The 115,343-nt window shown below is 73.6% G+C and carries 101 protein-coding genes and 1 riboswitch (2 of these 102 only partly in view); of the genes, 86 read left to right on the top strand and 15 right to left on the bottom strand.

From position 1 onward, the window contains the following. Window positions 1–3,530, top strand: the 3' portion of a protein-coding gene (gene dnaE / locus ACSDG8_RS06005) for a DNA polymerase III subunit alpha (protein ID WP_210894831.1). 4 nt of this gene lie to the left of the window's left edge; only the last 3,530 of its 3,534 coding nucleotides appear in the window; its start codon lies off the left edge, out of view; its stop codon occupies window positions 3,528–3,530. Between the two features lie 30 nt (window positions 3,531–3,560). On the opposite strand, the gene ACSDG8_RS06000 is transcribed toward dnaE, so the two are convergent. Next, window positions 3,561–4,511 carry a golvesin C-terminal-like domain-containing protein gene (locus ACSDG8_RS06000; RefSeq protein WP_439428034.1) on the bottom strand — a complete coding sequence of 317 codons (951 nt, stop codon included), beginning with the start codon at window positions 4,509–4,511 and terminating at the stop codon, window positions 3,561–3,563. Window positions 4,512–5,315: 804 nt separating this feature from the next. On the opposite strand from ACSDG8_RS06000, the gene ACSDG8_RS05995 reads away from it, so the two are divergent. Continuing rightward, entirely contained in the window at window positions 5,316–6,188 is an 873-nt protein-coding gene (locus tag ACSDG8_RS05995; RefSeq protein WP_210894829.1) for a hypothetical protein, read from the top strand. A gap of 362 nt (window positions 6,189–6,550) precedes the next feature. Beyond that, window positions 6,551–7,594, top strand: a complete 1,044-nt coding sequence (locus tag ACSDG8_RS05990) for an aminotransferase class V-fold PLP-dependent enzyme (protein ID WP_210943135.1) — start codon at window positions 6,551–6,553, stop codon at window positions 7,592–7,594. A 4-nt stretch (window positions 7,595–7,598) separates the two neighbouring features. On the opposite strand, the gene ACSDG8_RS05985 is transcribed toward ACSDG8_RS05990, so the two are convergent. Further along, window positions 7,599–8,771: an acyl-CoA dehydrogenase family protein gene (locus ACSDG8_RS05985; RefSeq protein WP_030502547.1), complete on the bottom strand. Its 1,173-nt coding sequence runs from the start codon at window positions 8,769–8,771 to the stop codon at window positions 7,599–7,601. A gap of 87 nt (window positions 8,772–8,858) precedes the next feature. On the opposite strand from ACSDG8_RS05985, the gene ACSDG8_RS05980 reads away from it, so the two are divergent. The 6 genes from ACSDG8_RS05980 to ACSDG8_RS05955 all read left to right on the top strand — a co-directional run bounded on the left by ACSDG8_RS05980 (window position 8,859) and on the right by ACSDG8_RS05955 (window position 15,118). Then, complete coding sequence (locus tag ACSDG8_RS05980; protein ID WP_210897717.1) at window positions 8,859–9,512, top strand: TetR/AcrR family transcriptional regulator; 654 nt, start codon at window positions 8,859–8,861, stop codon at window positions 9,510–9,512. 46 nt (window positions 9,513–9,558) lie between these two features. Then, window positions 9,559–11,001: an aldehyde dehydrogenase family protein gene (locus ACSDG8_RS05975; RefSeq protein WP_210897715.1), complete on the top strand. Its 1,443-nt coding sequence runs from the start codon at window positions 9,559–9,561 to the stop codon at window positions 10,999–11,001. Beyond that, window positions 10,998–12,074 (top strand): alcohol dehydrogenase catalytic domain-containing protein, encoded by a 1,077-nt coding sequence (locus ACSDG8_RS05970; protein ID WP_307856267.1) that lies wholly within the window; start codon window positions 10,998–11,000, stop codon window positions 12,072–12,074. Before ACSDG8_RS05975 ends, ACSDG8_RS05970 begins: the two co-directional genes overlap by 4 nt. Window positions 12,075–12,163: 89 nt before the next feature. Continuing rightward, window positions 12,164–12,799 (top strand): transcriptional regulator, encoded by a 636-nt coding sequence (locus ACSDG8_RS05965; RefSeq protein WP_247679248.1) that lies wholly within the window; start codon window positions 12,164–12,166, stop codon window positions 12,797–12,799. A gap of 133 nt (window positions 12,800–12,932) precedes the next feature. After that, window positions 12,933–14,501, top strand: coding sequence for an MFS transporter (locus ACSDG8_RS05960; protein ID WP_210943136.1), 1,569 nt, complete (start codon window positions 12,933–12,935; stop codon window positions 14,499–14,501). A gap of 11 nt (window positions 14,502–14,512) precedes the next feature. Continuing rightward, on the top strand, window positions 14,513–15,118 hold the full coding sequence (locus tag ACSDG8_RS05955; RefSeq protein ID WP_210943137.1) for a TetR/AcrR family transcriptional regulator: 606 nt from the start codon (window positions 14,513–14,515) through the stop codon (window positions 15,116–15,118). A 24-nt stretch (window positions 15,119–15,142) separates the two neighbouring features. On the opposite strand, the gene ACSDG8_RS05950 is transcribed toward ACSDG8_RS05955, so the two are convergent. Together ACSDG8_RS05950 and ACSDG8_RS05945 are read right to left on the bottom strand one after the other, a co-directional pair. Next, the gene (locus ACSDG8_RS05950; RefSeq protein ID WP_210897709.1) at window positions 15,143–17,062 is read right to left on the bottom strand and encodes a helix-turn-helix domain-containing protein; all 1,920 of its coding nucleotides are present in this window, start codon (window positions 17,060–17,062) and stop codon (window positions 15,143–15,145) included. A 14-nt stretch (window positions 17,063–17,076) separates the two neighbouring features. Further along, complete coding sequence (locus tag ACSDG8_RS05945) at window positions 17,077–17,859, bottom strand: 3-hydroxybutyrate dehydrogenase (protein WP_210897707.1); 783 nt, start codon at window positions 17,857–17,859, stop codon at window positions 17,077–17,079. 184 nt (window positions 17,860–18,043) lie between these two features. Between ACSDG8_RS05945 and ruvC the strand changes: the two genes are divergently transcribed. From ruvC to ACSDG8_RS05905, 8 genes are all read left to right on the top strand, one after another. Beyond that, a complete protein-coding gene (gene ruvC, locus ACSDG8_RS05940) occupies window positions 18,044–18,571 on the top strand; it encodes a crossover junction endodeoxyribonuclease RuvC (RefSeq protein ID WP_210897705.1) in 528 nt (175 codons plus the stop codon). Next, on the top strand, window positions 18,568–19,170 hold the full coding sequence (gene ruvA, locus ACSDG8_RS05935) for a Holliday junction branch migration protein RuvA (protein ID WP_210897703.1): 603 nt from the start codon (window positions 18,568–18,570) through the stop codon (window positions 19,168–19,170). The genes ruvC and ruvA overlap by 4 nt, the downstream gene beginning before the upstream one ends. A 31-nt stretch (window positions 19,171–19,201) precedes the next feature. Then, complete coding sequence (gene ruvB, locus ACSDG8_RS05930) at window positions 19,202–20,266, top strand: Holliday junction branch migration DNA helicase RuvB (protein ID WP_210897701.1); 1,065 nt, start codon at window positions 19,202–19,204, stop codon at window positions 20,264–20,266. Window positions 20,267–20,406: 140 nt separating this feature from the next. Then, window positions 20,407–20,751, top strand: a complete 345-nt coding sequence (yajC, locus tag ACSDG8_RS05925; RefSeq protein ID WP_073827651.1) for a preprotein translocase subunit YajC — start codon at window positions 20,407–20,409, stop codon at window positions 20,749–20,751. A 223-nt stretch (window positions 20,752–20,974) separates the two neighbouring features. Then, a complete protein-coding gene (secD, locus tag ACSDG8_RS05920) occupies window positions 20,975–22,876 on the top strand; it encodes a protein translocase subunit SecD (RefSeq protein WP_210897699.1) in 1,902 nt (633 codons plus the stop codon). Between the two features lies 1 nt (window position 22,877). Continuing rightward, window positions 22,878–24,065: a protein translocase subunit SecF gene (secF, locus tag ACSDG8_RS05915; RefSeq protein WP_210897697.1), complete on the top strand. Its 1,188-nt coding sequence runs from the start codon at window positions 22,878–22,880 to the stop codon at window positions 24,063–24,065. Window positions 24,066–24,164: 99 nt separating this feature from the next. Continuing rightward, window positions 24,165–24,731 carry an adenine phosphoribosyltransferase gene (locus ACSDG8_RS05910; RefSeq protein ID WP_210897695.1) on the top strand — a complete coding sequence of 189 codons (567 nt, stop codon included), beginning with the start codon at window positions 24,165–24,167 and terminating at the stop codon, window positions 24,729–24,731. A gap of 249 nt (window positions 24,732–24,980) precedes the next feature. Beyond that, window positions 24,981–27,428, top strand: coding sequence for a RelA/SpoT family protein (locus tag ACSDG8_RS05905; RefSeq protein ID WP_210897739.1), 2,448 nt, complete (start codon window positions 24,981–24,983; stop codon window positions 27,426–27,428). Between the two features lie 72 nt (window positions 27,429–27,500). Here the strand turns inward: ACSDG8_RS05905 and ACSDG8_RS05900 are convergent, their stop codons facing one another. Both ACSDG8_RS05900 and ACSDG8_RS05895 read right to left on the bottom strand, forming a co-directional pair. Continuing rightward, entirely contained in the window at window positions 27,501–28,343 is an 843-nt protein-coding gene (locus ACSDG8_RS05900) for a peptidylprolyl isomerase (RefSeq protein WP_184684570.1), read from the bottom strand. 92 nt (window positions 28,344–28,435) lie between these two features. Continuing rightward, window positions 28,436–29,305 (bottom strand): peptidylprolyl isomerase, encoded by an 870-nt coding sequence (locus ACSDG8_RS05895; RefSeq protein WP_210897693.1) that lies wholly within the window; start codon window positions 29,303–29,305, stop codon window positions 28,436–28,438. A 236-nt stretch (window positions 29,306–29,541) separates the two neighbouring features. Here ACSDG8_RS05895 and ACSDG8_RS05890 point away from each other — a divergent pair, with 236 nt between their 5' ends. From ACSDG8_RS05890 to ACSDG8_RS05880, 3 genes are read left to right on the top strand one after another with little or no spacing between them, the layout of a single operon-like run. Beyond that, window positions 29,542–30,261 (top strand): MBL fold metallo-hydrolase, encoded by a 720-nt coding sequence (locus ACSDG8_RS05890; RefSeq protein ID WP_439427729.1) that lies wholly within the window; start codon window positions 29,542–29,544, stop codon window positions 30,259–30,261. A 55-nt stretch (window positions 30,262–30,316) separates the two neighbouring features. Further along, entirely contained in the window at window positions 30,317–31,657 is a 1,341-nt protein-coding gene (gene hisS / locus ACSDG8_RS05885) for a histidine--tRNA ligase (protein ID WP_210897689.1), read from the top strand. A 51-nt stretch (window positions 31,658–31,708) separates the two neighbouring features. Beyond that, on the top strand, window positions 31,709–32,650 hold the full coding sequence (locus tag ACSDG8_RS05880; protein WP_210897687.1) for an acyl-ACP desaturase: 942 nt from the start codon (window positions 31,709–31,711) through the stop codon (window positions 32,648–32,650). 138 nt (window positions 32,651–32,788) lie between these two features. Here ACSDG8_RS05880 and ACSDG8_RS05875 read toward each other — a convergent pair whose 3' ends face one another. After that, on the bottom strand, window positions 32,789–33,289 hold the full coding sequence (locus tag ACSDG8_RS05875; RefSeq protein WP_210943139.1) for a PaaI family thioesterase: 501 nt from the start codon (window positions 33,287–33,289) through the stop codon (window positions 32,789–32,791). 55 nt (window positions 33,290–33,344) lie between these two features. On the opposite strand from ACSDG8_RS05875, the gene ACSDG8_RS05870 reads away from it, so the two are divergent. Together ACSDG8_RS05870 and ACSDG8_RS05865 are read left to right on the top strand one after the other, a co-directional pair. Next, complete coding sequence (locus tag ACSDG8_RS05870; protein ID WP_210897669.1) at window positions 33,345–33,839, top strand: winged helix-turn-helix transcriptional regulator; 495 nt, start codon at window positions 33,345–33,347, stop codon at window positions 33,837–33,839. A 184-nt stretch (window positions 33,840–34,023) separates the two neighbouring features. Next, the gene (locus tag ACSDG8_RS05865) at window positions 34,024–35,073 is read left to right on the top strand and encodes a S1 family peptidase (protein ID WP_210897667.1); all 1,050 of its coding nucleotides are present in this window, start codon (window positions 34,024–34,026) and stop codon (window positions 35,071–35,073) included. A 58-nt stretch (window positions 35,074–35,131) separates the two neighbouring features. Here ACSDG8_RS05865 and ACSDG8_RS05860 read toward each other — a convergent pair whose 3' ends face one another. Continuing rightward, window positions 35,132–35,830, bottom strand: a complete 699-nt coding sequence (locus ACSDG8_RS05860) for a DUF998 domain-containing protein (protein WP_307856268.1) — start codon at window positions 35,828–35,830, stop codon at window positions 35,132–35,134. A 149-nt stretch (window positions 35,831–35,979) separates the two neighbouring features. Here ACSDG8_RS05860 and aspS point away from each other — a divergent pair, with 149 nt between their 5' ends. The 4 genes from aspS to ACSDG8_RS05840 all read left to right on the top strand — a co-directional run bounded on the left by aspS (window position 35,980) and on the right by ACSDG8_RS05840 (window position 40,739). Then, entirely contained in the window at window positions 35,980–37,785 is a 1,806-nt protein-coding gene (gene aspS, locus ACSDG8_RS05855) for an aspartate--tRNA ligase (RefSeq protein ID WP_210943163.1), read from the top strand. A gap of 62 nt (window positions 37,786–37,847) precedes the next feature. After that, window positions 37,848–38,657: an SDR family oxidoreductase gene (locus ACSDG8_RS05850; protein WP_210897663.1), complete on the top strand. Its 810-nt coding sequence runs from the start codon at window positions 37,848–37,850 to the stop codon at window positions 38,655–38,657. 61 nt (window positions 38,658–38,718) lie between these two features. Then, a complete protein-coding gene (locus ACSDG8_RS05845) occupies window positions 38,719–39,333 on the top strand; it encodes a winged helix-turn-helix domain-containing protein (RefSeq protein ID WP_210897661.1) in 615 nt (204 codons plus the stop codon). Beyond that, window positions 39,330–40,739 carry an MFS transporter gene (locus tag ACSDG8_RS05840; RefSeq protein ID WP_210897659.1) on the top strand — a complete coding sequence of 470 codons (1,410 nt, stop codon included), beginning with the start codon at window positions 39,330–39,332 and terminating at the stop codon, window positions 40,737–40,739. Before ACSDG8_RS05845 ends, ACSDG8_RS05840 begins: the two co-directional genes overlap by 4 nt. Window positions 40,740–41,164: 425 nt before the next feature. Here the strand turns inward: ACSDG8_RS05840 and ACSDG8_RS05835 are convergent, their stop codons facing one another. After that, window positions 41,165–41,905, bottom strand: coding sequence for a GNAT family N-acetyltransferase (locus ACSDG8_RS05835; protein ID WP_210897657.1), 741 nt, complete (start codon window positions 41,903–41,905; stop codon window positions 41,165–41,167). Between the two features lie 142 nt (window positions 41,906–42,047). Here ACSDG8_RS05835 and ACSDG8_RS05830 point away from each other — a divergent pair, with 142 nt between their 5' ends. From ACSDG8_RS05830 to ACSDG8_RS05780, 11 genes are all read left to right on the top strand, one after another. Beyond that, entirely contained in the window at window positions 42,048–42,260 is a 213-nt protein-coding gene (locus ACSDG8_RS05830; RefSeq protein WP_013285485.1) for a hypothetical protein, read from the top strand. A gap of 74 nt (window positions 42,261–42,334) precedes the next feature. Beyond that, entirely contained in the window at window positions 42,335–43,822 is a 1,488-nt protein-coding gene (locus ACSDG8_RS05825) for a replication-associated recombination protein A (RefSeq protein WP_210897655.1), read from the top strand. A 2,861-nt stretch (window positions 43,823–46,683) separates the two neighbouring features. Next, a complete protein-coding gene (locus ACSDG8_RS05820) occupies window positions 46,684–47,301 on the top strand; it encodes a hypothetical protein (protein ID WP_210897735.1) in 618 nt (205 codons plus the stop codon). A gap of 146 nt (window positions 47,302–47,447) precedes the next feature. Beyond that, entirely contained in the window at window positions 47,448–47,909 is a 462-nt protein-coding gene (locus ACSDG8_RS05815) for a DUF948 domain-containing protein (RefSeq protein WP_104115776.1), read from the top strand. A 31-nt stretch (window positions 47,910–47,940) separates the two neighbouring features. Next, the gene (locus ACSDG8_RS05810; protein ID WP_030502513.1) at window positions 47,941–48,246 is read left to right on the top strand and encodes a hypothetical protein; all 306 of its coding nucleotides are present in this window, start codon (window positions 47,941–47,943) and stop codon (window positions 48,244–48,246) included. Next, window positions 48,243–50,924: an alanine--tRNA ligase gene (gene alaS, locus ACSDG8_RS05805; protein WP_210897653.1), complete on the top strand. Its 2,682-nt coding sequence runs from the start codon at window positions 48,243–48,245 to the stop codon at window positions 50,922–50,924. Before ACSDG8_RS05810 ends, alaS begins: the two co-directional genes overlap by 4 nt. Before the next feature lie 70 nt (window positions 50,925–50,994). Then, window positions 50,995–51,456, top strand: coding sequence for a Holliday junction resolvase RuvX (gene ruvX, locus ACSDG8_RS05800; protein ID WP_030502511.1), 462 nt, complete (start codon window positions 50,995–50,997; stop codon window positions 51,454–51,456). Next, entirely contained in the window at window positions 51,453–52,652 is a 1,200-nt protein-coding gene (gene mltG, locus ACSDG8_RS05795; RefSeq protein WP_210943140.1) for an endolytic transglycosylase MltG, read from the top strand. Before ruvX ends, mltG begins: the two co-directional genes overlap by 4 nt. Beyond that, window positions 52,652–53,464: a shikimate dehydrogenase gene (locus ACSDG8_RS05790; RefSeq protein WP_210897649.1), complete on the top strand. Its 813-nt coding sequence runs from the start codon at window positions 52,652–52,654 to the stop codon at window positions 53,462–53,464. The genes mltG and ACSDG8_RS05790 overlap by 1 nt, the downstream gene beginning before the upstream one ends. Before the next feature lie 156 nt (window positions 53,465–53,620). After that, a complete protein-coding gene (gene aroC, locus ACSDG8_RS05785; protein ID WP_210897647.1) occupies window positions 53,621–54,799 on the top strand; it encodes a chorismate synthase in 1,179 nt (392 codons plus the stop codon). After that, window positions 54,796–55,305, top strand: a complete 510-nt coding sequence (locus tag ACSDG8_RS05780) for a shikimate kinase (protein WP_210897645.1) — start codon at window positions 54,796–54,798, stop codon at window positions 55,303–55,305. Before aroC ends, ACSDG8_RS05780 begins: the two co-directional genes overlap by 4 nt. Before the next feature lie 155 nt (window positions 55,306–55,460). On the opposite strand, the gene ACSDG8_RS05775 is transcribed toward ACSDG8_RS05780, so the two are convergent. Continuing rightward, window positions 55,461–56,261 carry a cytochrome c oxidase assembly protein gene (locus tag ACSDG8_RS05775; protein WP_210897642.1) on the bottom strand — a complete coding sequence of 267 codons (801 nt, stop codon included), beginning with the start codon at window positions 56,259–56,261 and terminating at the stop codon, window positions 55,461–55,463. Beyond that, a complete protein-coding gene (locus ACSDG8_RS05770) occupies window positions 56,258–56,800 on the bottom strand; it encodes a DUF2243 domain-containing protein (RefSeq protein WP_210943141.1) in 543 nt (180 codons plus the stop codon). Before ACSDG8_RS05770 ends, ACSDG8_RS05775 begins: the two co-directional genes overlap by 4 nt. 92 nt (window positions 56,801–56,892) lie before the next feature. Between ACSDG8_RS05770 and aroB the strand changes: the two genes are divergently transcribed. From aroB to nusB, 4 genes are all read left to right on the top strand, one after another. Next, window positions 56,893–57,969, top strand: coding sequence for a 3-dehydroquinate synthase (aroB, locus tag ACSDG8_RS05765; RefSeq protein ID WP_210943142.1), 1,077 nt, complete (start codon window positions 56,893–56,895; stop codon window positions 57,967–57,969). Continuing rightward, entirely contained in the window at window positions 57,966–58,406 is a 441-nt protein-coding gene (gene aroQ, locus ACSDG8_RS05760) for a type II 3-dehydroquinate dehydratase (RefSeq protein WP_030502505.1), read from the top strand. Before aroB ends, aroQ begins: the two co-directional genes overlap by 4 nt. 90 nt (window positions 58,407–58,496) lie before the next feature. After that, on the top strand, window positions 58,497–59,054 hold the full coding sequence (gene efp / locus ACSDG8_RS05755; protein ID WP_073827682.1) for an elongation factor P: 558 nt from the start codon (window positions 58,497–58,499) through the stop codon (window positions 59,052–59,054). 23 nt (window positions 59,055–59,077) lie between these two features. Beyond that, a complete protein-coding gene (gene nusB, locus ACSDG8_RS05750; RefSeq protein ID WP_210897634.1) occupies window positions 59,078–59,488 on the top strand; it encodes a transcription antitermination factor NusB in 411 nt (136 codons plus the stop codon). 70 nt (window positions 59,489–59,558) lie between these two features. Here nusB and bldD read toward each other — a convergent pair whose 3' ends face one another. After that, window positions 59,559–60,047, bottom strand: coding sequence for a transcriptional regulator BldD (bldD, locus tag ACSDG8_RS05745; RefSeq protein ID WP_013285505.1), 489 nt, complete (start codon window positions 60,045–60,047; stop codon window positions 59,559–59,561). Between the two features lie 286 nt (window positions 60,048–60,333). Between bldD and pyrR the strand changes: the two genes are divergently transcribed. The 20 genes from pyrR (at window position 60,334) to ACSDG8_RS05645 (ending at window position 84,702) form a co-directional block, all read left to right on the top strand. Further along, window positions 60,334–60,918 carry a bifunctional pyr operon transcriptional regulator/uracil phosphoribosyltransferase PyrR gene (gene pyrR, locus ACSDG8_RS05740; RefSeq protein ID WP_210897632.1) on the top strand — a complete coding sequence of 195 codons (585 nt, stop codon included), beginning with the start codon at window positions 60,334–60,336 and terminating at the stop codon, window positions 60,916–60,918. After that, on the top strand, window positions 60,915–61,841 hold the full coding sequence (locus ACSDG8_RS05735; RefSeq protein ID WP_210897630.1) for an aspartate carbamoyltransferase catalytic subunit: 927 nt from the start codon (window positions 60,915–60,917) through the stop codon (window positions 61,839–61,841). The genes pyrR and ACSDG8_RS05735 overlap by 4 nt, the downstream gene beginning before the upstream one ends. Further along, a complete protein-coding gene (locus tag ACSDG8_RS05730) occupies window positions 61,838–63,115 on the top strand; it encodes a dihydroorotase (protein ID WP_210897628.1) in 1,278 nt (425 codons plus the stop codon). Before ACSDG8_RS05735 ends, ACSDG8_RS05730 begins: the two co-directional genes overlap by 4 nt. Window positions 63,116–63,170: 55 nt before the next feature. Continuing rightward, window positions 63,171–64,313 (top strand): glutamine-hydrolyzing carbamoyl-phosphate synthase small subunit, encoded by a 1,143-nt coding sequence (carA, locus tag ACSDG8_RS05725; protein WP_210897626.1) that lies wholly within the window; start codon window positions 63,171–63,173, stop codon window positions 64,311–64,313. Then, complete coding sequence (carB, locus tag ACSDG8_RS05720) at window positions 64,306–67,653, top strand: carbamoyl-phosphate synthase large subunit (RefSeq protein WP_210897624.1); 3,348 nt, start codon at window positions 64,306–64,308, stop codon at window positions 67,651–67,653. The genes carA and carB overlap by 8 nt, the downstream gene beginning before the upstream one ends. 94 nt (window positions 67,654–67,747) lie before the next feature. Then, the gene (locus ACSDG8_RS05715) at window positions 67,748–68,758 is read left to right on the top strand and encodes a quinone-dependent dihydroorotate dehydrogenase (protein ID WP_210897622.1); all 1,011 of its coding nucleotides are present in this window, start codon (window positions 67,748–67,750) and stop codon (window positions 68,756–68,758) included. 137 nt (window positions 68,759–68,895) lie between these two features. Beyond that, on the top strand, window positions 68,896–70,167 hold the full coding sequence (locus ACSDG8_RS05710) for an adenosylmethionine--8-amino-7-oxononanoate transaminase (RefSeq protein ID WP_210897620.1): 1,272 nt from the start codon (window positions 68,896–68,898) through the stop codon (window positions 70,165–70,167). 87 nt (window positions 70,168–70,254) lie between these two features. Next, complete coding sequence (gene pyrF, locus ACSDG8_RS05705; protein ID WP_210897618.1) at window positions 70,255–71,094, top strand: orotidine-5'-phosphate decarboxylase; 840 nt, start codon at window positions 70,255–70,257, stop codon at window positions 71,092–71,094. Window positions 71,095–71,269: 175 nt separating this feature from the next. Then, a complete protein-coding gene (mihF, locus tag ACSDG8_RS05700) occupies window positions 71,270–71,587 on the top strand; it encodes an integration host factor, actinobacterial type (protein ID WP_013285515.1) in 318 nt (105 codons plus the stop codon). Between the two features lie 25 nt (window positions 71,588–71,612). Then, window positions 71,613–72,164, top strand: a complete 552-nt coding sequence (locus tag ACSDG8_RS05695; protein ID WP_210897616.1) for a guanylate kinase — start codon at window positions 71,613–71,615, stop codon at window positions 72,162–72,164. A gap of 3 nt (window positions 72,165–72,167) precedes the next feature. After that, window positions 72,168–72,434 (top strand): DNA-directed RNA polymerase subunit omega, encoded by a 267-nt coding sequence (rpoZ, locus tag ACSDG8_RS05690; protein WP_013285517.1) that lies wholly within the window; start codon window positions 72,168–72,170, stop codon window positions 72,432–72,434. A 14-nt stretch (window positions 72,435–72,448) separates the two neighbouring features. Then, entirely contained in the window at window positions 72,449–73,657 is a 1,209-nt protein-coding gene (gene coaBC / locus ACSDG8_RS05685) for a bifunctional phosphopantothenoylcysteine decarboxylase/phosphopantothenate--cysteine ligase CoaBC (protein ID WP_210897614.1), read from the top strand. Window positions 73,658–73,754: 97 nt separating this feature from the next. Continuing rightward, window positions 73,755–74,945, top strand: coding sequence for a methionine adenosyltransferase (gene metK / locus ACSDG8_RS05680; RefSeq protein ID WP_307871201.1), 1,191 nt, complete (start codon window positions 73,755–73,757; stop codon window positions 74,943–74,945). Between the two features lie 59 nt (window positions 74,946–75,004). Continuing rightward, the gene (locus ACSDG8_RS05675) at window positions 75,005–77,032 is read left to right on the top strand and encodes a primosomal protein N' (RefSeq protein ID WP_210897612.1); all 2,028 of its coding nucleotides are present in this window, start codon (window positions 75,005–75,007) and stop codon (window positions 77,030–77,032) included. Between the two features lie 229 nt (window positions 77,033–77,261). Next, window positions 77,262–78,242, top strand: coding sequence for an AAA family ATPase (locus tag ACSDG8_RS05670; protein WP_210897610.1), 981 nt, complete (start codon window positions 77,262–77,264; stop codon window positions 78,240–78,242). Window positions 78,243–78,336: 94 nt separating this feature from the next. Further along, window positions 78,337–79,599, top strand: coding sequence for a cytochrome P450 (locus tag ACSDG8_RS05665; RefSeq protein ID WP_210897608.1), 1,263 nt, complete (start codon window positions 78,337–78,339; stop codon window positions 79,597–79,599). Between the two features lie 42 nt (window positions 79,600–79,641). Further along, window positions 79,642–80,202, top strand: a complete 561-nt coding sequence (gene def, locus ACSDG8_RS05660) for a peptide deformylase (protein WP_030271057.1) — start codon at window positions 79,642–79,644, stop codon at window positions 80,200–80,202. Between the two features lie 5 nt (window positions 80,203–80,207). Beyond that, window positions 80,208–81,134 (top strand): methionyl-tRNA formyltransferase, encoded by a 927-nt coding sequence (gene fmt / locus ACSDG8_RS05655; RefSeq protein ID WP_210943143.1) that lies wholly within the window; start codon window positions 80,208–80,210, stop codon window positions 81,132–81,134. Next, window positions 81,131–82,720: an RsmB/NOP family class I SAM-dependent RNA methyltransferase gene (locus ACSDG8_RS05650; protein WP_210897605.1), complete on the top strand. Its 1,590-nt coding sequence runs from the start codon at window positions 81,131–81,133 to the stop codon at window positions 82,718–82,720. The genes fmt and ACSDG8_RS05650 overlap by 4 nt, the downstream gene beginning before the upstream one ends. Window positions 82,721–82,953: 233 nt before the next feature. Continuing rightward, the gene (locus ACSDG8_RS05645; protein WP_210897603.1) at window positions 82,954–84,702 is read left to right on the top strand and encodes a M28 family metallopeptidase; all 1,749 of its coding nucleotides are present in this window, start codon (window positions 82,954–82,956) and stop codon (window positions 84,700–84,702) included. A gap of 43 nt (window positions 84,703–84,745) precedes the next feature. On the opposite strand, the gene ACSDG8_RS05640 is transcribed toward ACSDG8_RS05645, so the two are convergent. Both ACSDG8_RS05640 and ACSDG8_RS05635 read right to left on the bottom strand, forming a co-directional pair. Next, window positions 84,746–85,636, bottom strand: coding sequence for a septum formation family protein (locus tag ACSDG8_RS05640; protein WP_210897601.1), 891 nt, complete (start codon window positions 85,634–85,636; stop codon window positions 84,746–84,748). A 69-nt stretch (window positions 85,637–85,705) separates the two neighbouring features. Then, window positions 85,706–86,593: a septum formation family protein gene (locus ACSDG8_RS05635; RefSeq protein WP_210897599.1), complete on the bottom strand. Its 888-nt coding sequence runs from the start codon at window positions 86,591–86,593 to the stop codon at window positions 85,706–85,708. A gap of 261 nt (window positions 86,594–86,854) precedes the next feature. Between ACSDG8_RS05635 and rpe the strand changes: the two genes are divergently transcribed. From rpe to pheT, 17 genes are all read left to right on the top strand, one after another. Continuing rightward, window positions 86,855–87,535 carry a ribulose-phosphate 3-epimerase gene (gene rpe, locus ACSDG8_RS05630; protein ID WP_043324939.1) on the top strand — a complete coding sequence of 227 codons (681 nt, stop codon included), beginning with the start codon at window positions 86,855–86,857 and terminating at the stop codon, window positions 87,533–87,535. A 1-nt stretch (window position 87,536) separates the two neighbouring features. Continuing rightward, window positions 87,537–88,493 carry a GGDEF domain-containing response regulator gene (locus ACSDG8_RS05625; RefSeq protein WP_439427728.1) on the top strand — a complete coding sequence of 319 codons (957 nt, stop codon included), beginning with the start codon at window positions 87,537–87,539 and terminating at the stop codon, window positions 88,491–88,493. Between the two features lie 73 nt (window positions 88,494–88,566). Further along, window positions 88,567–88,739, top strand: a riboswitch (FMN riboswitch). A gap of 167 nt (window positions 88,740–88,906) precedes the next feature. Further along, window positions 88,907–89,968, top strand: coding sequence for a bifunctional diaminohydroxyphosphoribosylaminopyrimidine deaminase/5-amino-6-(5-phosphoribosylamino)uracil reductase RibD (gene ribD, locus ACSDG8_RS05620; protein WP_439427727.1), 1,062 nt, complete (start codon window positions 88,907–88,909; stop codon window positions 89,966–89,968). A gap of 1 nt (window position 89,969) precedes the next feature. Beyond that, window positions 89,970–90,581: a riboflavin synthase gene (locus ACSDG8_RS05615; RefSeq protein WP_073827704.1), complete on the top strand. Its 612-nt coding sequence runs from the start codon at window positions 89,970–89,972 to the stop codon at window positions 90,579–90,581. Continuing rightward, the gene (gene pnuC / locus ACSDG8_RS05610) at window positions 90,581–91,276 is read left to right on the top strand and encodes a nicotinamide riboside transporter PnuC (protein WP_210943164.1); all 696 of its coding nucleotides are present in this window, start codon (window positions 90,581–90,583) and stop codon (window positions 91,274–91,276) included. The genes ACSDG8_RS05615 and pnuC overlap by 1 nt, the downstream gene beginning before the upstream one ends. After that, a complete protein-coding gene (locus tag ACSDG8_RS05605; RefSeq protein ID WP_073827706.1) occupies window positions 91,273–92,538 on the top strand; it encodes a bifunctional 3,4-dihydroxy-2-butanone-4-phosphate synthase/GTP cyclohydrolase II in 1,266 nt (421 codons plus the stop codon). The genes pnuC and ACSDG8_RS05605 overlap by 4 nt, the downstream gene beginning before the upstream one ends. A 4-nt stretch (window positions 92,539–92,542) precedes the next feature. After that, window positions 92,543–93,040 carry a 6,7-dimethyl-8-ribityllumazine synthase gene (ribH, locus tag ACSDG8_RS05600; protein WP_091424378.1) on the top strand — a complete coding sequence of 166 codons (498 nt, stop codon included), beginning with the start codon at window positions 92,543–92,545 and terminating at the stop codon, window positions 93,038–93,040. A 44-nt stretch (window positions 93,041–93,084) separates the two neighbouring features. After that, a complete protein-coding gene (locus ACSDG8_RS05595) occupies window positions 93,085–93,348 on the top strand; it encodes a phosphoribosyl-ATP diphosphatase (RefSeq protein ID WP_120570490.1) in 264 nt (87 codons plus the stop codon). 43 nt (window positions 93,349–93,391) lie between these two features. Further along, entirely contained in the window at window positions 93,392–94,237 is an 846-nt protein-coding gene (gene hisG / locus ACSDG8_RS05590; protein WP_439427726.1) for an ATP phosphoribosyltransferase, read from the top strand. 47 nt (window positions 94,238–94,284) lie between these two features. Then, on the top strand, window positions 94,285–95,196 hold the full coding sequence (locus tag ACSDG8_RS05585; RefSeq protein ID WP_247688372.1) for a DMT family transporter: 912 nt from the start codon (window positions 94,285–94,287) through the stop codon (window positions 95,194–95,196). Further along, the gene (locus tag ACSDG8_RS05580) at window positions 95,193–95,666 is read left to right on the top strand and encodes a PH domain-containing protein (RefSeq protein ID WP_210943146.1); all 474 of its coding nucleotides are present in this window, start codon (window positions 95,193–95,195) and stop codon (window positions 95,664–95,666) included. Before ACSDG8_RS05585 ends, ACSDG8_RS05580 begins: the two co-directional genes overlap by 4 nt. 325 nt (window positions 95,667–95,991) lie before the next feature. Further along, a complete protein-coding gene (gene infC, locus ACSDG8_RS05575) occupies window positions 95,992–96,639 on the top strand; it encodes a translation initiation factor IF-3 (protein WP_073827710.1) in 648 nt (215 codons plus the stop codon). Window positions 96,640–96,658: 19 nt separating this feature from the next. After that, window positions 96,659–96,853 carry a 50S ribosomal protein L35 gene (rpmI, locus tag ACSDG8_RS05570; RefSeq protein ID WP_026267805.1) on the top strand — a complete coding sequence of 65 codons (195 nt, stop codon included), beginning with the start codon at window positions 96,659–96,661 and terminating at the stop codon, window positions 96,851–96,853. A 32-nt stretch (window positions 96,854–96,885) separates the two neighbouring features. Continuing rightward, the gene (gene rplT / locus ACSDG8_RS05565; protein WP_043324928.1) at window positions 96,886–97,278 is read left to right on the top strand and encodes a 50S ribosomal protein L20; all 393 of its coding nucleotides are present in this window, start codon (window positions 96,886–96,888) and stop codon (window positions 97,276–97,278) included. A gap of 32 nt (window positions 97,279–97,310) precedes the next feature. Further along, the gene (locus tag ACSDG8_RS05560; RefSeq protein WP_210943147.1) at window positions 97,311–98,195 is read left to right on the top strand and encodes a TrmH family RNA methyltransferase; all 885 of its coding nucleotides are present in this window, start codon (window positions 97,311–97,313) and stop codon (window positions 98,193–98,195) included. A gap of 167 nt (window positions 98,196–98,362) precedes the next feature. After that, a complete protein-coding gene (pheS, locus tag ACSDG8_RS05555; protein WP_210897586.1) occupies window positions 98,363–99,424 on the top strand; it encodes a phenylalanine--tRNA ligase subunit alpha in 1,062 nt (353 codons plus the stop codon). Window positions 99,425–99,450: 26 nt separating this feature from the next. Continuing rightward, window positions 99,451–101,997: a phenylalanine--tRNA ligase subunit beta gene (gene pheT / locus ACSDG8_RS05550; protein ID WP_210943148.1), complete on the top strand. Its 2,547-nt coding sequence runs from the start codon at window positions 99,451–99,453 to the stop codon at window positions 101,995–101,997. A gap of 62 nt (window positions 101,998–102,059) precedes the next feature. On the opposite strand, the gene ACSDG8_RS05545 is transcribed toward pheT, so the two are convergent. After that, window positions 102,060–102,977: a helix-turn-helix domain-containing protein gene (locus ACSDG8_RS05545; protein WP_210897729.1), complete on the bottom strand. Its 918-nt coding sequence runs from the start codon at window positions 102,975–102,977 to the stop codon at window positions 102,060–102,062. A gap of 399 nt (window positions 102,978–103,376) precedes the next feature. Between ACSDG8_RS05545 and ACSDG8_RS05540 the strand changes: the two genes are divergently transcribed. The 8 genes from ACSDG8_RS05540 to ACSDG8_RS05505 form a co-directional block, all read left to right on the top strand. After that, window positions 103,377–103,637, top strand: a complete 261-nt coding sequence (locus ACSDG8_RS05540; protein ID WP_073827715.1) for a hypothetical protein — start codon at window positions 103,377–103,379, stop codon at window positions 103,635–103,637. An 82-nt stretch (window positions 103,638–103,719) separates the two neighbouring features. Further along, entirely contained in the window at window positions 103,720–105,438 is a 1,719-nt protein-coding gene (locus ACSDG8_RS05535) for an AfsR/SARP family transcriptional regulator (protein WP_374223565.1), read from the top strand. Next, a complete protein-coding gene (locus ACSDG8_RS05530) occupies window positions 105,435–107,594 on the top strand; it encodes a TOMM precursor leader peptide-binding protein (protein ID WP_210897582.1) in 2,160 nt (719 codons plus the stop codon). The genes ACSDG8_RS05535 and ACSDG8_RS05530 overlap by 4 nt, the downstream gene beginning before the upstream one ends. Next, window positions 107,591–109,465: a TOMM precursor leader peptide-binding protein gene (locus ACSDG8_RS05525; protein WP_439427725.1), complete on the top strand. Its 1,875-nt coding sequence runs from the start codon at window positions 107,591–107,593 to the stop codon at window positions 109,463–109,465. Before ACSDG8_RS05530 ends, ACSDG8_RS05525 begins: the two co-directional genes overlap by 4 nt. 8 nt (window positions 109,466–109,473) lie before the next feature. Then, entirely contained in the window at window positions 109,474–111,066 is a 1,593-nt protein-coding gene (locus ACSDG8_RS05520) for a SagB family peptide dehydrogenase (protein WP_439427724.1), read from the top strand. Then, on the top strand, window positions 111,063–113,795 hold the full coding sequence (locus ACSDG8_RS05515; protein WP_210897577.1) for a lantibiotic dehydratase: 2,733 nt from the start codon (window positions 111,063–111,065) through the stop codon (window positions 113,793–113,795). The genes ACSDG8_RS05520 and ACSDG8_RS05515 overlap by 4 nt, the downstream gene beginning before the upstream one ends. Next, complete coding sequence (locus ACSDG8_RS05510) at window positions 113,792–114,844, top strand: lantibiotic dehydratase C-terminal domain-containing protein (protein WP_210897575.1); 1,053 nt, start codon at window positions 113,792–113,794, stop codon at window positions 114,842–114,844. Before ACSDG8_RS05515 ends, ACSDG8_RS05510 begins: the two co-directional genes overlap by 4 nt. Beyond that, window positions 114,841–115,343, top strand: the start of a protein-coding gene (locus tag ACSDG8_RS05505; RefSeq protein WP_210897572.1) for a peptidase M50. The gene runs 682 nt beyond the window's last position; only the first 503 of its 1,185 coding nucleotides appear in the window; the start codon lies at window positions 114,841–114,843; the stop codon falls past the right edge of the window. The genes ACSDG8_RS05510 and ACSDG8_RS05505 overlap by 4 nt, the downstream gene beginning before the upstream one ends.

The following is a 115,343-nucleotide window of genomic DNA, read 5'->3' as shown; positions in this document are numbered from 1 at the left end:
GCGATTCGTTCGCGCATCTGCACGTACACACCGAGTACTCGATGCTCGACGGGGCGGCCCGGCTCAAGGACCTCTTCGCCGAGGCGGCGCGGCTCGGCATGCCGGCGGTGGCGATCACCGACCACGGCAACATGCACGGCGCGAACGACTTCTACAAGCAGGCCATGGACGCCGGGGTCAAGCCCATCCTCGGCGTCGAGGCGTACGTCGCGCCGGAGTCGCGCTTCCACAAGGCCCGGGTCAAGTGGGGGCGCCCCGAGCAGAAGAGCGACGACGTCTCCGGTAACGGCGCGATCACCCACATGACCATGTGGGCGGCCAACCGCGACGGCCTGCACAACCTGTTCAAGCTCAACTCCCGCGCCTCCATGGAGGGCCACTACGTGAAGTGGCCCCGGATGGACATGGAGCTGATCGCCGAGCACGCCCAGGGCATCATGGCCACCACCGGCTGCCCGTCCGGCGCGGTGCAGACCCGGCTGCGGCTGGGCCAGTTCGACGAGGCGCTCAAGGTCGCCGCCGCGTACCAGGACATCTTCGGCAAGGACAACTACTTCCTGGAGATCATGGACCACGGCCTCGACATCGAGCGCCGGGTCCGCGACGGTCTCACCGAGATCGCCCGCAAGCTCGACATCCCGCCGGTGGTCACGAACGACTCGCACTACACCCACGAGGCGCAGGCCGAGGCGCACGACGTGCTGCTCTGCGTACAGACCGGCAGCAACGTGGCCGACCCCAACCGGTTCCGCTTCGAGGGCGGCGGCTACTTCGTCAAGTCCGCCGACCAGATGCGCGCCGTCGACTCCTCCGAGCTGTGGCAGCAGGGCTGCCGCAACACGCTGCTGGTGGCCGAGAAGGTCGACCCGGCCGGCATGTTCACGTTCCACAACCTGATGCCGCGGTTCCCGATCCCCGAGGGCGAGACCGAGGAGTCCTGGTTCCGCAAGGAGACGTTCGCCGGCCTGGCGCGCCGCTTCCCCAACGGCATCCCCGAGGGCCACGTCGTCCAGGCCGAGTACGAGCTGGGCGTCATCATCCAGATGGGCTTCCCGTCGTACTTCCTCGTCGTCGCCGACTTCATCCAGTGGGCCAAGAGCCAGGGCATCGCGGTCGGCCCCGGGCGTGGCTCGGCGGCCGGGTCGCTCGTGGCGTACGCGCTGGGCATCACCGACCTCGACCCGATCCCGCACGGCCTGATCTTCGAGCGGTTCCTGAACCCCGAGCGCGTCTCCATGCCGGATGTCGACATCGACTTCGACGAGCGCCGGCGCGGTGAGGTCATCAAGTACGTGACCGACAAGTGGGGCGAGGACAAGGTCGCGCAGATCGCCACGTTCGGCACGATCAAGGCGAAGGCCGCGATCAAGGACTCGGCCCGGGTGCTCGGCTTCCCGTACGCGGTCGGCGACCGGATCACCAAGGCCATGCCCCCGGCGGTGATGGGCAAGGACATCCCGCTGTCCGGCATCTTCGACCCGAAGCACCCGCGCTACGCCGAGGCCGGCGAGATCCGCGGCCTCTACGAGTCCGACCCGGACGTCAAGAAGGTCATCGAGACCGCCAAGGGCATCGAGGGCCTGATCCGGCAGACCGGCGTGCACGCCGCCGGCGTCATCATGTCCGCCGAGCCGATCATCGAGCACATCCCGCTCATGCGGCGCGACTCCGACGGCGTCATCATCACGCAGTTCGACTACCCGACCTGCGAGTCGCTCGGGCTGCTGAAGATGGACTTCCTCGGCCTGCGCAACCTGACGATCATCGACGACGCGGTGAAGAACATCCAGCTCAACCACGGCCGGGAGCTGGACCTGCTCGGCCTGCCGCTCGACGACAAGCAGGCGTACGAGCTGCTGGCCCGCGGCGACACGCTCGGCGTGTTCCAGCTCGACGGCGGGCCGATGCGCTCGCTGCTGCGGCTGATGAAGCCGGACAACTTCGAGGACATCTCCGCCGTCCTGGCGCTCTACCGGCCCGGCCCGATGGGCGTGGACTCGCACACCAACTACGCGCTGCGCAAGAACGGCCTCCAGGAGATCACCCCGATCCACCCGGAGCTGGAGGAGCCGCTGCGCGAGATCCTCGCGCCCACGTACGGCCTGATCGTCTACCAGGAGCAGGTGCAGCGCGCCGCGCAGATCCTCGCCGGCTACACGCTCGGCCAGGCCGACCTGCTGCGCCGGGCGATGGGCAAGAAGAAGAAGGAGATCCTCGACAAGGAGTTCATCCCGTTCCGGGACGGCTGCCGCGAGCGCGGCTACTCCGACCAGGCCATCCAGGCCGTGTGGGACGTGCTGGTGCCGTTCGCCGGCTACGCGTTCAACAAGGCCCACTCGGCCGCGTACGGCCTGGTCTCCTACTGGACCGCATACCTCAAGGCGCACTACCCGGCCGAGTACATGGCCGCCTTGCTCACCTCCGTCGGTGACGACAAGGACAAGATGGCCCTGTACCTGTCCGAGTGCCGCCGGATGCGCATCCAGGTGCTCCCGCCGGACGTGAACACCTCCGCCGGCCCGTTCACCCCGGTCGGCAAGGAGATCCGCTTCGGTCTCGGCGCGGTGCGCAACGTCGGCGCGAACGTGGTCGCCTCGATCATGCGGTGCCGCGAGGAGAAGGGCGAGTACACCGACTTCTACGACTTCCTGTCCAAGGTCGACGCCGTGGTCTGCAACAAGAAGACCATCGAATCGCTGATCAAGGCCGGGGCGTTCGACTCGCTCAAGCACCCCCGCAAGGGCCTGCTCGCCGTGCACGCCGACGCGATCGACGCGTACGCCGACGTCAAGCGCAAGGAGGCGGTCGGCCAGTACGACCTGTTCGGCGCCGGCTTCGGCGAGGCGGACACCGGTGGCAGCACCACCGTCATGCCGGTCATCGGCGAGGGGGAGTGGGACAAGCGCGACAAGCTCGCGTTCGAGCGCGAGATGCTCGGCCTGTACGTCTCCGACCACCCGCTCTTCGGTCTGGAACACGTGCTCGGCGCCGCCGCGGACACCACCATCGCCGCGCTGTCGGAGGAGGGCACAGTGCCCGACGGCGCGGTGGTCACGCTCGCCGGCATCCTCTCCGGCGTGCAGCGCCGGGTGACCAAGCAGGGCCGGGCCTGGGCGTCGGCCACGCTCGAAGACCTGGCCGGCGGCGTGGAGACGCTGTTCTTCCCGAACACGTACGAGGTGATCGGCCAGTACATCGCCGAGGACGCCATCGTGGTGGTCAAGGGCCGGGTGGACCGGCGCGACGACACCCCGCGCATCATGGCGATGGACATGTCCATGCCGGACGTCAGCAGCACCCCGGGGAGCAAGCCGATCACGCTCACCATCCCGGTGCACCGCTGCACGCCGCCGCTTGTGGAACGGCTCAAGGAGACGCTGGTGCTGCACCCCGGCGACACCGAGGTGCACGTCAAGCTGCTCAACGGCGGCAAGGTCACCACGCTGCGCCTCGGCCCGTTCCGGGTCGCGCCGACCACCGCGCTGATGGGTGACCTGAAAAGCGTGCTCGGCCCGGCCAACGTGAGCTGACCGGGCCGAGCGCCTGCGGGACGTACCGGGCTAGACGCGGGTGACGCGGATGGCGTCGGCGATCACGTACCCGGTGCTGCCGGTCCACCGGCTGACACCGACCTTGTTGGCGTCCCCGGCGGCCAGGGTGAACGTGCCCAGCGAGCGCCACGCGCCGCCGTTGGTCGTCTGGTTCACCGTGACCGTCTGATTGCCGCTGGTGGTCGCGACGATGTACGGCGTGGAGGTGTTGTAGCCCGAGACGGCCGGATACCAGACCTCCACCCGGTAGGTGGCTGTCGCCGGGATGTTCACCTTGTACCAGGCGGTGTCGCTGGCCGCGACGGGGTTGGCGTACCGGTAGTCGGCGCCGTAGCGCTGCGCCGAGTACGTCGAGGTGCCCCAGTTGGCGCTCGCGGTGAACCGGCCCGCGGTGGTGTTGTCCACGACCGTGGACCACGCCGTCGGCGGAGGCGTGGTGCCGCCGGTGACGAGCTGCATGTAGTAGGTCCAGTTCCAGTTCGGACCCGGGTCGGTGTGCGTGGCGCCCGGCACCTGGTTGTGCCCGATGATGTTGGTGCGGGTCTTCGGGATGCCGTACTTGTCGCACAGGAACCGGGTCAGCGCCGCCGACGACCGGTACATCGCGTCGGTGTACCAGGAGGCGTTGTCGACGTACCCCTCGTGCTCGATGCCGATCGACTGGGTGTTGTAGGTCCAGTTGCCGGCGTGCCAGGCGATGTCCTTGTCCCGCACCATCTGGGTCACCGCGCCGTCGGACGAGCGGAGCAGATAGTGCGCGCTGGCGCCGGCGGCGGCGTTCTGGAACCAGCTGATCGAGCCGGCGTAGCTGCCCTGCATGGTGTGGATGACGATGTAGTTGATCGGGTACGCCGACTCGCGGCTGGAGACCGTGTAGTTGGACGAGTTGGCCGGCACCCAGGCCGCCGGGCCGTAGTCGGTGCTCAGGGTGCCGAAGTCACCGGTGCCCAGCGGCGCCACGTCGGCGTACCGGCCCCGCTGCGGGGCGACCGGACGGCCGTCCACGCTGACGTCACCGGCGGCCGTGGTCGCGATGAAACCCCGGCTGAGCAGGTCGTACACGGAGTCGGCGTACAGCCGGGCGGTGGCCGCGTCCGTCGCGCCGCCGTAGCGGGCGATCGGGCCGTACCACTGGTTGACGTCGTCGCGCTGCGCCGCGGTGAGCCCGGCCTCGTCGGCGTAGGAGCGCAGCACCGCCGCCGCGCCGGCCACGTTCGCCGCGTCCCGGGTACGCAGCTCGGCGCGGTCCAGCCGGGTCCGGCGCGCGGCCTCGTCGAGGGTCCGCACCTTCGGGTTGCTGGTCAGGTGCATCACGCCGTATCCGCCGGACGCGCTGGGCGCGCCGCCGTGACCGTCCAGGCGGGTCTCGGCGTACCCGAGCGCGGCGAGCAGGTCGCGCGGCACGTCGGAGGTGGTGGCAGCCGCCTCGAAGGCGGCAGCGAGCGGCTGCGCGCCGTGCCGAGGCGCGGCCTGGGCCGGCTGGCCGGTCAGGCCGATCGTGAGGATCATGGCGCCGCCGAGCAGGGTGCTCACCCGACGCGAGGGTCTCCGAATTGTCACGTCACTCCTCGTCGACTACATGGGGCGACTGCTCCCGTCGCCGGTTCGCCGCACCTTATAGCGTGATGTTCATCGATGTCGATACCTTGCATCGTGAGCCTTCTTGATGAAGACTTCCTTCAGTGCTGCGTCCGGCAGCCGGGAGCTGACCCCCGTACCGTCGCGGTGTTGCCCGGCGCGCCACGGCCGGGCAGCATCGTGCGGATGCCGCCCACCGACCTGCTGCGTGTCCGTGACCTGGTGCCCGACTTCCTGGCCTGCGCCGAGCGGTCCAGCCCGCTGCGGACCTCCCGGTACCTGGCCGGGCATCCGGACGTGGCCCGGGCGCTGCGCCGCGACGGTGACTGGTCCGACGCCGCCGCCGTGGCCGCCGCCCTGGACGGACTCCGCGACCGCGCCGCCGACCTCGCGGCAACCGCCGAGACGGTACGCGCGTTGCTGCCCGGCGGCGTCGCGGCGGTGGCCGGCGCGCTGGGCTGGTCCGGCGACGGCGGGCCGGTCGAGTGCGTCGTGCTGGTCGGGCTGAACCAGGCGAACGGCTGGGCCGGCGAGCTGAACGGCAGGTACGCGCTCTTCCTCGCGGTGGAACAGCTCGGCCCGCCGGAGGACCTGGATCTGCTGGTGCGGCACGAGGCCGCGCACGTGGTGCACGACCGCGGCGCCGCGATCCGCGGCTGGCCCGAGCACGGGGTGGCGAACGCGCTGTTCACCGAAGGGCTTGCCACCCAGGTCACGGCGGAGCTGGACCCCGGCCGGCCGGACGAGGCGTACCTCTGGTTCGGCCGCCCCGGCCACCGGCAGTGGCTCGACGAGTGCCGCCGCCGGTGGCCGGAGATCCTGCGCCGGGTCCGCGCCGACCTCGACGCCACCGACGTCGAGCACCACGCCCCGTACTTCCTGATGCGCGACTCGCCGCTGGCCGGCGACCTGCCGAAGCGTTGCGGCTACCTGGTCGGCCTGACCGCCGTACGGCACCTGCGCCGCCACCACTCCCTGCGCGACCTGGCCACCTGGCCCCTGCCCCGGGTCCGGGCGGAGATGGCCGCAGCGCTGACCGACCTCCCCCCACCACCCTGACCCGCGAGCGCTCACACCGCGTCGATCATGAAGTTGGCGGTGACAAATCGGACCGCCGGCACCGCCAACTTCATGATCGACCGGGCGGGCGAGCCGGTGCGGCGGGCTCCGCCCCAGCCCGCCGCTTCGCCCGCGATCTTGCACGTTCCGCCCTGCGCCCCTGCCTCCGCCGCGCGATCTTGCAGTTTGGGCCCGGCGGATCGCGGGTTTGTCCCACTTTGCCGGGGCCGAAAGTGCAAGATCGCCGGGGCCGGGGCCGGGGCCGGGGCCGGGGCCGGGGCCGGGGTGGGGGTGGGGGCGGGGGCCACGGGGGTGGGATTGGTGGTGTCGGGGGTGGGGTGGGGGTGGTTAGCGTCGGGGGCATGGAGCTGGAGCAGGCGCGGAAGTTATGGCAGCCGGAACCGGGCTGGTTGAACACCGCCACCTACGGGCTGCCGCCCGAGCCGGTGTGGGACGCCGTGCAGCGGGTGCTGGCCGACTGGCGGGGCGGGCGGGTGTCGTTCGAGGTGTGGGACGAGTCGGTCGGGCGGTCCCGGGCCGCGTTCGCCCGGCTGGCCGGTGTGGACGTCGCGGACGTGAGCATCGGCTCCGCCGTGTCGCAGATGGTCGCGCCGATCGCGGCGAGCCTGCCGGCGGGGGCCACTGTGGTGGTGCCCGAGGTCGAGTTCACCTCGAACCTGTTCCCGTGGCTGGTGCAGCAGGAGCGCGGCGTGCGGGTACGCACCGTGCCGCTGGCCGGCCTGGTCGACGCGATCGACGCCGGCACCGACCTGGTGGCGTTCAGCGTGGTGCAGTCCGCCGACGGCACTGTCGCGCCGTACGACGAGATCGTCGCGGCGGCCCGCGCGCACGGCGCGTTCGTGGTGGTCGACGCCACGCAGGCGTGCGGGTGGCTGCCGTTCGCCGCGGACCGGGCCGACGCGGTGGTGGTGGGGGCGTACAAGTGGTTGATGGCGCCGCGCGGCGCGGCCTTCGCCTACCTGTCGCCGGAGCTGCGCGAGCGGATCCGCCCGGACGCGGCCGGGTGGTACGCCGGCAAGGACCCGCACGCCTCCTACTACGGGATGCCGCTGCGCCTGGCCGACGACGCCCGGCGCTTCGACATCTCCCCGTCCTGGCTGTGCTACGTCGGGGCTGCCCCGGCGCTGGAGCTGCTCGCCGACCTCGACCCGGAGGAGGTGCGCGCGTACGACGTGGGGCTGGCCAACCGGTTTCTGACCGGGCTGGGCCGCCCGCCCGGCGACAGCGCGATCGTCTCGGTCGACGTGCCGGACGCGCACGGGCGGCTGGCCCGCGCCGGGGTGCGCGCGGCGGTCCGGGCCGGCCGGGTCCGCGCCTCGTTCCACCTGTACACGACCGAGGAGGACGTGGACCGGGCGGTCGAGGCGCTGACCGGGACCGGCTGACGGCTCAGGCCAGGTGACCGCCGATCTTCGTGTATCCGCGCAGCAGGTCCCGGGAGATGATCAGCCGCTGCATCTCGTCGGTGCCCTCGAAGATCCGGTACAGCCGGACCTGCCGGTACCAGCGCTCGATCGGCAGCTCTCGGGTGTAGCCCATGCCGCCGTGGATCTGGAGCACCCGGTCCACCACCCGGTTGACCATGCCGGCGCCGTAGAGCTTGCCCATCGAGGAGGCGTGCCGGGGGTCGAGGCCCTGGTCGACGGTCCAGGCGGAGCGCAGGATCAGCCAGCGGGCGGCCTCCAGCTCGGTCTCCGAGTCGGCGATCATCCACTGGATGGCCTGGTTGGTGGCGATCGGCGCGCCGAACGTCTCGCGGGTGTTCGCGTAGTCGATCGCCATCTGGAGGGCGCGCTCGGCGATGCCGATGGCGTGCGAGGGGATGGTGTAGCGGCCCTTGCCGATCCACTCCATGCCGAGCGTGAAGCCCTGCCCGATTTCGCCGAGGATGTTGCGGTGCGGCACGCGTACGCCGTCGAAGATCAGCGAGGCGGGACCGCCCTCGCCCATGGTCTGGATGAACTCCGACCGCCAGCCCATAGCGCGGTCCACCAGGAACGCGGTGGCGCCGCCGCGGCGGGCGCCCTTCTCCGGGTCGGTCACCGCGACCACGATGGCGAAGTCGGCGTCGTTGCCGTTGGTGATGAACGTCTTCTCGCCGTCGAGGACCCAGTCGTCGCCGTCGCGGCGGGCCCGCAGCCTGATGTTGGCCGCGTCGGAGCCGGCGCCCGGCTCGGTGATGGCGAAGCAGGAGATCCGTTCCCCCTCGATGGTGGGGATGAGGAACTCGCGCTTCTGCTCCTCGGTGGCGTGGAACAGGATGTTGTCCGCCTCTCCGCCGAAGCGGAACGGCACGAAGCTGCGGCCCAGCTCGGTCCAGATCAGCGACTGCATGACCGCCGGCAGGGCCATGCCGCCGTACTCCTCCGGGGTGGCCAGCCCCCAGAAGCCGAACTTCTTCGCCTTGAGCTGGAGCTCGCGCAGCTCGGAGCGGTCGAGGCCGGGCTGGTGGGCGCGTTCGCGGCGCAGTACCTCCGCCTCCAGCGGCATCACCTCGCGGGTGACGAACGTGCGAACGGTGTCCCGGATCGCGCGTTCCTCGTCGGACAGTGCGAAGTCCACGGTGCCCCCTCAGGTCGACTGGCTATAAACTAGCGCTGGAAGTTTTGCCGCGTCCAGACCCGATGTCGAAGGGAGGATGATGACCAGGTGCCCCGACCCCGACAAGCCCTGCTCACCCGCGACCGGATCGTCGAGACCGCGCTGGCGCTGATCGACGCCGACGGGCTGGACGCGCTCTCCACCCGGCGGCTCGCCGCCGCGCTCGGCGTACGCGGCCCCTCGCTCTACAACCACTTCGCCACGAAGGAGGAGATCCTCGACGCGGTGGCCGACGGTGTCGCGGCAACAGTCGACATCGGCGTCTTCGACGAGTACGAGTGGCTGGACGCGCTCGGCCGCTGGGCGCGCTCGTACCGGGCCGCGCTGGCCGCCCACCCGAACATCGTGCCGTACCTGGCGCAGGGGCCGGGCCGCCGGCCGGCCGCGCTCGCCATGGCCGACGCGGTCTACGGCGCGCTGGTCCGGGCCGGCTGGCCGCCCGCGCGGGCCACCCACATCGGCGCCGCGATGCGCTACTTCGTGGCCGGGTCCGCGCTCGGCTCGTTCGCCCGCGGATTCGTCGAGGATCCCTCGCTCTACGCCGCGCTTCCGCACCTCAACCAGGCGCACCGGCTCGCCGGCCACCAGCGCAGCGTGGACGAGGGCGCGTTCGCGCTCGGCCTGGACGCGCTGCTGCACGGGCTCGCCGCCGAGTACGCGGCCACCGTCGCCCCGCTGGAACGGGTCGGCGGTCCGGAGTAGCGTCCAAACTCCCACCGCTAGTTTCCGTCGCCCCCCGAAGGACGCCATGGATCTCGCCGCCGCCCCGCCCGCCCTGCTGACGCGCCGCCACCTGCACGTCGCCGGTGACTGGGTCGACCCGTCGTCGGACGACACCATCCCGGTGGAGAACCCGGCCACCGCGAGCATCGTCGGCGAGGTGCCCGCCGGCACGCCCGCCGACGTGGACCGCGCGGTCGCCGCCGCTCGCGCCGCGTTCCCCGGCTGGGCCGCCACCGCGCCCGAGCAGCGGGCCGCGCACCTGGACCGGCTGCACACCGCGCTCGCCGCCCGCGCCTCCGAGATCGCCCGCACCGTGGTCACCGAGCTGGGCACCCCGCTCAAGCTCGCCACCCGCGTCCAGGTCGGCCTGCCGCTGACAGTGCTGCGCAGCATGGTCGAGCTGGCCGCCCGCCCGGCCGCCGAGCAGACGGTCGGCAACTCGCTCGTCGTCCGGGAGCCGGTCGGCGTGGTCGGCGCGATCACCCCGTGGAACTACCCGCTGCACCAGGTGGTCGCCAAGGTCGCGCCCGCGCTCGCCGCCGGATGCACTGTGGTGCTCAAGCCCAGCGAGCTGACGCCGCTGACCGCGTACCTGCTCTTCGACGCGATCACCGACGCCGGACTGCCACCCGGCGTGGTCAACCTGGTGCCCGGCACCGGCCCGGTGGTCGGCGAGGCGCTCGCCGCGCACCCCGACGTCGACCTGGTCTCGTTCACCGGCTCCACCGCCACCGGCCGGCGCATCGCCCACCTGGCCGCCGAGCGGATCGCCCGGGTGTCGCTGGAACTCGGCGGCAAGTCCGCGAACGTCCTCCTGGCCGACGCCGACCTGCCCACCGCGGTCAAGGTCGGCGTCGGCAACGCGCTGCTCAACTCCGGGCAGACCTGCACCGCCTGGACCCGGATGCTCGTGCACCGCGACCGCTACGCCGAGGCGCTGGACCTGGTCGCGGCGGCGGTGGCCGGCTACCGGCTCGGCGACCCCTTCGACCCGGCCACCCGGCTCGGCCCGCTCGCCTCCGCCGCGCAGGCCCAGCGGGTACGCGACCACGTCGACCGGGCGCTCGCCGACGACGCCCGGCTCGTCGCCGGCGGCCCGGACGCGCCGCTGCCGCCGCAGGGCCACTTCGTGGCGCCCACCGTCTTCGCCGACGTGCACCCGGACAGCGCGCTGGCCCAGGAGGAGGTGTTCGGGCCGGTGCTCGCGGTGATTCCGTTCGCCGACACCGACGAGGCGGTCGCCATCGCGAACAACTCCCGCTACGGCCTCGCCGGCGCGGTCTGGTCCGCCGACGAGGACGCGGCGCTGGCAGTGGCGCGGCGGATGCGTACCGGCCAGGTGGACGTCAACGGCGGCGCGTTCAACCCGCTCGCCCCGTTCGGCGGCTACAAGCAGTCCGGCCTCGGCCGGGAGCTGGGCGCGTACGGCGTGGAGGAGTTCACCGAGCTGAAGGCGATCCAGCGGTGAAGGCGCTCGTGGTACGCGGCCGGGGCGCCACCCCGGCGGTCGAGGAGGTACGCCTGCCCGCGCCCGGCCCGGGCGAGCTGCGGGTACGCATCCGCGCCGCCGGCATCTGCCACTCCGACCTGGCCATGGTGGACGGCACGCTGGCGCCCGCGTACCCGCTGGTGCTGGGCCACGAGGCGACCGGCGTGGTGGCCGAGGCCGGGCCGGGCACGACGATCGCGGTCGGCACTCCAGTGGTGCTGAACTGGGCGCCGGCCTGCCGGGACTGCTGGCACTGCCGGCACGGCGAGCCGTGGCTCTGCGCGGCCAATCCCAACCCGTCCACGCCCCGGGGCGAGACGGCCGCCGGTGAGCCGCTTGAGGTCACGCTCGGGCTCGGCGCGCTCGCCGAGGAGGTGGTGGTGCCGCAGCGCGCCGCCGTACCGGTGCCGGCCGGACTGCCGCCGGAGCAGGCCGCGGTGCTGGGCTGCGCGGTGCTCACCGGCGTCGGCGCGGTCCGCAACACCGCGAAGGTCGCGCCCGGCGAGTCGGTCGCGGTCATCGGGCTCGGCGGGGTCGGGCTGGCCGTGCTGACCGCCGCGCGGCGGGCGGGCGCGGCGCCGATCCTCGCCGTCGACGTCTTGGAGGCCAAGCGGGACCTGGCGCTCGCGGCCGGCGCCACCGACTTCCTGCGTTCCGACGACACGCTCGGCAAGGAGATCCGGGCGCGCACCGGCGGGCGCGGCGTGGACCACGCGTTCGAGTGCGTCGGCCGGTCCGTCACCATTCGCGCCGCCTGGCGAGCGACGCGGCGCGGGGGAGCGGTCACGGTGGTCGGCATGGGCGCCCGCGACGACATGCTCAGCCTCTCCGCGCTGGACATCTTCCACTCCGCCCGCACGTTGCGCTCCTCGGTGTACGGCTCGACCGACCCGGACCGGGAGGTGCCGGAGCTGGCCGCCGCGCTCGCCGCCGGTGACCTGGACCTCGGGCCGCTGGTGAGCGGCACGGTGCCGCTGTCGGAGGCGCCCGCGGCGCTTTCGCGGCTGGCCCGTGGCGAGGGCGCCCGCTGGGTGGTGACCTTCCCGGACTGACCCGGCGGCGGCCGGATTCGCCATCTGCGCATCCGGATCGGCAGGTGCGAGCGAACCCTGGGTAGGAGAGCTACCCGGGGGTACGTCCGTTGCTGACCGAGAACATGCCGGCCGGGGCCGCCGAGACGGCCCGCAAACGGCTGACCGCCGCCGCCGAGGACCTGGACGACAACCAGGTCGCCGGGCTGCTGCTCGACCTCGCCGCCGAGGCCGGGGTGGTGCCCGTCTGGGAACAGGTCTGCCTGCCGCTGCTGGGCGCGCTGCGCGGCGACGGCGCCGCCGAGATCGCGATGGAGCACGCCCTCTCCGAGGGGCTGCGGATCGGGCTGGACGTGTTCGGCCGCGAGCCGGCCCGGCCGCTGCCCGCCCAGGGCGTGCTGCTGGCCGGCGCCGAGCACGAGACGCACTGCCTCGGGCTGCACGCGCTCGCCGCGGCGCTGCGCGAGCGCGGGCGCGGCGCCCTGTACCTCGGCCCGGCCCTGCCCTGGTCCGCGCTGGCCAGCGCGGCGGCGCGGGTGCGGCCGCGGGTGGTGGTGGTCTGGTCGCAGACGCCGGTGACCGGCCGCGCGTACCGCCTGGTCCGCCTGCGGCGGGACCTGCCGGGGGTACGGGTGCTCGCCGCCGGTCCGGGGTGGATCGAGCCGTTCCCGCCCACCTCGGCCGTGCCGCAGCGTCTCACCACGCTCGGCGAGGCGACGCTGGCCTGCCTGCGCGGCAACGCCTGACGCCGGTACGTGACCTGGCACACATTCGATACGAACCGGTTCCGTATCGAAACTCCGCCGCCTACTCTCGTCACCGTTACGAGTCTGACCCGTATCGTATTTCGATGCGGGGGGAAGCGGGGGAGAAACCGCAGTGGAACCGCACGAGAACACCGGACACCCGAGGAGGTGGGCGATCCTCGGGGTGCTGGTGATCAGCCTCCTCGTGGTCGTCCTCGACAACACCATCCTCAACGTCGCGCTGCGCACCCTCGCCGACCCGGTGCACGGCCTCGGCGCCACCCAGGGCGAGCTGGAATGGGCGATCAACTCCTACACGCTCGTCTTCGCCGGGCTGCTGTTCACCTTCGGCGTGCTCGGTGACCGGCTCGGCCGCCGCCGCTTCCTGACCCTCGGGCTGGCGCTGTTCGGGCTGGCCTCGCTGCTGTCGGCGTACGCGCAGGACCCGGCCCAGCTCATCGCGGCCCGCGCGCTCATGGGCGTCGGCGGCGCGGCCATCATGCCGGTGACGCTCTCGATCATCTCCAACGTCTTCGACCCGCGCGAGCGGGCCAAGGCGATCGGCGTCTGGGCCGGCGCGGTCGGCCTCGCCGTGGCGATCGGCCCGGTGCTCGGCGGCGCGCTGCTGGAGCACTTCTGGTGGGGCTCGGTCTTCCTGATCAACGTGCCGGTGGTGGCGCTCGGCGTGGTGCTTGTCGCGGCCCTGGTCCCGGAGTCCCGCGACCCGAAGCCCGGCCGGGTCGACCTGCCCGGCGTGCTGCTCTCAGTGGTCGGCCTGGTCGCGCTCACCTACGGCATCATCGACGGCGGCGAGCACGGCTTCGGCCGCCCGCAGGTGTGGGTCGCGGTGCTGGGCGGCCTCGCGGTGCTCGGCTGGTTCATCGTCCACGAGCTGCGCAGCGACCACCCGTCGCTGGACGTACGGCTGTTCCGCGTCCCCCGCTTCGCCGCCCCGGTGGCCCTGGTCGGGCTGGTCTTCTTCGCTGCCATGGGCGTGATGTTCTTCGGCGCGTTCTACCTGCAGCTCGTGCGCGGCTACAGCCCGCTGGAGAGCGGCCTGCTGTTCCTGCCGTTCGCGGTGGCCCAGCTGATCTTCGCCCCGCGCAGCGCGGCGATGGTCCGCCGCTACGGCGGCCGGTCGGTGGCGGCGGTCGGACTGCTGCTCACCGCCACCGCGCTGGGCGCGTTCGTCTTCATCGACGCGGACACCCCGATCTGGATCTTCTCGGCGCTCGGGTTCCTCCAGGGCGCCGGGATGGCCAACATCATGCCCCCGGCCACCGAGTCCATCATGTCGTCGCTGCCCCGGGAGAAGGCCGGCGTCGGGTCGGCGGTCAGCAACACCGTGCGGCAGGTGGCCGGCGCGCTCGGCGTGGCGGTGCTCGGCTCGGTGCTCTCCGCGGTCTACCGCGACCAGGTCGCCCCGGCGGTGGCCGCGCTGCCCGCCCCGGTACGCGACGCGGCCCGCGAGTCGGTCTCCGGGGCGTACGCCGTCGCCGACCGGCTCGGCCCCGCCGCGCCGCGGCTGATCGACGCGGCGAACGACTCGTTCGTCTCGGCCATGCACTGGGCCGCCGGCGTCTCCGCGGTGGTGGCCGCGCTCGGCCTCGTCATCGTGCTGCGCTGGATGCCGGGCCGGCCGGTCGCCGCCGCCCCGGGCGCGACCCCCGCCACGGACCGGGAACTGGCCGGTACCGCATAGGTTCGTGGACAATGTCTGACATGACTTCCACGGCGGATGCTCCGCGGTCGCCCGGGCGACCGCGGAGCACCCGCGCGGACGAGGCGATCGTCGACGCCACACTCGACCTGCTGGCCGAGGGCAACAGCGTCGAGTCGCTGACCATCGAGGCGATCGCCACCCGCGCCGGAGTCGGCAAGGCCACCATCTACCGTCGCTGGCCGGGCAAGGACGCGCTGCTGCTGGACGCGTTGCGCACGCTCAAGGGGCCCGCGCCGCACTGCGCCGGCCGTTCCGTCCGCGACGACCTGGTGCTGCTCGTCGGCGCCGTCGGCCAGCACGCCGACCCCCGGGCCCGCAAGATCATGCCGTGCCTGGTGCCCGAGGTGAACCGCAGCTCGGCCCACCGGCAGGCGTACGAGGCGATCGTCGAGCCCCGCCGCGAGGCGTTGCGCGAGGTGCTGCGCCGCGCGATCGAGCGCGGCGAACTCCGCGCCGACATCGACATCGAGGTGACCATGGCGCTGCTCACCGCGCCGATGCTCACCCAGCGGATGCTGCACTGGCACGCCGGGGACGAGCGGGTGGTGCCCGAGCGGATCGTGGACACCGTCCTGGACGGCCTGCGCGTCCGCTGAGACCGGGTCGCCGGGCCCGGCCGCTCAGCGGGCGGGCGTGCGCAGCCGGTGCAGGCGCAGCGCGAGCTGCACCTCCAGCGCCCGCTCCGGCCGCTGCCAGTCCGCGCCGAGCAGCTGCCCGACCCGTTCCAGCCGCTGGGTGACAGTGTTCACGTGCACGTGCAGCTGCTCGGCGGCCCGGGCCAGGCTCCCGCCCACCCCGAAGTACGCCTCCAGCGTCTTCACCAGCGCGGTGCCCCGCCGGGCGTCGTAGTCCACCACCGGACCCACTGTCGCGGTGAGGAACCGGGACACGTCCCGGTCCCCGGCGTCGCCGACCGCGCCGAGCAGCAGCCCGACGAAGCCCAGCTCGGCGGTGCTCGCCCCCTGCCCGGCCCGGCCCAGCGCGCCGAGCGCGGACAGGCAGCGCTCCGCCTCGGCGAACGTGACGGCAAGCGACGCCGGCCCGGTCGACGGGCCGCTCGCGCCGGCGGTCACCGGCCGGCCGGTCACCCGCGACAGATCCCGGGCCACCGCCCGGGCCGCGCCGCCCGCGTCCTGGCCGGGCAGCATCAGCACCACCCGCCCGTCGCGCGCCGCCGCCAGGCCGCCCCGGGTCGAGGCGTACGTGGTGGCCCAGGACAGCACCCGCTGCCGGGCCGAGCCGGTCTCGGCGAACGCGTCGTCGCCGACCGCCACCAGCACGTGCGGCGCGTCCAGGTCCACCCCTATCCGGCGGGCCCGCGCCCGCAGCGCGTCCGCGTCGCGCAGCGGCCGGGCGATCAGGTCGTCCAGCAGTTCGCCGCGGACCCGCCCCTCCGCCTCGGCCACGGTCCGGCGGAACAGCAGCAGCAACGCGGTCACCAGCGCGGCCCGCTCCAGGATGCGCTGGTCGGCGTCGACCAGCTCGTCGTCCGGGCGCAGCACCAGCGCGCCCAGGTTCTCCGCGCCGGCCACCACCGCGGCGTACCAGAGCGGACCCCGGCGCACGCTGCGTCCCTCGGTACGCGACGCGGCGACCGCCTCCACGATGTCCGCCCGGTCCGGCTCCTCGATCTCGCCGACCCGGGCCAGCCGCCGGCCCTCGGCGTCCAGCGCCAGCAGCGCCCCGCCGAGCACCTCGGTCACCGCTGCCGCCACGTCCTCCATCCCGCCGCCGCGCACCACCAGCGCGGTCATCCGGTCGTGCGCGGCGGCGGCGCGCTCCACCGAGCTGCTGTGCGCCCGGATCGTGCTGTTCGCCGCCGACAGCTCCGCCAGCGCCGCACGCGTCTCGGCCAGCAGCCGCGCGGTGTCGATCGCCACCGCCGCGTGCGCCGCCAGCGACACCAGCAGCGACACCTCCTCGCGGGCGAACGGCCGGGCCGAGCGGTTCGCCGCGTACAGCACGCCGATCACGCTGGAGCCCAGCCGCAGCGGCACGCCCAGGATGGCCACCAGGCCCTCCTCGCCCACCCCGCCGTCGATCTCGCCGGTGTGCCGGAACCGCTCGTCCTCCTGGTAGTTCGAGGTGACGTACGGCGTGCCGGTCTGCGCGACCAGGCCGCCCAGGCCGTCGCCCAGCTCCAGCCGCAGCCGCTGGAACCGGGCCGAGATCGAGCCGTCGGTCACCCGCATGTAGGTGTCGCCGCGCTCCTCGTCGCTGAGCGTCATGTACGCCACGTCGGTGCCGAGCAGGATCCGCGCCCGGTGCACGATCGCGCGCAGCACGTCGTCCAGGTCGCGCAGCCCGGCCAGGTCGCTCGCGGTGTCGTACAGGCCGGACAGCTCGGTCTCCCGGCGGCGCCGGCGGGCCAGCAGCGCCCGCACCCGCAGCGCCACCACCTTCGCCTGCTCCAGCTCGGCCAGCCGGTCGGCGGGCAGCCCGGCGGCGCGCGCGGCGACGAGCGGGCCCTCGAACTCGACCGCTGCCGCCTCGCGCGCCAGCAACTCCAGGAACTCCACCGGCGACGACATGACCGACATTGTGCGGGGCGCCACTAGTTCGCCGTCCAGCCCCCGTCGAGGGCGATCGAGGCGCCGGTGAGGAACGCGGCGGGCGGGGAGCACAGGTACGCCAGCAGCTCGGCCACCTCCTCCGGCTCGATCAGCCGCTTGATCGCCGCCCGGGCCAGCATGATCTTCTCGACCACCTCGTCCTCGCCGATGCCGTGCGTGGCCGCCTGGTCGGCGATCTGGCTCTCCACCAGCGCGGTGCGCACGTACGCGGGGTTGATGCAGTTGGCCGTGACGCCGTGCGCGGCGCCCTCCAGCGCGACCACCTTGGACAGGCCCTCCAGCGCGTGCTTGGCCGAGACGTACGCGGCCTTGAACGGCGAGGCGCGCAGCCCGTGCACCGAGGAGATGTTGACGATCCGGCCCCAGCCGTTCGCGTACATCCGGGGCAGCGCCCGGCGCACCAGCAGGAACGGCGCCTCCACCATGACCCGCTGGATGTACTCGAAGCGCTCGACCGGGAAGTCCTGCACCGGCGAGACGTGCTGGAGGCCGGCGTTGTTGACCACGATGTCGGCGTCGACGTCGAGCCGGTCCACCGCCGCCGGGTCGGCCAGGTCGACCCCCACCGCCCGGCCACCGGCCTCGGCGGCCACCGCCTCGGCCGCCGCGGTGTCGCGGTCCAGCACCACCACTGTCGCGCCGGCCGCCGCCAGGCGCAGGGCGCAGGCACGTCCGATGCCGCTGCCGCCGCCGGTGACCAGCGCGGTGCGGCCGGTCAGGTCGACGTGTACGACGTGGGGGACCACCACGGGTTCTGCCGTCATGGCGCATGAACGTACGAGCCGTGTGCCGCCGGGCACATGGGGCGGCGACACATACTCCACCGCCCGGGTGTGTGGTGCGCCGCGTCACCGCCCGCGCCCGGCGTGTCCGGCCGACCCGGCGTCGGCGGGCACCAGTAGGGTGTGTCGAACACACGTACTGCTGGCGGCTCGGGGAGGAGGCGGCGTGCGGGTGCTGGGCGTCGACCCGGGGCTGACCCGGTGCGGGGTCGGCGTGGTCGAGGGCGTGCCGGGCCGCCCCTGCACGCTCGTGGCCTACTACGTGGTCTACACCGACCCGGCCGACGACCTGCCGCTGCGCCTGCTGCACCTGGACCGCTCGCTCACCGAGCTGGTCGCCGAGCACCGGCCGGACGCCGTCGCCGTGGAGCGCGTGTTCAGCCAGCACAACGTCCGCACCGTGATGGGCACCGCGCAGGCCAGCGGCATCGCGGTGCTCGCCGGGGCCCGGGCCGGGCTGCCGGTGACGACGTACACGCCGAGCGAGGTGAAGGCGGCGGTGACCGGCTCCGGCCAGGCCGACAAGGCGCAGATGACCGCGATGGTCACCCGGCTGCTGCGGCTGCCCGAGCCGCCGAAGCCGGCCGACGCCGCCGACGCGCTGGCGCTGGCCATCTGTCACGTGTGGCGCGGCGGCACCCGGTCCAAGCTGGCCGAGGCCGCGCAGCGGGCCCGACGAGGAGGGACGCGATGATCGCGAGCGTACGCGGCACGGTGACCGCCACCGGCCCGGATCACGCGGTGGTGGAGGTGGGCGGCATCGGCCTGGCCGTGCAGTGCGCCCCCGGCACGCTCGCCGAGCTGCGCGTGGGCCAGCCGGCCCGGCTGGCCACCAGCCTGGTGGTCCGGGAGGACTCGCTCACGCTCTACGGTTTCGCCGACGACGACGCCAAGCAGCTGTTCGAGCTGCTCCAGACCGCCAGCGGCGTCGGTCCGCGGCTGGCTCAGGCGGTGCTCGCCGTGCACACGCCGGACGCGGTTCGCAAGGCCATCGCCAACGCCGACACCGCCGCGCTGACCCGGGTGCCGGGCATCGGCAAGAAGGGCGCCGAGCGACTGGTGCTGGAGCTGCGCGACCGGATCGGCCCGGTGCCGGTGGGCGCCGATGGCGCGGCCGGGGTGACCGCCGGGGCCTGGCCGGATCAGGTACGCCAGGCGCTGGTCGGGCTGGGCTGGACGGCCGCCCAGGCCGAGCAGGCGGTGGCCGCGGTGGCGGAGACCGTCGACGGTGAGACGCCGCCGGTGCCGGTCCTGCTCAAGCAGGCGATCCGCCTCCTGGGCCGGACCCGATGACGGGCCCGGGGCGGCGGGCGAGGGCCGGCGCATGAGCAACGACAACCTGGTCTCGGCGTACGTCAGCGACGCCGAGCTGGACGCGGAGGCGAGCGTCCGGCCGAAGCGGCTTTCCGAGTTCATCGCCCAGGACCGCGTCCGTGACCAGCTCGACCTGCTGTTGCAGGGCGCGATGCGGCGCGGCTCGCCGCCGGACCACATCCTGCTGTCCGGTCCGCCCGGGCTGGGCAAGACCAGCCTGGCCAACATCGTCGCCGCCGAGTTGGGCGCGGGGATCCGGGTGACCAGCGGCCCCGCCATCGAGCGCTCCGGCGACCTGGCCGCGATCCTGACCAGCCTCGCCGAGGGCGACGTGCTGTTCATCGACGAGATCCACCGGATCGCCAAGCCGGCCGAGGAACTGCTCTACAGCGCCATGGAGGACTTCCGCGTCGACGTGGTGGTCGGCAAGGGGCCGGGCGCGACGGCCATCCCGCTCGACGTGGAGCCGTTCACGCTCGTCGGCGCCACCACCCGCTCCGGCCTGCTGACCGGGCCGATGCGCGACCGTTTCGGTTTCGTCGCGCACCTCGACTTCTACGCGCCGGCCGACCTGGAGACGCTGCTGCACCGGTCGGCCCGGATCCTCGGCGTGCCGATCACGGCCGACGGCGCGGCGGAGATCGCCGGCCGGTCCCGGGGCACCCCGCGTATCGCCAACCGGCTGCTGCGCCGGGTGCGCGACTACGCCGAGGTGCGGGCCGAGGGCGTGGTCACGCTGGAGACCGCCCGGGCCGCGCTGACCGTCTACGACGTGGACGCGCTCGGCCTGGACCGGCTCGACCGGGCGGTGCTCACCGCGCTCGTCGACTCGTTCCGCGGTGGCCCGGTGGGCCTGTCCACGCTGGCGGTCGCGGTGGGGGAGCAGCCGGACACGGTCGAGGAGGTCTGCGAGCCGTTCCTGGTGCGGGCCGGCCTGCTGGCACGTACGCCGCGCGGGCGGGTGGCGACGGAGGCCGCTTGGCACCATCTGGGCCGCAACCCGCCGAATGGTACATTTGGTGCGGATACCTCTCCGGGGCCCGATCTCTTCTCGGTGCAGAGCGACCAGCCGTGATCCGTTCGTGATCTGTGCCGCATTCGGTCTTCTCAGGAGCAGGGACTAGACTTCGCCGCGGTTTGTACAGGACGTGAGAATCTGCTTCCGCTGCGGCGCCCTCCGGCGCCGGGACGGAGGCCAACCGGAAGGTCTACACCGTGCTTTACGCAGCAGCGAGTGGCGGGGGAGCCGGCGGTCTGACGCCGATCCTGATGATCGCTCTGCTCTTCGTCGTCATGTACTTCATGATGATCCGACCGCAGCAGAAGCGCCGCCGCGAGGCCGAGCAGATGCAGTCCGCCCTGGCCCCGGGCGACGAGGTGGTCACCATCGGCGGCCTGCACGGCACTGTCACCGCGGTCGAGGACGAGACCGTCCTGCTGGAGGTGGCCCCGGGCGTCCAGACCCGGTACGCCCGCCCCGCCGTGGCCCGCGTGATCAAGCGCGCCGAGGCGCCGGCCGCCGAGACGATCACCGAGGAAGCCGAGCCGGTCAAGGAGTGACTCCCGCCCCGGACGGGGCAGCGGAATCATCGGTACAAGTGGATAGTTGGGGTCGGCGCCCGGCGCCGGCACCCGGCCAGGCCGTGCGGCGCCCCCGCGCCGTGCCCCGGTCGGCGTGCCGTCGGCCGGTGCCGACCCGCCGGAGCAGTCGGGCGGACACCCCCGGCCCGACAGTTGTCGCCGCCGCGGAAGCGGCGCGACCGTACAGGGAGACAGGACAGCCGTGGCACCACCTCAGGGACAGATGCGGCCCGGACGGCAGCTCGCCGTGCTCGGGCTCATCTTCGTCGTCCTCTATCTTTTGGTGTTCTTCTCGGGCGGCGCCAGCGGTGGCTGGAAGGACCGGCTGGAGCCCCGGCTCGGCCTGGACCTCGTCGGCGGCACCCGGCTGACGCTCGAGGCCACCAACACCGTGGACGGCAAGCCGCCGACCGCCGGCAACCTCGAGGAGGCGCGCCAGATCATCGAGAGCCGGGTCAACGCCTACGGCGTGGCCGAGGCCGAGGTGGTCACCGAGGGCAACCGCAACATCGTCATCTCCCTGCCCGGCCAGAACCGGGACCTGACCGACGTCGGCAGCGCCGCCGAGCTGCGCTTCCGCAAGGTCCTCAAGGCCACCGACGGCAGCGGCGCCGCCGCCGCGCCCGCGCCGAGCCCGAGCGTCGCCCCGTCCGGGACCGCCAGCCCGGCGCCGTCGGGCAGCGCGTCGCCGCAGGCGTCCACGAGCCCCAAGGTCAGCGGATCGCCGAGCGCCGGCGGACAGGGCGGTATGGCCCCGAACCCGAGCGCCTCCGCCACCCCGTCGGCCTCGCCGAGCGCCGCGTCCCCCAGCGCCAGCGCCAGCGCCGAGCCGGTGCCGCAGAGCATCGAGCAGCAGCGCAAGGCCGTCGAGCAGAAGGTCGGCGCGGCCGCCTGGGCCGCCGCCTCGGGCCTGCAGGCCCCGGCCGACCTCACCACGGACCCGACGCTCGCCGACAAGCTCAAGCCGTTCGGCACGCTCAGCCCGCAGGAGGTCGCGGTCCTGCCGGTCGAGATGCAGTTCAACGTCCCGACCATCACCTGCGCCCAGCTCGACAAGCGCCCGGCCGCCTCGATCAAGGACGAGAAGCAGAAGGCGGTCGCCTGCGAGTCCGGCGCGAAGTACCTGCTCGACGTGGCGAAGGTGCTGGGCACCGACGTCAAGAACGCCTCCGCCCAGCTCGACCAGACCAGCTCCTGGGTGGTCAGCCTCAACTTCACCGGCAAGGGCCAGGAGAAGTGGACCGCGCTGACCCGCGAGGCGTTCAACAACGAGGGCCAGGCCTGCGACCAGACCGCGCTCGGCCAGGACGGCAAGTGCCGGGTCGCCGTGGTGCTGGACAACGCGATCGTCTCGTCCCCGGAGATCCAGGGCGTGCTGACCGGTGACTCGCAGATCACCGGCAGCTTCGACAACAAGACCGCGAACGCGCTCGCCAGCCAGCTCCGCTACGGCGCGCTGCCGGTGACGTTCGAGCCGCAGGAGCAGCAGAACGTCACCGCGACGCTCGGCGACAGCCACCTCAAGGCGGGTCTGCTGGCCGCGGGCATCGGCATGCTGCTGGTCATCATCTACTCGTTCTTCTACTACCGGCTGCTCGGCTCGGTCATCTTCCTGAGCCTGGTGCTCTCCGCGCTGCTGGTCTTCGGCGCGCTCGTGGTGCTCGGCCGTTCGATCGGCTTCACGCTCACGCTCGCCGGCATCGCCGGCATGATCGTCTCACTGGGCGTCGCGGCGGACTCGTTCGTCATCTACTTCGAACGATTGAAGGACGAGATCCGGGAGGGCCGCAGCCCACGCAGCGCGGTGCCGCGCGCCTGGATCCGGGCCCGCCGGACGATCATCTCGGCGAACGCGATCACGCTGATGTCGGCCGTCGTGCTCTACATCGTGTCGGTCGGCGCGGTGAAGGGCTTCGCCTTCGCGCTCGGCCTGGCCACAGTGCTCGACCTGGTCGTCGTGTTCCTCTTCCGCCACCCGATCATGACGATGTTCGCCCGCACCCGGGCGTTCCTGTCGCCGCGGGTCAGCGGTCTGGGCCGGGCGCTGCCGGCCCGGTCGGCCGAGCCGGGCACCGCCCGCAACCCGCGTGTCAAGGAGGCCTGAGATGGCTAAGAGTGGTCTGGCCGCGCGGCTCTACCGGGGCGAGGCGGATCTCAACATCGTCGGCCGCCGCAACCTGTGGTTCGGCGTGGCGGGCGTCCTGGTCCTGATCGCGGTCCTCAGCTTCGCGATCAGCGGCTTCAAGCTCGGCATCGAGTTCGCCGGCGGCAACACGTTCCAGGTGCCGGCCAGCGTCGGCACGCTGGACCGGGCCGAGCAGACCGTCGACGAGGTGCTGGCCGACGAGGCGCCCGGCGTCGAGGTGGTCAGCGCCCAGAAGGTCGGCAGCACCAGCGGCGAGTTCTACGAGATGCGGACCGGGCAGCTCTCCGCCGAGCAGGCCAACGCGGCCAAGACCGCGATGGCGCAGGAGTTCGGCATCCAGGCCGACCAGATCAGCGGCAGCCAGGTCTCCGAGGCGTGGGGCAGCCAGGTCACCTCCCGCGCCTTCCTCGGCCTGCTGATCTTCATCGCAGTGGTGTCGATCTACCTGGTGCTGCGCTTCGAGTGGCGGATGGCGGTCGCCGCGATCACCTCGCTGCTGACCAACCTGGCCCTCACCGCCGGCATCTACTCGCTCGTCGGCTTCGAGGTCACCCCGTCGACGATCATCGGCTTCCTCACGATCCTGGGCTTCGCGCTCTACGACGTGGTGGTGGTCTTCGACAAGGTGCAGGAGAACACGCGCGGCATCACCGCGAACAACAACGTCACCTACGGCGAGGCGTCCAACCTGGCGCTCAACCAGAGCCTCATGCGGTCGCTGAACACTTCGGTCGTGGCGCTGCTGCCGGTCGGCGGCCTGCTCTTCATCGGTGCCGGCCTGCTCGGCGCGGGCACGCTGAAGGACCTGGGCCTGGTGCTGTTCGTCGGTATGGCGGTGGCGTTCCTGACCTCGATCCTGCTGGCCACCCCGCTGCTGGTGCTGCTGAAGAACATGGACCCGCGGATCAGCGCGCACAACAAGCGAGTGCTGTCCCGCCGGGCCGCGCTGGCCCGGGGCGAGATCACCCCGAAGGGCCCGCGTGCCACCGCGCCGGCCGCCGACGCGCCGATCGACCCGGAGGCGGCCGCGCTCGCCGGCGCCGCCCCGAAGGTCGGCGCCCGCCCGGCCGGCAAGCGTCCCAGCGGCGCCCGCGGCGGCCGGCCCGCCGGCGGCGGCGGCAACCGGCCCGGCGGCAAGCGCCGCTAGAACCACGGGCCCGGACGCAATCACGACGACGGCGTCCGTCATGCTGAACTTACGGCATGACGGACGCCGTCGTCGTTTCGAAAGGACATGGGACGCACTGTGACGGAGACCCACACCGCGGGCGTACGCGGAGACAGCGGCCCGGAGGCCGCCCAGCTCGTCGCCAGCCGGTTGCTGGACGTGCCGGACTTCCCCAAGCCGGGTGTCATGTTCAAGGACCTGATGCCGCTGTTCGCCGACGGCGCGGCGTTCCGTGAGGTGATCGACGGCATCATCGCGTACCACGGGCGCGACTCGTTCGACACCGTCGCCGGCATCGAGGCGCGCGGGTTCGTGCTCGCCGCGGCCGTCGCGTACGCCACCGGGGTCGGTGTGGTGCCGGTGCGCAAGGCCGGCAAGCTGCCCCGGGCCACGCACTCCGCCTCCTACGCGCTGGAGTACGGCGAGGCGACGCTGGAGGTGCACCAGGACGCCTTCACCGCCGGCCACCGGGTGCTGGTGCTCGACGACGTGCTCGCCACCGGCGGCACCGCCGAGGCGACGCTGGACCTGGTGGAACGGGCCGGCGGCACGGTGACCGGGTTCACCGTGCTGCTGGAGCTGGGCTTCCTCGAAGGCCGCAAGCGACTCGCGCCGCGCCCGGTCCACGCCCTGTTGACCGTTTGACCCGGCCCGGCCGTCGGGCCGGTCGGCGCCGACCGTCCGGGGGAGCGGTGGCGTACCCTGCGTACGGGTAGCATTGCCCTTTGCCGACCCGGCCGAGTTGTCCGGGGCGGCGCAGGCGCCGGGGCCCGGCCCCGGTGACCGCGCGGAACAACACCGGCCCCCGGGCCGGTTGAACCAGACGTCGGCCGGACGGCCGGCGCACCCCGGCGAGCGGTGAGGAGGCCGGTGTCCCACGATGTCGTCCCTCCGGTGGAGGGCACGGTGCACCCGACAGGCGACGCGGACGGCTCGGTGACCGAGCGCAGCGGCAACCCGCAGGCCCGGGCGACCGGCGCCACCGGCGGCGCGCCCGACGCGACGGCTGACGGCGGGGGTGTCGTGGTGCCGTTCCCGACCGAGGCTTCCGCCGACCCGGCGACCGGCGGCGGTTTCGCGCTCTCCAACGCGCCCACCGGCCGGCGGGTACGCGCCCGGCTGGCCCGGTTCAACGCGCCCTGGCAGACCTCGCAGGTCAGCGAGGTGCTGGAGCCGCTGATCTCCACCCACCGGGAGAACCACCCCAAGGCCGACGCCCGGCTGCTGCAGCGCGCGTTCGACACGGCCGCGCGGTGGCACTCGGGGCAGTACCGCAAGTCCGGCGATCCCTACATCACGCACCCGCTGGCCGTGGCGACCATCCTGGCGAACCTGGGCATGGACACCACCACGCTGGTCGCGGCGCTGCTGCACGACACCATCGAGGACACCGAGTACACGCTCGACCAGATGCGCGCCGACTTCGGCGGCGAGGTCGCGCTGCTCGTCGACGGCGTCACCAAGCTCGACAAGGTCAAGCTCGGCGACGCCGCCAAGGCCGAGACGATCCGCAAGATGGTCGTGGCGATGGCGAAGGACCCCCGGGTCCTGGTGATCAAGCTGGCCGACCGGCTGCACAACATGCGGACCCTGACCTTCCTGCCGCGCCCGAAGCAGGAGCAGAAGGCCAAGGAGACGCTGGAGATCCTGGCACCGCTGGCGCACCGCCTCGGTATGAACACGATCAAGTGGGAGCTGGAGGATCTCGCCTTCGGCACGCTGTTCCCGAAGCGGTTCGAGGAGATCAACCGGCTGATCGGGGAGCACCAGCCGCAGCGTGAGGCGCTGCTGCGCCAGGTGACTCAGAAGGTGTCCACCGACCTGAAGGCCGCCAAGATCAAGGCGGAGACCACCGGGCGGCCGAAGCACCTCTACTCGATCTACCAGAAGATGATCGTGCGGGGCCGCGACTTCAACGACATCTACGACCTGGTCGGTGTGCGGATCCTGGTCGACACGGTGCGCGACTGCTACGCGGCGCTGGGGGTCATCCACGCCAACTGGCAGCCGGTGCCGGGGCGGTTCAAGGACTACATCGCCATGCCCAAGTTCAACATGTACCAGTCGTTGCACACGACGGTGATCGGGCCCACCGGCAAGCCGGTGGAGATGCAGATCCGCACCTACGCGATGCACCGCACCGCCGAGTTCGGCATCGCCGCGCACTGGAAGTACAAGGAGCACAAGGGCACCCCGGTGGTGGGCCCCCCGGCGCACATCGACGAGATGACCTGGCTGCGGCAGCTGCTGGACTGGCAGCGCGAGGCGGCGGACCCGAGCGAGTTCCTGGACGCGCTGCGGTTCGACCTGTCCAGCCAGGAGGTGTACGTCTTCACGCCCAAGGGCGACGTCATCCCGCTGCCGACCGGGTCGACGCCGGTGGACTTCGCGTACGCGGTGCACACCGAGGTCGGGCACAAGTGCATCGGCGCGCGGGTAAACGGCAAGCTCGTGCCGTTGGAGTCGACGCTGTCCAACGGCGACGTGATCGAGATCTTCACGTCGAAGTCCGACATGGCCGGCCCGACGCAGGACTGGCTCGGCTTCGTCAAGAGCCCGCGCGCGCGTACGAAGATCCGCCAGTACTTCAACAAGGAGCGGCGCGAGGAGGCGATCGAGGCCGGCAAGGACGCGATCGTCAAGGCGATGCGTAAGCAGGGCATGCCGTTGCAGCGGATGCTCACCTCGGACGCGCTGATGGCGATCGCCCGGGACCTGCACCTGGCCGACGTGGCCTCGCTGTACGCGGCGGTCGGCGACAGCCAGGTCTCCGCGCAGTCGGTGGTGCAGAAGCTGATGGCCTCCTACGGCGGCGAGGAGGGCGCGGCGGAGGACATCGCCGAGACCGCCGTCGCCACCCGGCCGCCGCGCAGCCGGCAGAGCAGCGCCGACCCGGGCGTGGTGGTCCGCGGCGTCAGCGACGTCTGGATCAAGCTGGCCCGCTGCTGCACGCCGGTGCCGCCGGACTCGGTGTTCGGCTTCGTCACCCGCTCCGGCGGGGTGAGCGTGCACCGGGACGACTGCGCCAACGCCGAGGACCTGCGCGCCCAGCCCGAGCGGGTGGTGGAGGTCAGCTGGAAGCTCACCTCGGCCTCCACGTTCCTGGTCGCCATCCAGGTCGAGGCGCTGGACCGGCACAAGCTGCTCGCCGACGTGACGAGGGTGCTGTCCGAGGAGCGGGTGAACATCCTCTCCGCGACCGTCACCACCACCCGGGACCGGGTGGCGGTGAGCCGGTTCAGCTTCGAGATGGCCGACCCGAAGCACCTCGGGCACCTGCTGGCCGCCGTCCGGAAGGTCGACGGGGTGTTCGACGCGTACCGGGTCACCTCCGGGGCCTGAGCCACCGCACGCATGCGAAAGCGCCCGCCGGCTGGGATCAGCCGGCGGGCGCTTCGTCGTCGTACCTGAGGGTCAGCCGCCCTGGATCGGGCTCATGGTCACCTTGGTCATGGTGATCTCCTTCTTCGGGTGACCACCGCCGGCCTGCTTGGCGAACGCGCCGTCGTCACCGGCCGCGGCGACCTGCTTCACCACGTCCATGCCACCGGTGATGGTGCCCAGCACCGTGTAGTTCGGGTCGAGCGACGAGTCGCCGTACACGATGAAGAACTGGCTGCCGGTGCTGCCCGGCTGCCCGGAGTTGGCCATCGCGATGACACCCTCCGGGTACGGCGGGCGCTTGTTGGTGGGGAGGTTCTCCTCGGCCAGGTTGTAGCTCGGCCCGCCGGTGCCGTCGGTGTCCCGCCAGCCCTTGCCGGTGGCGCTCGGGTCGCCGCACTGGAGGACCTGGATGCCCTGGGTCACCAGCCGGTGGCACTTGGTGTTGTCGAAGAAGCCCTTCTCCGCCAGGTGGGTGAAGCTGCCGGCGGTGCAGGGCACGGCGGCGCGGTCGATCTTGGCGGTGATCGGGCCCAGGTTGGTGTCGATCGTCATCGTCTGGGAGCCCTTGCCGGCCTGCTGGGTCGGCGGCAGACCGACGTCCTTGATCTGCGGCGGCCGGCCCTCCTTGGGCACCTCGGTGTACGCGCACTGCACGGCGTCGGCGGTGGTGGCGCCGCCCGTCTGCTCGTCGTCGTCGCCGCCGAGCGAGGTGGCCAGCCACACCGTGCCGGCCACGACGAGCACCAGCACGGCTGCGGCGCCGACGATCGCCTGGGTCTGCCGGCGCTTGCGGGCCTTGCCGGCCCGCTCCGCCATCTCCCGCTCGAGCTTGGCCCGCGCCGCCGCGCGCTGGCGGTCTCTGGTGGACGTCACGGTCACTCCTCAACTGCTGCGTATGGGGTCGGCGCGCGCGCCGGGTCACGTCTGGATCGCACCGGCGGCATGCCGCCGGCTCGCCTGTGTTCTCAGCCCGCGCTGGCGCTCGGCGAGGGCGCGGGACTGTCGGCCGGAGCGGCGCCGGGCTCGCCGACGGTGACGCTCTGCACCAGGATCTGCGTCTGGGGCTTGACCTTGGCGCCGTTGCCATTGTCCACCGTCGGCATGGCGCCGATCTTCTCCACCACGTCGAGCCCGCCGGTGACCTTGCCGACCACGGAGTAGGCCGGCTTGGCCGGGCTGGCGTCCTTGAAGAAGATCAGGAACTGGCTGGCGTTGCTGCCCGGCGGGTTGCCGATCATGGCGACCGTGCCCTTCGGGTACGTCGCCGGCTGCCCGGGCGCCGGGGAGGCCGACGGGCTGGGCTCCGGCGCGCTCGGGACGTTCTCGTCGAAGAACGAGTAGGTCGGGCCGCCGAGGCCGGTGCCGGTCGGGTCGCCGCAGCGCAGCGCGCCCTCGGCGGTGATCTCGTGGCAGGTGGTGTTGTCGAAGAACGAGCGGCCGGCCAGGTAGCTCAGGCTCGCCGAGCCACACGGCGCGTCGGTCTGGTCCAGCTCGACGGTGATCGGCCCACCCTGGTTGGTGGTGATCGTCATCGGGCGGGTGCCGGAGGTGGGCAGGCCCGTGGTGGGCGGCTCGCCGACGTCCTTGAGGTTGGTGTTGACGGCGCCGTCCTGCGCGGTCCAGAGGCAGACGTCCTCGGCGGCCTGCTTCTCCGGCTCCGAGTCGAACGCGCCGAGCGCCCAGGCGGACCCGGCCACGATCAGCACGAGCACCACCGCGGCGCCCACACCGGCCCGGATCTGCCGGCGGCGCTTCGCGACCGCCGCCCGCCGGGCGAGCTGCCGGTCGAGCTTGGCCCGCGCCAGTTTGCGCTGCCGGTCCCTGCTGGAAGCCACGTGCGCTCCCCTTCCTCTGCCTGAATCGCCGTCGGCGCCGGGCGCCGGCCGCCGTTCCGGTCGGGGTGCGCCACGCCACACGCCCGCCAGAGTGTACGGGTAGCGACTGTGAATGTCGTGTACGAGGTCCCGACGTCTCAGCCGGGGACGGCTGGGCGGTGGCGGTGGCGGACGGAACTCGCTGGCCGCTACGACTAGGCTGAAGGTGACGACGACCGGACGGAAAGGGGAGCGACGTGCTCGTGGCCGGCTTTCCCGCGGACGCCTTCGGCACCAACTGCTACGTGGTGGCGACCGCTCCGGGGGAGCAGTGCGTGGTGGTCGACCCCGGCATCGGGGTGCTCGACCGGCTCGACGCCGTGCTCGCCGAGCACCGCCTGCACCCGGCCGCCGTGCTGCTCACCCACGGCCACCTGGACCACACGTTCTCCGTCGCCCCGGTCTGCGGCGCGCGGGGCATCCCCGCCTACGTCCACCCGGACGACCGGGAGCTGCTGGCCGACCCGAGCAAGGCGCTGTCGATGGACCTGACTCAGTTGTTCGGCGGCCGGCTGCCGTACGCCGAGCCGGACGACGTGGCCGAGCTGACCGACGGCGCGACGCTGTCGCTGGCCGGGTTGGAGATCACCGTCGACCACGCCCCCGGCCATACCGGCGGGTCGGTGCTGTTCCGGTTGCCCGGCGCCGGCTCGCCCTGGGAGGCCGAGCAGATCTGCCTCTCCGGTGACGTGCTGTTCGCCGGCTCGATCGGCCGTACCGACCTGCCGGGCGGCAGCATGCCCCGCATGCTGTCGAGCCTGCGGGACAAGGTGCTCCCGCTGGCCGACGACACCGTCGTCCTGCCCGGCCACGGCCCCGCGACCACGATCGGCCGCGAGCGCGCGACCAACCCGTACCTCGTCGAGGTGGCGGGCATCGGCGACGCGCGCCCGGTCGCGCCCACCCGCGGCCTCTGACCGCCGCGACCCACGACGTTTCGCCCGCGCGCCGCGCGGGATCGAGGAGTACGCCATGAGCAAGCCCACGCCCATCTCCGGCTTCCCCGAGTGGACGCCGGCGCAGCGGATGATCGAGCAGTTCGTTCTCGACCGGATCCGCGCCACGTTCGAGCTGTACGGCTTCGCGCCGCTGGAGACCCGCTCGGTGGAGCCGCTGGACCAGCTCCTGCGCAAGGGGGAGACCTCCAAGGAGGTCTACCTGCTGCGCCGGTTGCAGGCCGACGCCGACGGCCCGGCCGGCGACGACGCGCTCGGTCTGCACTTCGACCTGACCGTGCCGTTCGCCCGCTACGTGCTGGAGAACGCCGGCAAGCTGCAGTTCCCGTTCCGCCGCTACCAGATCCAGAAGGTGTGGCGGGGTGAGCGCCCGCAGGAGGGCCGGTACCGGGAGTTCCTCCAGGCCGACATCGACATCGTCGACCGGGACACGCTGCCGGCGCACTACGAGGCGGAGATGCCGCTGGTCATCGGCGACGCGCTGCGGTCGCTGCCGATCCCGCCGGTGCGTATCCAGGTCAACAACCGCAAGATCTGCGAGGGCTTCTACCGGGGCATCGGGCTGACCGACGCGGAGGCGGCGCTGCGCGCCGTCGACAAGCTCGACAAGATCGGCCCGGCCAAGGTGACGGAGCTGCTGGCCGAGACCGCCGGGGCGAGCGAGGCGCAGGCCAAGGCCGTGCTGTCGCTGGCCGAGATCTCTGCGCCGGACGCCTCCTTCGCCGACGCGGTGCGCGCGCTCGGGGTGAGCGACCCGCTGCTGGACGAGGGCGTCGCGGAGCTGACCGCCGTGGTGGAGACCGCGGCCGCGCACGCGCCCGGCCTCTGCGTGGCCGACCTGCGCATCGCGCGGGGCCTGGACTACTACACGGGTACGGTCTACGAGACGCAGATGATCGGCTACGAGCGGTTCGGCTCGATCTGCTCCGGCGGCCGGTACGACAACCTGGCCAGCTCCGGCAACGTGCGGTTCCCCGGGGTGGGCATCTCGATCGGGGTGACCCGGCTGCTCGGCCTGCTGTTCGGCGCCGAGGCGCTATCGGTGTCCCGTTCGGTGCCGACCTGTGTGCTGGTGGCGGTCACCGCCGAGGAGGACCGGGCGGCCAGCGACGCGGTCGCGGCGGCGCTGCGCTCGCGGGGAGTGCCGACCGAGGTGTCCCCGTCGGCGGCCAAGTTCGGCAAGCAGATCCGGTACGCCGAGCGGCGCGGCATCCCGTACGTCTGGTTCCCCGGCGCGGACGGAGACGAGGTCAAGGACATCCGCTCAGGTGAGCAGGTGGCCGCCTCGGCGGGGGAGTGGACGCCGCCCCGGGCGGACCTGAAGCCGCTGGTCGGTCCGGCCGGCACTGGCGCCTGAAGACGTTTCGACCTACGGTGGCGTAAGTTACGCCACCGTAGGGAGAACGTCGTGACCGTGCTCAGCCAGACCGCTCTGCTCACCGAACTCGAGCCGGTGGTCGAGAAGAACCTCGACCGCCACCTGTCGCTGGCCAAGGAGTGGTTCCCGCACGAGTACGTGCCGTGGAGCGAGGGCCGCACCTTCGACGGCCCGCTGGGCGGCGAGGCCTGGTCGCCGGAGGACTCGACACTGCCCGAGGTGGCGCGTACCGCGCTGATCGTCAACCTGCTCACCGAGGACAACCTGCCCTCGTACCACCACGAGATCGCCACGCTGTTCGGGCGCGACGGCGCGTGGGGCACCTGGGTGCACCGGTGGACCGCCGAGGAGGGGCGGCACGGCACGGCGATCCGCGACTACCTCACCGTGACCCGGGCGGTGGACCCGGTGGCGCTGGAGCGGGCCCGCATGGTGCACATGTCGGCGGGCTACCAGAACGTGCACGACCAGGAGATGCTGCACTCGCTGGCGTACGTGTCGTTCCAGGAGCTGGCCACCCGCATCTCGCACCGCAACACCGGCCGGGCCACCGGCGACCCGACGTGCGAGGCGCTGCTGGCCCGGGTGGCAGCGGACGAGAACCTGCACATGGTCTTCTACCGCAACCTGCTCGGCGCGGCGTTCGAGCTGGCCCCGTCGCAGGCCATGCGCGCGGTCGCCGACGTGCTGGCCAACTTCCAGATGCCGGGCGTGGGCATCGACGGCTTCGCCCGCAAGTCGGTGGCGATCGCGCTGGCCGGCATCTACGACCTGCGCCAGCACCGCGACGACGTGGTGATGCCGGTGCTGCGCCAGTGGAACCTGTTCGACGTGACCGGCCTGAACGCCGACGGCGAGGCCGCCCGCGACCAGATCGCCGCCCACGTGGACACCCTGGAGACCCAGGCGTCCCGCTTCGAGGAGCGCCGCGCCGCCCGAGCCGCCCGAGTAGCCGCCACCACCCAGGCCTGACGCGCCCTCCCTCCCCCTCGCCCGCGCGATCTTGCACTTACGGCCCCCGCGAATGCCGCGAAACCGGCACAGCGGGGGCCGTAACTGCAAGATCGCCGAAAGTGGGCGGGGCGGCGAGGGCGGGAGGGGGAGTGCGGGTCAGGGGAGGGGGAAGATGAGGCAGGTTGAGGTGGCGTGGGCTACCAGGCGGTTGGCCGGGTCCGTCAGGCGGGCCTCGGCCAGGGCGGTACGGCGGCCGCGCTGGAGCACGGTGCCCTCGCAGCGCAGCGTGCCGGTGTCGACGGTGACCGGGCGCAGGAACTTCACGTTGAGGTCCAGCGACGTGTAGCCGACCCCGGCCGGCAGCGTGGTGTGCACGGCGCACGCCGCGGCGGTGTCGAGCAGCGTGGACAGGACGCCGCCGTGCACGGTGCCGAGCGGGTTGTAGTGGAACTCCTGCGGCAGCAGCTCGACCACGACCCGCCCTTCGTCGGCCTCCATCCGGGACATGTCGACGAGGTGCATGATCGGCGGCGCGGCCAGCTCGCCGGCGATCATCGCCCGCATCAGCTCCAGGCCACTGCGCCGGCCCAGATGGGCGGCCCCGGCGGCCGGGTCGGACCAGGTGAACGTGCGGCTGCGCTCCTGCGTCTGCGTCATGGACTCAGCCTCGCAGCGCGTTGCTGAGTCTGTCAATGAGACCTAGCCTGGGCGGATGAGACCCGCGGCACTGGACTGGTCGGTGGAGAACTGCACCATCGCGCGCGCCATGGAGATCCTCGGCGAGCGGTGGACCCTGGTCGTGCTCCGCGAGGTCTTCAACGGCGTACGCCGCTTCGACGACATGCGGGTGCGTACCGGCATTCCGCGCCAGGTGCTGACCAACCGGCTCGCCATGCTCGTCGAGCGCGGCGTGCTGCGCCGCGAGCCGTACCGGGAGCCCGGCAGCCGGCCGCGCCACGAGTACCGGCTCACCGGGATGGGGCTGGACCTGTGGCCGGTGCTCGTGGCGGTGCTCGGGTGGGGTGACCGCTACCTGGCCGACCCGGAGGGCTCGCCGCTGAGCGTGGCGCACCGCGACTGCGGCGCCGAGGTCCGGGTCGCGTTGCGCTGCGCCGAGGGACACGAGATCACCGAGGCGCGCGACGTGCTGCCCCGCCCGGGCCCGGGCGCCCGCCGCCGCGCGCCCGGAACCGGCTCTGACAGTTGATGTCGATGTTGTTGCTCCGGCGTTACACCGGGCGCTGGTGCGAATCCGGGCAAAGCCATGTCTTGCTTACGATCTTAAATGTGTGAATACTTTGGGCACCCGGGCGGTTTCCCCAGGTCGCCCGGGTTGTCCTCGGGCGCGCCCCCATGACAGCGCCCGTTCACCCCCATTCGGAGGTTGTTACATGCGACCCACGAGGTCCACGCTCCGCCGCGCCGCCGCAGTCGCCGTCGCCGGCACCCTGGTCACCGGCTCGCTGCTCAGCGCCCCCGCGCAGGCCGCCCCCGCGGCCCTCTCGCCGGACGCCGCCGCCACCCTCGTCGAGAAGCTCGGCGCCCGCGCGGCCGGCACGTACGCCGACGCCAGCGGCAAGATGGTCGTCACGGTGACCGACACCGCGACCGCCCGCCAGGTGCGCGACGCCGGCGCCATCCCGAAGATCGTGGCGCGCGGCGCGGACAAGCTCAACGCCGCCACCGGCGAGCTGGAGCGCTCCGCCAAGATCCCCGGCACCGCCTGGTGGACCGACCCGGCCACGAACCAGGTCGTCGTCTCCGTCGACAGCACCGTCACCGGCGCCAAGCTGGAGCGGGTCAAGGCCGCCGCCGCCCGGCACAACGGCGCGATCCGCATCGAGGCCGAGGCCGGCGTGCTGAGCACCCGGATCTCCGGCGGCCAGGCGATCTACGCCGGCGGCGGCGGTCGCTGCTCGCTCGGCTTCAACGTCCGCAGCGGCTCGACCTACTACTTCCTCACCGCGGGCCACTGCACCAACATCTCGTCGAGCTGGTACAGCAACTCCGCGCAGACCAGCCTGCTCGGCACCCGGACCGGCACCAGCTTCCCGGGCAACGACTACGGCATCGTCCGGCACAACAACTCGGCCAACGCGGCCGGCAACGTGTCGCTGTACAACGGCAGCTTCCAGGACATCACCTCGGCCGGCAACGCGTACGTCGGCCAGTCCGTCCGCCGTTCCGGCAGCACCACCGGCCTGCGCAGCGGCAGCGTCAGCGCGCTGAACGCGACCGTGAACTACGCCGAGGGCAGCGTCTCCGGCCTCATCCGCACCAACGTCTGCGCCGAGCCGGGCGACAGCGGCGGCTCGCTGTTCGCCGGCACCACCGCGCTCGGCCTCACCTCCGGTGGTAGCGGCAACTGCCGCACCGGTGGCACCACCTACTTCCAGCCGGTCACCGAGGCGCTCAGCCGCTACGGCGTGAGCGTCTTCTGATCCACGCACTCCCACGAACGGGCCGCCGGGTGACCGGCGGCCCGTTCCGCGTACCCCCTCAGGCGTCTGCTCCCCGGCGGCCCGGGCTGACCGGCGGCCCGTCCGGGCGCGGCGGCCGGGTCGGCCGGGCGCTCCAGTGCCGGTGGGCCCGCCGCGCCGACAGCACCGCCGCCAGCGGCCAGAGTGTCACCGCGAGCGCGGCCACCCGTTCGGCCAGCCCGGTCCGGGAGCCGCCCGTCACCTCCGCCACCGACCAGCCGAACAACGCCAGCAGCACCGCCGTCACGGCCAGCGCCACCGGCCGGCGGAACGCCCACGGCGGCCGGCCCGCCGGGGAGGCGGCCACCTCGCGCGGCACCCTGCGGGGCAGGCGCAGCGCCGACCCGGCCGGCCAGAGCGCCAGCGCGAGCACCGCCACGGTGGCCACCACGCCGTGCGCCGGGGAGCCGCCCACCTGCGGGCGGGGGAACGCGATGAGCGCGACGGTGGCCAGCCCGCCGAGCGCGAGCAGGAAGCGGCTCGGCAGCCCGGCGGCGTGCAGCGCGGCGGCGGTGGCGGCGTAGCAGCAGCCGAGCAGCACCAGCGCGCCGCCCATCAGCCACGGATCGGTCGCGCCCTGGCCGGCCAGCTCGCTGATCGTGTCCCGCACCGGGTCGTACTCCGGCCCCTGGCGGGCGCCCGCGACCGTCCAGCCCGCCACCAGCAGCGCGGGCGCGGCGGCCGCGGTGGCCACGGCCCAGCTCGGTACGGCACGCACCCGGCCACGGTAAACCGCCGCACCCGGCGCGCACCCCGCTTTCGCCACTGCCGGGGCGGACCGGCTCGACGGGTGCCCGGGAGCGGGCCCGCCCGCCCTGACAGAATGCGGGGGAGCAGTGAGTGGACCAGATTGAGGAGACGCCAGCCGTGATCCGTACCCACAATGCCGGAAGCCTGCGCGCCGCGGACGCCGGCTCGACGGTGACGCTCGCCGGGTGGGTGGCCCGCCGGCGCGACCACGGCGGTGTCATCTTCGTCGACCTGCGCGACGCCTCCGGCGTCGTGCAGGTGGTCTTCCGCGAGGAGGACGCGCACGCGCTGCGCAACGAGTTCTGCGTCAAGGTCACCGGCGAGGTGACCCGCCGCCCGGAGGGCAACGAGAACCCGGACCTGCCGACCGGCGAGATCGAGGTGACCGCGTCCGAGCTGGAGGTGCTCTCCGAGGCCGCGCCGCTGCCGCTGCCGGTGGACGACCAGATCGAGGCCGGCGACGACATCCGGCTCAAGTACCGCTACCTGGACCTGCGTCGCGGCGGGCCGGCCAAGGCCATGCGGCTGCGCTCGCGGGCCAACCAGATCGCCCGGGGCGTGCTGCACGAGCGGGACTTCCTGGAGATCGAGACGCCGACGCTGACCCGCTCCACCCCGGAGGGCGCCCGCGACTTCCTGGTGCCGGTGCGGCTTCAGCCGGGCAGCTGGTACGCGCTGCCGCAGTCGCCGCAGCTGTTCAAGCAGCTGCTGATGGTCGGCGGCATGGAGCGGTACTACCAGATCGCCCGCTGCTACCGCGACGAGGACTTCCGCGCCGACCGGCAGCCGGAGTTCACCCAGCTCGACATCGAGATGTCGTTCGTCACCGAGGACGACGTGATCGACCTCGGCGAGGCGATCGTCTCGGCGCTGTGGAAGGACCTCGCCGGCTACGAGATCACCCGGCCGATCCCGCGCATCACCTGGCACGACGCTATGTCCCGGTACGGCTCGGACAAGCCGGACCTGCGCTACGGCGTGGAGCTGACCGAGCTGACCGACTACCTGCGCGGCACCGAGTTCCGGGTGTTCGCCGGCGCGATCGACGCGGGCGGCTACGTCGGCGCCGTGGTCATGCCCGGCGGCGCGGCGCAGACCCGCAAGGAGCTGGACGGCTGGCAGGACTGGGCCAAGGCGCGCGGCGCACGCGGCCTGGCGTACGTGGTGCTGGACGCCGAGACCGGCGAGGCGCGCGGCCCGGTGGCGAAGAACCTGTCCGAGGCGCACCTGTCCGGCCTGGCCGACGCGGTCGGCGCGAAGCCCGGCGACGCGATCTTCTTCGCCGCCAGCGCCAACACCCGCGAGGCGCAGGAGCTGCTCGGCGCGGCCCGCATCGAGATCGCCAAGCGGTCCAACCTGGTCGACGAGAGCGCCTGGGCGTTCTGCTGGGTCGTGGACGCGCCGATGTTCGAGCGCACTGACGAGGGCGGCTGGACCGCCGTGCACCATCCGTTCACCTCGCCGAACGCCGAGTGGGTGGACCGGTTCGAGGACGCGCCGGACCGGGCGCTCGCGTACGCGTACGACATCGTCTGCAACGGCAACGAGATCGGCGGCGGCTCGATCCGTATCCACCGCGGCGACGTGCAGCAGCGGGTGTTCGACCTGCTCGGCATCACCGCCGACGAGGCGCAGGACAAGTTCGGCTTCCTGCTGGAGGCGTTCAAGTACGGCGCCCCGCCGCACGGCGGTATCGCGTTCGGCTGGGACCGGGTCTGCATGCTGCTGGCCGGTGCCGAGTCGATCCGCGAGGTCATCGCGTTCCCGAAGACCCGGGGCGGCTTCGACCCGCTGACCGGCGCGCCCACCCCGATCACCGGGCAGCAGCGCGCCGAGGCCGGCATCGACGCCAAGCCGAAGGCTCCGGCGGGCCCGCACGCCGGCACCGCCGGCCCGGCCGCCCCGGTGGCCGACCCCACCTGATCCAGCCCTTTCGGAAGGCCAGCGTCATGATGACGCGGGCCTTTCGATCTTCAGGGGGACTGATGAATCTGCTCGTGGTGGGCGCCAGCGGCTTCCTCGGCGCCGAGGTGTGCCGGCAGGCGGTCGCCGCCGGGCACCGGGTCGCCGGCACGCACCACCGTGCCGCCGTCACGGTTCGCGGCGTCGCGCCGCACCGGCTCGACGTGACCGACCGCGCCGCCGTGCGTGAGCTGCTGACCCGGGTACGCCCCGACGCCGTCGTCGCCACCCCCTACCGGTACGACGACTGGGCGGTCACGGCGGACGGGGCGGCCCGCATCGCGGTGGCCGCCGCCGAGGTGGGTGCCCGGCTGGTGCACCTGTCCAGCGACGCGCTGCACGCCGGACGGCCGACGCCGTACGCGGACGAGGACGTGCCCACGCCGCTGCACCCGTACGGGGCGGCGAAGGCGGCGGCGGAGACGGCGGTGCGGGCGGTGGATCCGGGCGCGGTGCTGGTGCGGACGTCGCTGATCGTGGGGGAGGGCAGCAAGCAGATCCAGCTCTGCCGGGACGCGCTGGCCGGCCGGGCCACGCTGTTCACCGACGAGATGCGCTGCCCGGTGCACGTGGCCGACCTCGCCGCCGCGGTGCTGGAGCTGGTGCCGGGCGACTATGCCGGGCTGCTCAACGTGGCCGGGCCGGACGCGGTGAGCCGGGCCGAGCTGGGGTTGCTGGTGGCCCGGCACGACGGGGTGGACGCGCGGGACCTGCGGACGACCACGATCGCCGCCGCCGGGCTGCGCCGCCCGGGCGAGGTGGTGCTGGACTCCACCCGTGCCACCGGGCTGCTGCGGACCCGGCTGCGGGGGATCACCGAGCTGCTCGGCTAGTTGCACAGATTCTTTGCAAGCATCTTGTGCACGGAAAGTGTGCACAGATATTGTGCATCTCATGGAGGAGAAGAAGGAGCGCACCGTACACATCGACCACCGCCAGGTTCGTGCCCTGGCCCAGCCGCTGCGCATGCGGCTGGTCGGGGCGCTGCGCGTGGGCGGCCCGGCAACCGCCACCACCCTCGCGGAGATGCTCGGCACCAACAGCGGCGCGACCAGCTACCACCTGCGTCAGCTCGCCGAGGTCGGCCTCGTGGAAGAGGACCCGAGCCTCGGCACCGGGCGGCAGCGCTACTGGCGGGCCGCGCACGACGTCACCAACTGGGAATCAAGCGACTTCGACGACGACCCGGACTCGCGGGCCGCCATCGAGTGGCTGGAGGCGGACTACTTCCGGTTCTTCGCCCAGCACGCCGAACGGTGGTTCGCCCAGCGGCACCAGTGGTCGGCGGAGTGGCGCGACGGCTTCGGCATGGGTGACTTCTTCATGCGGATCCCGGTCGACCGCCTCAAGGCGATCCAGGAGGAGGTCTTCGCGGTCTTCGAGCGTCACCGCGACGCCGCCGACCCCGACGACCCCGACGCCCAGACGGTGCAGCTCTACCTCGCCGCCCTGCCGATGGACGCGGCCTACCCACGGTCCACCCCGCCACCTGCCGAGGAGAAGCCGTGAGCGCGCTGTCCGTACGCCAGATCCGGATCCGCTACCTCACGCTGTACGGCCTGCGCTGGCTGCCCAGCGGCCTGCTCATGCCGGTGATGATCCTGCTGATGCAGGAGCGCGGGCTCACGCTGTCCCAGATCGGCCTGGTCGCCACCGCGCAGGGCCTCGTCGTACTGGCGCTGGAGTTGCCCACCGGCGGCTTCGCCGACGCGCTCGGCCGCAAACCGGTGCTGGTCGCCGCCTGGGCCATCGGCCTCGGCTCGCTGGCGCTGATGGCGGTGGCCGACTCGTTCTGGATGTTCTTCCTGGTCTGGGCGTTGCAGGGCGTCTACCGGGCGCTCGACAGCGGCCCGATGGAATCCTGGTACGTCGACGCCACGCTCGCCGCCGACCCGAAAGCCGAGTACGAGCGCGGCCTCGGCTGGGCCGGCACCGTGGTCGGCGTCGCCATCGGCGCGGGCGCCCTGCTCAGCGGCGGCCTCGTCGCGCTCGGCCCGATCGGTCCGGTCAGCGCCCTCGCGCTGCCGGTGATCGTCGCCGCCGTGCTCCAGGCCGTCTCCATCGTGGCCCTGCTGGCGCTGATGGCCGAGCGGCGGCCCGCGTCCGGCCCGGCCGCGCTGCGCGCCTCGGTCGTCGACGCGCCCCGCATGGTCGGGCAGGCCGTCGGGCTGCTGCGCCGCAACCGGGTGCTGCTGGCCCTGGTCGCCGTCGAGCTGTTCTGGGGCTTCGGCATGGTCACCTTCGAGTCGCTGCTCCCGGTACGCCTGGCCGAGGTGCTCGGTGACCCGGACCGCGCCGCGGCGCTGCTCGGCCCCGCCGGCACGGCGGCCTGGCTCGCCAACGCCGCCGGCGCCGCGCTCACCCCGTTCCTGCTGCGCCGCCTCGGCGCCGCCCCGGCCGCCGCGCTCATGCGGATCCTCCAGGGCGTGACAGTGGTCGGCATGGGCCTGCTGGCCGGACCGGTCGGCATCCTCATCGCGTACCTGGCCTGCTACACCGTGCACGGCGCGTCGAACCCGCTGCACATGGGGCTGCTGCACCGGCAGGTCGACGGCCCGTACCGGACGAGCGTGCTGTCGCTCAACTCGATGGCCGCCCAGCCGGCCGGAGCGCTCGGCGCGGTCACGCTCACCGCGCTGGCCGACGCCACGAGCGTCAGCGTCGCCATGATCGTCGGCGGGGTGGTGCTCGCCGTGGCCGCGCCGCTCTACCTGCCGGCCTGGCGCGCGGCCCGCCGTACCTCAGCGGAGGCCGAGGTGGTACCGGAGGTGACGGGCGGCCCCGGCCACTCCGGCCTGGCACCGGAGCCGCACCTCGACGCGGCCGACCGTGGCGCCATCGTCGGCGCGGACAGGGCTGCCGGCCGGGGGGAGCCCGGACCGGTGGTCGTGCCGGCGTCACCCGGCCGCGACTGAGTCGCGCCGACGTAATCCGGCTGCGGCTGAGCCGGCCCGTGCCGACGTCGACCGGCCGTGCCTGAGTCGTGCCTGCGTCGCCCGGCGCGCGATTGAGGGGGCCCGCCCCCACCCGGCGGCACAGTCCGCCGGGTGTGGGCACCGCCGCTGCTTCGGCCGCTCCCGAACGCCCTTCCCGGCATCGTCGCCGTGCGGGTCACCACCCCGCTCGGTGGAACGTCATGGGTGTCTCCGCCCTCGTTTGACACCCATGACGCTCCACCCACCGGGATCGACCGGCGGCGCGCGTCCGTTGCTGGGATACGACGTCCGCGGAGCGGGACGCGGAGAGATCTTGGTCAGCGGGCGCCCCTCCAAGGGCCGTTTCGTACCAAGATCGCGTGCCTCGCGCGACAGGCGTCCGGTCGGAGCCTTCGCCGGCCCCGTCAGGCAAGCTTGATGGAGGTGCGGCGTTCGGTGGCGGTGAAGCCGAGCCGCCGGTAGAGCCGGATCGCGCCCACGTTGTCCGGATAGACGCCCAGCGCCACGGTGTCGTACCGGGTGAACAGGGCGCCGGTCATTCCGGCGGTCAGCGCCGCGCCCAGCCCTCGGCCGCGAAGCGCCGGCGCGACGGTCAGCCCGGCCAGGAAGCCGATGTCGCCGCGGCTGCGATCCGCGCCGCAGGCGACGAGACGGTCGCCGTCGCGGATGCCGTACCAGCCGACGATGCCCGGCTCGCCCGGCCGGGCTGTGGTGCTCGGGAACGCCTCCTCGATCAGCGCGGCCAGCGCGGGGTGGTCGGACTCGGTGAGCCGCTCCACCCGCTCCTGCTCCGGCTGGCGCGGCGGCAGGCCGGTGGTCCAGAGGAAGTCCCACTCGATCAGCCGGGCCACCGGGAGCCGCGCGGCCACCTCGTCCGGATCGGCGTGGGACACGTTGACCGACTGGCCGGGCCGCAGTGTGCCGTCCGCCCGCTGGGCGGCGAAGACGTCGAGCGCCGGGCCGGGGGCGCCGACCGCCCCGCCGGCCGACCACTCGCCCGGTGGGAGCAGCCATCCGACCGCGCCGCCGCGCCGCCACCCCCGTACGGCCTCGTCGCGCCGGAGCGCGTGCCGGGCGAAGGGGTGGTGGCCGGCCGCGGCGAGCAACGCCTCCCGCCCGGCCAGCGCCTCGTCGACAGTGATCATGCCGCCAGCCTACGAGCGCCGACGCGCCCGATCCGCGCCGGTGGTCCGGCTGCCGGGACGTGTTCCACCGTGGAGATTGACGAACAGACCGATTGGGTACATCCGTCGCCGACCTGCTGGGAACCCCCACCGGAGGAACGACATGCTCGCCATTCTCGCGGCCATCGTGTTCGGTTTCGCGCTGCTGCTCGACTTCATGAACACCGACCTCGGCGCACCCGATCTGTTCAGCACCACGACTCTCATGCTCATCGGCTTCCTGCTGCTCTCGCTCTACCTGGCCGGCGTCGGCTCCGGCCCGCGCGGCGGCGGTGGCGGCCGCTGGTACCGGGGCCGGCGGCCGGGTCGCGGCTGACCGGAAAAGACCACCCGGGCCGGGTCGGCGGCGCGATTCCGGCGCCGTCGGCCCGGCCCGGTACTGTTCTCGTGATGGAATCGGACGCCCTCTTCACCCTCGGCGAGCCCGCCGGCGCACCCGCGGGCGCGGGCGGCGCCGACGGCTTCACCGACACCCGGGCGGACTCGCCGCTGCCGGTGCGGATGCGGCCGGCCGGCATCGACGAGCTGGTCGGGCAGGAGCACCTGCTCGCGCCGGGCGCTCCGCTGCGCCAGCTGGTCGAGGGCGCGGCGCCGATGTCGGTCATCCTCTGGGGGCCGCCGGGCAGCGGCAAGACCACCATCGCCCATCTCGTGGCCCGGACCACCGACCGGCGGTTCGTGGCGATGTCCGCGCTGACCGCCGGCGTGAAGGACGTCCGCGCCGTGATCGAGACCGCGCGGCGGCAGCGCCGTTCCGGCGGCCCGCCGACGGTGCTGTTCATCGACGAGGTGCACCGGTTCAGCAAGACCCAGCAGGACTCGCTGCTCGCCGCCGTCGAGGACCGGACTGTCACGCTGCTCGCGGCGACCACCGAGAACCCGTACTTCTCGGTCATCTCGCCCTTGCTGTCGCGCTGCGTGCTGCTCACCCTCCAGGCCCTCGACGACGACGACGTACGCGGGCTGCTGCGCCGCGCGGTCGCCGACGAGCGCGGCCTCGGCGGCGCGCTGGTCCTGGCCGAGGAGGCGGAGGACCACCTGGTCCGGCTCGCCGGGGGCGACGTGCGCAAGGCGCTCACCGCGCTGGAGGCGGCGGCGGCCACCGCGACCGCGCTCGGCGCCGAACGGATCGACCTGGCCGTGGCCGAGCAGGCGGTCGACGTGGCGGCGGTGCGCTACGACCGGGACGGCGACGCCCACTACGACGTGACCAGCGCGTTCATCAAGAGCATGCGCGGCTCCGACGTGGACGCGGCGCTGCACTGGCTGGCCCGGATGCTGGTGGCCGGGGAGGATGCCCGGTTCATCGCCCGCCGACTGGTGATCTTCGCCAGCGAGGACGTCGGCATGGCCGACCCCACCGCGCTGACGGTGGCCACCGCCGCCGCACACGCGGTGGAGTACGTCGGCCTGCCGGAGGCTCAGCTCAACCTGGCCCAGGCGGTCATCCACCTGGCCACCGCGCCGAAGTCGAACTCGGCCACCAGCGCGATCGGCGCCGCTGTCGCCGACGTACGCGCCGGTCGCGGCGGCCCGGTGCCGCGCGGGCTGCGCGACGCCCACTACTCCGGCGCGCGCGGACTCGGCCACGGGGCCGGCTACCGCTACCCGCACGACGACCACCGTGGGGTGGTCACGCAGCAGTACGCTCCGGACGACCTCGTCGGAACCGACTACTACCAGCCCAGCGGGCACGGCGCGGAGCGGGCGGTGGCCACCCGGCTGCCGCTGCTGCGCCGGATCGTCCGCGGGCTGCCGGCGCCGGCGACCCGGGAGGCCGGCGCCCCGGCCGCCGTGAACGGGGCCCGGGTGGGGGGCGGCGAGCAGGCCAGCGGGGCGAGTGAGGGCGGCAGCGACGCCGCCGAGGGGGGTCAGTAGTGATGGCGCGTGGTCCGGAGCGACCGGCGGACGGCCCCGACGAGCGGCGCGACCCGCGGGCCAAGGGCCGCCGGTGGGGACGCGGCCGGCCCGAGCCCGAACTGGACCCGACGGTCGTCGGCGAGGAACTCGGCTGGATCGACGACCTGCGCACCGCCAAGCAACAGGGCGGCGAGCTCGGACCGGAGGGGGAGTCCTCCGCGCCCGCGCCGGGCCGCCCGGGCGCCGCACCGGGCCCGGCCCCCGGACCGGGCATGCCTCCGCCCGCCGCCGGGCCGGGATTGCCGCCGCCCACCGCCCGGCCCGCTCCGCGGTCCCCGGCGCCCGGCCCGCAGCCAACCGGTCACCCGGGCCCGCCGCCACCCGCGTCTGGTCACCCGGGCCCGCAAGCACCCATGTCCGGTCACCCGGGCCCGCAGCCGCCCGTTTCCGGTCGTCCCGGCCCGGCGGCGCCTCCGTCGGCCGGCCGGCCTGGTGCGCCTTCCTCCGCCACGCCTCCGCCGTCCGGCCGGACCCAACCGGCCGGTCCGATGCCGGACCGCACCGACCCGACACTTCCGCCCGTTTCCGGTCGCTCCGGCCCAGCGACGCCTCCGGGCACGGGCCGCGGGGGACCGGCCGGGCCCGGTCGCGGCCGGCCCGGCGCGGACGTACCCCCGGTCGCCGGGCGTTCCGGTGTGGACGCGGGCGCCGCCCGGCCCGGCCCGGATATGCCGCCCGGCCGCTCGGCTGACGCGCCGCACCCGATGCCCGGTGGCCGGCCCGGTCCGCGTCCTCCGGTGACCCGGCGCGGTCCCGACCAGCCCGGCCCGGCCACGCCGCCGGTGCGCCCCGACGCCGGCGCGCCGCGCCCGCCCGCCGACGGCCCCTGGCCCGGCGTGCCCGAGGCCCGTCGTCCGGCGGGACCACCCGTCCGCCGGGGCCTGGACGGCCCCACTGGCCAACAACCGCCGGTCACCGGCGTCACGCCGCCGCCCGGTCCGCCCGCCGGGCCGCCTGGCCGGGGGCCTGCCGATCCGGGTCGTCCGCCCGTCGACGGCGAGCACCGGCCGCCGACGCCTCGCGGCCGGCACGGCGCCGGCGTGCCGGAGGGCGCGCACCAGGCCGCCGCCACCCCGCCGGTCATCGCGCCGCCCGGCGGTCGCCGGGCCCGGCCCGACGACACCGCCGGCGTTCAGCCTGTCTCCGGCGGGCCCCGGCGAGCACGGCCGGACGACGCTCCGCCCGGCGTGCAGCCCGTGTCCGGTGCGGGCCGCCGTGCGCGGCCGGACGATGTTCCGCCGGGCACGCGTCCGGTCTCCGGCGCCGGCCGCCGTGCTGCGCCGGAGGGCGTCGTCCCCGGTGGGCCGGCCGGACGGGCCGTCCCCGACGCCACCCCGGTCCCCGGTGGCGGGCGACGGTCCCGGCGCGAGGAGCCCACCGGCGGCCACCGCGCCGCCGTCCCCGGTGCGGCGCCCGTTGCCGTGCCTCCGCCGGGTGGCCATCGGGCCGCCCCGGAGCCGGACCGCCCGTCGGTGGTGCCGCGCAGCGGGAACGCGCCGGACCTGCCCGGCGCGCCCGTGTCCGGTGGCCCGGCGAACGGCCCGCGTCGCGCCGCGCCGGACGGCCGCAGGGCCGCACCCGGCGGGTCGGCCGACACCGGCGCCGCCGATGCGGCGCGGCCCGGGCGTCGCGCGGCTCCCGACGACACCGGCGATCCACGCCCGCAGCGGCCCGGCGAGTGGCTGCGGCAGGCGGGTCGCACGCCACACACCGACCCCGCCATGCCGGTGACCCGACGCCCGGCCGACGAGCCGACCGGCCGGCCCGGCGCCCAGGGCGGCCGTACCGGCGCCGCCGTCCCACCGGTCCGTCCCGAACCGGCCGATCCGGGTGTGCCGTCCCGGCGACCCGGGCAGGCCGGACCGGGCGCGCCCGGTCGTGGCACGGCGACAGGCCACCCGGCTCCGCCGGCCCGGCCCGACCAGTCCGGCCCGGTAGTGCCTCCGGCGGGTCCACCGATGCCCGGCCAAGCCCCGATGCCCGGCCAGCCCACGAAGCCCGGCCGCCCCGGCCCGGCCCGGGGTGCTGCCCGCCCCGGAGTACCGCCGGGTCCCGGTGCCGGCCCGCCCGGCGCCGGCCCGCAGAGCGATGTCGAGCGCACCGGCGGTATGCCGACCGGTGGTGGCCGTCCCGGTGGCGGTCCGGCGCGTCCGGCCGGTCCGTCCGGCCCGCACGGCGATGTCGAGCGCACCGGTGGTGTGCCGATCGGTGGTGGCCGTCCCGGTGGCGGTTCGGCGCGTCCGGCCGGTCCGTCCGGCCCGCACGGCGACGTCGAGCGCACCGGTGGTGTGCCGATCGGCGGCGGCCGTCCCGGTGGTCGCGCCGACGAGGCCGTCCGCGGTCCGGGCCGCCCGCCCGGCGGCGACGGCGGGCGTACCGGTCCCGGCCCGCACCCGCCCCGGCAGGGGCCCGGCGGTCCCGGCCCGGCCCGGCCCGGTGAGACCCCTCCGCCCGGTGGCGCACCCCGTCCGCCGATGACGCCCGGTGCCCGGGGCGCGGCCGCCGGACCGGCGCCTGTCGCCCGCGCGGCGGCGGGTGTGGCGCGACCGGTCGGACCGGACGAGCGGACCACCGGCCGGCCGGCCGGCCCCGGACCGGATCCGGACCGCAGTGGACCGGGCAACCCGGCCGGCGTGGCGCCGCAACCGGGCGCACCGGCGGTGGCGCGGGCGGCAGCTGTCGTACCCACGGGGGAGCCTGCGGGGCCACGGCCCGGCGCGGACGGCATGCCGGCGCCGCGACCCGCCGGCCCCGGCGCGGACGAGACCGACGCGGAGGCCGGTGGCCTGCGCGGCGCCCGGTCCGAGCTGCGGCGGCAGATGCGCGAGCGGCGCCGCCTGCGGATGGGTGTGCTCGCGCTGGTGAGTCTGGTGCTGCTGGGCGCGGTGCCGCTCTACTTCGGCATGCGGACGCTCAGCCGTGATCCGGTCTTCGACACCCTCGACGCGCTCGACGTGCCCGCCTGGGCCGAGACCAAGACCGTCGACAACGTCAGCGGCAGCCGCTGGTGCCTGCAGGACTGCCGGCTGCGCGAACGCGCGGTCGAGTCGGAGCAGGGGTGGGAGCAGACGGTCGCCGTCTACGAGCAGGCGCTGGCCAAGGACGGCTGGCGGCGGTGGAGCGTCGAACGCTGCCCGGAGGAGAAGGTCGAGGGCAGCTACACCTGCTGGCGTCGCGACGAGCTCACACTGGACCTGTGGGTACGCGATCCGGCCTGCACGCCGCCGCCGATCGACGGCGCGCCCGCGCCCTCGGCCCCGCCCGCGCCCGCAGCGGCGACGTGCACCGGCTCGTTGGTGTCGGTGAAGGTACGCAACGCGATCGACGACGAGCGCACCGGGCCGACGCCGACCACCGATCCGTCACTCACCGGTGAGGACCCGTTCCCGACGCTGACCGACGACCCGCTGGGCGAGGCGACTCCCTCACCGTCGTGAGCCGACTTTCATCACGGACGGTAGGGTCTGGGGCTGGCACGCCCGTCCGCGCCCGGTGACCGGGTCGGCGTGGCGCGAAGTGGGTAGGTACGGTCGCGCGTTCCGGGGCGTCGGGTCCCGGGACACTGCTTGAGGAGGACATGCGCGTGAGTGGTGGAGAAATCGCTGCGCTGATCGCGGCCGGCGCGTTCCTGATGCTGGTGCTCGTGCTGGCGGTGCCGATCCTGCGGCTGCGGCACACCGTGGACGCGACGACCCGCATGATCACCGAGGTGAACGAGCGCACCGCGCCGCTGCTCGGAGACGTGAACACCACGGTGAAGAACGTCAACGTGGCGCTGGAGCAGGTGCAGACCTCGCTGGACGGGGTGAACCTGCAGCTCGCCAAGGTGGACACCATGACCAGCCACGCGCAGAACGTCACCGCGAACGTGGCGAACCTGGCGACAGTGGTCTCGGCCGCCGCCGCGAACCCGCTGGTCAAGGTGGCCGCGTTCGGGTACGGCGTGCGCCGCGCCGCGTCCGCGCGCCGGCACGCCGAGACCGAGCGCGAGGTGCGCGACACCATCAAGCAGCAGCGCCGGGCCGCCAAGCGCGGCAACCGCTGACCTCGACCGGCGTACGCGGGAGGATGAGAGCATGAGGCGGTTGTTCTGGCTGGGCATCGGGCTGGCCGTGGGCGTCCTGGTGGTGCGCAAGGCCACCCGGACGGCGCAGGCGTACACCCCCGCCGGCATCGCCAGCGGGCTGTCCGAGTCCGCCGGCGGTCTGGTCGAGTCGGTGCGGGCGTTCGTGGACGACGTCCGGGTCGGCATGGCCGAGCGTGAGCAGGAGATCCACGAGGCCTTCGCCCGCGGCGAGGCGTACGACGACCAGTTCGCCGAGCTGCGGGAGGACCCGCGCATCGGCGACCGAGAGATTTTCCCGGAGGACCACCAGCGATGAAGACGGCGGAGATCAAGCGGCGGTTCCTCGCCCACTTCGAGGCGAACGGGCACGCCGTGGTGCCGTCCGCTCCGCTGCCCGCCATCAGCGACCCGAACCTGCTGTTCATCAACGCGGGCATGGTGCAGTTCGTGCCCTACTTCCTGGGCCAGCAGACCCCGCCGTACGCGCGGGCGACGAGCGTGCAGAAGTGCATCCGTACCCCGGACATCGACGAGGTCGGCAAGACCAGCCGGCACGGCACGTTCTTCCAGATGAACGGCAACTTCTCCTTCGGCGACTACTTCAAGTCCGGGGCGATCCCGCTCGCCTGGGACCTGGCCACGAAGTCGGTCGAGGCGGGCGGTTTCGGGCTGGACCCGGAGCGGATCTGGGCCACGGTCTACCTGGACGACGACGAGGCGTACGACATCTGGCGCGCCACCGGCGTGCCGGCCGAGCGGATCGTGCGCCGGGGCAAGGCCGACAACTTCTGGTCGATGGGCATTCCCGGCCCGTGCGGCCCGTGCTCGGAGCTGTACTACGACCGCGGCCCGGCCTACGGCCGCGAGGGCGGCCCGGAGGTCGACGAGGACCGTTACCTGGAGTTCTGGAACCTCGTCTTCATGCAGTTCGAGCGCGGCCCGGGCACCGGCAAGGAGGACTTCCCGATCCTCGGTGACCTGCCGGCGAAGAACATCGACACCGGCATGGGCCTGGAGCGGATGGCCTCGCTGCTGCAGGGCGTGGACAACCTCTACGAGATCGACGAGGTCAAGCCGATCCTCGACAAGGCCGCCGAGCTGACCGGCAAGCGCTACGGCGTGCACTCCGGTCACGCGGCCAACGAGTCGCACCCGGACGACGTACGGCTGCGGGTGATCGCCGATCACGTGCGCACCTCGCTGATGCTCATCGGCGACGGCGTGACCCCGTCGAACGAGGGCCGGGGCTACGTGCTGCGGCGGATCATGCGCCGGGCGATCCGGGCGGTGCGGCTGCTCGGCTACCAGGACCGGGCGCTGCCGGAGCTGCTGCCGGTGGCGCGGGACTGCATGGCGCCGTCGTACCCGGAGCTGGCCGAGGACTTCGGCCGGATCTCCCAGTACGCGTACGCCGAGGAGGACGCGTTCCTGGCCACGCTGCGCGCCGGCACCACGATCCTGGACACCGCGATCGCCGAGACCAAGTCGGCCGGCAAGGCGGCGCTCTCCGGTGACAAGGCGTTCCAGCTGCACGACACGTACGGCTTCCCGATCGACCTGACCCTGGAGATCGCGGCCGAGCAGGGGCTGCAGGTCGACGCGGAGGGCTTCCGCCGGCTGATGGCCGACCAGCGCAGCCGGGCCAAGGCCGACGCGCAGGCCCGCAAGACCGGGCACACCGACGTGTCGGCGTACCGGTCGGTGCTCGACGGCGGCGGGCCGGTGGAGTTCACCGGCTACACCGAGCTGAGCCGCGAGTCCCGGGTGCGCGCGCTGCTGTCCGGCGGCGCCGCGATCTCCGCCGCTGTCGAGGGCGACACGATCGAGCTGGTGCTCGACACCACCCCGTTCTACGCCGAGGGCGGCGGGCAGCAGCCCGACCAGGGCCTCATCACCGTCGGCGGCGGCCAGGTCGAGGTCTTCGACGTGCAGCAGCCGGTGCCCGGCCTGATCGTGCACCGGGCCAAGGTGGTGCGCGGCGAGGTGCGTTCCGGGGAGACCGGGTACGCCGAGATCGACGTGTCCCGCCGCCGGGCGATCTCCCGCTCGCACACGGCGACGCACCTGGTGCACCAGACGATGCGCAACTTCCTCGGTGAGTCGGCGACGCAGGCCGGTTCGCTGAACGCGCCGGGCCGGCTGCGGTTCGACTTCAACACCCCGACGGGTGTGGCGCCGAGCGTGCTGCACGACGTGGAGCAGCAGGTGAACGAGGTGCTGCTGGCCGACCTGGAGGTGCACGCGTTCGTCACCAGCCAGGAGGAGGCCCGCCGGATCGGGGCGATGGCCCTGTTCGGCGAGAAGTACGGCGAGCGGGTCCGGGTCGTCGAGGTCGGCGACTACGCCCGGGAGCTGTGCGGCGGCACGCACGTGGCCCGCTCCGCCCAGCTCGGCCTGGTGAAGATCCTCTCCGAGGCGTCGGTGGGCTCCGGGGTACGCCGGATCGAGGCGCTCGTCGGCATGGACGCGTTCGGCTTCCTGGCCCGCGAGCACCTGCTGGTGTCCCGGCTGGCGGAGCTGTTCCGGGTGCCGGGGGAGCAGGTCGCTGACCGGGTGGAGCAGACAGTCACCCAGCTGCGCGACGCGGAGAAGGAGCTGGAGAAGCTGCGCGCCCAGCTCGTGCTCGGCGGGGCCGGCGCCCTGGCCGCGCAGGCCAAGGACGTGCGCGGCGTCGCGTACGTCGGCACCGAGGCGCCCGAGGGCGCGGCCGCGAACGACGTGCGGACGCTCGCCCAGGAGATCCGGGGCCGGATCGACCCGGCCCGCCCGGCTGTGGTCGCGGTGGCGGCCCGGGCCAACGGCAAGGCGTCCCTCGTGGTGGCCGTCAACCAGGCCGCCCGGGGCCGGAGCCTGAGCGCGAAGGACCTCGTGAAGGCGGCGTTCTCCGGCCGGGGCGGCGGCAGCGACGACCTCGCCCAGGGCGGCGGCCTGCCCGCGGCGGAGGCGCCGAAGCTGCTGGTCACCGTCGAGCAGGCGGTCGCCGACGCGGCATGAGCGCACCGATCGACGCCAGGGCGGACCACCCGGTCCGCCCTGGCCCGTACCGGCGGGGAGGTGCCCGATAGTGGCCGAGCTGTCCCGTGGCGTCCGGCTGGGCGTCGACGTGGGCCAGGTCCGGGTGGGGGTGGCCCGCTGCGATCCGCACGGCATCCTCGCCACGCCCCTGGTCACGCTGGCCCGTGACCTGACCGCCGAACCGGACGCGGTCCCCGCCGACATGGCCGAGCTGGTCCGGCTCGCCGCCGAGCACGAGGCGGTGGGGATCGTCGTCGGGCTGCCTGTCAACCTCGCCGGAAAGCACGGCCCCGCAGCGGTGAACGTATCAGCCTATGCCAACCGTTTGGCTGATGTAATGAGGCCGATTCCGGTGACGCTGACGGACGAGAGGATGTCTACCGTCGTCGCGAGTCGTAGGCTGGCCGAACGGGGCGTCCGGGGAAAGCGCCAACGGGCGGTGGTCGACCAGGCCGCCGCGGTGGAGATTCTGCAGAGCTGGCTGGACGCACAGCGGAGGCGGACGCAATGATCGACGACCTTGATCTGGGCTTCGACGAGCAGGACAGGGGGGAGAAGGGCCGGCACCGGCGCGGCGCGGTACGCCGGCGGCAGGGCAAGTCCGGCGGCGGCCGGGGCAAGACCCTGCTCGCCCTCGCGCTCGCGCTGGTCCTGCTGGGCGGCATCGGCGGCGGCGCGTTCTACGGATTCGACCGGGTCCAGAGCTACTTCGTCACGCCCGACTACGAGGGCTCCGGCACCGGCGAGGTGACCGTCGAGATCAAGCAGGGCGCGCTGCTCGCCGACATGGCCGACGCGCTGGTCGCCGCCGACGTGGTGAAGAGCACCAAGGCGTTCATCGAGGCCGCCGAGGAGAACTCGCGCAGCAAGAACATCCAGCCCGGCACGTACAAGCTGCGCAAGCAGATGAGCGGCGACGCGGCGGTCGCGGCGATGCTGGACCTCAAGAACCGGATCGTGAACGGGCTCACCATTCCCGAAGGGCTCACCGCGAAGACGGTCTACAAGCGGCTCTCCGAGAAGACCGACATCCCGGTCAAGGACTTCGAGGCGGCGGCGAAGGACCCGATCGCGCTCGGCGTGCCGGACTGGTGGTTCAAGCGCTCCGACGGCAAGAAGGTCACACCGTCGATCGAGGGTTTCCTGTTCCCGGACACCTACGAGATCCCGCCGAAGGCCACCGCCGAGACGGTGCTCAAGCTGATGGTGAACAACTTCCTCACCGTCACCTCGAACATGCAGTACGCCGAGAAGGTGCAGAAGGAACGCGGCGGGATCACCCCGTACGAGGCGCTGATCGTCGCCTCGCTCGCGCAGGCCGAGGCCGGCAACAAGGCCGACCTGGGCAAGGTCGCCCGGGTGGCCTACAACCGGGTCTACGGCGAGTTCGACTGCAACTGCCTGGAGATGGACGTCACCGTCAACTACTACCTGGAGCTGACCGGGCAGAAGACCAAGGCATCCAAGGACATGACCGCCGCCGAGCTGGACAACCCGAAGAACCCGTACAACCGCAAGCTGCGTGGGCTGGTCCCGTCACCGATCAACAACCCTGGCAAGGAGGCGCTCGAGGGCGCGCTGGCCCCGCCGCCGGGCAAGTGGCTGTACTTCGTGGCGATCAGCAAGGACGGCCGCTCCGCGTTCGCCGACACCTACGCCCAGCACCAGCGCAATGAGCAGAAGGCCAGGGAGGCCGGGATCATCTGATGGCCGATCCCCGCCGCGCCGCGGTGGTCGGCAAGCCGATCGCCCACTCGCTCTCCCCGGTGATCCACACCGCCGGGTACGCGGCGGCCGGGCTGACCGGCTGGTCGTACACCCGCATCGAAGCCGGCGCTGACGAGCTGCCCGGCCTGGTCGCGGGCCTCGGCCCGGAGTGGGCCGGCCTGTCGGTGACCATGCCGGGCAAGGAGGCGGCGCTCGCGCTGGCCGACGAGGTCTCGCCGGTCGCCGCCGCCGTCGGCGCCGCCAACACGCTGGTACGCCGCCCCGACGGCACCTGGTACGCGGACAACACCGACGTCACCGGCATGGTCGAGGTGCTCACCGGTGCCGGCTGCGTGGCCGGGGCCGTGGTCACAGTGCTCGGCGCGGGTGGCACCGCCCGGGCGGCGATCGCGGCGGCGGCCCGGATCGGGGCGGCCGAGGTGACTGTGGTGGCCCGCCGCCCGGAAGCGGTCGACGAGCTGCGCCCGGTCGCGGCGGCGGCCGGGGTGCCGCTTGCCGGGGCCGAGTGGGACGGCGCGCCCGCCCACGCCCGCGCCGATCTGGTGATCTCCACCGTGCCGAAGGGCGTGGCCGACCCCCTGGCGGACAACTTCGACTGGCGGCCGGAGTCGGTCTTCTTCGACGTGGTCTACGACCCGTGGCCCACGCCGCTGGCGGCGGCGGCACTGGCTGCCGGGTGCCGGGTGGTCTCCGGGCTGGACCTGCTGCTGGCCCAGGCGTTCGGCCAGTTCGAGCAGTTCACCGGCGTTCCCGCGCCACGCGCCGCGATGGCCGCCGCGCTGGCGGTGTAAGGAAGGGCCCCTTCTTAACGCCTCGGGTAGAGGAAGGGCCCTCTGTTAACACCTTCACCGCTGGGCGGCAGATCAGCGCGGAGGCGGCCTGTCCGCAGGGCGGGATGCGGCGGGCGGCGTACGCCGGTGACCACCGGGCGTGACAGACTGACCGTCGTGTTGCGCTGGCTGACTGCAGGTGAATCGCACGGACCCGCCCTCGTCGCGATGCTGGAGGGCGTACCCGCCGGCATCGAGGTGACCACCGGGGAGATCTCCGGTGAGTTGGCCCGGCGCCGGCTCGGCTACGGCCGGGGCGCCCGGATGGCGTTCGAGCAGGACGAGATCGAGATCATCGGCGGGCTCCGGCACGGCGTGACGCTCGGCAGCCCGGTCGCGATCCGGGTCGGGAACTCCGAGTGGCCCAAGTGGCGCACCGTGATGGCCGCCGACCCGGTCGACCCGGACGAGCTGGCGAGTCAGGCCCGCAACGCGCCGCTGACCCGTCCCCGCCCGGGTCACGCCGACCTGGCAGGCATGCAGAAGTACGGGCACACCGACGCCCGGCCGATCCTGGAGCGCGCCAGCGCCCGGGAGACCGCCGCCCGGGTCGCGGTGGGCACCGTCGCCAAGGCGCTGGTGCGTCAGGCGCTCGGCGTCGAGATCGTCTCGCACGTGGTCGAGCTGGGCCCGGTGGCGGTCAAGCCGGGGCTGCGCCCCACGCCGGAGGACGCCGCCCGCATCGACGCCGACCCGCTGCGCTGCCTCGACGCCGAGGCCAGCACCCGGATGGTCGCCGAGGTCGACGCCGCGAAGAAGGCCGCCGACACGCTCGGCGGCGTGGTCGAGGTGCTCGCGTACGGGGTGCCGCCGGGCCTGGGCAGCCACGTGCAGTGGGACCGCAAGCTCGACGCCCGCCTGGCCACCGCGCTGATGTCGATCCAGGCGATCAAGGGCGTGGAGATCGGCGACGGCTGGCAGCAGGCCCGCTCGCGCGGCTCGGAGGCGCACGACGAGATCGTGCCCACCGCCACCGGCGTGCGGCGGATCACCGACCGGGCCGGTGGCCTGGAGGGCGGCATCACCACTGGTGAGCCGCTGCGGGTGAAGGCGGCCATGAAGCCGATCTCCTCGCTGAACCGGGCCCTCGCGACCATCGACGTGACCACGGGCGAGCCGGCCACCGCGATCAACCAGCGCTCCGACGTGTGCGCGGTCCCGGCGGCGGCGGTGGTGGCCGAGGCGATGGTCGCGCTGGTGCTGGCCGAGGCGGCGGTGGAGAAGTTCGGCGGCGACTCGGTCGCCGAGATGCGCCGCAACCTGAACGGTTACCTCGACAGCCTGGTGATCAGGTGAGCACCCGGCCGGTCTGCGTGCTGGTCGGTGCGCCCGGTTCCGGCAAGACCACTGTCGGCACGGCGCTCGCCGAGGCGCTGGGCGTCGACTTCCGGGACACCGACGCCGACATCGAGAACCTCGCCGGCAAGCCCATCCCGGAGATCTTCGTGGACGAGGGGGAGGAGCATTTCCGTACCCTCGAACGGGCCGCCGTGGCGGCGGCGCTCGCGTCGCACGCGGGCGTGCTCGCGCTCGGCGGCGGCGCGGTCCTGGCCGAGGAGAACCGGGCCGCGCTGATCGGCCACACGGTGGTGCACCTGTCGGTGGAGCTGCCGGACGCGCTCAAGCGGGTCGGCCTGGGCGCCGGCCGGCCGCTGCTGGCGCTGAACCCGCGCGCCACGCTCAAGCACCTGATGGACCAGCGTCGCCCGCTCTACGCGGAGGTGGCGACCGCGACTGTGGTCACCGACGGGCGTACGCCGGAGGAACTGGCCGCGGAGATCGCCGCGCTGCTCAAGCCCTGACACCCTCCCGCCCCGCCGTGTCCGGCTTCCTCGGTGGAACGCCGTGGGTGTCTCCTCGGCGTTTTGGCACCCATGGCGTTCCAGTCGGCGCGGATGACGCCGGTGGGTGGAACGCCATGGGCGGGTGAGAAGGCGCGCCGGCCAGGTCCGGCCGGTCAGGCGCTGGCCGCAGCGGCCCCGGCCGTCCGGTGTCCGGCGCGGCGGCGCCGGGCCGGCTCGGGCCGCCAGGTGGCGAGCAGCGCCAGCGCCAGCGCGATCTCGGCCAGGTCACCGAGGTAGTACATGAGCGTGGCCCCGGCCCGCAGCTCGGCGGCGGTGGCCGGCACGTCCACGAACAGTCCGGCGTAGAGCAGCTGGGCGATGGTGGCGTGCGCGGCCACCCCGAACCCGATCACCACCAGCCGCACCGGTACGCGCGGGCGGTGCGGGCCCGGGTCCGGCCCGGCGATCGACCAGGCGAAAAGGCAGCCGCTGAGCAGGAAGTGCGCGTTCACCAGCGTGTGCAGGGCCGGGCTGTCCAGGGTGGCCCGGTACAGCGGGGTGAGGTAGAGCAGCCAGAGCCCGCCCGCGGTGAGCAGCAGCCCGGTCACCGGGTGGCCGAGCACCCGCGCGACGGGATGCCGCAGCAGGTGGACCAGGGCCCGGCCGGTAGGCCGGTCCAGCGTGCGCAGCAGCAACGTGACCGGCGCGCCGAGCACCAGCGCGAGCGGCGCCAGCATGCCGATCAGCAGGTGCTGCCACATGTGCCCGACGAAGTCGCCGGCCGGCCACAGCAGCCCCGCCGCCAGCAGCAGCGCGCCCAGCCCGAAGCTCGCCGTCCGGGCGTGCGGCCAGCCCGGCCCGCCCGGGTCACGTAGCCGCAGCGCGGCGGCCAGGTACGCCCAGAACAGCGCCGCCGGGATCAGCGCGGTCGCCGGGAATCCGCCGTCGGCGTGCCCGGCGTGCGCCAGGCTCACCGGCGCTCCGGCGCGCAGAGGTCGACCGCGCGGGCCCGGCGCTGGATCGCCCAGCCGACAACGATCAGCACCACGCCGAGCGCGAGGAACCCGAGGTCCCACCAGAGCTGGTTCGGGCCGCTGCGGACGTGGTGGATGCCGAGCAGGTGGTGGTCGATGACGCCCTCGACCAGGTTGAACAGGCCCCAGCCGATCAGCGCCCAGCCCCACAGCATCGGCGAGCGCCACAGCCGGCCCCGGGAGCTGGTCACCCGGGAGTAGAGCAGGGCCAGGCCGGTCAGCACCGCCACCCAGGTGACCACGTGGAACAGGCCGTCCCAGAGCGTGTTCATCTGCAACCCGGACACGGTGTCCACCGGGTACTCGCGTACGCCGATCCGGTCGCTGCCGGTGCTGCTGAGCAGGTGGTGCCACTGGAGGACCTGGTGCAGGACGATGCCGTCGACGAAGCCGCCCAGCCCGATGCCGAGGATCGTGGCGGGCAGCCGGATGCTCGTCGCGGACTCCGGTCGGGTCGCGTGTGCCGTCGTCTCGCTCATTCCGGCGGCCCTACCCCGTGCGCGGCGGGGCAAACACCCAGCCAGTGGACAGTCGCCCCGCGAGGGCGCCGTCCTGCACTAGGCTGCCCGCGATGGACGAGGTGACCCGGATCCCGGTCGGCGGCGAGCGGCCGTACGACGTGCTGGTGGGACGTGACCTGCTGGACCCGCCGCCCCGGCTGCTGCCGGGCGCCGAGCGGGTGGCCTTCCTGCACGCGCCGCCACTCAAGGCGCTCGCCGACCGGCTCGCCGACGCGGTCCGCGAGGGCGGCGTGACGCCGCTGCTGATCGAGGTGCCGGACGCCGAGGCGGGCAAGCACGTCGACGTGGCGGCGGCCTGCTGGGACCGGCTCGGCGCGGCCGGGTTCACGCGTACCGACGCGGTGATCGGGGTGGGCGGCGGCGCGGTCACCGACCTGGCCGGTTTCGTCGCTGCCACCTGGCTGCGCGGGGTGCGCTGGGTGCCGGTCGCGACGTCGCTGCTCGGCATGGTCGACGCGGCGGTGGGCGGCAAGACCGGCATCAACACGGCCGCCGGCAAGAACCTGGTCGGCGCGTTCCACCCGCCGGCCGGCGTGCTGGCCGACCTGGCGACGCTGGACAGCCTGCCCCCGGCCGACCTGGCCGCCGGCATGGCCGAGGTGGTCAAGTGCGGGTTCATCGCCGACCCGGTCATCCTCGACCTGGTCGAGCGGGACCCGGCCGCCGCGCTGGACCCGGCCGGGCCGGTGCTGCGGGAACTGGTCGAGCGCGCGGTCCGCGTGAAGGCCGACGTGGTCGCCGGTGACCTGCGCGAGTCCGGGGTACGCGAGGTGCTCAACTACGGGCACACGCTCGCGCACGCGATCGAGAAGGTGGAGGGCTACCGCTGGCGGCACGGCCACGCGGTGTCGGTCGGCCTGGTGTACGCGGCCACGCTGGCCCGGCTCGCCGGCCGCCTCGACGCGGCCGACGCCGAGCGGCACCGCCTCGTGCTGACCGCGCTCGACCTGCCCACCGGCTACCGGGCCGACGCCTGGCCGGAGTTGCTGGCAGCGATGCGGGTGGACAAGAAGGCCCGGGGCAGCCGGCTGCGCTTCGTGGTGCTCGACGGCCTCGCCCGTCCGGCGATCCTGGAGGCGCCGTCGGACGACCTGCTGGCCGCCGCGTACGCGGAGATCAGCTCATGAGGGTGTACGTGCTGAACGGGCCGAACCTGGGCCGGCTCGGCACCCGCCAGGTCGACGTGTACGGGGTGACCAGCTACGCGCAGTTGGTGGCCGACTGCGAGCGGCACGGCCGGGAGCTCGGTCTGGACGTGGTGGTCCGGCAGACCGATGCCGAGCACGAGATGCTGGCCTGGCTGCACGCGGCGGCCGACGAGGAAGCGGCTGTGGTGCTCAACCCGGCGGCCTGGACGCACTACTCGGTCGCGGTGCGGGACGCCTGCGCCATGCTGCGCGGCCCGCTGGTCGAGGTGCACATCTCCAACATTCACGCCCGTGAGGAGTTCCGGCGTCACTCGGTGATCTCGGCGGTGGCGACCGGGGTGATCTGCGGGCTGGGCGTGGACGGCTACCGGCTGGCCCTGCACCACCTGGCCGCCCGGCTCGCCGCAGGGGCCTGAGCCGGTCCGTCCGTTCCGGGGCGCGAGTCCGATTCGACAGGGCGAGTAGACTTGGACGGTCTGTCCGCCAATTGATGATCAAGGCAGGAAATGGCCACCACCAACGACCTGAAGAACGGCCTGGTACTCAACCTGGACGGCGAGCTGTGGGCCGTCGTCGAGTTCCAGCACGTCAAGCCCGGTAAGGGTGGTGCCTTCGTGCGCACCACGCTGAAGAACGTGCTGTCCGGCAAGGTGGTCGACAAGACCTTCAACGCGGGCACCAAGGTCGAGACCGCGACCGTGGACAAGCGCACCATGCAGTACCTGTACGCCGACGGCGAGGACTACGTCTTCATGGATCTGGAGACGTTCGACCAGATCACCGTCCCCGGCGCCACCGTCGGCGAGGCCGCCAACTACCTCCTCCCCGAGGCCGAGGCGACAGTCGCCACCCACGAGAGCGTGCCGCTGTACATCGAGCTGCCGACCTCGGTCGTGCTCGAGGTCACCTACACCGAGCCGGGCCTGCAGGGCGACCGGTCGACCGGCGGCAACAAGCCGGCCACCGTCGAGACCGGCGCGACCGTGCAGGTGCCGCTGTTCATCACCACCGGTGAGAAGATCAAGGTCGACACCCGCGACGGCCGTTACCTCGGCCGAGCCTGATGGCCGAGGGTCCCAAGCAGCAGATGCCTGCGCGTCGCAAGGCGCGTAAGCGGGCGCTGGACGTGCTCTTCGAGGCCGACCTGCGGGACCGCCCACCGGTCGAGGTGCTCGCCGGCTATCTGGAGCGGATCGAGCGGCCGCACCCCGACCACCTCGGCTACGCGGTCGGGCTGGTCGAGGGCGTGGCGGCGCACCTCGACCGGATCGACGAGACGATCGCCAGCTACGCCGAGGGGTGGACGCTGGACCGGATGCCGGTGGTCGATCGCAACCTGGCCCGGATCGCCGTGTACGAGCTGCTCTACGTCGACGAGATCGACGACGCGGTGGCGATCAGCGAGGCGGTGGAGCTGGCCCGGCAGATGTCGACGGACGACTCGCCTCGCTTCCTCAACGGCATCCTCGGCCGGATCGCCGAGTACGCCAGCCGCTGAGCCCCGCGCTCCGCGCCGCGACGACGAAAGGGCCCGTGCCGGACGGCACGGGCCCTTCTCGTACGGGATGTCAGGAGGCGAAGAACGCCCGCGGGTCGGCGACCAGCACGCCGTGCTCGGTCAGCCGCTCGATCAGGCCCGACGGTGAGGCGTCGTAGACGATCGCGAGGGCGCGCAGGTCGTCGGCGCGGATGGAGAGCACCCGGCCGTTGTAGTCGCCGCGCTGCTGCTGGATGGCGCGCGCGTAGCGGGCGACGTAGGCCAGATCCTCGGAGGCCTCGTCGTAGAGCCGCTCCAGGTCCAGCACGATCTTGCTGGTGGGCTCGTGGCGCACCCCGCTGCCGTCGGGCAGCAGCTCCGAGACGGGAACGCGGTAGAAGTCGGCCAGCTCCGCCAGGCGGGACACGGTGACGGCGCGGTCGCCGCGCTCGTACGAGCCGACCACCACGGCCTTCCACCGCCCGTTCGACTTCTCCTCCACCCCCTGCAGGGACAGGCCCTGCTGCTGGCGGATGGAGCGCAGGCGGGCGCCCAGCGACTTGGCGTATTCAGAGGGCATTCGGACACTCCCAGTGCTGTTCGGGTTCCCCGAGCTATCGCTACGGAGCGTGACGGTACGGGGATTGCGACATGTGGTCAAGTGTTGCCGTCCACCACGTCCGGCACCCGCGTGTGGCTTGTCCCCATTTCTCCTGCCTGACCAGCAGGTCAGGACCGGCGGCGGGCGACCCGGTGACCGCTGGTAACGTGGCGTGAAGCCCCGGTCCGGGCCCCGCGCGGGCCGGCCGGAGCCGACCAGACGTCCTTTAACGACCCGTCCCGTGAGGCGGGGAAGGAGGTCCGCCGTGGCCTACCCACCGGCTGCCCATTCGTCGCCGCCGCGACAACCCTCGGTGAAGGTGATCCTCGCCGCTGCCGACGTGTCGCGGGTGGTCGACCGCATCGCCCACCAGATCCTGGAGAAGACCCAGGGCGCCGCCGACACCGTGCTGCTCGGCATCCCCACCCGGGGTGTGCCGCTGTCCCGCCGCCTCGCGGACCGGATCAGCACCTTCGAGGACGTCACAGTCCCGGTCGGCGTGCTCGACATCACGCTCTACCGCGACGACCTGCGCCGGCACGCCACCCGCGCGGTCGGCCCGACCGACCTGCCGTCCGGCGGGATCGACGGCAAGCGGGTGATCCTCGTCGACGACGTGCTGTTCTCCGGCCGCACCGTGCGAGCCGCCCTCGACGCGCTCAGCGACGTCGGCCGTCCGGCCTCGGTGCAACTCGCGGTCCTGGTCGACCGCGGTCACCGTCAGCTCCCGATCCGCGCCGACTACGTCGGCAAGAACATCCCCACCGCGCTGGCCGAGAACGTGAAGGTCACCCTCGCCGAGACCGACGGCACGGACGAGGTACGGCTGTACGGAGGCTCCCCCTCATGATCCGGCACCTGCTCTCCGGCGCCGACCTGGACGCCGCCACCGCCACCCTGGTCCTGGACACCGCCGCGGAGATGGCGACGGTGGCCGGGCGCGAAGTGAAGAAGCTGCCCGCGCTGCGCGGGCGCACAGTGGTCAACCTCTTCTACGAGGACTCCACCCGGACCCGGATCTCGTTCGAGGCGGCCGCCAAGCGGCTCAGCGCCGACGTGATCAACTTCTCCGCCAAGGGCTCCAGCGTGGCCAAGGGGGAGAGCCTGAAGGACACCGCGCTGACGCTCCAGGCGATGGGCGCGGACGCGGTGGTCGTCCGGCACCCCGCCTCCGGCGCGCCGCACCGGCTCGCCGAGTGGGTGGACGGGTCGGTCGTCAACGCCGGGGACGGCACCCACGAGCACCCCACCCAGGCGCTGCTCGACGCGTACACGATGCGGTCCCGGCTGGGCCGCCTCGACGGCCTGCACGTGGCGATCGTCGGCGACGTGCTGCACTCCCGGGTGGCCCGCTCCAACGTGCTGCTGCTGTCCACGCTCGGCGCGAAGGTCACCCTGATCGGCCCGCCCACGCTCATCCCGGTCGACATCGCCGCAGCCCTGGCCCCCGGCACCGACGTCTGTTACGACCTCGACGCCGTTCTCCCAAATGTGGACGTGGTGATGATGCTGCGGGTGCAGCGGGAACGGATGGGGGACTCGTACTTCCCGTCGGCCCGGGAGTACGCCCGCCGCTACGGGCTCGACGGGCCGCGCATGCGCCGGCTGCCCGAGCACGCGATCGTCATGCACCCCGGGCCGATGAACCGGGGGATGGAGATCACGCCCGAGGTGGCCGACTCGCCCCGCTCCACCATCGTCGAACAGGTCGCCAACGGGGTCTCCGTGCGGATGGCCGTGCTCTACCTGCTGCTCGGAGGGAACAACCGGTGACCGCGTACCTCATCACAGGCGTCAGCATCGTCGGCGGCGAGCCGACCGACCTGCTCATCCGCGACGGCGTGGTGGCCGCCGTCGGCGGCGGACTCACCGCCGACGACGCCACAGTCATCGACGCGACCGGCCTGGTCGCGCTGCCCGGCCTGGTCGACCTGCACACCCACCTGCGCGAGCCCGGCCGGGAGGACGCCGAGACCGTCGAGTCCGGCTCCCGGGCCGCGGCGCTCGGCGGCTACACCGCGGTCTGCGCGATGGCGAACACCTCGCCGGTCGCCGACACTGCCGGCGTGGTCGAGCAGGTCTGGCGGCTCGGCCGGGAAGCCGGCCTGGTCGACGTGCAGCCGATCGGCGCGGTCACCGTCGGGCTGGCCGGTGAGCGCCTGGCCGAGCTGGGCGCGATGGCCGACTCGGCCGCCGGGGTGCGGATCTTCTCCGACGACGGGCACTGCGTGTCGGACCCGCGGCTGATGCGCCGGGCGCTGGAGTACGTCAAGGCGTTCGACGGCGTGATCGCCCAGCACGCCGAGGAGCCCCGGCTCACCGAGGGCGCGCAGATGCACGAGGGCGAGGTGTCCACCCGCCTCGGCCTGACCGGCTGGCCGGCCGTCGCCGAGGAGGCGATCATCGCCCGGGACGTGCTGCTGGCCGAGCACGTCGGCAGCCGCCTGCACGTCTGCCACGTCTCCACCGCCGGCAGCGTCGAGGTGCTGCGCCAGGCCAAGGCGCGCGGGGTACGGGTCACCGCCGAGGTGACGCCGCACCACCTGCTGCTGACCGACGAGAAGGCAGAGAGTTACGACCCGGTCTTCAAGGTCAACCCGCCGCTGCGCACCGCCGCCGACATCGCCGCGCTGCGCGAGGCGCTGGCCGACGGCGTGATCGACATCATCGCCACCGACCACGCGCCGCACGCCGTGGAGGACAAGGAGTGCGAGTGGGCGTACGCCCGGCCGGGCATGCTCGGCCTGGAGACCGCCCTGTCCATCGCGCTCGACGTGTTCGGCCCCCGCTGGGACCTGATCGCCGAGCGGATGTCCCGCACGCCGGCCCGCATCGCCGGACTGGCCGGGCACGGCGTCGACCCGGCGCCCGGCGTACCGGCCAACCTGACCCTGATCGACCCGGCCGCCCGCCGCCTCATCGAGCCGGCGGAGCTGGCCAGTCGCAGTCGCAACACCCCGTACGCCCGCATGACGCTGCCGGGTCGCATCGTGGCGACCTTCCTGCGCGGCGAGCCGACGGTCCTGGACGGAAAGGCAGTCAAGTGAGCGCGAGGAACGCAGCGAAGCGGAGTCCCGCAGTCGCGAACGAAAGGCGGGCACAGTGAAGCGACGGCCCGCGATTCTCGTCCTTGAGGACGGGCGCACGTTCCACGGCGAGGCGTACGGCAGCGTCGGGGAGACCTTCGGCGAGGCGGTCTTCAACACCGGCATGACCGGCTATCAGGAGACGCTCACCGACCCCTCGTACCACCGGCAGGTGGTGGTGCAGACCGCGCCGCACATCGGCAACACCGGCGTCAACGGCTCCGACGACGAGTCCGACCGGATCTGGGTGGCCGGATACGTGGTGCGCGACCCGGCCCGGATCAGCTCCAACTGGCGTGCCACCGGCGGGCTGGAGGACCGGCTCGCCGCCGAGGGCGTGGTCGGCATCAGCGGCGTGGACACCCGGGCGCTGACCCGGCATCTGCGCGAGCGCGGCGCGATGCGGGTCGGCATCTCCAGCGTCGAGGACGACCCGGCCGCCCTGCTGGAGCGGGTGCGCCGCTCGCCGCAGATGGTCGGCGCGAATCTGTCCGACGAGGTGACCACCGCCAAGCCGTACGTGGTCGAGGCGGAGGGCCAGCACCGGTTCACGGTGGCCGCCGTGGACCTGGGCATCAAGCGCAACGTGCCGCGCCGGCTCGCCGCCCGCGGCGTCACCACCCACGTGCTGCCCGCCGGGTCGACGATCGAGGACCTGCTCGCCACCGGCGCGGACGCGGTCTTCTTCTCGCCCGGCCCGGGCGACCCGGCGACCGCCGACGGCCCGGTGGCGCTGGCCCGGGAGGTGCTGGCCCGGCGGATTCCGCTGTTCGGCATCTGCTTCGGCAGCCAGATCCTCGGCCGGGCGCTCGGCTTCGGCACCTACAAGCTCGGGTACGGCCACCGCGGCATCAACCAGCCGGTGCTCGACCGGGCCACCGGCAAGGTCGAGGTGACCAGCCACAACCACGGCTTCGCGGTGCAGGTGCCGGGTGCCGGGGACGGCGCGGTGGTGCCGGATCAGGTGATCCAGACCGAGTTCGGCGGTGTCCAGGTGTCACACGTCTGCCTCAATGACAACGTGGTCGAGGGGCTGCGGGGCATCGACGTGCCCGCTTTCACCGTCCAGTACCACCCGGAGGCGGCGGCCGGCCCGCACGACGCGGACTACCTCTTCGACCGTTTCGCAGAGCTGATCGAGGGGCGCAAGAATGCCTAAGCGGACCGACCTCAAGCACGTCCTGGTGATCGGCTCCGGGCCGATCGTGATCGGACAGGCCTGCGAGTTCGACTACTCCGGCACCCAGGCCTGCCGGGTGCTGCGCAGCGAGGGGATCCGGGTCAGCCTGGTCAACTCCAACCCGGCGACGATCATGACGGACCCGGAGTTCGCCGACGCCACGTACGTCGAGCCGATCACCCCGGAATTCGTCGAGCTGGTCATCGCCAAGGAGCGTCCCGACGCACTGCTGCCTACGCTCGGCGGGCAGACCGCGCTGAACACCGCTGTCGCGCTGCACGAGGCGGGCGTGCTGGAGAAGTACGGCGTCGAGCTGATCGGCGCGAACATCGAGGCGATCAACCGGGGCGAGGACCGGCAGCTGTTCAAGGAGATCGTCGCGAAGGCCGGCGTACGGCTGGGCCTGGAGGATCCGTCCGCGCTGGTGCCGCGCTCGCGGGTCTGCCACTCGATGGACGAGGTCCGCGAGACGGTCGCCGAGCTGGGCCTGCCGGTGGTCATCCGGCCGTCGTTCACCATGGGCGGCCTCGGTTCCGGCATGGCGCACACCGACGAGGACCTGGAGCGCATCGCCGGTTCGGGCCTGGCGGCCAGCCCGGTGCACGAGGTGCTCATCGAGGAGAGCGTGCTCGGCTGGAAGGAGTACGAGCTCGAACTGATGCGCGACCGCCACGACAACGTGGTGGTGGTCTGCTCGATCGAGAACGTCGACCCGATGGGCGTGCACACCGGCGACAGCGTCACCGTCGCCCCGTCGATGACGCTCACCGACCGGGAGTACCAGCGGCTGCGTGACCTCGGCATCGCGGTGCTGCGCGAGGTCGGGGTGGACACCGGCGGCTGCAACATCCAGTTCGCGGTCAACCCGGCCGACGGCCGGATCGTCGTGATCGAGATGAACCCCCGGGTGTCGCGTTCCTCGGCGCTGGCGTCGAAGGCGACCGGCTTCCCGATCGCGAAGATCGCCGCGAAGCTCGCCATCGGATACACGCTGGACGAGATCCCGAACGACATCACGCTCAAGACGCCTGCGGCGTTCGAGCCGACGCTCGACTACGTGGTGGTGAAGATCCCCCGGTTCGCGTTCGAGAAGTTCCCCGGCGCCGACCCGGAGCTGACCACCACCATGAAGTCGGTGGGCGAGGCGATGAGCCTGGGCCGCAACTTCACCGAGGCGCTGAACAAGGCGATGCGCTCGATGGAAACCAAGGCATCGGGTTTCTGGACCACCGCGGACCCCGACGGCGCCACGAAGGAGAACACCCTCGCGGCGCTGCGCACGCCGCACGACGGCCGGCTCTACACCGTCGAGCGGGCGCTGCGCCTGGGCGCGTCTATCGCCGAGGTGTCCGAGGCGTCCGGCGGCATGGACCCGTGGTTCCTGGACCAGATCGCCTCGCTGGTGGAGCTGCGCGCCGAGATCGTCGACGCGCCGGTGCTCGACGCCGGCCTGCTGCGCCGGGCCAAGCGCGCCGGCCTGTCCGACCGGCAGCTCGCCGCGCTGCGTCCCGAGCTGGCCGCCGAGGACGGCGTCCGCACGCTGCGCCACCGGCTGGGCGTCCGGCCGGTCTACAAGACGGTGGACACCTGCGCCGCCGAGTTCGAGGCGACCACGCCGTACCACTACTCGACCTACGACTCGGAGACCGAGGTGGCGCCCTCGGCGCGGCCGAAGGTGCTCATCCTGGGCTCCGGGCCGAACCGGATCGGTCAGGGCATCGAGTTCGACTACTCGTGCGTGCACGCGGTCCAGGCGCTCCGGGCCGTCGACTACGAGACCGTCATGGTCAACTGCAACCCGGAGACCGTCTCCACCGACTACGACACCGCCGACCGGCTCTACTTCGAGCCGCTGACGTTCGAGGACGTGCTGGAGGTCTGGCACGCCGAGGACTCCTCCGGCAAGGCCGCCGGCGGACCCGGCGTCATCGGGGTGATCGTCCAGCTCGGCGGGCAGACGCCGCTCGGCCTGGCCCAGCGGCTCAAGAACGCCGGGGTGCCGATCGTCGGGACCTCCCCGGAGTCGATCCACCTGGCCGAGGAGCGCGGCGCGTTCGGCGCGGTGCTGGCCCGGGCCGGGCTGCGCGCGCCCGCGCACGGCATGGCCACCTCGTACGACGAGGCGAAGGCGATCGCCGACGAGATCGGGTACCCGGTCCTGGTCCGCCCCTCGTACGTGCTCGGCGGGCGGGGCATGGAGATCGTGTACGACGACGCCACGCTGCGCGACTACATCGGCCGGGCCACCGCCATCTCGCCGGACCGCCCGGTGCTGGTGGACCGATTCCTGGACGACGCCATCGAGATCGACGTGGACGCGCTCGTGGACGCCGAGGGCGACGTCTACCTGGGCGGCGTGATGGAGCACATCGAGGAGGCCGGCATCCACTCCGGCGACTCGTCGTGCGCGCTGCCGCCGATCACCCTGGCCGGCTCGCACCTGGCCCAGGTACGCCGCTACACCGAGGAGATCGCCCGCGGCGTCGGGGTGCGCGGCCTGCTCAACGTCCAGTACGCGTTGCAGGGCGACATGCTCTATGTGCTGGAGGCCAACCCGCGCGCCTCCCGTACCGTGCCGTTCGTCTCCAAGGCCACGGCGGTGCCGCTGGCCAAGGCGGCGGCCCGGATCGCGCTCGGCGCCACCATCGCGCAGCTGCGCGCCGAGGGGATGCTGCCGCCGACCGGCGACGGCGGCACCATGCCGGCCGACGCGCCGATCGCGGTCAAGGAGGCGGTGCTGCCGTTCAAGCGGTTCCGTACCCCCTCCGGCAAGGGCATCGACGTGCTGCTCGGCCCGGAGATGAAGTCCACCGGCGAGGTGATGGGCATCGACACCGGCTTCGGGCAGGCGTTCGCCAAGTCCCAGGCCGCCGCGTACGGGTCGCTGCCCACCGCCGGGAAGATCTTCGTCTCGGTCGCCAACCGGGACAAGCGCGGCATGATCTTCCCGATCAAGCGCCTGGCCGACCTGGGCTTCGAGATCGTGGCCACCACCGGCACGGCCGAGGTGCTGCGCCGGCACGGCATCGCCTGCGAGCAGATCCGCAAGCACTACGAGTCGGGTGAGGGCGCGGACGCGGTCTCGCTGATCCTCGGCGGGGACGTGGCGCTGGTGGTGAACACGCCGCAGGGCTCCGGCGCGAGCGCCCGCTCCGACGGGTACGAGATCCGCAGCGCGGCGGTGAGCGTCGACATCCCGTGCGTCACGACGGTGCCGGGTGCCGCCGCCGCGGTCATGGGCATCGAGGCCCGCATCCGGGGCGACCTGAAGGTCCGCCCGCTGCAGGACCTGCACGCCGCCCTGCGGGCGGGCGAGTGACAGCGCGCCTCCACGCGTCGATCATGAGGTTGGCGGCGGAATCGGAGATCCACTTCGCCGCCAACCTCATGATCACCGGCTCGGGGGCCGGCGCGTGATCTTCGAGAAGGTGGTGCGGCCCCGGCTGTTCTCGCTCGCGGGCGGGGACGCGGAAGGCGCGCACGAGTGGACGCTGGAGCGGCTGGCGGCGGTGTCGCGGCGGCCGGCGCTTCTGGCGGCGCTGCGCGCGGCGTACTTCCGGTCCGCGCCGCGCACCGTGTTCGGGGTGCGCTTCCCGAACCCGGTCGGGCTGGCCGCCGGGATGGACAAGAACGGACTCGCGTTGCCGGCGTGGCCGGCGCTCGGCTTCGGCTTCGTCGAGGTCGGCACCGTGACCGCGCACGCCCAGCCGGGCAACCCGCGGCCCCGGCTGTTCCGGCTGCGCGACAGCGAAGCAGTGGTCAACCGGATGGGCTTCAACAACGAGGGCGCGGCGGCGCTGGCCGACCGGCTGGCGGCGCTGCCCCGCCCGATCGGCGTACCGCTCGGCATCTCGCTCGGCAAGTCCAAGGTGACCCCGTTGGATCAGGCCGTCGAGGACTACCTCGACTCCTACCGGGCGCTCAAGGGACACGGTGACTACTTCGCCGTCAACGTGTCCTCACCGAACACCCCCGGGCTGCGGTCGCTTCAGGACCGGTCCCACCTGGACGCGCTGCTCGCCGCGCTGGTGGGGGAGAAGCCGGTGCTGGTGAAGATCGCCCCGGACCTCACCGAGCCGGCCGTGGCCGAGCTGCTGGAGGTCTGCCTCGACCGGGGCGCGGCCGGGGTCATCGCCACCAACACCACGCTCGCCCGTGACGGGCTGGCCCCGGCGGACCGGGCGCGCGGCGCGGAGGCGGGCGGCCTGTCCGGCCGGCCGCTCACCGTACGGGCCCGCGAGATGGTCGCCTTCGTGCACCGCGAGACCGGCGGACGGCTGCCGGTGATCGGCGTCGGCGGCATCCTCGACCCGGACGACGCCACACGCATGTTCGACGCCGGCGCGTCCCTGATCCAGCTCTACACCGGCTTCATCTACCGCGGCCCCGCCCTCACCCGAGCCATAACCCGAGCCACCCCCTGACCCCCGCCCCCCTGACCCTCGCGATCTTGCACTTCCGGCCCCGGCACACCGCCTCATTCCGGGCGCGGCAGGGGCAGCAACCGCAAGATCGCGGGGAGAGGGGCGGCGGGGGCGGGGAGGGGGATTGAGGAGGAGTCATGACGCCTGAGGAGATCCTGGAGGCGGACCGACGGCACGTGTGGCACCCGTACGCGCCGATGCCCGGCAGCGCGCCGTACGTGGTGGACAGCGCCGAAGGGGTGCGGCTGCGGCTGGCGGACGGGCGGGAGCTGGTCGACGGGATGTCGTCGTGGTGGGCGGCGATCCATGGCTACCGGCACCCGGTGCTCGACGCCGCGGTGACCGACCAGCTCGGGCGGATGAGCCACGTGATGTTCGGCGGGCTCACCCACGAGCCCGCGGTACGCCTGGCACGCACGCTCGTCGAGCTGACCCCGGACGGCCTGGAACACGTCTTCCTGGCCGACTCCGGCTCGGTGAGCGTCGAGGTCGCGGTGAAGATGTGCCTGCAGTACCAGCGGGCGCTGGGACGCCCGCAGCGCCGCCGGCTGGGCACCTGGCGGGGCGGCTACCACGGCGACACGTTCCACCCGATGAGCGTCTGCGACCCGGAGGGCGGCATGCACCACCTCTGGGGCGACGTGCTGCCCCGGCAGGTGTTCGCGCCGGCGCCGCCGGCCGGCTTCGACGCGCCGCCGGACCCGGCGTACGAGGCGGCTCTGGTGGACGCGGTGGAGCGGCACGCCGACGAGCTGGCCGCGGTGATCGTCGAGCCGGTCGTCCAGGGCGCCGGGGGCATGCGGTTCCACCACCCGCACTACCTGCGGGTGCTGCGCGAGGTGACCCGCAGGCACGGCATCCTGCTGGTCTTCGACGAGATCGCCACCGGCTTCGGCCGGACCGGGAAGATGTTCGCCGCCGAGCACGCCGGGGTCGTTCCGGACGTGCTCTGCGTCGGCAAGGCGCTCACCGGCGGGTACCTGACGCTGGCCGCGGCGCTGTGCACGCCGGAGGTGGCGCGGGCGATCTCCGCCGACGGGGTGCTGGCGCACGGACCGACGTTCATGGGTAACCCGCTCGCCTGCGCGGTCGCCAACGCCTCCCTGGACCTGCTGCGGGCCGGGGACTGGGCCGGCCGGGTGGCGGGGATCGCCGAGGGCCTGCGGGCCGGCCTGGCGCCGTTGCGGGGCGCGCCCGGCGTGGCCGACGTACGCGTGCTCGGCGCGATCGGCGTGGTGCAGCTCGACCACGACGTGGACCTGCCGCGTGCCACGGCCGCCGCCGTGGCGCAGGGGGTGTGGCTGCGACCGTTCCGGGATCTCGTCTACACCATGCCGCCGTACGTCTGCGACGACGCGGACGTGGCCCGGATCGCGGCCGGGGTCGCCGCGGCGGTGAAGGCCGGCTGAGCCCGGCCGAGTTCGACAGGGCGCGACGGGCAGGCCGTCGCCGGACACGCCCAGGCGGCCCGGGGCCGCGGGGAGAGGAGAGACGCGATGGAGACGTTCGGCGCCCGACTGCACCGGGCCGTGGCGGACCGAGGGCCGCTCTGCGTGGGGATCGATCCGCACCCAGGGTTGCTGGCCGACTGGGGGCTGTCCGACGACGTCGACGGCCTCGACCGGTTCTGCCGCACCGTGGTGGAGGCGATCGGGGACCGGGTGGCGGTGGTCAAGCCGCAGTCGGCGTTCTTCGAGCGCTTCGGGTCGCGAGGGCTCGGGGTGCTTGAGTCAACTATCCGACAGTTGCGAGATTTGGGAGCGCTCGTTCTGCTTGACGTCAAGCGTGGCGACATCGGATCGACGGTCGCCGCGTACGCGTCGGCGTACCTCGATCCATCCAGCCCGATGTATGTCGATGCGGTGACCGCGAGCCCCTACCTGGGAGTAGGTTCACTCGCGCCGATGTTCTCCACCGCCGCCGAGCACGGTGGCGGGGTCTTCGTCCTGGCCCTCACCTCGAACCCGGAGGGGGCCTCCGTGCAGCGTGCCGTCGGGGCCGACGGGCGCACCGTCGCGCAGACCGTGATCGACGAGATTTCCCAGCTCAACCGGGGTGCGGAGCCGCTCGGCAGCTTCGGTCTGGTGGTCGGCGCGACGGTCGGCGAGACCGGTCACGACCTGGGTTCGGTGAACGGTCCGCTGCTCGCTCCGGGCCTGGGCGCGCAGGGCGGCACGCCCGCCGGGTTGCGTACCGTCTTCGGCGACGCGCTGCCGTCGGTGCTTCCGTCGTACTCGCGCGAGGTGCTCGGTGCGGGACCGGACCCGGCCGCTCTGCGCGCCGCCGCCGAGCGGGCGCTGGCCGAGTGCCGGACCGCCCTGGACGCCGTAGGCTGACTGACGGCTCGGTCACTTTCCGTTGATCATCGCGCGCCCACGTTGCCGAAATCTCCGTTGACCGCTAGTTTTCCCCGCGCTGGGAACCACGGACCCCTTTGGTTGCCAGCGACACCACGTTTCACAGATGCGGTGGGGCGCTCCGCCCGCCGTACTAGGGACCTGAGGAGAACTGGTGCCGCTCCCGTCACTGACCCCCGAACAGCGCGCTGCCGCGCTGGAGAAGGCCGCGGAGATCCGCAAGGCCCGCGCTGAGCTGAAGGAGCAGCTCAAGCAGGGCAAGACCACCCTCGCCACCGTCCTCGAGCGGGCCGAGTCCGACGACGTCGTGGGCAAGCTGAAGGTTTCGGCCGTGCTCCAGGCGATGCCGGGCATCGGCAAGATCCGGGCCACCCAGATCATGGAGAAGCTCAAGATCGCGGACAGCCGTCGCCTGCGCGGCCTCGGCGAGCAGCAGCGCAAGGCTCTGCTCGGGGAGTTCGCCGCGAACTGAACGGCCCGCCGTGTAGAAACAAGCGGTGAGCACGGATGACGAGGCGCGCTCGGCGGCTCGGCTCACTGTCCTGTCCGGTCCCTCCGGGGCCGGCCGGAGCAGTGTGGTCGAGGCGGTCCGGGCGCGCCTTGCGTCTGTCTGGGTGCCGGTGGTCGCCACCACGCGGCCGCCGCGCCCGGACGAGCGGGACGGCGTGGACCGCGTCTTCCTCGACCCGGCCGGCTTCGACCGCCTGATCGCCGCGGGCGAGCTGCTGGAGTGGTGCCGCATCGGCCCGTACCGCCGGGGGGTGCCCCGCGCGCCGGTGCGGGCCCGGCTCGACGGCGGATCTCCGGTGCTGCTGCCGCTGGACCTGGGCGGCGCGCTCGCGGTCCGGGCGGCGGCGCCCGGCGCCCGGCTGGTGCTGCTCGTGCCGCCGGCGTACCGGGCCGACCCGGACGTCGCCGCCCTCTTCGCCCACGCCGTGGCACACGACCACACCGAGCGCGCCGCGGCGGAGCTGGTAGGATTGCTCGGTTCGTCCTTCCTGGCTCCGGCCCGACCGCCCGCGGGCGGCGCACGAGACGCAGAGGTTTAATTCGTGGGATCCATCGCCACCAACCCCGAGGGCATCACCAACCCGCCGATCGACGAGCTGCTCGAGAAGACCACCTCGAAGTACGCGCTGGTCATCTTCGCCGCCAAGCGCGCCCGCCAGGTCAACGCCTACTACAGCCAGCTCGGTGAGGGCCTGCTGGAGTACGTCGGCCCGCTGGTGGAGACCACCCCCCAGGAGAAGCCGCTCTCCATCGCCATGCGCGAGATCAACGCGGGCCTGCTCACCGCTGAGCCGACCGACCAGCCGTAACCGCGCCCGCGCCGATGCCCGCCGAGATCGTCCTCGGGGTCGGCGGCGGCATCGCCGCCTACAAGGCGTGTGAGCTGCTCCGGCTCTTCACCGAGTCGGGTCACCGGGTCCGGGTGGTGCCGACCGCCTCGGCGCTCCGCTTCGTCGGAGCGCCGACCTGGGCGGCCCTGTCCGGACACCCGGTGGCCGACGACGTCTGGTCCGATGTGCACGAGGTTCCGCACGTGCGGCTCGGGCAGCACGCCGACCTGGTCGTGGTCGCCCCGGCCACCGCCGACCTGATCGCCAAGGCCGCCCACGGCCTCGCCGACGACCTGCTGACCAACACGCTGCTCACCGCGCGCTGCCCGGTGCTGCTGGCCCCGGCCATGCACACCGAGATGTGGGAGCACCCGGCCACCGTGGCGAACGTGGCCACGCTGCGCTCGCGCGGCGTCCGGGTGATCGAGCCCGCAGTGGGCCGGCTCACCGGGCGGGACACCGGCAAGGGCCGGCTGCCCGACCCGGCCGAGATCTTCGCGGTCGCACGCCGGGCCCTGGCCCGCGGCCCCGGCGCCGAGGCGGACCTGGCGGGCCGGCACGTCGTGGTCACCGCCGGCGGCACCCGGGAGCCGCTGGACCCGGTCCGGTTCCTGGGCAACCGGTCCTCCGGCAAACAGGGGTACGCGTTCGCCCGCGCCGCCGTGGCCCGGGGCGCCCGGGTCACGCTGGTCGCGGCGAACGTGGCGCTGCCCGACCCGGCCGGGGTGGACCTGGTCCGGGTGGGCACCACCGAGGAGCTGCGCACGGCGACGCTGGCGGCCGCCGCCGACGCGGACGCCGTGGTGATGGCCGCCGCGCCCGCGGACTTCCGGCCGGCCAGCTACGCCACCGGGAAGATCAAGAAGTCCGACGACGGTGTCGCGCCGACCATCGAGCTGGTCACCAACCCGGACATCGCCGCCGAGCTGGGGCGCGTCCGCCGCGCCGGGCAGGTGCTGGTGATCTTCGCCGCGGAGACCGACGACGCGGAGGCCAACGGCCGGGCCAAGCTGGCCCGCAAGGGGGCCGACATGATCGTCGTCAACGAGGTCGGCGTGGACAAGGTCTTCGGCGCCGACACCAACGCGGCCACCGTGATCGGCGCCGACGGCGCCGTCCACCGGCTGGCCGAGCAGCCCAAGGAGGCCCTGGCCGACGCCGTCTGGGACCTCGTCTGTCCGCGGCTGCCGTCACGTTCCTGACGGTTGGTCGGCCCGCGATCAGGGGGTCACGGCGGAACGGGGATGGCTAAACTGCCGCCGAGCGACCTTTAAAAGTCTTCACATGCTTAGGAGTGCCGTGACACGTCTCTTCACGTCCGAATCGGTCACGGAGGGCCACCCGGACAAGATCGCCGACCAGATCAGTGACGGCATTCTCGACGCGCTGCTCGCCCAGGACCCGCACAGCCGGGTCGCGGTGGAGACGTTGATCACCACCGGCCAGGTGCACGTGGCCGGAGAGGTGACCACGAAGGCGTACGCCGACATCCCGACCATCGTCCGGGAGACCATCCTCGGCATCGGGTACGACTCGTCGAAGAAGGGCTTCGACGGCGCGTCCTGCGGCGTCAGCGTGTCCATCGGCGCCCAGTCGCCGGACATCGCCCAGGGTGTCGACAACGCCTTCGAGCTGCGTACCGGCGGGTCGGAGAGCGCGCTGGACGCGCAGGGCGCCGGCGACCAGGGCATGATGTTCGGCTTCGCCTGCTCCGAGACGCCCGAGCTGATGCCGCTGCCGATCGCGCTGGCACACCGGCTGGCGCGCCGGCTCGCCACGGTCCGCAAGGACGGCACCATCCCCTACCTGCGGCCGGACGGCAAGACCCAGGTCACCATCGAGTACGACGGGCTGCGCCCGGTCCGGCTCGACACCGTCGTCGTGTCCAGCCAGCACGCGGCCGACATCTCGCTGGAGTCGCTGCTCACCCCGGACATCCGGGACCACGTCATCAACCCGGAGCTGGAGGGCCTCGGCCTGGAGACCGAGGGCTACCGCCTGCTGGTCAACCCGACCGGGCGCTTCGAGATCGGTGGCCCGATGGGCGACGCCGGCCTGACCGGCCGGAAGATCATCGTCGACACCTACGGCGGGTACGCGCGCCACGGCGGCGGCGCGTTCTCCGGCAAGGACCCGTCGAAGGTGGACCGCTCGGCCGCGTACGCGATGCGCTGGGTGGCCAAGAACGTGGTCGCCGCCGGGCTGGCCGAGCGGTGCGAGGCCCAGGTCGCGTACGCGATCGGCAAGGCCCACCCGGTGAGCCTGTTCATCGAGACGTTCGGCACCGAGACCGTGCCGGTGGCCTCGATCGAGAAGGCCGTCGCCGAGGTGTTCGACCTGCGCCCGGCCGCCATCATCCGGGACCTGCACCTGCTCCGCCCGATCTACCAGCAGACCGCCGCGTACGGCCACTTCGGCCGGGAGCTGCCGGACCTGACCTGGGAGGGCACCGACCGGGCCGCCGACCTCAAGTCGGCCGCGGGAGCCTGACCACCGCCACGCGCCGCGACCGGCGACCCGCACAGGGGTCGCCGGTCGCGCGCGTCTGCGTGGACGTGCCCCTGCCGCACCTGGACCGCCCCTTCGACTACCTGGTGCCGGAGGCGCTCGACGCCGAGGCGCAGCCCGGGGTACGCGTGAAGGTGCGCTTCGCCGGGCAGCTCGTCGACGGCTGGCTGCTGGAGCGCGCCGAGTCCTCCGAGCACCCGAAGCTGGCGTACCTGGAGAAGGTCGTCTCGCCGGTGCCGGTGCTCTCCCCGGAGGTGGCCCGGCTGGCCCGCGCGGTCGCCGACCGCTACGCGGGCAGCCTCGCCGACGTGCTCCGGCTGGCCGTGCCGCCCCGGCACGCCCGCGCCGAGAAGGCGGTCACGGCCGCCGACGCGCCGGCCCCCGATGACGGCAGCTCGACCGGCGACGCCCCCGCGACCGGCGACGGCCGTTCGACTGACGACGGCCCGGCCGCCGACGAGGCGCCGCGCAACCGGGCCGCCGAGCACGCCGAGGCGCCCGCACGCGGGGAGCCGGTGGATCCGCGCGGCTGGCGGGACTACCCGGCCGGGCCGGCGCTGCTGCGGGCGCTCACCGACGGCCGGCCCGCGCGTGCGGTGTGGTCGGCGCTGCCGGGGGAGGACTGGGCCGACCGGTACGCCGACGCGGTGGCCGCCACGGTGGCCGGCGGCCGGGGCGCCGTGGTCGTGGTGGCCGACGCCCGTGACCTGGACCGGCTCGACGCCGCCCTGACCGCCGTGCTCGGCGCCGGGCGGCACGTGCGCCTCACCGCCGCCGACGGCCCGGCCCGCCGCTACCGGGCCTTCCTGTCCGCCCGGCGCGGCGACGTGGCAGTGGTGATCGGCACCCGCGCGGCCATGTTCGCCCCGGTGGAGCGGCTCGGCCTGGTGGCGATCTGGGACGACGGCGACGATCTGCACGCCGAGCCCCGCGCGCCCTACCCGCACGCCCGGGACGTGCTGCTCACCCGGGCGCACCTCGGCGACGCCGCTGCCCTGGTCGGCGGGTACGCCCGCAGCGCCGAGGCGCAGCTGCTGGTGGAGACGTCGTGGGCCCGCGAGGTGGTGGCCGACCGGGCGGTGGTGCGTTCGCGTACCCCGGCCATGGCGCCCACCGGCGACGACCCGCAACTCGCACGCGATCCCGGCGCGGCCTCGGCGCGGCTGCCGAGCCTGGCCTGGACCAGCGCCCGGGACGCGCTGCGCGCGGACCTGCCGGTGCTGGTGCAGGTGCCGCGCCGGGGTTACGTGCCGTCGGTGGCCTGCGCGGACTGCCGGGCCCCGGCCCGCTGCCCGCACTGCGCCGGGCCGCTCGCTCTGCCCTCGGCGCAGGGCACGCCCGCCTGCCGCTGGTGCGGCCGGGTGAGCGCCGCCTACGCCTGCCCGGAGTGCGGCGGGCGGCGGCTGCGCGCCTCGGTCACCGGCGCCCGGCGCACGGCCGAGGAGCTGGGCCGGGCGTTCCCGGGCGTGCCGGTGCGCACCTCGGGGCGGGAGGAGGTGCTCGCCACCGTGCCGGGCGGGGCCGGGCTGGTGATCGCCACCCCGGGCGCCGAGCCGGTGGCCGACGGCGGCTACGGCGCGGTGCTGCTGCTCGACTCGTGGGCGCTGCTGACCCGGGCCGACCTGCGGGCCGGCGAGGAGGCGCTGCGGCGGTGGATGGCCGCCGCCGCGCTGGCCCGGCCCGGCCCGGCCGGTGGCCGGGTGGTGGTGGTCGCCGACGGCGCGCTCGCCCCGGTGCAGGCGCTGCTGCGCTGGGACTCGGCCTGGTTCGCCGCCCGCGAGCTGGCCGAGCGGCGCGAGCTGGGCTTTCCCCCGGCGGTCCGGATGGCGAGCGTCACCGGCGTCGCCGAGGCGGTGGCCGACCTGCTCGCGGGCGCCCGGCTGCCGGGCGACGCCGAGGTGCTCGGTCCGGTGCCGGCCGACGAGGGCCGGGAGCGGATGCTCGTGCGGGTGCCGCGGTCGCGGGCCGCCGCGCTGGCCGAGGCGCTGCACGCCGCCGCCGGGCAGCGCAGCGCCCGCAAGGCCGCCGATCCGGTACGCCTGCAGGTCGATCCGCTCGTCCTGTTCTGAGGCCCGGTAGCCGCGTGACCCTGCGCACGTGACCCCTCGCGCACGGTCGTGAGCTGGGGTTTGCCGCACACCTGGTCCGGCAATTGGGTAGCAGGCGGTGATAGCATCGCCCGTCATGCCAGGCGCGCGGTTTTCCCCGTGCGGGACGCGGCGCGGCGGGTGCCAGAGCACGTCGGGCCGACACGGATTCGATGTCGTCAGTCAGCCGGTGAGCAGGGGTGGACCAGTCGTGACCGTTCGTCAGTCGATCGTCTTCAACGGTGACCTCGGCAGTGGCAAGAGCACCGTCTCGGTCGAGATCGCCAAGCGGCTGGGGCTGCGCCGGGTCAGCGTCGGCGACCTCTACCGCCAGATGGCCCAGGAGCGGCAGATGACCGCCCTGCAGCTCAACCTGCACGCCGAGCTGGACCAGGCCGTCGACGGCTACGTCGACCAGCTCCAGCGCGACATCGCCGCCTCCGGCGAGTCGCTGGTCATGGACTCCCGCCTGGCCTGGCACTTCTTCACCGACGCGCTCAAGGTGCACATGATCACCGAGCCGACCGAGGCGGCGCGGCGCGTGCTGGCCCGCCCGTCCGGCCCGGCCGAGAGCTACACCTCGCTGGAGGAGGCGCGGACCAAGCTGCGCGAGCGCAGCGAGAGCGAGCGGGGCCGGTTCATCGTCCGCTACGGCGTCGACAAGGCACGCCTGCGCAACTACGACCTGATCTGCGACACCACCCGGGCCAACCCGGAGCAGGTCATCCAGCACGTGATCGACGTCTACGAGGGCCGCCTCGGCGCGGACGTGCTGCGCGCCGGCCAGCCTCTGCTGCTGCTCGACCCGAACCGGGTCTACCCCACCGAGGACGTGTCCGCGCTGCGCGGCCTCTGGGACGCCGACCTCGCCGCCGAGCTGGCCGAGAGCGGCGAGGAGCCGGAGCCGCTGAGCATCGGCTACACCGGCGAGTACTTCTTCGTCGTCGACGGGCACCGGCGGCTCAGCGCGGCGGTGCGCGCCGGCCTGCCGATGGTCGCCGCCCGGCTGGTCGCCGAGGTGGACGAGCCGGTGGTCGGCGGGATGAGCGCCGTCGACTTCTTCACCGCCCAGACCCGGCCGGGGCTGATCCACGACTGGGAGGACGCCCACGGCATCGCGCTGCCGCTGCCCGAGCACGCGCTGCTCGACGGCGGCCCGGTGCTGGCCGGGGAGCCGGGCGCGGGCGCCTGAGCGCCGGGGACACCGCCACCTGGCCGTGACGGGTTGACCACCCTCGGGCGGCACGGAGCATGATGAGGGTCTCCGATGCCTGGGGAGGCGGATCGTGGACCCTGCCGACGCGCTCGCACTGCTGATGTCCCCCGAGGGTCGCGTCGACCCCTACCCGACGTACGAGTTGCTGCGCGCGCACGGCCCGGTGGTCCAGGCCGGCCCGGTCTTCTTCGTGGTCACCGGGTACGCCGAGGCCGACGCGATGCTGCGCGACGCCCGGTTCGGGGTGCTGGACGACGCGCTGCGCGACCAGTTCATGCCCGGCTGGCGGGAGAGCCCGGCGATACTGTCGATCTCCCGGTCGATGCTGCGCACCAACCCGCCCGACCACAGCCGGATGCGGCGGCTGGCCGCCGGCGCGTTCACCCCGCGCCGGATCGCCGCCATGCGCGACGTGGTGCGCGCGCAGGCCGACGAGCTGATCGACGCGATGCTCGCCGCCGACGAGCCGGTCGACTTCATGGCCGCGTTCGCGTACCCGCTGCCGGTCGGGGTGATCTGCGCGCTGCTCGGCGTGCCGGCGGCGGACCGGCCGCTGTTCCGGCGCTGGGCCGCCGACCTGACCGGCGTGCTCGAACCGGAGATCACCGCCGACGAGCTGGCGGTGGCCGACCGGGGCGCGGCGGAGCTGCGCGCCTACTTCACCGAGCTGGTGGCGGCCCGCCGCCGGGCGCCGGCCGACGACCTGACCACGGCGCTGGTGCAGGCACACGACGGCGGCGACCGGCTCTCCGGCGACGAGCTGCTGGCCAACCTGATCGTGCTGCTGGTGGCCGGTTTCGAGACCACCACCAACCTGCTCGGCAACGGCCTGGTGGCGCTGCTGGAGCACCCGCGCGCCGCGGCGGCGCTGCGCGAGCAGCCGGATCTCGCCCCCGGGTACGTTGACGAGCTGCTGCGCTACGACTCGCCGGTGCAGCTCACCTCCCGGATGAGCACCGCGCCGTCCCGGTACGGCGACGTCGACCTGCCACCGGAGAGCTGGGTGATCGTGATGCTCGGCGCGGCCAACCGTGACCCGCGCCGCTACCCGGACCCGGCCCGCTTCGACCCGTGGCGTCCGCAGGTGCACCCGCTGTCCTTCGGCGCCGGGCCGCACTACTGCCTCGGGGCGGCGCTGGCCCGGCTGGAGGCGCAGGTGGCGTTCCCGCTGCTGCTGCGCCGGCTGCCCCAGATGGCGGTGGCCGGCCGGCCCGAGCGGCGCGTCCGGCTCACCCTGCGTGGTCACGCCACGTTGCCGGTGCGTGTCGGCCGGGAGGCGTCCCCGGTCACCGTTCCCGGTACGCCACCCGGGGCGGCCGGGCCGACTCCGTAGACTGGACGCGCATCGTTCGACCCAGACAAGGAGCCACGCCGAGTGACCGTCCAGCCCATCCGTCTGTTCGGCGATCCGGTGCTGCGCACGCCGGCCGACCCGGTCGTCGACTTCGACGCCGAGCTGCGCAAGCTGATCGCCGACCTGACCGACACGATGCGCGAGCAGAGCGGCGCCGGCCTCGCCGCGCCGCAGCTCGGGGTGGGCCTGCGGGTGTTCACCTTCGACGTCGACGACGTCCTCGGCCACCTGGTCAACCCGGTGCTGGAGTTCCCCGACGAAGAGGAGCAGGACGGCCCGGAGGGCTGCCTGTCCATCCCCGGGCTCTACTTCGACACCAAGCGCCGGCAGAACGTGATCGCCAAGGGCTTCAACGGCTACGGCGACCCGTTGCAGATCGTCGGCACCGGCCTGATGGCCCGCTGCGTGCAGCACGAGACCGACCACCTCGACGGCGTGCTCTTCGTCGACCGGCTCGACGCGGCCGGCCGCAAGGAGGCCATGAAGGCGATCCGCCAGGCCGAGTGGTACGACCAGGCCGCACCGCCCACGGTCAAGCTCAGCCCGCACGCCGCCGGCAACCCGTTCGGCCTGGGGCGGTGACCCGGATGCGCCTGGTCTTCGCCGGCACGCCGGCCGTCGCCGTACCGGCCCTGGACGCGATCGCCGCCTCCGGGCACGAGCTGCTCGCCGTGGTCACCCGCCCCGACGCCCCGGCCGGTCGTGGCCGAGGGCTGGTCCGCTCGCCGGTCGGCGCGTGGGCCGACGCGCACGGCGTCGAGGTGCTCACCCCGGCCCGCCCGCGCGAGCCGGAGTTCCTCGACCGGCTGCGCGAGCTGGCGCCGGACTGCGTACCGGTGGTCGCCTACGGCGCGCTGGTGCCGCCGGTCGCGCTGGAGATTCCCGCGCACGGCTGGATCAACCTGCACTTCTCCCTGCTGCCCGCCTGGCGGGGCGCCGCGCCGGTGCAGCACGCGGTGCTGCACGGCGACGAGGTGACCGGGGCCAGCGTGTTCGAGCTGGAGGAGGGGCTGGACACCGGTCCGGTCTACGGCACGGTCACCGACGAGATCCGCCCGGCCGACACCTCCGGCGACCTGCTGGAGCGGCTCGCGCACTCCGGCGCCGGGCTGCTGGCGGCGGTGCTCGACGCGATCGGCGCCGGCACCGCCCGCGCCGTGCCGCAGCCCGCCGACGGCGTCTCGCTCGCCCCGAAGCTGACTGTGGAGGACGCCCGGGTCCGCTGGGGCGACCCCGCGTTCGCTGTGGACCGGCGCATCCGCGCCTGCACGCCCGCGCCCGGCCCCTGGACCACGTTCCGCGACGACCGGGTCAAGCTCGGCCCGGTCACCCCGGTGGCCGACGGCCCGGAGCTGAAGCCCGGGGAGCTGCACGTGGAGAAGTCCGGTGTGCTCGTCGGCACCGCGACCACGCCGGTGCGCCTCGGCGAGGTGCGCGCCGCCGGTAAGAAGGCCATGCCCGCCGGCGACTGGGCGCGCGGCGCCCGGGTCACCGCCGGCGAGGTGTTCGCGTGACGGGGCCGTCGCGCCCGGACCGGCCCGCGGAGGGCGAGCGTCCCCGCGGGTACGCGCGTGAGCAGGCCGACCGCCGGCACGGCGACCGGCCCGGCGGCGAGCGACGGGGTGACGACCGATTCGGTGATCGTGGGCGCTCCGACCGGCAGCGCTCCGACCGGCCGGCCGGTGACCGGCGTGGCGGGGACCGGTTCGGTGGGGACCGGCGAGGCGGGCGTCCGGCCCGTCCGGCCGTGGACCTGCCCCGGCAGGTCGCGTACGAGGCGATCGCCGCGGTGCACCGCGACGACGCGTACGCCAACCTGGTGCTCCCGGCGATGCTGCGCGAGGCCGGGCTGACCGGCCGGGACGCCGCGTTCGCCACCGAGCTGACCTACGGCACGCTGCGGCACACCGGCACGCTCGACGCGATCGTCACCGACGCGGCCGGGCGGGACGTGCAGCGCATCGACCCGCCGGTGCGCGACGCGCTGCGGCTCGGGGCGTACCAGATCCTGCACACCCGGGTGCCCGCGCACGCCGCGGTGTCGTCCACTGTCGACCTGGTCCGATCCGTGGGGCCGGGCGCCACCGGGTTCGCCAACGCGGTGCTGCGGGAGATCACCAGCCGGGACGCGGACGCCTGGGTGGCGAAGCTCGCCCCGGCGCAGGAGACCGACCCGGTCGGGCACCTCGCGCTCGCGTACAGCCATCCGCAGTGGATCGTGCGATCGTTCGCCGAGGCGCTCGGCGGCGACATGGGGGAGACGGCCCGGCTGCTCATCGAGGACAACGAGCGCCCGCCGGTGCACCTGTGCGCCCGGCCGGGCCTGGCCGATCCGGTGGCGCTGGCCGACGAGGTGGGCGGCGCGCCCGGCGCGTTCTCGCCGTACGCGGTCTATCTGCCCGGCGGCGCGCCGGGTGACCTGGCGGCGGTGGCCGACGGCCGCGCGCACGTGCAGGACGAGGGTTCCCAGCTGGTGGCGGACGCGCTGGCGGCGGCCCCGCTGGACGGCCCGGACGGCCGCTGGCTGGATCTGTGCGCCGGTCCGGGCGGCAAGTCCGGCCTGCTCGGCGCGCTGGCCGCGATCCGGGGCGCGCGGCTGACAGCGGTCGAGGTGGCCGAGCACCGGGCGCGGCTGGTGGAGCAGGCCACCCGCGGGCTGCCGGTGACGGTGCTGAACATCGACGGTCGCGACGTGGGCGGCGACCCGAAACTGCCGGAGGGGAACTTCGACCGGGTGCTCGTCGACGCGCCGTGCACCGGGCTGGGGGCGCTGCGCCGCCGGCCGGAGGCGCGCTGGCGCCGGCAGCCGTCGGATCTGCCGCCGCTGACCCGGTTGCAGCGTGAGCTGCTCACCGCCGCGTTGCGGGCGGCCCGGCCGGGTGGCCTGGTCGCGTACGTGACGTGCTCGCCGCACGTGGTGGAGACCCATGTGACGGTGACCGAGGCGGCCCGGCGCTGCGGCTTCGCCGTCGACTTCGTCGACGCGCGGCCGATGCTGCCGGCCGGCATGCCGGGTCTGGGTGACGGCCCCACTGTGCAGCTCTGGCCGCACCGTCACGGCACCGACGCCATGTTCCTGGCCCTCCTCCGCAAGAACTGACCCGCCTCCCTCGCGGCTGATCAAGGAGTTCGTGTCCCGGGACCGCCGTGCCCGGACACGAACTCCTTGGTCGTCGTGCGGAGAAATGGGGAGGGATGGAGCGTGTGCGGCATCCCGGTGGAGGGAGGGGGCCGGTGGGATGTGACAGCCCGTTGACTGTCTGATCGATGCATGTAACTGTTTCGACCACCGGTCCCGGCACCCCGCCCGCCGAACCCCCACGAGGAGTCTCCATGAGACGTAGAACGCCGACCACGAGCCTCGCGCTCGCCCTCGTCGCCACCCTGACGACGGCGAGCCTGGCCGGCACCGCCTCCGCCGCGCCCGCGCCGGCCGCCGCCCCCGCCCCGGCCGCCGCCGCGCTCGCCGCCCCCGACGTCTCCCTGAGCAACATCCAGGCCCACCTCAGCCAGTTCAACTCCATCGCCACCAGCAACGGCGGCAACCGGCGCGCCGGCTCGGCCGGCTACACCGCGTCGGTCAACTACGTGAAGGGCAAGCTCCAGGCGGCCGGCTACACGGTCACCGAGCAGAACTGCTCCACCTGCACCTACCCGGGCAACAACCTGATCGCCGAGTGGCCGCAGGGCCCGTCGGACCAGGTCGTCATGTTCGGCGCCCACCTGGACGGCGTGGCCGCCGGGCCGGGCATCAACGACAACGCCTCCGGCTCGTCGGCGCTGCTGGAGAACGCGCTGGTGCTGGCCGCGCAGAACCCGACAATGACCAAGCGGGTCCGGTTCGCCTGGTGGAACGGCGAGGAGCAGGGCCTGCAGGGCTCCAAGCACTACGTCAACCAGCTCAGCTCCACCCAGCGGGGCTACATCAAGGGCTACTACAACTTCGACATGGTCGGCTCGCCCAACGGCGGCTACTTCATCAACCGGATCACCTCGGCCACCGCCGCGCCGCTGAAGGCGTACTGGGACTCGTTCGGCATCTCGCCGGAGGAGAACACCGAGGGCCAGGGCCGCTCCGACGACTACTCGTTCGCCAACGCCGGCATCCAGACCTCCGGCTACGCGGCGGGCGCCAGCTACACCAAGACGTCGGCGCAGGCCAGCAAGTGGGGCGGCACCGCGGGCGCGGCGTACGACGGCTGCTACCACCGTTCCTGCGACAACACCAGCAACATCAACACGACCATCCTGAACCGGGCCGCGGACGGCGTGGCGTACACGATCTGGGCGCTCGCGGTCGGCGGCGGCACCCCGGCCAACGACTTCTCCGTCTCGGTGAGCCCCACCTCCGGCAGCGTCGCCCGGGGTGGCTCCACCACCGCCACCGTCAGCACCGCCACCACCTCCGGCAGCGCGCAGACCGTGGCGCTGTCCGCCAGCGGCGCCCCGAGCGGCGTCTCGGTGAGCTTCAGCCCGTCCTCGGTCACCTCGGGCGGCTCGTCCACGATGACGGTCACCGCCTCGTCGTCGGCCACCACCGGCACGTTCACGCTCACCGTGACCGGCACCGGCTCGGCCACCCGCACCGCCAGCTACACGATCACCGTGAGCGGCGGCAGCGGCGGCTGCACCGGCGGGCAGCTCATCGGCAACAGCAGCTTCGAGTCCGGCACCACGCCGTGGACGGCCAGCTCCGGCGTGATCACCAACAGCTCCAGCCAGGCGGCCCGCACCGGGTCGTACAAGGCGTGGATGAACGGGTACGGCTCCTCGCGTACCGACACGCTGTCGCAGTCGGTCACGCTGCCGGCCGGGTGCAGCAGCTACACGTTCTCGTTCTGGCTGCACATCGACACGGCCGAGACGACCAGCTCGACCGCGTACGACAAGCTGACCGTGCAGGTCGGCTCGACCACGCTGGCCACGTACTCCAACCTGAACAAGGCCAGCGGCTACACCCAGCGCACCTTCAACCTGGCCGCGTACGCCGGGCAGACGGTCACGCTGAAGTGGACCGGGGTCGAGGACTCCTCGTTGCAGACCAGCTTCGTCGTGGACGACGTGACGCTGCAGGTCGGCTGAGCGGACACGGGCGGGGTGGGCGAGCGCCCGCCCCGTCCGTGGCTCAGGTGATCGGCAGCGCCTTGCCGCCGGCGTTGCGGACCGAGCGGGTCAGCGTCCGCTCGGAGACCCAGAGGAAGCACTGCACGCCCCGGTCGCCGTCGCGCCACTGCTCCTCGAACGGGTGGTAGATGATGGTGCCGGCCCGGTACTGCATGTTGCCGTCGTTCGGCAGCTTCGCGTACTTGGCGATCAGCCCGCGGCACGCCTTGTGGGTGCGCAGCGATGTGCGCTCGAACTCGGCGTAGCTGATGTCCGGCGCCTGGTAGACGCCGACGAACTCGGCGTGGTGCTTCGCGGTGCAGGACACCGGCCGCATCGCCTGCACGTTGTTCTTGCTCATCTTCGGGTTGAAGCAGCCCAGCGCCAGCTTCGAGCCGGGCTTCAGCGCGCCCCGCAGGCTGCCGGTGCGCTCGGCCACGTCGCCCTGGTCCAGGTCGGTCACCTCGGCGACGTCGCAGCGGTACCAGCGGGCCCCGCCGGACCAGGCCAACGCGGAGGGGAAGACCACTGACAGCCGCAGCCGCCCGGAGCGCCAGTCCCCGCCGAGGGCCCGGGTGACCTGCCGGGCGCAGTCGCCGTGCGCGACGCGGATCCCGGCCGAGCCGGTGCGCGGCGGAGCGGAGCGTTCCGCCTCCGGGCCGCTCATCGTGCCGACGTGCAGCGTCTCGGCGCGGTGCGTGGCGGCGCAGTCGACCGGCTGGTAGCCGCTGAGGTAGCCGACGTCGGCGACGGTGGGGTGACAGGCGCCGTTCTGCGGCACGAAGCCGACCGGCGCGGCGAACGCGGGCCAGTCGTCGGTCAGGTCGCGGTCCACCCCGGCCGGCGCGGCGCAGCCACCGAGCGCCAGCGCCGCCACCGTTCCCACGGTGACCGCCACCCACCAACGCCGCATCGCGACCGACCTCCCCCGCGCGCCCGGAGCCGACCGGTACGCCTCGGCGGTGCAGCATACGGCAGTCGATCAGGTCACCGGGAGTCCCTCGGGACCGGCGCCGCGTACCGAGCGGTTGAGCTTGCGGTCGTCGCTCCACAGGAAACAGCGCACGCCCCGGTCGCCCTCCTCCCACTCCCGTTGCGAGGGCGGGTAGAAGATGGACCCGGCCCGGTACGGAAGCTCCGCGTTGTCCGGCACGTCGGCGAACGCGGCGATCAGCGTCATGCAGCGCCGGTGCGTGGCTGGCGCACCCTTGGTGAACTCCGTCCAGCTCATGTCGCGTTCCTCGTACACGCCGACGAACTCCGCGCGGTGCGGTTCGGTGCACAGCACCGGGGCCATGTAGTTGAGGTTCTGGCCGATCAGCTTCGGGTCGAAGCACCTGTGCACGAGCGGGTTGTCGCCGACCAGCGCGCCGCGCAGGCTGCCGACCCGGTTGACCGGACGGGTGTTGTCGATGCTGTCGGTCTCGGCCAGGTCGCAGCGGAACCAGCGCGCTCCGGCGCCCCAGGCGGCGACTGTCGGCAGCGCGATGTTCAGCGTGAGCCGGGCGGCGTGCCAGTCCCCGCCGATCATCTCGCGGGCCCGCTGGTCGCATTCGGCGCGCGCGGTCCGCAGCGCCGGGGTGCCCGGTTCCGGGCGGGCGCCGAGCGTGGCCGGCCCGGTGAACGTGCCGACGTGCACCGTCTCGGCCAGGTGGCTGCCCGCGCAGTCGACAGTCTCGTACGTGGCGGCGGCCACCACCGTGGTGAGGCGGGGCAGGCACGCGTCGGTGGCCGGGACGAACAGTCGTGGCGCCGGCAGCGCCGCCCAGTCGTCGATCAGGTCCCCGTCGGCCCGGTGCGCCTGCACGCAGCCGGCGAGCAGCGCCGTCGTGGCGCCGGCCAGCGCGAGCACGTGGAGCCACCGTCGCATCGTCCGCCCCTTCCGGGAGAGATGACAGCCGGTCGCCACAGGCCCGACCGGCGTCCCCCGCGCCCGGGCGTGCAGCATACGTGACCGTCCCTGTAGGAGTTTCGTCATCTTTCAATCGATCGGCCAGTCACCGGCGACTATTCGTGTCGATTTTTGCTCCGGACGGCCGGATGGTGCACCACGGGTGACGGCAGGATCACCACCTGTCGTTCCGGGAGCCGTGCCGCGACCTCCGGATCACCGCGTTCGTACACTGGCCCGGTGACCGTACCGCCGCCGATCGTCGCGCCGAGCATCCTGGCCGCCGATTTCGCCCGCCTCGCCGACGAGGTCCGTGCCGTGGAGCCCGCCGCCGACTGGCTGCACGTCGACGTCATGGACAACCACTTCGTGCCCAACCTGACCATCGGGCTGCCGGTGGTGCAGAGCCTGCGCGCCGTGACCGAGATCCCGTTCGACGTGCACCTCATGATCACCGATCCGCGCCGCTGGGCGCCCGGGTACGCCGACGCCGGCGCGTACAACGTCACGTTCCACGCCGAGGCGTGCGACGACCCGGTGGCGCTCGCGAAGGACCTGCGCTCGGCCGGGGCGAAGGCGGGCCTGGCGATCGACCGGGACACCCCGATCGAGCCGTACCTGGAGCTGCTGCCGAGCTTCGACACGCTGCTGATCATGACGATCAAGGCCGGTTTCGGCGGCCAGCGTTTCCTGCCGCAGCTGCTGGACAAGGTGCGCGCCGCCCGCCGGCACGTCGACAGCGGCCACCTGGAGCTGCGCATCGAGGTCGACGGCGGTATCGCCGCGGACACCATCGAGCAGGCCGCCGCGGCCGGCGCCGACGCGTTCGTCGCCGGCACCGCCGTCTACGGCGCCGACGATCCCGCGGAGGCGGTACGCCGCCTGCGGGGCCTGGCGGAACGTGCGATGACCGGGGCCTGAGGTGGAGGCGGCCGACGAGCGACCCGACGTCATCCTGGTCGTCGACGACGACGAGGACATCGCCCGCTTCGTCGAGTTCAACCTGCGCCTGCACGGCTTCGAGGTCTTGCACGCCAGCGACGGCCAGGAGGCGCTGGAGATCATCGAGCGGCAGCGGCCCGACCTCGCGGTGGTGGACCTGATGATGCCGCGCGTCGACGGCCTGGAGCTGACCCGGCTGCTGCGCGCCGACCCGATGACCTCCGCGCTGCCGGTGATCATGCTGACCGCCAAGGGGATGACCCAGGACAAGGTCAACGGGCTGAGCGTCGGCGCCGACGACTACCTGGTCAAGCCGTTCGACACGCTGGAGCTGGTGGCCCGGGTCAACTCCACGTTGCGGCGCAACAAGGAGTTCCGGGAGGTCTCGCCGCTGACCGGCCTGCCCGGCAACAGCCGTATCCGGCGCGAGATCAGCGACCGGGTCCGCAACGGCGTCGACTACGCCGTCGGCTACATCGACATCGACCGGTTCAAGAGCGTCAACGACAGGTACGGCTTCGTGCGCGGCGACGAGTTCATCTCCGCGCTGGCCCGCAGCCTGCACCGGGCGGTGGTGTCGATCGGGCTGCCACCGGCGTTCCTCGGGCACGTCGGCGGCGACGACTTCGTCATCGTCTGCACCCCCAGCCAGGTGCGCCCGCTGACCAGCCGGGCGGTCGTCGACTTCGAGAAGGCCGCGGACGCGCTCTACGACCCCAACGACCGGGAACGCGGTTTCGTCGAGCTGAAGGACCGGCGCGGCAACATCCGCCGCGCCGCGCTGGTGACGCTCTCCATCGGCGTGTCGCTGTCCGATTCCGGCAAGCGATTCACCGACCCGCTGGAGGCCATCGCGGTGGCCTCGGAGATGAAGACGGTGGCCAAGAGCCAGCCCGGGTCGTACGTGGCGGTGGACCGCCGCCGCGGCGTCACCTGAGCGCGACTGTGAGGTAGCTCGCCTCTGTGGCGCGCACCCGGGCGGAACGTGTAAGACTTCCCGTGTACCCACCACGCGCTGGCGGGGCTCGGTGAAATTCCGAACCGGCGGTGATCCACGGTCCGACCGTGGTAAGCCCGCGACCCGGACGGCTTCGGCCGGACGGTGGACCTGGTGAGAATCCGGGGCCGACGGTTGGGGTGCGGCTCGTCCGCCCCCAGAAAGTCCGGATGGGAGACAGCGCGCGGAACGGGGGAGGCCCCTGCCGGCCGCTGAGCACCCTCAGCCGCCGCGTGGGCTCCCCGGGGTCGGCGTCGCCGTCCCCGGGTTCTCCGCCGCCGCGTGTCCGCGGCATCCGTGCCGCTGCTCCCGAACCGCCCGCGCGTGACCGGCGAGCGGGAGGACAGGCGGCCATGGCGAGCGTCTCCGTCGACGAGGCGATGCGTCGTGCCATCGAACTGGCCGCGCGCGGCCTCGGCGCCACCAGCCCCAACCCGGTCGTCGGCTGCGTGCTGCTCGACGCCGACGGCGAGGTCGTCGGCGAGGGCTTCCACGCGTACGCCGGCGGCCCGCACGCCGAGATCGTCGCGCTGGCCCAGGCCGGCACCCGCGCCCGCGGCGGCACCGCCGTCGTCACGCTCGAACCCTGCGACCACACCGGCCGCACCGGCCCCTGCAGCCACGCGCTCATCGCCGCCGGGGTGGCCCGCGTCGTGGTCGCCGTGCCCGACCCCAACCCGGTCGCCTCCGGCGGCGCCGCCACGCTGCGCGCCGCCGGGGTCCAGGTCGCTCTCGGGGTACGCGCGCAGGAGGCCGAGGCCGGCAACGTGGCCTGGCTCACCTCGATGCGCCGCGGCTGGCCGTACCTGATCTGGAAGTACGCGGCCACGCTCGACGGGCGTTCCGCCGCCGCCGACGGGACCAGCATGTGGATCACCTCCGAGGCGGCCCGGATGGACGTGCACGCGCTGCGCGGCACCGTCGACGCGGTGCTCGCCGGGGTGGGCACCGTGCTCGCCGACGACCCCCGTCTGACCGCCCGCAACCTGCGCGACGGCACCATGGCCATCCGGCAGCCGCTGCGGGTCGTGGTGGACAGCTCGGGGCGTACCCCGGCCGACGCCCGGGTCCGCGACGGCGCCGCACGCACCTGGGTGGCCACGGCCGCGGAGGTCGGCGCCGGGCCGGACGGCCGGGTCGACCTGGCGGCGCTGCTCGCGGAGCTGCACCACCGGGGCGTGCGGGCCGCGCTGCTGGAGGGCGGTCCCACGCTGGCCGGCGCGTTCCTCGCCGCCGGCCTGGTCGACAAGATCGTCGGGTACGTCGCGCCGAAGCTGCTCGGCGCCGGTCCCACCGCGCTGCTCGACGCCGGCGTGACGACCATCGCCGACGCCATCGACCTGGAGATCACCGACGTTACGCGGGTCGGTCCCGACCTGCGGATCACCGCGCTGCCCCGGAAGAGGGAGGCCTGACATGTTCACCGGCATCGTCGAGGAGCTGGGCGAGATCGTCCGGAGCACCGAGACCGGCGACGACTCCGCGCTGGTCGCGATCCGCGGCCCGCTCGTCACCTCGGACGCCCGGCACGGCGACTCCATCGCGGTGAACGGCGTCTGCCTCACCGTGGTCGACGTCGACGGCGGCGTGTTCACCGCCGACGTGATGGGCGAGACGCTGCGCCGCACCGCGCTCGGGGCGCTGCGCCCCGGCGACCCGGTCAACCTGGAACGCGCCGCCGCGCTCAACAGCCGGCTCGGCGGGCACCTGGTGCAGGGCCACGTCGACGGCGTCGGCGAGGTCGTCGCCCGGGAGCCGGCCGCGCAGTGGGAGACCGTCCGGTTCCGGCTGCCCGCCGGCCTGGCCCGGTACGTGGTGGAGAAGGGCTCGATCACCGTCGACGGCGTGTCGCTCACAGTGGCGGAGGCCGGCGACGACTGGTTCTCCGTCGGGCTGATCCCCACCACGCTCAAGCTCACAGTGCTCGGCACGAAGCAGGTCGGCGACCCGGTCAACCTGGAGGTCGACGTGCTGGCCAAGTACGTCGAGCGGCTGCTCGGCGACCGCGGCGCGGGGAGCGTGCGGTGATGGGCCCGCTCGGCTGGCTGCTCGACGCCCAGGTGCACGTGGCCGGTTCGCCGGTGCTGGTCCGGGAGATCGTCGGCAACGGCTTCGGGCTCGCCTCGGCGCTGCTCGGGCTGCGCCGGGTGGTCTGGGCCTGGCCGGTCGGCATGATCGGCAACGCGTTGCTGTTCACCGTGTTCCTCGGCGGCGTCTTCGTCACCCCGCAGGCGCACGACCTCTACGGCCAGGCCGGCCGGCAGGTCTTCTTCTTCTCCGTCAGCGTGTATGGCTGGTGGCGCTGGTCGCGCAACCGGCGTGCCGGTGACGGGCACGAGCCGGCCGTGGTGCCGCGCTGGGCCACCTGGCCGGAGCGGCTCGGCCTGCTCGTCGCAGCCGTCGTCGGCACCGCCGCCGCGTACCCGGTGCTGGCCGCGCTGAGCTCGTGGGGACCGCTGCCGGACGCCTGGATCCTGGTCGGCAGCCTGCTCGCCACCTACGGCATGGCCCGCGGCTGGGTCGAGTTCTGGCTGATCTGGATCGCCGTCGACGCGGTCGGCGTGCCGCTGCTGCTGCGCGGCGGCTTCTACCCGTCGGCCGCCATGTACCTGGTCTACGGCGCGTTCTGCGCCGCCGGCCTGTTCAGCTGGTGGCGCACCTCCCGGGCCGTCGCGACCGCGCCCGCCCCGATCCCGGCGACGTACTCGGAGGCCGTGGCATGACCACTTTCGGTTCGATCGAGCAGGCGGTGGCGGACATCGCCGCCGGGCGCCCCGTGGTCGTGGTCGACGACGAGGACCGCGAGAACGAGGGGGACCTGATCTTCGCGGCCGAGCTGGCCACGCCGGAACTGGTCGCGTTCATGGTCCGCTACACGTCCGGCTACATCTGCGTGCCGCTGACCGAGGACGAGTGCGACCGGCTGGACCTGCCGCCGATGCACCACACCAACCAGGACCGGCGCGGCACCGCGTACACGGTGACTGTGGACGCCCGGGAGGGGGTCAGCACCGGCATCTCCGCCGCCGACCGGTCGCACACGATCCGGCTGCTCGCCGACGCCGCCACCGGCCCCACCGACCTGGCCCGGCCCGGTCACGTGGTGCCGCTGCGCGCCCGCGCCGGCGGGGTGCTGCGCCGCCCCGGGCACACCGAGGCGGCGGTGGACCTGACCCGGCTGGCCGGGCTGCGTCCGGCCGGGGTGCTCTGCGAGCTGGTCAACGACGACGGCACCATGATGCGCCTGCCGGACCTGGAGAAGTTCTGCGCCGAGCACGGCCTGACGCTTGTCACCATCGCGGACCTGATCGCCTACCGGCGGCGTACCGAGAAGCAGGTCGAGCTGGCCGCCGAGGCCCGGATGCCCACCCCGTACGGCGTGTTCCGGGCGCTCGGCTACCGCGCCGAGCACGACCCGGCCGAGCACGTCGCGCTGGTCATGGGCGACCTCGGCGACGGGCGGGACGTGCTGGTGCGGGTGCACTCGGAGTGCCTCACCGGCGACGTGTTCGGCTCGCTGCGCTGCGACTGCGGGCCGCAGTTGCAGGCCGCGCTGGCGCGGGTCGCGGCCGAGGGCCGCGGCGTGGTCCTCTACGTGCGCGGGCACGAGGGCCGCGGCATCGGCCTGCTGCACAAGCTGCAGGCGTACCAGCTGCAGGACCAGGGCCGCGACACCGTGGACGCGAACCTCGACCTGGGTCTGCCGGCCGACGCCCGCGACTACGGCACCGGCGCGCAGATCCTCTACGACCTGGGTGTGCGGTCGATGCGGCTGCTGACCAACAACCCGGCCAAGCGGGCCGGGCTGGAGGGGTACGGCCTCACCGTGACCGGCCGGGAGGGGCTGCCCGTGCGGTCCAACCCGGAGAACGTGCGCTACCTGCGCACCAAGCGGGACCGGATGGGTCACCTGCTGGACGGACTGGACGAGGTGACCGAGGCGCCGATGGGCCGCCCGGTCGCCGGTGACGAGATCGGAGCGTAGGGCGATGGCGGGTTTCGGTGAGCCGGGCGTGACCGCGGTGGACGCCGCCGGGATGACTGTGGGCGTGGTGGCCGCCCGGTGGCACGGCGACCTGACCGACCATATGACCGAGCGGGCGGTGGCCGCCGCGCAGGCGTGCGGGGCGCGGGCCGTGGTGGCCCGGGTGGCCGGTTCGGTGGAGCTGCCGGTGGTGGCCCAGGCGATGGCGCGCCGCTTCGACGTGGTCGTCGCGCTCGGCGTGGTGGTACGCGGCGCGACGGCGCACTTCGACTACGTCTGCCAGTCGGTCACCGAGGGGCTGACCCGGGTGGCGCTGGACGAGGGCAAGCCGGTGGCGCACGGGGTGCTCACTGTCGACACCATCGAGCAGGCCCGGGACCGGGCCGGGCTGCCCGGCTCGGCCGAGGACAAGGGTTGGTCGGCGACAGTGGCCGCGCTGGACGCCGCCCTGGCCGTCCGCGCCCTGGACGCCCAGTCCGCCCACCGGGTCGGCTTCGCCTGACCCACCCGGTCCGTCACCAGCAGCGGCTGGAAGAATCGCCTTCCGTGAAGACGTTCGAGGAGTTGTTCGCCGAGCTGCAGGCCAAGGCCGCCGCCGGCACCCCGGGCTCGGGCACCGTCGAGGCGCTCGGCAAGGGCGTGCACTTCATCGGCAAGAAGGTCGTCGAGGAGGCGGCCGAGTCGTGGATGGCCGCCGAGCACGAGGGCCCGGAGCGGGCCGCCGAGGAGATCTCCCAGCTGCTCTACCAGGCGCAGGTGCTGATGCTCGCCACGGGTCTGGAACTGAAGGACGTCTACCGACATCTCTGAGTGCCCGTCCGCTGATCATCCGATCGAACGAAGGAGCACTCCCATGCTGCGTGTCGCAGTCCCGAACAAGGGCGCCCTGGCCGAGAAGGCCGCCCAGATGCTGCGCGAGGCGGGCTACCGCCAGCGCACCGACCCGAAGGACCTGGTCTGCCGGGACGAGGCCAACGACATCGAGTTCTTCTACCTGCGCCCCAAGGACATCGCCACCTACGTCGGCTCCGGTGACCTGGACGTCGGCATCACCGGTCGGGACCTGCTGGTCGACTCCGGCGCGCCGGCCGAGGAGGTGGTGGACCTCGCCTTCGCCCGGGCCACCTTCCGGTTCGCCGCCCGCCCGCAGGACGTCGACGACGTACGGGAGCTCGGCGGGCACCGCATCGCCACCGCGTACCCGGGTCTGGTCGAGCGGCACCTGGCCGAGCTGGGCGTCAAGGCCGACGTGATCCGCCTCGACGGCGCGGTGGAGAACGCCATCCGCCTCGGCGTGGCCGACGTGGTCGCCGACGTGGTGGAGACCGGCGCGACGCTGCGCCAGGCCGGCCTGGTGGTCTTCGGTGAGCCGCTGCTGCGCTCCTCGGCGGTGCTGGTGCGCCGCGCCGGCGCGCCCGGCGGCGCCCAGCAGGAGCAGCTGCTGCGCCGGCTGCACGGCGTCCTGGTGGCCCGGCGCTACGTGATGCTCGCCTACGACGTGCCGGCCGGCCTGCTCGACCGGGCCAGCTCGCTGACCCCCGGCATCGAGTCGCCCACTGTCTCGCCGCTGCACCGGGAGGGCTGGGTCGCGGTACAGGCGATGGTGCTCCGCGACGACGTGCACCGGATCATGGACGAGCTGTACGAGCTGGGCGCCCGCGCGATCCTGGTCACCAACATCCACGCCTGCCGGCTGTGAGGCCGCTGCCGCTCCCGGCCGCCCTGGGCGTTGTCGTCCTGGGTGGCATGGCCTCGGCCGCCCAGGGCGTGGTCAACGCCGAGATGGGGGAGCGGACCGGCGATCCGGTTCTCGGCGCGGTGGTCAACAACCTCGGCGGCTGCCTGCTGGTGCTGGCCGGGATCGTGGCGCTGCCGTCGATGCGCGCCGGGCTGGGCGCGTTGCGCCGCTCCGGGCTGCCCTGGTGGACCTACCTGGGCGGGGTGGGCGGCGCGGTGATCGTGCTGGTCGCGCCGGTGGTGGTGCCCGTGCTCGGGGTGGCGGTGTTCACCATCGCCCAGGTGGCCGGCGGCAGCCTCGGCGGCCTGGCGGTGGACCGGGCCGGGCTGGCCGCGACCGGCCGGATGCCGCTCACAGTGCCCCGCGTCGGCGGGGCGGTGCTCGGCGTCGGCGCGGTGGCCCTCGCCCAGCTCGGCCGCCCGGTCGGCGACCTGGCGATCGGGCTGGTGCTGCTCTGCGTCCTGGGCGGGCTGGCGGTGGCGACGCAGTCCGCGCTCAACGGCCGGGTCGCCGCCTCGGTCGGGCCGGCCGCCGGGCTCGCCGTCAACTTCGCGGTCAGCACCGTGGTGATCGGCGCGGTCGCCGCGCTCACCGGCGCGCTCGTCACCGCGCCCCGCTGGCCCGGCCAGTGGTGGCTCTACGTCGGCGGCCTGCTCGGCGTCGGCATCGTGCTCTCCCTGCTGGTCGGGGTACGCGCCGCCGGGGTGCTGCGCACCGGCCTGGCCTTGGTCGCCGGGCAGCTCGGCGGCGCGCTGCTGCTGGACCTGGTCCTGCCCGGCGGCCCCGGCGTCCGGCTGCCGGTGCTGGCCGGCGCCCTGCTCACGCTGCTCGCCGTGGTGGTCACCGGGCTGCGCCGGCGCGCCCCGGACCGTGTGGCGGCCGAAGGCGCGCGCGAACCGGATGGCAGACTGGTCGGGTGAGCGATTCCGTGGTGACCGTCCGACCCCGCCGCGTCCGGGTCGTCTGCTGGGTGTCGGCCGTCACGCTGTTCGTCGTGTTCAGCCTCGTCGCGACGTCGCTGACCGGCGCCACCGGCAACGGCTACGGCACGTTCCAGCGCGGCGACCAGTTCGCCATGATCGGCCTGGGCGTCTTCGGCGCGCTCGGCTTCCTGCTGTTCACCCGCCCCCGGGTGGTCGCCGACGCCAAGGGCGTGCGGGTGCGCAACGTGTTCAGCTCGTACGAGCTGCCGTGGGAGGTGATCCGCGGGGTCCGGTTCGACAGGGGCGCCCCGTGGGCCAGCCTGGAGCTGCACGACGACGACCTGCTGCCGATGGTCGCGTTGCAGGCCGCCGACAAGGAGAGCGCGGTCGAGGCGGTCCGCGCGCTGCGCCGCCTGCACCAGGCGCACCTGGCGGCGCTGGCCGCCGGCCAGTCCGCACCCCGCTGACCAGCGAGCCCGGTTTGAGCGGGCCTGGGCCGAGGGTGTAGTGTTGCGGAGTCGACCAGACTGCCCCCGTCCCTGACGCGCGGGCGGTCATGAAGCGGAGCGCCCGCTCCCACCCGAGTCGCCGCCACGGTGGCCGGGTCCGGTCCCCGGTTTCGGGCACGTCCCGGCGCCGGATGCGCGATCCTGTGATCGTGCCGACCGGTCGAGTGGGCCCTGGCATACGCCGGGGCCTTCTGCTTTCCGAGTCGGCTCCCGCCCGGGAGCCCGTGGAGTCGGCACTGTAGAAGACTCGACTCGAGGAGGCCCCATCAGCGTCGAACCACGCGTGAACGAGCAGATCCGGGCACGTGAGGTCCGACTGGTCGGTCCTGAGGGTGAGCAGGTGGGCATCGTCCCGCTGGAGCGCGCCCTGCAGCTGGCCGCGGACGTCGACCTGGACCTGGTCGAGGTTGCGCCGATGGCGCGCCCGCCGGTGTGCAAGCTCATGGACTTCGGCAAGTTCAAGTACGAGAGCGCACTCAAGGCGCGCGAAGCGCGGCGTAACCAGCAGCAAACCGTCATCAAGGAGATGAAGCTCCGGCCGAAGATCGACCCGCACGACTACGAGACCAAGAAGGGTCACGTGGTGCGGTTCCTCAAGGCGGGCGACAAGGTCAAGGTGACGATCATGTTCCGCGGTCGGGAGCAGAGCCGCCCGGAGCTGGGTTACCGGCTCCTGCGCCGGCTCGAATCCGAGATCACGGAACTGGGATACGTCGAGGCCGCGCCGAAGCAGGACGGCCGAAACATGATCATGGTTCTCGCTCCGCACCGGGCCGTGAAGGCCTCCGCGGTCGCCGCCACGGCGTCCCGCGGTGGACCGCGCGACCGGGCTGCGGAGGAATCGGGCGCTCCGGCGACCGGCGAGACCCCGGCGGGCGAGACCGCAGCAGCCGGCGAGACCGGCACGACCGCTGAGACCAGCGGCCAGTAACAGGGGAGAAGACGTTCCAATGCCGAAGATGAAGAGCCACACGGGTATGGGCAAGCGGGTCAAGGTGACCGGCAAGGGCAAGATCGTTGCCCAGCAGGCCGGCCTTCGCCACAACCTGGAGAAGAAGCCCAGCACCCAGACCCGTCGGCTGACCGGCACCGTCGAGCTGGCCAAGGCCGACGTCAAGCGCATCAAGAAGCTGCTCGGCCGCTGACGCGAGCCACCTGAACCGAAGAAGGAGTTGAGATGGCACGCGTCAAGCGGGCTGTGAACGCCCAGAAGAAGCGTCGTACCCTGCTGGAGACCGCGAGCGGTTACCGCGGTCAGCGCTCCCGGCTCTACCGCAAGGCCAAGGAGCAGGTGCTGCACTCGATGCAGTACTCCTACCGGGACCGTCGCGACCGCAAGGGCGACTTCCGGCAGCTCTGGATCCAGCGGATCAACGCCGGCGCCCGGGCCAACGGCCTGACCTACAACCGGCTGATCCAGGGCCTGCGCCTGGCCGGCATCGAGGTCGACCGGAAGATCCTGGCCGACATGGCCGTCAACGACGCCGCCTCGTTCGCGGCGATCGTCGAGCTGGCCCGCGCCGCCGTGGCGGCCGAGGGCACCGGTGGCGCCGCGGCTCAGGCCGCCTGACCCACCCCGTACGGCAGATCGAGGCGTCTCCCATGCAGTCACAGTCGCAGGGGAGGCGCCTCGACGCCGTTCCCGGCCCGTTCACCACGCGTACCCCCAGGGTCGCGGCGGCCCGCCGGCTGCACCGCCGGCGCGACCGCGAGCAGGCCGGCCGGTTCCTGGCCGAAGGGCCGCAGGCCGTCCGGGAGGCGCTCGCCCGCGACGGCACCGTGGTCGAGCTGTTCGGCACCCCGGCGGCGCTGGACCGGTACGCCGACCTCGCCGCCACCGCCGCCCGGGCCGACGTGCCGGTCTCCGAGGTCACCGACGACGCGCTGGCCGCGCTCGCCGAGACCGTCGCCCCGCAGGGCCTGGTGGCCCTCTGCCGGCACCTCGACGTGCCCCTGGAGCAGGCCGTGGCGCGCGGGCCGCGCCTGGTCGCGGTGCTCGCCGGCATCCGTGACCCGGGCAACGCCGGCACCGTGCTGCGCACCGCCGACGCGGCGGGCGCGGGCGCCGTGGTGTTCGCCGGCGAAGCCGTCGACCCGTACAACGGCAAGTGCGTGCGGGCCTCCGCCGGCAGCCTCTTCCACGTCGACGTGGTGCGCGCCGCCGACCCGCTCGCGGCCGTCGAGGCGCTGCGGGCCGCCGGCCTCACGATCTTCGCCACCACCGGGTACGGCGACAGCGACCTGGACGACCTCGCCGACGCAGGACGGCTGGCCGCCCCGACCGCCTGGCTGTTCGGCTCCGAGGCACACGGCCTGCCCGAGGAGCTGACCGCCGCCGCCGACGCCCGGGTGCGTGTGCCGCTGCACGGGCGCGCGGAGAGCCTGAACCTGGCTGCGGCAGCGGCCGTGTGCCTGTATTCTTCCGCCAGAGCACTGCGTGTCCCCCGGGGCACGCGAGACACAGCAGGGGAGTCCGCCTCGTCATGAACGCGCCACGGCGTTCGTTTAGCCAGCCCGCCGGTGTCGGCGGGCGGCGGGCCTGACCTTCCCCCTGCGCGACTCCCCACCGGCGGGCTGCGGCGAAGCCGCGCGTCCGTAGACTCGCCTAGCCACCCGTGAGGGTCGGCGCCGCCGTGAGGGAGTGCCCGTTCACCATGAGCTACCGCAACGATCCGTACGACCCGAAGCAGGTCGCCCTGCTCGACCCGGACGCCCTGGCCCAGGCCGTGACCGACGCCGAGAAGGCGTTCGCCGCCGCCGCCGACCCGGACGCGCTCGCCGCGCTGCGCCCCGCGCACCTCGGCGACCGGTCCCCGGTGTCGCTGGCGCGCCGGGAGATCGGCGCGCTGCCGCCGGCCGCGAAGGCCGACGCCGGCAAGCGGGTCAACGAGGCCCGCCGGGCCATCGACGCCGCGTACGCCGCCCGGCAGGAGATCCTGGACCGGGAGCGGGCCGCGCGGGTGCTGGTCGAGGAGCGGGTCGACGTGACCCTGCCCTACGACCGCCGGCCGCGCGGCGCCCGCCACCCGCTGAGCGTGCTGATGGAGCAGATCAGCGACCTGTTCATCGGCATGGGCTACGAGGTGGCCGAGGGCCCCGAGGTCGAGCTGGAGTGGACCAACTTCGACGCGCTGAACATCCCGGCCGACCACCCGGCGCGCGGTCTGATGGACACGTTCCACATCGCACCCGAAGGCTCGGGCCTTGTTCTGCGCACGCACACGTCGCCGGTGCAGGCGCGCACCATGCTCAGCCGCAAGCCGCCGATCTACGTGGTGGTGCCCGGCCGGGTCTACCGCACCGACGAGCTGGACGCCACCCACGCGCCGGTCTTCCACCAGGTCGAGGGCCTGGTGGTGGACAAGGGCATCACCATGGCGCACCTGCGCGGCACGCTCGACCACTTCGCCCGGGCCATGTTCGGTGAGGGCGCGAAGACCCGCTGGCGGCCGCACTACTTCCCGTTCACCGAGCCGTCGGCCGAGTTCGACGTGTGGTTCCCGGAGCACCGGGACGGTCCGCAGTGGGTCGAGTGGGGCGGCTGCGGCATGGTCAACCCGCGGGTGCTGCGCGCCTGCGGCATCGACCCGGAGGTCTACTCCGGATTCGCGTTCGGCATGGGCATCGACCGGACCGTGATGGTCCGGCACGGCGTCAGCGACATGCGGGACATGGCCGAGGGCGACGTGCGGTTCACCCGCGCGTTCGGCGCCTGAGCTACGGGAACGGTGGTTTAACAGTCATGCGAGTTTCTGTCAGTTGGCTGCGCGAGTACGTGGACCTGCCGGCCGACCTGCCCACCGGCGACCTGGAGCAGGCGCTGGTCGACCTCGGCATCGAGGTCGAGTCCGTGGTGGACCTGCGCGAGTCGGTGAGCGGCCCGCTGGTCGTGGGCGAGGTCCTGGAGATCGAGGAGCTGACCGGCTTCAAGAAGCCGATCCGCTTCTGCCGGGTGGACGTCGGCGCCGCGAACGGCACCGGCGAGCCGCAGGAGATCGTCTGCGGGGCGCGCAACTTCGCAGTGGGCGACAAGGTCGTGGTGATCCTCCCCGGCGGGGTGCTGCCGGGCGGGTTCGCCATCGGCGCGCGCAAGACGTACGGGCGCAACTCCCACGGCATGATCTGCTCGGCGCAGGAGCTGGGGCTCGGCGACGACCACTCCGGCATCGTCGTGCTGCCCGAGGACGTCAAGGCCCAGCCCGGCGAGGACGCCCGGCCCGTCGTCGGCCTGGACGACGTCGTGGTCGAGATGGAGATCACCCCGGACCGCGGGTACGCGCTGAGCGTCCGGGGCATCGCCCGGGAGCTGTCGCACGCGCTCGGCGTGCCGTTCCGCGACCCGGCCGACGCGCCCGCGCCGGGCGCGACCGCCGAGCCGGCGTACCCGGTGGAGGTCCGCGACCCGGTCGGCTGCGACCGGTTCGCGGCGCGGATGGTGCGCGGCGTCGACCCGACCGTCGAGACGCCGGGCTGGATGCGGCAGCGGCTCACCGTGGCCGGCGTGCGCAGCATCTCGCTCGCCGTCGACATCACCAACTACCTGATGCTCGAACTCGGCCAGCCGATGCACGCGTTCGACGCGGACCGGATCGCCGGGCCGCTCGTGGTGCGCCGCGCCGAGGCGGGGGAGAAGCTGACCACGCTGGACGGGGTGAACCGCACGCTGTCCGCCGAGGACCTGGTCATCTGCGACGAGACCGGTCCGATCTCGCTGGCGGCGGTGATGGGCGGCGAGACCAGCGAGGTGCTCGCCTCCACCACCAACGTGCTGTTCGAGGCGGCACACTGGGACCCGGCCACCGTCGGGCGCACCGCGCGGCGGCACAAGCTGTTCAGCGAGGCCGCGAAGCGGTGGGAGCGGGGTGTGGACCCGGCGCTGCCGCTGGTCGCGCTGGACAAGGCGGTCCGGCTGCTCACCGATCTGGCCGGTGGCACGGCCGGCGAGGAGGTGCTCGACATCGACCACGTCGCGCCGCGTACGCCGGTGACCCTGCCGGTGGACCTGCCCTCGCGGCGCGTCGGCGTGACCTACTCGCCGGACCGCGTGGTGGAGCTGCTGGAGCAGGTCGGCTGCGCCGTCGCCCGCGGCGCGGACCGGCTCGCCGAGGATCCGGGCACCGTCGGCACGGCCGCCGGGGGCGGCGCGGTGCTGACCGTGACGCCGCCGAGCTGGCGGCCCGACCTGACCGACCCGGCCGACCTGGTGGAGGAGGTGGTACGCCTCGACGGCTACGACCGCGTGCCGTCGGTGCTGCCCACCGCGCCGCCCGGCCGGGGCCTGACCTGGCAGCAGCAGCGCCGTCGCGCCGTCGCCCGCTCCCTCGCCGAGCGCGGCTACGTCGAGGTGCTGGCGCAGCCGTTCGTCGCGCCGGAACTGGTCGACCAGCTCGGCCTGCCCGCCGACGACCCGCGCCGTCCGGCGGTACGCCTGGCGAACCCGCTGTCGGAGGAGGAGCCGCTGCTGCGCACCACGCTGCTCGGCCCGCTGCTCGGCATCGTCAAGCGCAACGTCGGCCGCGGTCAGCGGGACGTGGCGATCTACGAGATCGGCACCGTCTTCCACCCGCGTCCCGGCGCGGGCGCCCCGCCCGCGATGGGCGTGGACCGGCGGCCCACCGACGAGGAGTTCGCCGCCGCCGACGCGGTGGTGCCCGCCCAGCCGCGCCACGTCGCGGTCGCGCTCACCGGCGAGATCGAGCCGGCCGGCTGGTGGGGCGCGGGCCGCACGGCCGGCTGGGCGGACGCGATCGAGTCGGGCCGGGCCGTGCTCGACGCCGCCGGCATCCCCGCCGACCGGGTGACGGTACGGGCCGGGGAACGCGCGCCCTGGCACCCGGGCCGCTGCGCCGAACTTGTGGTGGACGACGTGGTCGTCGGCCACGCCGGTGAGCTGCACCCGGCCGTGCTGGCCGCGCTGGAGCTGCCCCGGCGCACCAGCGCCATGGAGCTGGACCTGGACGCGCTGCCCGCCGCGCCGCTGGCCGCCGGACCGACCATCTCCACGTTCCCGCCGGCGCTGATCGACGTGGCGCTCGTGGTGGACGACTCGGTGCCGGCCGCCGAGGTGCGGGCGGCGCTGGTCGAGGGGGCGGGCCCGCTGCTGGAGGACGTCCGGCTGTTCGACGTCTACACCTCCGAGCAGCTCGGCGAGGGGCGCAAGTCGCTGGCGTACAAGCTGACGTTCCGGGCCCCGGACCGGACCCTCGCGGGCGAGGAGGCGGTGGCCGCGCGGGACGCTGCGGTCGCTGTCGCCGCCGAGCGTTTCGGCGCCGCCCTGCGCGGGGCCTGACCGGCCCGCCGCCCTGAGGTCGCGGGCAACCGGCTCCCGGAGTCGGTTGCCCGCCGGCGCGGTCAGATCCAGCCGCGCAGAGCCGCTTCCACACCGGCCTGGAAGCGGCTCTCCGCGTCGAGGCGCTTCATGATGTCGGCGACCGTACGGCGCACGGTGCGCTCGGACAGGCCGAGCTGGCGGCCGATCGCCTCGTCGGTACGCCCGCAGCGCAGCAGCCGCAGGATGGCGCTCGCCTGCTTGGTCAGCCCGTCGATGCCGCTGCCGGCCCACCGGGGGAACGGGACGCCCTTCTCCCACAACAGGTCGAACAACAGGCAGAGCGCGGAAACCAGGCGCACGCTGCGGATTTCCACCGCACCCCGGCCGACGTGCGATTCGATCGGCAGGAGAGCGATTCTGCGATCCACCAGCGTCATCCGCACCGGGGCCCCCGGCAGGACCCGGCTAGCCTCCCCGCATTTGGCCATCTCCTCGGCATAGGCGCAGGAAGCCGGGTCCTGAAGAACAGTCTCCTGGTAGATGTGCCGGATGGTGATGCCGCGAGCCAGTGCCATCCGGCTCAGCGCCCCGCCACTTTCCCTGATCTGCGGCGGAATTGCCGGGCCGCCGGTCAGCATCATGACACTCTCGGTGGCGGTGCGGGCGTGCTCGGACAGCCGGTCCCGCAGCTCGTCGACCCCCTTGAGGCGGACGATCTCCTCCCGTTCGTTGTCGTCCTGGCTGGCCGCCCGGGCCAGCACCGAAGCGCGGGTCGCCTGGATCCGGGCCTGCTCAGCGACCGTACGCTGCTCCGCCTGGTCGAGCAGGACGAGCAGGCCGAGCTGCGGGCTCACCGCGCGCAGGCTGCCCGGCCGGTTCGACGAGGGCAGGATCATCGCGTGGTCGGCAAGCGCGGCGAGGGCGTCGTGGACCGCCGTCTCCGGCATGTCCAGGCCGGTGACGAGGTCCTCGACATCCCATGTCGGATTGTCAACCATCGCCCAGTAGACGGCCTCGTCGGTGGCCGACAGCCCCAATCTCTCGATCACGTTCCCTCCCCCCGGGATTCGATGGTCACACTAATGGAGGCCGAGCCTCGCGATAGATAACAGATTGATGTACGTGGCATTAACGCCAGTGACAGCCGCCATTAGACATGCGCATCTACAAGGCCGGACAGAAAATGCCTGATTTATGCGGCTGACTGCGCGGCGGAACCGGCCACGGCCGGTTCCGCCGGTGCGCGGGGACGTGACGGCGCCGGTCGTCAGGCACCACTCTCGATGCAACACCCGCCGGCCGGCGGGACGATGCGGAAGGGGCGGCGATGCGGACATGCCGACGATGGGCGACGTCGAGGCGCGAACCCGGGCGGTCCGGCTCACCGGAGGCTTGCCGTGCTGCTCACCCGGCTCGCGCTGCGGCCGCCGGATGACGACCGCGGCCTCTCCGCCGGCGAGCTGACGGACCTGTTGTGGCTCAACGCCACGGTGGCCGACGGCATCCGCCACATCCATGCCCGTGAGATCGCCGGACGGCTCGCCGTAGCGGTCTTCACCGTCGCCTCCGAACAGGCGATCTCCGACTACATCGTGCAGCGCGTCTGTGAGCGCGCGATCCGGAGCGTGCCCGCGCTACGCGGGTGGACGGTCACCTGATCGGTGCTCCTCGGATGAACCCGAAGGGAGGATCACGGTGGAAGCGCAAGTGGCGAGTCCGCCCCGGTGTGATCCGGAGCCGGTGGCCTCCACGCCGGCCGTCGCCTTTCGCGTCCTCGGCCCGCTGACCCTGACCACGGACGCCGACGCGCTGGTGCTTCCGCCGTCGAAGGTGGCCTGTCTGCTGGCGGCGCTGCTGTTGCATCCCGACGAGGTGGTGTCCGTGGCCACGCTGCAGCAGGCGATCTGGGGCGACGACCCGCCGGTATCGGCCCGCGCCGCGTTGCAGACCTGCGCGTTGCGGTTGCGTCAGCTGTTCCAGCGGCACGGGCTGACGGCGAACGCGATCAGGACGGTGCCCGGCGGCTACCGGATCACCGCCGGTCCGCAGAACGTCGACCTGATGCGGTTCCGTGAGCTGACCGGCCGGACCCGCGCCGAGACGGATCCGGAGACGGAACTGGCGACGCTGGAGGAGGCGCTCGCCCTGTGGAGCGAGCCGATGCTGGCGAACGTGCCGTCGGAGGCGCTGCACCGCGACGTCGTACCCCGGCTGAACGAGGAACGCGTCCGGGTCATCGAACGACTCTGCGACCTCAAGATCGGGTTGGGTCGTGACCGGTCGGTGCTTGTGGACCTGTGGACCGCGACCCGCCTCTATCCGGCGAACGAGCGCTTCGCCGCGAGGCTCGTCGAGGTGCTGTACCGCACCGGCAGGCAGGCCGACGCGCTCACCGAGGTGCGCCGGATCAAGGAGCACCTCGACCACGAACTGGGCGTCGGCCCGGGCGAGGGACTGCGGCGGTTGGAGCTGACCATCCTGCGCGGAGAGGCGCCGGCGCCGGTGGTCGCGGTGACGCCCCGGCCCGTGCCGGCGGTATCCGTCCGCCCGCCCACCTCCGTCGCGGGTTTCGTCGGCCGGGCGGCGCTGTGCCGCACCCTCGCCGACCGGCTGCGCGGAGGAACCCGCATCGTGGTGCTCAGCGGCCTGCCGGGCGTCGGCAAGACCGCCCTCGCGCAGCACGTCGCCGGCCTCGTCGCCGAGGACTTCCCCGGCGGCGTGCGGCAGGTGGAGCCGAGCGACCCGGACGCCGCCGCTCCCGCCGCCTCGTCCACCGGCCGCCGGCTGCTGCTGGCCGACGACGTCGCCGACGCGACGCTGGCCCGGCGGTTGCCGGAGGTGCTGGGGCCGGACGACGTGCTGCTGGTGACCAGCCGGCCCAGCCTGTCCGCCCTGGTCGCCCGGCTCGGCGGCTGGCTGCACCGGGTCGAGCCGCTCGACCGGCAGGAGGCGCTTGACCTGCTCGGGGTCGTGCTGGGAGCGGAACGGGTGCAGGCCGAGTCGTCGGCCGCGGCCGAGCTCGCGGCGCTCTGCGAACACCTGCCGCTGGCGCTGCGGATCGCCGCCACCCGCGTCCTGCTGCGTGCCCGGATGAGCCTCGACGAGGCGGTCGGGTGGCTGGGCGCCGATCCGATCGGACGGCTGAGCCTGCCCGGCGACCCGGAGATGTCCCTGGCCGGCCGGCTCGACGAGGCGCTGACCCGGGCCGGTGACGTGCTCGCCGACGTCTTCCTGCGGCTGGCCGAAGCGCCGGGAACCATCACCGTTCCTGCCGCCGCCGGGCTGCTCGACGTCGACCAGGTCCGCGCCGGTGAGCTGCTCGACGACCTCGTCGACCAGAGCCTGATGGAAGAGGCCGCGGACCAGTACCGGATCCGTGGCCTGCTGCGGCGGCACGCGCACGGCGTGGCCGGCCGGAGAACGACCCCCGATCGAGTGAAGAAGGGAACCCACGGATGAGCACTGCCTACGAGACGGTGGCTCAGACCCGGCCGCGGATGCGACACGACGTGCTGTTCACCCGCACCGAGGACGGAGTGCTGTTCCACAACGCCAGCAGCGGCTTCCGGCTGTCCTCCGGCACCGCCTACCGGTTGGCGGCGCTGCTCGTGCCGCACCTGAACGGGCGCAACCGGGTCGCCGACATCTGCCGGCCGCTGCCGCCCGCCCAGCGCGACATGATCGGCGAGCTGGTCGACGCGCTCTACGGGCGGGGCTTCGCCCGGGACGTACCGGTCGAGGAGGACCCGGAGACGGTTCTCGACCCGGCCGTGGCCGCGGCGTTCGCCGCTCAGGTCGCCTACGTCGACCACTACGTCGACCGGCCGGCGCACCGCTTCGCCGCCTTCCGCGACACCCGGGTGGCGGTGCTCGGCGACGGTCCCGTCGCCCGGTCCTGTGCCACCGCCCTGCTGCGCAACGGCGCCGCCGGGGTGACAGTGCGCGCCACTGTCGCGCCCGGCCTCGCCGACGAGCTGGCCGCGCTGACCGAGGCGGGATGTCCGGCCACCGTCGGCGAACTGCCCGACGGCGACGTGGGCTGGGCCGACCTCGACGCCGACCTCGTGGTGGTGGCGGCCGGTGACGGCGCGCCCCGCGACACGCTGCGGCTGCTCGCGGCGGGCATCCCGGCCGGCCGGCTGCTCCTGCCGGCCTGGGTCTGCGGGGAACGGATGCTCGTCGGCCCGGTGCAGGGCGCCGGACGCCGGGGGTGCTGGTGCTGCGCCATGAACCGGCTCACCGACAACGACGACACCGGCGCGGCAGCCACGGTGTGGCGCGCCGCCGCCCTGCCCGCCGGGTCCGCGCCGGTCGCCGCCGAGCCGGACGGGCCGCTGGCCGCGATGGTCGGCAACCTGCTCGCGTACGAGGTCTTCCGGCTCGCCACCGGCGCGCTGCCCGCGGAGACCGACGGCGCGGTGATCGTGCAGCACCTGGCCTCGCTCGACGTGCTGACCGAGCCGCTGCTCACCCACCCGCGGTGCGCCTTCTGCCGGCCGGAGTCGCCGGAGCCGTCGACTGTGGATCTCGTACTGGACGAGCCGGTCGCCGACGCCGCCGACGAGTCCGCGCGGGCCGAGGCGGCCGTGGCACGGCTCGCCGCCCACCAGCCGCTGCTCCAGCCGCACGTGGGCGTGTTCCGTCGCTACGACGACGAGCGCTGGGACCAGACCCCGATCAAGATCGGCGCGGTCGACCTCACCGATCCGGGCGGTCTCCGCCGTACCGTCCACGCGTTCGACGTGCACCACGTCGCCGCGGCCCGGCTGCGGGCGCTGCGGGCCGCCGCGGTGACGGTCACCGGTCAGGCGGCAGTCCTCCGCCCGCCCGCCGCCGACGCGCCGCGCTCGGACGCCGCCCGGCTCGGCCTCGACTCCGGCTGGGCCGAGCCGGGCGGGGGCGGCTGGGCGGCGGCCCGCTCACTGCTGACCGGCGCGGCGGCGGCGGTGCCGGCCGCGGTGCTGGAGCCGTTCGGCGCGGCCAACCGTGCCCGCGGCGCGGAGCCGACCAGTGCCGGCGGCGGCGCCGGCGGTGACCTCGCCGAGGCGGTGCGGTGCGGTCTGGCCTCCGCGCTGGCGTACCGCGCGTTGCGCGCGGTCGTCGACGGCCGGTCCACCGCGCGGCAGGTACGCCTGGACACCCGCGGCGCCGACCCGGAACTGGTCTTCCTGAGCAAGTCGGCGGCGAACCTGGGGATCGCCGTGGAACTGCTCGACCTCTCCGGCGCGGCGGAGGGCGGGTTGAGCGTGCTGCTGGCCCGCTACCTCGACCAGACCGACGGCCACTGGCGGTACGCCGTGGCGGGAGACCCGGTCCACGCGGTCGCGGCCGGAGCGGCGCTGCGGGACGTGCTGGGCCAGGCGGCGCTGCGCGCACAGGATCCGGCGATCACGCCGGACACCGGTGACGCGCTGCTGGACGAGTTCGACGCGGGCACGCTCGCGGTGGGGGACCCGACACCGGCCGACGGCGCCGCGCTGAGCTGGTCACAGGTGCGCCAAGGGCTGCGCGACCGGGGACACGACGTGCTGGTGGCGCCGGTGGGCGGCCCGGACCTGGCCGCCGGCGGGCTGGTCGCGGTCAAGGTTCTGCTCACCGCCCAGGAGAGCCGGTGAGCCACATCGCCGGAACCGACGAGCTGGTCTGCGCCGGGCTGGCACGGCTGCTGGCCGAGCGCGGCTGCCCCGCCGAGGTGGTCGCCCTGGGCGTACGCGACGAGCTGGCCGCTCCGGCCGGCCCGGCCGGCAGACCCCGCCTGCTGGTCTACGGGCACGTGGTCCTGCTCGGCCCGGCGGCGTCCACGGGCGCCTGCGCGACCTGCCTGGCGCGGCGCTGGCAGGCGGTGCGGCACAGTGACCTGCGGGACGCCGTCGAGCTGGGCGGCGACACCCGGGCGGCCGGCCCGTGGCCGTACGCGATCGCGCTCGTCGCGGACCTCCTGGCCGCCCTGTTCGCGGCCCATCACGGCGGCGCCCCGGCGGCGGGCGGCCCGGCCGCGGTGCTCCAGGTCGACCTGCAGACCCTGCGGGTACGCCGGGTTCCGTTGGTGGCGGACCCGGAGTGCCCGGCCTGCGGCGGCGCCGTCCCGGACACCAGCGATCTCGCCCCGATCGAGCTGACGCCCACCGCCAAGAGCGACCCGGCCGGTTTCCGGGGCCGGAACCTCGACGACTACCCGCTGGACGTGGAGGCCTTCGCCAACCCGGTGTGCGGGGCGCTCGGCTCGACCCTGTGGCAGGACCTGACCTCGCTGTCCACCGCGCCGGCGATCGGCTCGTTCACCCTGCGCAGCGGCCGCTACCTGCGCGAGACGCTCTACGGCGGACACACCGACGGCTTCCGGCGCAGCACCCGCGTCGCGGTGCTGGAGGGACTGGAACGCGCCGCCGGGCTGCGCCCGCGACGTAAGCGCACCGTGGTCACCGCCACCATGCGGGAACTGGACGGCGACGCCCTCGACCCGCGCGAGTGCGGCGTCTACGCCGACGACTTCTACCGGGCCAACCCGTACGTGCACCGCTTCGACCCGGACCGGCCGATCAGCTGGGTCTGGGGATGGTCGCTGCGCGACCGGCGGGCCGTGCTGGTGCCCGAGGTCCTGGTCTACTACCACGCCGCCGGCGTGGAGGAACGCTTCGTCCAGGAGACCTCGAACGGGTGCGCGTCGGGCGGCTCCCTGGTGGAAGCCGTCTACCACGGCCTGATGGAGGCGATCGAACGCGACGCGTTCCTGCTGGCCTGGTACGGCGGGCGGGCCCTGCCGGAGATCGACGCGGCCACCATCGACCGGCGGCAGACCCGGCTGATGATCGACCGGCTGGCCATGTACGGCTACCGGGCCCGGTTCTTCGACGCCCGGATGACCTTCGACATCCCGGTGGTGACTGCGGTCGCCGTACGGGAGGACAACGGCCTCGGCGCCCTCGCCTTCGGCGGCGGCGCGAGCCTCGACCCGCAGGCCGCCGTCACCGCGGCGCTGTGCGAGATCGCCACCGACTCGGTGATGGTGCGGCTGCGCGCCGGCGCCGACGAACCGCGGCTGCGCACCATGGTGAACGACTTCTCCCAGGTACGCGGCCTGCACGACCATCCGCTGCTGTACGGGCTGCCGGAGATGCGACGGCACGCCGGGTTCCTGCTGGACAACGGCCGCCCGCCGGTCGCGATGACCGACCTGTACGGGCCGGACCGTCCCGCCCCGCCGGTGGCCGACGACCTGCGGGACGACCTGGAGTACTGCCTCGGGGCGGTCACCGGGCACGGGTTCGACGTGATCGCCGTCGACCAGACCACACCCGAGCAGCACGACCTGGGGCTGGCCACGGCGAGCGTGCTGGTGCCGGGCCTGCTGCCCATCGACTTCGGCTGGATGCGCCAGCGCGCGCCCCACGCGCCCCGGCTGCGTACCGCCTTCCGCGCCGCCGGACTCCTCGACCGTGATCTGCGCGACGACGAGATCCACTCCGTTCCCCACCCGTTCCCGTGAGGTGCGCCATGACGTCCGAAACCGCAGGCTACGCCCACGTGTACGCGACGGCGATCCTGCGCCGCGGCCGGGAGCCGATGCCCCCGGCCGACTTCACCCCCGACTGGGCGGACGCGCCCCGCCGCGGCAAGTACTACCCGCACGCGCCGGCCTTTCCGCTGCCGGAACCGGCGTCGGCGGACGCCCCGCTCGACGCGGCGCTACGGCCGGACGGCGACGCCGACGAGCCGTTCACCACGCGCCTGCTCGCCGGCATGCTGCGCGACTCCTACGGGCTGCTCGGCCGGCGGCTGGGCGTGCAGGCCAACACCGACCTGGCCGGGCTTTCCTCGTACGCGCACGCCAACTGGCACCGGGGCACCGCCTCGGGCGGCGGTCTCTACCCGTGCAGCGTCTACTGGGTCGCCGGGCCGGGGGCGGATGTCGCACCCGGCGTCTACTACTACGCCCACGCCCGGCAGGCCATGCAACGGCTGCTGGCCGGGGACGTCACCGACCGGCTCAACGCGGCGGTCGGCCGGCCGGAGCCGGCCACCCAGTTCCTGGTGATCGGCGTCAAGTTCTGGCAGAACGCGTTCAAGTACAACAACTTCTCGTACCACGCCGTGTCGATGGACGTGGGCACCCTGTTGCAGACCTGGCGGTTGTGGGCCGGGGGCCAGGGCCGGCGGATCCGGCCGGTCCTCTGGTTCGACCAGGCCGCCGTCGCCGACCTGCTCGGCCTGGACCCCGACGCCGAGGCGCTCTTCGCCGTCGTGCCGCTCACCTGGGCGGATCACGACAGTGCCGACCGGGTCGAGGCGGCGCCACCGGCCCCGGTCCGGGTCCGGCACACCGACCGGGAACGCTCGCGTACCCGGCTCGACTTCGACATCCTGCAACGGGTCAACCGCAGCACCGCCGCGGCGGTGCGGCGACCGCCGGCCGGCGTGCTCGCGGACGCCGGCGCGCTCCCGGCGCGCACCAGCGCCGGGCATCTCGCGCTGCCGCCCGCCGCGCCCATGGACATGCCGGTCGGCGTGGCCCTGGCCCGTCGGCGCAGCAGCTTCGGCCGGTTCCTGGCCAGCCGGAGGATCTCCGCCGGTCAGCTCGCCGCGCTTCTGAGCGCGACCGCCGCCACCACCGTGCCCAGCGAGATCGACGGGCCGGCGGACCGGCCGCTGGCGAAGCTCTACGCGTTCGTCAACCACGTCGACGGCGTGCCCGCCGGCGGCTACGAGTACGAACCGGGCAGCCATGCCCTGGTCCCCGTCACCGACGGACCACCCGGCCGGTTCCTGCAGCGCAACTACTTCCTGGCCAACTACAACCTGGAGCAGGCCGCTGTCGTCCTGGTGCCCACCGTCCGCACCCACGCGGTGCTCGACGCCACCGGCGACCGTGGCTACAACCTGGTAAACGCCACAGTGGGGGCGATCTCGCAGACCTTCTACACGGCGGCCGCCGCGCTGCGCCTCGGCGCCGGGGTGGCGCTGGGCTTCGACAGCGTCTCCTACGTGGAGGAACTGGCGCTCGAGGACACCGGTGAGTTCCCGCTGCTGATCATGCTGGCCGGGCACGACCGGCCGGGGCTCGGCGACTACCGATACGAGCTGTCATGACGGCGACAGTGCCCGCGCCGAGCGCGCGGACGTCCGCCGCGACCCTTGACTGGCGCACCGGCGACTGGTTCATCGCCCGGATCGCCGGGTTGCCGCTGTCCACCGTCGACGGCCTGCGCTGTCCCAGCGCGGCCGACTGGGCCGAGGAGGTCCTCGCGCTGCGGGACCGGCTCGCCGCCGACGGCGCCCGGGTCGGCGACCTGCTGCACGACCTGATCAAGGGCAACGACGACGAGGAGGCTCGCCGCCGGCTGCTGGCGCTGCGCCGGCAGGTGCACAACAACGTGCTGCCCGCCGACCCGGAACCGGCTCTCGCAGTGGCCGAGCGCATCCGCGCCGGGTCCGCGTCGGACGTGCGGCGGTGGCTGGGCGCCCGGCAGCGGCTGGCCCGGCTGGAACACGACGGCGCGGCCGTGTTCGCCGCCGACGTCGCCCGGTCCCGCCGGCGACTGTGGGAGCTGGCCGACGAGCCCCGGCTGCGCGGAGGGCTCCAGCTCGCCTCGCCCACGCTGGACCAGCAGCTCGCCACCGGGGTCCCGCCGGACCCGGGCCGCCCCGCGAACAAGCGCGCCCGGCGCGTCGAGCGCTCACTGCTGTCCTACCTCTATCGCACCGCCTGCAAGACCAGCCCGTTCAGCACCTTCACTGCGGTCGCGCTCGGCCGCTTCGACGACGACGCCGAGGATCTCGGGCTGACGGTGGGGGAGCGGTGGCAGCGGCACGTGCGGCTCAACGTCGTGCTGGTCGGCCGGATCGCCGACCTGATCAGCGCCGACCCGGTGCGGCGCGGCGACCTGCCGGTGGCGCTGAGCCCGGGCTGGCGGCGTGACGCCGAGCGGATCCGCTACGTGCGGCACTGGGTGACCGCCGGCGACGACAGCGCCGCGGTCAGCTTCGACTCGGTCCGGGACGGGTTGTTCTTCCTGCGCCGCAGCGGCGTCCTCGACGAGCTGACCGCGCTGTTGCAGCGGCGGGGCACGATCCGCGGGGGCGAACTGGTCGACCGGTTGTGCGAGCTGACCGGCGCGGGCCCGGCCGACGGGCAGGCGTACCTGTCCACCCTGCTGAGCCTGGGCATGCTGCGCCTGGTCGGCCTCGAAGTCGACGTGCACCGCGCCGACCCGGTCCGGGCGCTGGCCGGCGCGCTGTCCGGCCTGGACCGCCCGTGGGCGGCCCGGACCGCCGCCCGCCTCACCGCGATCGGCGAGCTCGTGGACGCCTACCGCGAGGGGGACCTGGCCCGGCGCCGGCAGGTGAGGCACGAGCTGCGGGCGGCGGTGCGGGCGACCATGGTGGACCTCGGCGAACCGGATCCGCAGCTGCCGCAGACCCTGCTCTACGAGGACAGCCGGATCGGCGGCGCGCCGTTGCCGGTCAGCGCGTCCGCCTGGCGGCGGCTGGCCGGCGACGAACTGGCCGCGGTGGAACGGGTGCTGCCCGCGTTCGACCAGAACCTGCCGCACCGGATCATGTTCCATGGCTTCTTCCTGGCCCGGTTCGGCGTCGGCGGCCGGTGCGACGATCTGCTGCGGCTGGTGGAGGACTTCCACGACGACCTCTACGACCAGTACGCCTCCTACGTCTCCGGCCGCCGGTCGTTCGCCGAGGACGGCAGCTACACGCCGGAGGAGAACTGGCTGGGCCGGCCCGAGATGACCGCGCTGGACGCGGCTCGGCAGGCGTTCGCCGACCGGCTGCGCCGGCTGGTGGCGGCGGATCCGGGGCGGACCGAGCTGCCACTGCCGGACGCGCTCCTCGACGAGGTGGGCGAACTGCTCGGTGGCGCCGCCGGCGGGTTCCGCCCGCAGGGGCACTTCGTGCAGGTGGCGTCGCGCGGATCGGAGCCGCTGCTGGTGCTCAACCAGTCCTTCGGCGGGCTGTCCTTCCCGTTCAGCCGGTTCACCCACTGTTTCGCCGGGGACGCGCCGGGTCTCGCCGAGCGGCTGCGCGCGCAGGCCCGGTCCGTCGCACCGCCGGGCGCGGTCTTCGCCGAGCTGACCGGCGGGGCGGCCACGACCAACCTCAACCTGCACGACCGGCTCACCGACCACGTCATCGTCTGCCCGGGGGAGACCAGCGACGTCGAGCCGGACCGGCAGCTCACCCTCGACGACCTGCACCTGGTGCACGACCCCGGCACGGACCGGGTGGTGCTGCGCTCCACCCGCCTCGACCGTGAGGTGATCCCGGTCTACCTCGGCTATCTGGTGCCGATGGCGCTGCCGCAGATCCCGCGTACCCTGCTGCTGCTCTCGCCGGCGTCGATGGTGCGGCTGGATCCGTGGCGGGGCGTGCCCGCCGGGCCCGCCCGCGACGGCGTGACGACCCGGCCCCGGCTGCGCGCCGGCAACGTGGTGCTCAGCCGCCGCAGCTGGTCGGCGCGGGCCGGCGACCTGCCGCAGACCGGCGACCCGGGCGCTGACGCCGAGGCATTCCTGCGCTGGCGGCGGTGGCGGGCCGCGCACGACGTGCCGGCCCGGGTCTTCGCCACCGTCCACCCGTCCGGCGCGGCCCGCGCCGGGACCAATCCGAAACCGCAGTACGTGGACTTCGACAGCCCGCTGTCGCTGCAGGCGCTGCGGGCCTCGCTCGACGCCGGCGACGACCGGGTGGTGCTGCGCGAGATGCTGCCGGCCGCCGACGAGTTGACGGCCCGCGGCGAGCACGGCGGCCACGTCTGTGAGCTGGCCGTGGAGACCTTCCGCACCGATCCTGGGAGGATCCGATGACCGTGTCGGCCGCCGCGCCCGCCGACCCCCGCGGGGACTGGCTGGCGCTGCACGTGTTCTACGCCGCCAACCCGCAGCCGCTGCTCGTGGAGTGTGTGGCGCCACTGATCCGCGAGCTCACCGACCGGAACCTGCTCGCCGGGCACTTCTTCATCAACTACTGGCTGGAGGGGCCGCACGTGCGGCTGCGCCTGCGGCCCCGTACCCCGTCGGACGAGCCGGCGGTGCGGGCGCTGGCCGAGGCGGCGATCCACCGGTTCCTCACCACCCGCCCCGCCCTGTACGCAATGGGCACCGGCTATCTGCGCGAGCTCTACGACATCCTGTTCGCCCTGGAGTTCCCGGGCGGACGACCGGCGGAACTGGTCGACGACAACGGCCAGATGCTGCTGCAACCCAACAACTCGGTCAGCTACCGGCCCTACGAGCCGGAGTACGGAAAGTACGGCGGGCCCGACGGCATCGAGGTCGCCGAGTGGCACTTCCGGCACTCCAGCGACGTCGTGCTGCGGGCCCTCGCGACGATGAACCTGCACCTGCGACCGGTGCTGCTGGGCACTGCCGCCCAGTTGATGACGGTGCTGGCCGGGACGTTCCTGCCGGACCGGGCGGAACTGGTCGACTTCCTCGACCGCTACCACCACTTCTGGCACCGGGCGTTCGCCGGCACCGAGCTGATCGGGGCCGAGGAGTACCGCCGGATGTACGACGGGGTCGCGCCGGAGCTGGGACCGCGGGTCGAACGCATCCTCGACCTGGTGGCGCGGGGGGACGTCGCGCACCTGCCCGGCTTCCTGCGCGGCTGGGCCGAGCACGCCGGGGAGCTCCGGGAGCGGGTGCTCGGGCTGGCCGCGTCCGGCCGGCTGACGCTCCGGTCGTGGGGCGGCAGCGGGGAACGGGTGGTCACCGACCCGGCCGAGGCGCTGGCCGCGCTGCTCTCGCCGTACCTGCACATGACGAACAACCGGCTGCACGCCACCATCCGCGACGAGGCGTACCTGTCCTATCTGCTCGCCCGGGTGCTGCGGGAGCCGGCGGTGGCGGCGTGACCAGCCCGGCGCTGCTCGGCAAGCGTCCCCGCCTGCGCGAGGACCTGCTCTTCTCCCGCCCCTTGAGCCGGGGCCCGGCCACCGTGCACCTGGTCAAGGACCGGCGCAGCGGCCGGGCGTTCGAGCTGTCGGACAAGGAACGGTTCCTGGTGCGCCGGCTGGACGGGGTCCGTTCCCTGGGGGAGGTGGGCGACGAGTACGCGGCCGCGTACGGCCGGCGGCTCGGCGACGACCACTGGGTGCGGCTGCTGTGGCTGCTGCACGAGCGGGGACTGCTCGTCGGCGGGCCCGGGGAGCCGCAGGCGGCCCCGGCGGCTCGGCACGACCGGCTCGACAGGTGGGCCCGGCTGCTGGGCCGGCTGCTGAGCCCCGCGTCGGTCGCCGGGTGGGGCCTGCTGGTGGCGGCGCTGCTGGCGGCCGTCGCCTGGTACGCCGGCCCGCTGTGGCAGGCGGCCCGCCCGGCGTTCACGGACCCGCTCAGCCTGCTCCTGCTCGGGCT

It is taken from the genome of Micromonospora sp. LA-10, assembly GCF_051853095.1.
Lineage (GTDB): Bacteria > Actinomycetota > Actinomycetes > Mycobacteriales > Micromonosporaceae > Micromonospora > Micromonospora echinospora_A.
The sequence above is the reverse complement of the archived record's forward strand: the minus strand, read 5'-3'. Positions and strand labels throughout refer to the sequence as shown.

Excerpts from the sequence above, each read along its gene's own strand:
- ACSDG8_RS05870 (WP_210897669.1), top strand. The coding sequence starts at position 33,345 with ATGAGACCCGCGGCACTGGACTGGTCGGTGGAGAACTGCACCATCGCG.
- secF (WP_210897697.1), top strand. The coding sequence starts at position 22,878 with ATGGCTAAGAGTGGTCTGGCCGCGCGGCTCTACCGGGGCGAGGCGGAT.
- ribH (WP_091424378.1), top strand. The coding sequence starts at position 92,543 with ATGGCGGGTTTCGGTGAGCCGGGCGTGACCGCGGTGGACGCCGCCGGG.
- ACSDG8_RS05735 (WP_210897630.1), top strand. The coding sequence starts at position 60,915 with ATGATCCGGCACCTGCTCTCCGGCGCCGACCTGGACGCCGCCACCGCC.
- aroQ (WP_030502505.1), top strand. The coding sequence starts at position 57,966 with ATGAGGGTGTACGTGCTGAACGGGCCGAACCTGGGCCGGCTCGGCACC.
- ACSDG8_RS05530 (WP_210897582.1), top strand. The coding sequence starts at position 105,435 with ATGAGCACTGCCTACGAGACGGTGGCTCAGACCCGGCCGCGGATGCGA.
- rpmI (WP_026267805.1), top strand. The coding sequence starts at position 96,659 with ATGCCGAAGATGAAGAGCCACACGGGTATGGGCAAGCGGGTCAAGGTG.
- ACSDG8_RS05770 (WP_210943141.1), bottom strand. The coding sequence starts at position 56,800 with ATGAGCGAGACGACGGCACACGCGACCCGACCGGAGTCCGCGACGAGC.
- ACSDG8_RS05515 (WP_210897577.1), top strand. The coding sequence starts at position 111,063 with ATGACGGCGACAGTGCCCGCGCCGAGCGCGCGGACGTCCGCCGCGACC.
- pheT (WP_210943148.1), top strand. The coding sequence starts at position 99,451 with ATGCGAGTTTCTGTCAGTTGGCTGCGCGAGTACGTGGACCTGCCGGCC.
- ACSDG8_RS05510 (WP_210897575.1), top strand. The coding sequence starts at position 113,792 with ATGACCGTGTCGGCCGCCGCGCCCGCCGACCCCCGCGGGGACTGGCTG.
- ACSDG8_RS05830 (WP_013285485.1), top strand. The coding sequence starts at position 42,048 with ATGCTCGCCATTCTCGCGGCCATCGTGTTCGGTTTCGCGCTGCTGCTC.
- carB (WP_210897624.1), top strand. The coding sequence starts at position 64,306 with ATGCCTAAGCGGACCGACCTCAAGCACGTCCTGGTGATCGGCTCCGGG.
- bldD (WP_013285505.1), bottom strand. The coding sequence starts at position 60,047 with ATGCCCTCTGAATACGCCAAGTCGCTGGGCGCCCGCCTGCGCTCCATC.
- aroB (WP_210943142.1), top strand. The coding sequence starts at position 56,893 with ATGGACGAGGTGACCCGGATCCCGGTCGGCGGCGAGCGGCCGTACGAC.
- rplT (WP_043324928.1), top strand. The coding sequence starts at position 96,886 with ATGGCACGCGTCAAGCGGGCTGTGAACGCCCAGAAGAAGCGTCGTACC.
- fmt (WP_210943143.1), top strand. The coding sequence starts at position 80,208 with ATGCGCCTGGTCTTCGCCGGCACGCCGGCCGTCGCCGTACCGGCCCTG.
- ACSDG8_RS05825 (WP_210897655.1), top strand. The coding sequence starts at position 42,335 with ATGGAATCGGACGCCCTCTTCACCCTCGGCGAGCCCGCCGGCGCACCC.
- ACSDG8_RS05615 (WP_073827704.1), top strand. The coding sequence starts at position 89,970 with ATGTTCACCGGCATCGTCGAGGAGCTGGGCGAGATCGTCCGGAGCACC.
- ACSDG8_RS05545 (WP_210897729.1), bottom strand. The coding sequence starts at position 102,977 with ATGGTTGACAATCCGACATGGGATGTCGAGGACCTCGTCACCGGCCTG.
- ACSDG8_RS05945 (WP_210897707.1), bottom strand. The coding sequence starts at position 17,859 with ATGACGGCAGAACCCGTGGTGGTCCCCCACGTCGTACACGTCGACCTG.
- ACSDG8_RS05605 (WP_073827706.1), top strand. The coding sequence starts at position 91,273 with ATGACCACTTTCGGTTCGATCGAGCAGGCGGTGGCGGACATCGCCGCC.
- pnuC (WP_210943164.1), top strand. The coding sequence starts at position 90,581 with ATGGGCCCGCTCGGCTGGCTGCTCGACGCCCAGGTGCACGTGGCCGGT.
- ACSDG8_RS05810 (WP_030502513.1), top strand. The coding sequence starts at position 47,941 with ATGAGGCGGTTGTTCTGGCTGGGCATCGGGCTGGCCGTGGGCGTCCTG.
- ACSDG8_RS05850 (WP_210897663.1), top strand. The coding sequence starts at position 37,848 with ATGAATCTGCTCGTGGTGGGCGCCAGCGGCTTCCTCGGCGCCGAGGTG.
- pyrF (WP_210897618.1), top strand. The coding sequence starts at position 70,255 with ATGGAGACGTTCGGCGCCCGACTGCACCGGGCCGTGGCGGACCGAGGG.
- coaBC (WP_210897614.1), top strand. The coding sequence starts at position 72,449 with ATGCCCGCCGAGATCGTCCTCGGGGTCGGCGGCGGCATCGCCGCCTAC.
- mltG (WP_210943140.1), top strand. The coding sequence starts at position 51,453 with ATGATCGACGACCTTGATCTGGGCTTCGACGAGCAGGACAGGGGGGAG.
- ribD (WP_439427727.1), top strand. The coding sequence starts at position 88,907 with ATGGCGAGCGTCTCCGTCGACGAGGCGATGCGTCGTGCCATCGAACTG.
- hisS (WP_210897689.1), top strand. The coding sequence starts at position 30,317 with ATGAGCAAGCCCACGCCCATCTCCGGCTTCCCCGAGTGGACGCCGGCG.
- ACSDG8_RS05950 (WP_210897709.1), bottom strand. The coding sequence starts at position 17,062 with ATGTCGGTCATGTCGTCGCCGGTGGAGTTCCTGGAGTTGCTGGCGCGC.
- ACSDG8_RS05560 (WP_210943147.1), top strand. The coding sequence starts at position 97,311 with ATGCAGTCACAGTCGCAGGGGAGGCGCCTCGACGCCGTTCCCGGCCCG.
- ACSDG8_RS05585 (WP_247688372.1), top strand. The coding sequence starts at position 94,285 with ATGGCCTCGGCCGCCCAGGGCGTGGTCAACGCCGAGATGGGGGAGCGG.
- ACSDG8_RS05710 (WP_210897620.1), top strand. The coding sequence starts at position 68,896 with ATGACGCCTGAGGAGATCCTGGAGGCGGACCGACGGCACGTGTGGCAC.
- ACSDG8_RS05865 (WP_210897667.1), top strand. The coding sequence starts at position 34,024 with ATGCGACCCACGAGGTCCACGCTCCGCCGCGCCGCCGCAGTCGCCGTC.
- ACSDG8_RS05995 (WP_210894829.1), top strand. The coding sequence starts at position 5,316 with ATGCCGCCCACCGACCTGCTGCGTGTCCGTGACCTGGTGCCCGACTTC.
- ACSDG8_RS05955 (WP_210943137.1), top strand. The coding sequence starts at position 14,513 with ATGTCTGACATGACTTCCACGGCGGATGCTCCGCGGTCGCCCGGGCGA.
- ACSDG8_RS05835 (WP_210897657.1), bottom strand. The coding sequence starts at position 41,905 with ATGATCACTGTCGACGAGGCGCTGGCCGGGCGGGAGGCGTTGCTCGCC.
- nusB (WP_210897634.1), top strand. The coding sequence starts at position 59,078 with ATGCCTGCGCGTCGCAAGGCGCGTAAGCGGGCGCTGGACGTGCTCTTC.
- ACSDG8_RS05990 (WP_210943135.1), top strand. The coding sequence starts at position 6,551 with ATGGAGCTGGAGCAGGCGCGGAAGTTATGGCAGCCGGAACCGGGCTGG.
- ACSDG8_RS05875 (WP_210943139.1), bottom strand. The coding sequence starts at position 33,289 with ATGACGCAGACGCAGGAGCGCAGCCGCACGTTCACCTGGTCCGACCCG.
- ACSDG8_RS05645 (WP_210897603.1), top strand. The coding sequence starts at position 82,954 with ATGAGACGTAGAACGCCGACCACGAGCCTCGCGCTCGCCCTCGTCGCC.
- ACSDG8_RS05845 (WP_210897661.1), top strand. The coding sequence starts at position 38,719 with ATGGAGGAGAAGAAGGAGCGCACCGTACACATCGACCACCGCCAGGTT.
- hisG (WP_439427726.1), top strand. The coding sequence starts at position 93,392 with ATGCTGCGTGTCGCAGTCCCGAACAAGGGCGCCCTGGCCGAGAAGGCC.
- ruvB (WP_210897701.1), top strand. The coding sequence starts at position 19,202 with ATGAGCAACGACAACCTGGTCTCGGCGTACGTCAGCGACGCCGAGCTG.
- efp (WP_073827682.1), top strand. The coding sequence starts at position 58,497 with ATGGCCACCACCAACGACCTGAAGAACGGCCTGGTACTCAACCTGGAC.
- ruvA (WP_210897703.1), top strand. The coding sequence starts at position 18,568 with ATGATCGCGAGCGTACGCGGCACGGTGACCGCCACCGGCCCGGATCAC.
- ACSDG8_RS05820 (WP_210897735.1), top strand. The coding sequence starts at position 46,684 with ATGCGCGAGCGGCGCCGCCTGCGGATGGGTGTGCTCGCGCTGGTGAGT.
- ACSDG8_RS05975 (WP_210897715.1), top strand. The coding sequence starts at position 9,559 with ATGGATCTCGCCGCCGCCCCGCCCGCCCTGCTGACGCGCCGCCACCTG.
- ACSDG8_RS05640 (WP_210897601.1), bottom strand. The coding sequence starts at position 85,636 with ATGCGGCGTTGGTGGGTGGCGGTCACCGTGGGAACGGTGGCGGCGCTG.
- ACSDG8_RS05790 (WP_210897649.1), top strand. The coding sequence starts at position 52,652 with ATGGCCGATCCCCGCCGCGCCGCGGTGGTCGGCAAGCCGATCGCCCAC.
- ACSDG8_RS05635 (WP_210897599.1), bottom strand. The coding sequence starts at position 86,593 with ATGCGACGGTGGCTCCACGTGCTCGCGCTGGCCGGCGCCACGACGGCG.
- alaS (WP_210897653.1), top strand. The coding sequence starts at position 48,243 with ATGAAGACGGCGGAGATCAAGCGGCGGTTCCTCGCCCACTTCGAGGCG.
- pheS (WP_210897586.1), top strand. The coding sequence starts at position 98,363 with ATGAGCTACCGCAACGATCCGTACGACCCGAAGCAGGTCGCCCTGCTC.
- ACSDG8_RS05520 (WP_439427724.1), top strand. The coding sequence starts at position 109,474 with ATGACGTCCGAAACCGCAGGCTACGCCCACGTGTACGCGACGGCGATC.